Source organism: Pseudarthrobacter arbutini, assembly GCF_054510915.1.
Map to the genome: position 1 here is coordinate 1 of NZ_JBTNDQ010000021.1, position 82,353 is coordinate 82,353.

Below are 82,353 nucleotides of genomic sequence, written 5' to 3' on the forward strand. Positions count from 1 at the left end.
CTGCCGCCTGACTCCCAATTCCAAAGACAAACCGGTGGTTCCCGCTCGCCACACGGGCACCCCCACGCGCGCCGACCGAACGGACGTCACCTCATTTTCGGACTAGCGCCCACGCGCCGATCCAGGCCCTTTCCGCCGGCCCCTCTACGGGACCAGCTCCCCCCTACGGGACCAGTTCCCGCTACGGGGCCAGTTCCCGCGACAGGATCAGTTCCGGCTGACGGGTTAACCCCGCTCAGCGTGCCACCGGTTCCGTGGCGTCCAGCATTGCCAGCTCGTGCCGGCGCGGCATGCCTTCCCAGTCGCCGGGCACCAGGCAGGCAAAGGCTCCCGTGCGGACCGCGGTCAGCAGCCTCTCCTGCACCGAGGCCCCGGCCAAGAGGTCCGAGATGTAGCCGGCCACAAAGGCGTCGCCGGCCCCCACGGTGTCGATGGCGTTGACGCGGACAGCGTCCTGCACGTATTCCACCCCGTCGATCACGGCGGCACAGCCCGCGGCTCCCCGCTTGATGACAGCCTGGCCCGGCCCGAGGGCGGCGACCCAGCGGGCAAGCTCCAGGGAGTCGTCGGACTTTCCTACCGCGATGGCGGCTTCGTCGTCCCCGGCGAACACGATGTCCGCCTGGGCAATGATGTTCCGGAAAACGTCACGGGCGTCGTCGGCGGACCATAGCGCGGCGCGGTAGTTGAGGTCGAACGAGACATGGACGCCTGCTTCACGGGCAACGTCCAGGGCATATTGCGCCGCCCGGGCTGCCTCCGGCGAAAGTGCCGGCGTGATGCCCGTGAGGTGCAGCAGCCGGGCGTTGGAAATCCGCTCGGCCGGGATGTCCTCCCGGGACAGCCGGGAGCCCGCGCTGCCGGCCCGGTAGTACCAGACCTTGAGCTGGTCCATGGTGCGCCGCTCTTTGATCATGAGGCCTGTGGGTGCCGACTCGTCGCGCAGGGGGTCAACGACGATGCCCTCGGCGGCGAGCTCCCGCAGGACGAGTTCGCCGAGGCTGTCGTTGCCGACGCGTCCCACCCAGGTCACCGAGGTGCCCAGGCGCCGCAGCGCGATGGCAAAGTTGCTCTCGGAGCCGCCCATTCCCAGGCTGAGCGAGGACACCTGGGCCAGCGGGCCGGGCGTCTCGGCCTTCATCAGGCCCATCGTTTCGCCGAGGGTCACGACGTCGGTGAAGGTCACCGGGCACCCCTCGCCTGGACGGCGTCCGCCACCACGGAGCTGAGCTGCCGGGCGCGGGCGGTGAGGGCGGCGAGGTCGCCGCCGGAGAACGCATCACGGAGCAGCGGTCCGCCCAGACTGACGGCAAGCGCCCCTGCGGCGATCCAGTCCGCGGAGCCATCGATGCCGATGCCGCCGGACGGAATGACCCGCATGTCCGGAAAGGGCCCGCGCAGCTGCCCGATGTAGCCCGGGCCCACGGTGGAGGCGGGAAACAGCTTCACGGCCGTTGCCCCCGCCTGCATGCCGGTCAGCAGTTCGGTGGGCGTCAGCCCGCCGGGGAACACCGGAACGCCGGCCGCAACCGCAGCGCGGATCACGTCCGTCACCATGGCGGGCGTCACCAGGTAGTCCGCCCCGCCGTCGAGCGCCTGCGCGGCCTGGTCACCCGAGGTGACGGTGCCGACGCCGATTTCCGCGTCGGCGCCGAACCGCCGTTTGATGTCCGGCAGGAAGTCGAAGACACCATCGGTGCTGAGGGTCAGTTCGATGGACCGGACGCCGCCCCTGACCAGGGCGTCGATGACCGGCGCGTATTCCCGGGCATGCCGGGCGCGGAGGACGGCCACCACAGGGTTGGCCTGCAGGATGGCGGAAACGGGAGGGCTCTGCAGATCGCTCATCGGGCCAGCCACCCGCCGTCGACCGGAAGTACTACGCCGTGGATGTAGTCCGCAGCCGCGGAGGCCAGGAACACCACCGCGCCGGCGAGATCGCCGCCGGTGCCCCAGCGTGCGGCCGGGATCCGCACCGAGATCTGTTCATGGCGCTGGGCGTCTGCCAGCAGCGCCTCGTTCATGTCCGTGGCGATGTAGCCCGGCGCAACCGCATTGACATTCACGCCGCGGGGCGCCCATTCGTTGCACAGCGCCTTGGTCAGCTGCGCCACAGCGCCCTTCGACGCGGCGTAGGCCGGAACCCGCAGGCCGCCCTGGAACGTAAGGAGGGAAGCCATGTTGATGATCTTCCCGCCACCGCGTTCCACCATCGGGGTGCCGAAGCCCTGGCACAGCTGGAAGACGGCGCGGGTGTTGATGGCCATCACACGGTCGAAGTCGGACAGCGGGAACTCGGTCGCGTCGTGCCGGATCTGGGTTCCTGCGTTGTTGACCAGGATGTCGATCTGGCGTCCCGCGAGGGTTTCCGCTGTGGCGGCGGCCACGGACTCTTCGCTGGCCAGGTCCACGTGGACTGCAGCGGCGCTGACGCCTGCCTTTTCCGCAGCGACTGCCAGTTCCGGGGCCAAGGGGCCGCGCTGGAGTGCCACAACGCTGGCGCCGGCGTTGACCAGCCCGAGGGCAATGCCCAGGCCGATCCCGCGGGAAGCGCCGGTCACGGCTGCGGTTTTGCCACTAAGGTCAAACGGCGATTTCTCTGCTGTGGGGTTCATGAACTTTCCTGGGTTTTCGCGGCGGGCGCCGCGGCTGGACTGACAAAGACTTTGAGGACTCGTCCGGACGCCATCGCTTGGTCAAAGGCCTGGCGCGTGTCCTCGAGGGCGAACACCTGGGTGGGAATGCGGTCCAGGCCCAGTTCACGGCTTTCGATGAGTTCCACCGCGCGTTCCACGGCGGCCCTGGTGTAGACCCGGACGCCCACCACGGTGTTCTCGGCGAACGTCAGGGCCTGGAGGTCGACTTCGACGGGCTTTTTGTAGACGCCGACCAGCACGATGGTGCCACGGACACGGACGGCCCGGGGCAGCATCGCGGCGACCGCGGGGTGGGCGGCGGAGTCGAAGACGATGTCCGCGCCGTCCCCGCCGGTGGTGGCAAGGATGGCCTGGATGGGGTCGTCCCCGGGTGCCACCGTGGCGAAACCCAGTTCCTCGGCCACCTGGCGGCGGGCCTCGGAGGGCTCCGAAATGAGGACGCTGCCGGCTCCCTGGTGACGTGCCACCAGGGCCGTCAGGATGCCGATGGGCCCGGCGCCAAAGATCACCACCCGCTCGCCGCCGGTCAGGCCGGCCCGGGAAACCGCGTGGACGGCCACAGCCAGGGGTTCGGCGAAGGCGGCCTCCTGGAGGGGCACGGCGTTGCTGACCGGGACGAGCGCGGAGGCAGGCAGGGCCACGTATTCGGCGAGGGAGCCGGCGACGTCGATCCCGTACAGTTTCAGGGCCCGGCAGACGTGGGTGTCGCCGCCGCTGCACGGGTGGCATTCACCGCAGTGGATGAGGGGCTCCACGGTGACCCGGGTGCCCGCTGCCGGACCGGTCTCCGCCGCGACCTCCACGATGCCGGTGATCTCATGGCCCATGACCAGGGGAGCTTCGGCGCGGGGGTGCGTTCCGTGCAGGATGGAAAAATCGGAGCCGCACAGTCCGGTCATTTCCGTCCGGACCAGGGCCCAGCCGGCGGGGATTTCCGGCACGGGCAGCTGCCGCGGTTCGACCGTGTCCGGCGCCGTCCACACGGCGGCGCGCATGGTGCTGTTCAGGAGTTCTACGCTCACACCAACACCCCTGCGTTCATCACGTTGCGCGGCATACGTCCGGCGCAGACCTCGAGGACGTTTTCGATGGTGCGGCGCTTCAGTTCCGCATAAGATTCCTCGCTGTACCAGGCGGCGTGCGGTGTGAGCACGGCGTTTTCGCAGCCGATCAGCGGGCTGGTCAGGGCCAGCGGTTCCTCTTCGAAGACGTCCAGCCCGGCGCCGTAGAGCTGGCCGCTGGCCAGGGCGTCGGCAACCGCAGCGGTGTCCACCACTCCCCCGCGGCAAGTGTTGACCAGCACAGCGCCGCGTTTCATCTGCGCGAGCACGCCGGAGTTGATCAGGTGATGCGTATGGGAGTTGAGCGGAACGTGGAGGGACACCACATCAGCGCGGGAAATCACTTCCTCAAACCCGACGACGGCGACTCCATCCGCCGTCGTCGTACCGATTTCAGCGAGCGGGTCAGACCCGATCACCGTGTAGCCCAGGCCCTTGGCCTTGCGCGCGGTGGCCGCGCCGATCAGTCCCAGGCCCACCACGCCGAACACCCTGGTGGACATCCGGTGCAGGGGCTGAACGGGGAGCAGCGAGTGTTCCCCGCGCCGCATGCCGCGGTCCAGCCGGGTGATTCCGCGGGCCAGGCTGACGGCCAGGGCAATGGCGTGGTCGCTGACATCCTCGGTGCCGTAGTCCGGCACATTGCAGACGGCGACGCCGCGGGCGGTGGCCGCCTCGACGTCGAGGGTGTCCACGCCCACGCCGTACCGGCCGATCGCCTTCAGCTGCGGCAGGGCCGCGAGGACGCGGTCCGTGACGGGGGCGTACTGGACCACGATGGCGTCGGCGCCGGCAGCGGCGGCAATAACGTCCTCCTCGGTCCGGCACTGGGCAAGGACCAGTTCCACACCGGCGGCATCGGCAACGGCCTGCTCGATGGCGATGGAGTCGTGGTCGCAGTCGGTGATGACAATGCGGGTGGGCGTGGCTGGCATTACTTGGCGTCCTCTTCTGTGAGCAGGTCACGATCGACGGTTTCGGGGGCTTTGATGGTGGTGACGAGGCTGATGCCCATCATGGCCATCATGTAGAGGGCGACGGGGATCCAGGAGCCGCTGAACGCGGTGACCAGCGCCGAGCAGATGAGCGGGGCGATGCCGCCGCCGAAGACGGAGGAGAACTCCCGGCCCAGGGCGACGCCGGCGTAGCGGTAGCGGGAGCCGAAGAGCTCGGGGAAGTACGCTGCCTGGACGCCCACGGAGCCCTGCGCGGCGAAGATGAAGCCGAGCACGATCACCAGCGAGATCAGGAACAGGTTTCCGGTGTTCAGCAGCAGGAAGGCCGGGACGGGGAAGACAAACAGGAATGCCGTGATGATGAGGTACATCCGGCGGCGGCCGAAGCGGTCGGACAGTGTGCCGAAGGCGTAGGCCGAGACGCAGGCGAAGAGCGCGCCCACCAGCAGGACCTTGGGAATGAACGTCGCGTCAATCTTGAGCTGCGTGATCAGGTAGGAGCCCAGGAAGACCTGGAAGATGTACGAGTGCGCGTTGGCGCCCACGTTCATAAAGAAGACCCGGAACAGGCCCGCACGGCCGTTCTTGACGACGTCGGCCACGGGGGTGGCGCGGATGACGCCGGCGATTTCTTCCTTCTTTTCCTCAAAGACCGGTGATTCCTTCAGCTTGCGGCGGATCACGTAGGCGGCGATGGTGACGAAGATCGACGAGAAGAACACAAGCCGCCAGCCATAGGCTTCCAGGGCTTCGCGGGGCATCATCTGCACCAGGATCCAGACGACGGCGCCCATCGCGGTGCCGGCGGCGGCACCAACGAAGACGAGCGAGGCATAGCGTCCGCGGCTGCCCTTGGGCGCAGTTTCCGCCACCAGGACCACGCCGCCGGCCTGTTCAGCGCCGGCGCCGAATCCCTGGAGGAAGCGGCAGGCAACCAGCAGCACCGGGGCCCAGATGCCCGCCTGCTCGTAGGTGGGCAGCAGGCCGATGGCAAATGTGGCGATGCCCATCAGGAAGAGCGTGGCAACCAGCACCCACTTGCGTCCCAGCCGGTCACCGTACTTGGAGAAGAAGAGGCCGCCGAGGGGGCGTGCACCGAAGCCGACGGCGTAGGCACCGAAGGCGGCGATGATGCCGATGGCGGGGTCGATGTTCGGGAAGAAGATCTTGTTGAAGATGATCGCCGATGCGGTTCCGTAGATCACAAAGTCGTACTGTTCGAGCGCGGTGCCGATCAGGCCGGCCCATGCGGCCCTGCGGACGGGCCCCCTGTCCGCGCTTCCGTTTGCTTCCTCATTGCCTTTGGGGTCGAGGACCGCCGATTTACTGCGAACAACATCGTTCTCAGCCACAGTTCACCATTTCTCTTTGGTGCCGAAGCACATTCCGATTATCGGGACGACATCCCGAAAACTTCAAGCACGACTATATAGGTCTTATCGGCCAGATCACAAAAGGCGGGTTAAACGGCAGAGGCACCCTGCCACCAAAGGGGTGGACGGGTGCCTCTGTCTTGTTTGCAGGCCTAGGTGGCCGCGGGCTTACGGGCGGGTGAATGCCTCGTCGCGGGCTGCGGCATCACTGCCGGAAAGGCGGGCGTCCGCGCCGGACTCCGTGGCGTCCTCCGCGCTGGAATCCGTGGCATCCACGGCGGACTTGGCTTCGGCGAACTTTTCGTTCAGGCGGGAGTGACGCTGGCCGTAGGCGAAGTAGATCACGACGCCGATGACCAGCCAGCCGGCGAAGAAGATCCACGTCTCCACGGCGAGGTTCGTCATCAGGTACAGGCACAGGACGGCCGAAACCACCGGGAGGACCTTGCCGAACGGGACGCGGAAGGACGGCTTCAGGTCCGGGCGCTTCTTGCGCAGCACCAGGATGCCCAGGCTCACCACCACAAACGCCGACAGCGTGCCGATGTTGATCATTTCTTCCAGCAGGTCAACGTTGGTCAGGCCGGCCACAAGTGCTACGGCGGCACCGCAGATGATCTGGAGGCGGACCGGCGTCGAACGCTTTTCGCTGGTCTTGGACAGCGCGCGGGGCAGCAGTCCGTCGCGGCTCATGGCCAGCACCACGCGGGACAGCCCCATCAGCAGCACCATGATGACCGTGGTGAGGCCGATCAGGGAGCCGAAGGCGATGACCTTGGCAGCGGTGGTGTTGCCGACGGCCTCGAAGGCGGTGGTGAGGGTGGGGGTCTCGGCCGCCGCGAGGTCCGTGTAGGACACCATGCCGGTGAGCGCGAGGGACACGAGGATGTAGAGCAGCGTCACCACGGCCAGGCCGCCGAAGATGCCGCGGGGCAGGGTCTTCTGCGGGTTCTTGACTTCCTCCGCGGACGTGGCCACGACGTCAAAGCCGATGAAGGCGAAGAACACCAGCGCGGCGCCGGCGAAGATGCCCAGTGTGCCGTACTGGGCGGGCGCGGCACCGGTGAGGAAGCCGAAGAATGATTGCTTCAGGACATCCGCGGAGCCACCGGCGGTGGGTTCCGCGGCGGGCACGAACGGCGTGTAGTTTTCGAACTTCACGTAGGTGAAGCCCACTACGATCACAAACAGCACCACGGCGATCTTGATCAGGGTGAAGACGTTGCCCACACGGGCGGAGAGCTTGGTGCCCAGCACCAGGAGCACGGTGAAGACGGCAACGATCAGGAAGGCGCCCCAGTAGAGGTCCACGCCGCCGAGCGACAGCGCCGGCGGTACGTCGGCCCCCATCAGCGCAAACACCTTGCTGAGGTAGATGCCCCAGTACTTGGCGATCACTGCCGCGGCGGTGAACAGTTCCAGGATCAGGTTCCAGCCGATGATCCACGCCAGCAGTTCGCCCATGGTGGCGTACGTAAAGACGTAGGCCGACCCGGCGACCGGAATGGCGGTGGCGAACTCGGCGTAGCACATGATGGCCAGGGCACACGTCACGGCGGCAATGGCGAAGGACAACGTCACGGCGGGGCCGGAGAAGTTGGCCGCAGCCTTGGCTCCCACCGAGAAGATGCCGGCGCCGACAGCGACGGCGACACCCATGATCATCAGGTCCCAGCTGCTGAGCGACCGCTTGAGCTTGTGTCCGGGTTCATCGGCGTCGGCGATGGACTGCTCGATGGATTTGGTCCGGAGAAGGTTCATAAGGTTCCACAATCCTGATTTGTGTTGGAAACAGACCCATCAACGATACTCGTCCACCCACTGGACGTTCACACCTGTCCCGCATGGTGAGACTTTCCGCCCGCCCCGATTAAGCGCGAACGGACACTTGGGGCCCTCGCCGGGAGGGCCTCAAGTGTCCGTTCGCACTGGTGGTTGGTGCCGGTGCTTTGGTGCTGGCGGTTCGTGCAGGTGGTTCGGGTGCCTAGCCGGGCCAGTCCATCAGCTTTGACCGGATCAGGAACCGCTTGCCTTCCGGCGACTCAACCGAGAACCCGCTCCCCCGGCCCTGGACCACGTCCACGGTCAGATGGGTGTGGCTCCAGTAGTTGAACTGCTCCTTGGACATCCAGAACTCAAGGGGCTGCGGCTCCAGGCCGTCGGCGATGTCGAACAGCCCCAGGAGGACGTCCGCTTCCGCCGTGATGAACTCCCCGGCCGGATAACACATAGGCGAGGACCCGTCGCAGCAGCCGCCGGACTGGTGGAACATCAGGGGCCCGTGCTGCCCCCACAACTTCCTGAGCAGTCCCAGGGCCTCGGCGGTGAGAGCCACGCGGGAGATGTCCTCCCCGGGCAGCGTCACCGCCGCGTCAAGCCTCGCCTCCATCATCAGTACTTGATAACGACGCGGCCGTCGATCTTGGCGTGCTTCATCTCGTCAAGAACGTCGTTGACCTCGGAAAGCTCCCGGGTGGAGACCGTGGGGTGGATCTTGCCCTCGGCGTAGAACTCGAGGGCTTCCTCCAGGTCCTGCCGGGTCCCCACGATCGAGCCGCGGACGGTCAGGCCCTTGAGCACAATCTCGAAGATCGGTGCCGGGAAGTCGCCCGGCGGCAGGCCGTTGAACACAATCGTCCCGCCCCGGCGGGCCATGCCGATCGCCTGGCCAAAAGCAGACGGGTGTACTGCGGTGACCAGGACTCCANGAGCTCGGCGCCGTGCTTCTTGGCCAGGGCGAGTTTGTCGTCCGCGATGTCCACGGCAGCAACCCGCAGTCCCATGGCAACCGCGTACTGGACGGCAATGTGCCCCAGTCCGCCGATACCGGAGATGGTGACCCACTGTCCGGGCCTGGCTTCGGTCATCTTCAGGCCTTTGTAGACCGTGACGCCGGCGCAAAGCACCGGTGCGACTTCAACGGGGTCCGAGCCCGCCGGGATGCGTGCGGCAAAGCGCGTGTCCACGAGCATGTACTCCCCGAAGGAGCCGTCCACACTGTAGCCGGCGTTCTTCTGTACCTCGCAGAGTGTCTCCCAGCCGGTGCGGCAGTACTGGCAGTCGCCGCAGGCGGACCAGAGCCAGGCGTTGCCGACGAGGTCGCCGACGGCGAGGTCGGTGACACCTTCGCCCAGGGCAACCACTTCGCCTACGCCTTCGTGGCCGGGGATGAACGGCGGTGTCGGCTTGACCGGCCAGTCGCCCTCAGCCGCGTGGAGGTCTGTGTGGCAGACGCCGGTGGTGATGACCTTGACCAGCGCCTCACCCCGGCCCGGGGTGGGAATGGGGAGGGTCTGGATCTGAAGATCCTTCCCGAACTCAGTTACTACTGCTGCTTGCATTGTCGTCGTCATTGGCGAAATCCTTGCGTAGATAAAGCGATGGTGCGGTGGAGGTGGTGCTGCCTTCCTGAGGGGTGGCCAGGATGGTGCAGGCGGGGACGGACCAGTGCTGATCCGTCCCCGCCCGGGCTAAGGGCGGCTTAGAAGAAGCCGAGCTTGTTCTCGTTGTAGCTGACCAGGAGGTTCTTGGTTTGCTGGTAGTGGTCCAGCATCATGGAGTGGTTTTCACGTCCGATGCCGGAGGACTTGTACCCGCCGAACGCGGCGCCGGCCGGGTAGGCGTGGTAGTTGTTGACCCAGACGCGGCCGGCCTGGATCTCACGGCCGGCCCGGTAGGCGACGTTGCCGTTGCGGGACCAGACGCCGGCGCCGAGGCCGTACAGGGTGTCGTTGGCGATGCCCATGGCGTCGTTGTAGTCGCTGAAGCGGGTCACGGACACAACAGGGCCGAAGATTTCCTCCTGGAAGATCCGCATCTTGTTGTGGCCTTCGAAGATGGTCGGCTGGACGTAGTAACCGCCGGCCAGGTCTCCGGGCATTTCGGCCCGGGCGCCGCCGGTGAGCACCTTGGCGCCCTCCTGCTTGCCGATGTCGATGTAGGAGAGGATCTTTTCCAGCTGGTCATTGGAGGCCTGGGCGCCGAGCTGCGTGTCAGTGTCCAGCGGGTTGCCCTGGATGATCTTTTCCACTCGGGCCACGGCGTCGGCCATGAAGGAATCGTAGATGCCGTCCTGGACCAGGGCACGGGACGGGCAGGTGCAGACCTCGCCCGAGTTGAAGGCGAAGAGCGCGAAGCCTTCCTGGGCCTTGTCGTAGAACGCGTCGTTGGACTCGGCCACATCGTTGAAGAAGATGTTCGGGCTCTTGCCGCCGAGCTCCAGGGTGACGGGGATCAGGTTCTGGCTGGCGTACTGGCTGATCAGGCGCCCGGTGGACGTCTCACCGGTGAACGCGATCTTGCGGATCCGCGGGCTGGACGCGAGCGGCTTGCCGGCCTCGACGCCGAATCCGTTGACCACATTGAGCACACCGGCCGGCAGCAGGTCGCCGATAAGCTCCATCAACACAAGGATGGACGACGGCGTCTGCTCGGCCGGCTTGAGGACCACGGCGTTGCCGGCGGCGAGGGCCGGGGCAAGCTTCCAGACGGCCATCAGGATGGGAAAGTTCCAGGGGATGATCTGGCCGACGACGCCGAGCGGCTCGTGATAGTGGTAGGCGGTGGTGTCGTCGTCGAGCTGGGACAGCCGGCCTTCCTGGGCGCGGACGGCCGAGGCGAAGTAGCGGAAGTGGTCCGCGGCGAGCGGAATGTCCGCGTTCAGGGTTTCGCGGATGGGCTTGCCGTTGTCCCACGATTCGGCGACGGCCAGCATTTCAAGGTTTTCGTCGATGCGGTCGGCGATCTTGTTCAAGATGGCGGCGCGCTCGGCGACAGAGGTCTTGCCCCAGGACGGTGCGATCTTGTGGGCGGCGTCCAGGGCCAGCTCGATGTCTTCCGCGGTGCCGCGGGCAACTTCGCAGAAGACCTTGCCGGTGACGGGTGTGATGTTCTCGAAGTACTGGCCCTTGACGGGGGCAACCCACTCGCCGCCGATCCAGTTCTCGTAGCGGTCCTTGAACGTGACCTTCGAACCCTCGGTACCGGGCTGTGCGTAAACAGTCATTGCTAGCTCCTTTGCTGTGCATGAAAGGTGGCGCTTGATGATGGCGGCCGCCGTTGGTTTCAGCGTAGGAGGGTGAAGGTTGCAGTCAGGTTGCGCCAGTGTGAGCCAGCTCACGGCCCCGGCGGCTAGGCGCTCAGTTCCGCTTCCAGCCGCTCAAGATCGGCGACGACGGCGGCCCGCTTGGGCGAGCGCGCCGGCAGCAGCTTCAGGGCGACGGTCCGGACGTCGACGTCGTCTCTCGCCTCCGGCAGGGCCGCGTACTTGAGCAGCGTCTCGGCACTGCCATCCGTCAGGACCGCTTCGCGCATGAGCGAGGAGACCCTGTCGCGGAGGTCGATGATGCCCGGCGCTTCGGAGCGCGGCAGCACCGCGCCGCGGTAGATTTCCAGCGCAATGCGATGGGCGCCGCGCTGCAGGCAGTTCAGCACCTGCCCGCTGTCCGGGACCAGGTCCATGGTGAGTTTGTACGGCCTGGATTCGGGCACGGCGGCCGGGTTGAGCTGCTGGAGGATCTTGCGCAGCCGGACCATTTCCGCGCGGAGCGTCATGGTGGGGCCGTCGCCCGGGTAGAGCAGGACACTGAGCTCCTCGGCGCTCAGCCCGTCCGGGTGGGTGCTGAGCAGGGCGAGGATTTCACTGTGCCGGGCGGACAGCGCCACCGTTTTGCCTTCTATGCTGAGCAGCGCCTGGTCACGGCCCAGAAGCTGCAGGCTGTTGCGGTACAGGCTGCCTTCCTTCGCGCCGCCCGCTCCCCCGGCCCGCGCCGAATCCGTCCTGGCCGCCGAACTGGCGTTCCGCCGTCGGGCCGGCCGGCTGGCAAGGGTGGCCGCCAGCTGCAGCCGCTCAACACGGAGCTGTGCCTGGGCGGCAGCGACGGTCGCCTCAACGAGCGACAAAGTGTGGGGCGCCACCGCGCTGGCTTTGCCCGTGATGTCCACAACGCCCAGCAGCGCACCGGAATCCGGGTCGTGGAACGGGACGGCGGTGCAGCTCCAGGCGTGCACGGACCGCTGGTAATGCTCCGCCCCGGAAATCTGGATGCCGCGACCCAAGGCCAGGGCAGTGCCGGGAGCGCTGGTGCCCACGGTGGCCTCTGACCAGTCGGCGCCCGGCACGAACATCATGCCTTCGGCACGGCGCTGCAGGGCCGGATCGCCTTCCACCCAGAGCAGCCGGCCCACTTCATCACCCACGGCAACGAGCAGGCCGCTGTCGTGGCTCGGCTGGACCAGGAGTTTGTGGATCACGGGCATGATGCTGGCCAGGGGGTGCTGCCGCCGGTATTCCTCGAGCTCGTCGGTGTCCAGGGCAAGGGGCGCTTCGGGGTTGTCAGGGTTGGCTTTCAACCGGGCGGACCGTTGCCAGGACTCCCGGATCAGCCGCCGCAGGCCGGGGATTTCCGGTGCGTTCGGAAACGCTTGAGCGTCGAGCTGCTCATGGGCGGCCAGGGCATGACGCTGGGCAAGTGCAGTTGCTTCGCCGCCGGACGTCGGCGGCAGGATCAGGTTCCTCATCGAACTCCCATCGGTCCTGCAAGTCTACTTGCTGCCGGCGCGAACCCTCCAGCGCCAGCCCCTGTTGCGCGAACGGACACTTGAGGCCCCTCTGGCTGGGGCCTCAAGTGTCCGTTCGCGCTGTTTTGGTGGGTGACGCTGGGTCAGGCACGGGAGATGTTGATCATTTCCTCGCGCGGGACTACTTTGATCCGTTCACGCACGACGGCGGCGGTCCCGTCGGTGCCTGTCCCGCCTTCTGTCCACGCGGCGCCGAGGGCTGCTTCGTGCGCGTCCAGCTTGATCCAGCCCTCCCAGGTGGTGAACTCGATGCCGCGCTCCTGCAGGAGGTTGATGATGGCCTGCGGGTCCGGATTCTGGGCGGGTGGCAGTGTGAGCCGGTCCTCCAGGAGGAAGCCGATGGTCTCCAAGGCATCGCCCTTGGTGTGCCCGATCAGACCCACCGGCCCGCGCTTGATCCAGCCGGTGGCGTAGATTCCGGGGACGGGGTTGCCGTCGGCGTCCAGCACGCGGCCGCCCTCGTTGGGGATCACTCCGCGTTTGGCGTTGTACTCCAGCTCGTCCAGGGGCGAACCGTGGTAGCCGATGGCGCGGTACACGGCCTGGACGGGGTAGTCCACAAACTCGCCCGTGCCTTTGACGTTGCCGGTGCCGTCCAGCTCCATCCGCTCAAACTTGATGCCGGCCACCCGGCCGGACCCGCCGTCGTCGGGGTCCTGGTAGATCTCCACCGGGCTGTGCAGGAAGTGCAGGTGCAGGCGGCGGGAGGACGGCTCTTCCGCTTCGGCGTGCTCCTCCACGAGCCAGTTGGTCAGCGTGTTCACCATGGTTTTGATCTGGTTGTTGCTGCGGATGGCGTCATCGGAGGCTTCGTCGAACTCGAAGTCCTCCGGGTAAAGGACAATGTCCACGTCCTTCATGTGGCTCAGCTCACGCAGTTCCAGCGGCGTGAACTTGACCTGTGCCGGGCCGCGGCGGCCGAAGACGTGGACGTCCGTGACCGGCGAGTTCTTCAGGCCCTGGTAGACATTGTCCGGGATTTCGGTGGTGAGGAGTTCATCGGGGTGCTTGACCAGCATCCGGGCCACGTCCAGCGCTACGTTGCCGTTGCCGATCACGGCGATTTCCTTGGCATCCAGCGGCCAGTCGCGGGGCACGTCCGGGTGGCCGTCGTACCAGGACACAAAGTCGGCGCCGCCGAACGAACCGCCGAGATCAATGCCAGGGATGGCCAGGTCCGCGTCCTTGATGGCGCCTGTGGAGAAGATCACGGCGTCGTAGAAGGCGCGGAAGTCATGGAGGGTGAGATCGCGGCCGTACGTGACGTTGCCCAGGAAGCGGATGTCGCCGCGGTCCAGGACCTTGTGCAGCGCGTTCACGATCCCCTTGATGCGCGGGTGGTCAGGTGCCACGCCGTAGCGGATCAGGCCGTACGGGGCGGGGTAGGCCTCAAAAAGGTCGATACTGACCTCAAAATCGCCGTCCTTGACGCCGGTGGACTTGGTCAGGATATCCGCCGCGTAAACACCTGCCGGTCCCGCACCCACAATGGCAACGCGGAGTGGACGTTTGGAGGTGGTTTCGGCTGGGTTGGACACCGGGAGCCCTTCTGGAACGAGGAGATTGCGACGGAGGCGCACAGCGCAGTTGCGCACAATGTCCCATTCTAAATGTGCCCACCGCGGGACGCGGCATCGTGTGATGCCAGACGTTCAGCTGCCTGTCACTCTTCCTTTACCCGCGCCACCCCGGCTGGCAACCATCCGGCTTGAGCCTTATCACGACCGCATGGGCGGCGTCCAGTCACAGGATCCCTGGGGAGCCATCATTTCCAATGAACGCATTTCCTTCACCTCTCTTGTTAGTCAGGCCCTTCCTGCGGCGACCCGCTGGAAGGAGCGCGAACTCGCCGTCTTCAGCGCTGGCGTTCAGCACGGCCATGTTTCCGCGCTGCCATCCCTTAACGTGCGGCAACGGTTGACCAATCCCGTTGAACAGCCAACCGAAGTCCTGGCACAGGCAGTCCGCCTGCCGGCCATCCACCAACTGGTGCGCCGGATGGATCACTTCAACCAGCCACTGGTCGTCTGGCGCCTGATCTCGGGCAACCACAGGGAACTCGGCCGGGGGGTTGGCCTCTTCCCGAGCTATGCGGTGGCGGCCGCGAATGCGACGGCCGCTCAGAAGGCCGCCCAGGACCTAACCATTACGTTCGTCCAGAACCAGCAGGCCCGGGACTACGGGTGGTACGTCAGCCTGCGCGGACGCCCCGTGTTGATGGCCAGCGCCTGGTACCCCACCATCCGGGACCGGGACCGCAGCGCCCTGGCGGCACTGGACCTGCTTGGCGGCGCACGCCTGCTGGAAACAGTGATCCGCCACGGACACCGGCATCTTCCGGTTGAGTTCCCGCCCGAGCTCCTGCGTGCAGGAGCTCCCGGCGTGGAACGGCTGCCCGAAGCCCCCTTGCCGGCGCTTTCACCAAACGTTCACCTGATCGCAGGTTCTTCTTAGCCAAGCAATTCGAAATGCCGGGCAGCGCCGCCGCAGACTCATAGCGGCCGGCACTGTCCTGACTACTCCGGCAGCCGCAGACCGCAGCGGCAGTGCCCGCACTGCGCCGTAGCCCACCTGCACCAGCTAATCCACTCGGTACCTAAGATGGGGAATCTTGACATGAAATTGAAGTCCTTCCAGGCTGTCGGCGCTATCTGCGTGACCGCCTTGGCACTCGGCCTAATCAGCTCAGCCAGCGCGTCTGCGGAGCCCACGACGCCGGACCGCCCGCTTGCGGCAGTTGGTTCCGACACCATCCAGGATGTCTGGAACGCCCTGACCAACGCGGGCCCCATCAGGACCGTGGCCTCCTACGACGCCTTTGGCCTGCCCTCGGCGATCGTGACCAAAACGGGTGTCACCGCGTTTACGCGTCCCAACGGTTCCGGTGCCGGCGTCAAGGCCCTGAGCGCCAGCCTGAACCCGCTGAACCATGTTTACAAGGACTCGGCCAACAACACCTTCACCCTGAAGCGGAACGACGTCGACATCGCCCGGTCCTCTTCCTCACCCAGCGTGGCAGGCACTGACCTGACGTTCCTGCCGTTCGCACGCGACGCGATGACCGTGGCTGTCAAGGACTCCACCAACACGCCGGTGAACCTGACCACCCAGCAGATCGCCAACATCTTCAGCTGCACCGCCGGCGACGGCGTCACCATTGACGGCACCACCGGCAAGCCCGTCATCGGAACCATGACCTTCACTCCCAAGCTGCCCCAGGCCGCTTCGGGCACCCGCGCCTTCTTCGTGAAAGCCATTGGCGTCACCCCGAACACCACCTGTATCCCCAACGTCGAGCAGAACTATCCCGAGAACAACGGTGCGGCCCTCATCAACGACGGCGATATCATCGCGTTCTCCGCCGCACAGTGGATCGCGCAGAAGAACGGCGCCATGGCCAACACCACCGCTGCCGGTCAGGTGCTGGCGAACATCGATGGACTCAAGGCCATTGACCCGGCCACCACGGCTCCGGCACTGGCCCCCGGCGACCTCTACGGTAACGCTGCCGTGGCGCCCGCCAGCGGCAAGGGCATCTTCGCACGCGACACCTACAACGTGGTGGCCAGCTCCACCCAGACCAGCAAGCTCATTTACAGCCTGGTCCTGAGCAATGCCGTGACCACCAACCTGAAGACGATTGGCAGCAAGGTCATCATCAACAAGTTTGGTTTCAAGACGCTCTCCTACGTGGGCGACTGGACGATGGGCAAAAAGTCGGGTTACACCAACTAACAATTCCTCCGGCCGGGTCCTGAATTCCGTTCATAAAGAATTTACTTTCAGTACCGGCCTGCTTTACTTTGCCACGCCCGCAGAATTCGACTGATGACCCAGACTGATCGGTAATTCTTCGCAGCGATTTTCGCTGGTTGGCCGGTGGATTTAATTTCCCGGCGCCGGGCAATACCGCAGCAGTAGACACGTTTACCTGAGAAAGAAGAAATGATTATGGCTAACGCCACGACAATGAAATCCCGCTGGGGCCTGAACGCCACGGCCGCCGTTGCCGGCACCGCCCTCCTGCTGGGCGGTGGAATCGCTGTTGCCAACGCGGCCCTCCCGGCAGGCTCGGCAGGAACCGTCACGGCCAACCCGACCAGCGGCAACTGGAGCGCCCTGAGCCTGTCCGTGCTGAAGCTGCACAGCGACATGGTCTGCCCCACCACCGGCAACATCCTCGAGGGCGCGCTGATCTTTATGTCCGAGCCCGGGCAGGAAATCCAGCCGGCGCTGAGCAGCACCGTGGAAGCGCAGACGGTCTACCCCCTGACGCAGGATCCCCAGTACGCGATGTCCCTGAATGCCAACGGCACGATTGCTGACGACAACACGCTGGAATCCGGTTTTGTGAACAGCAGCAAGGCCCCCATTGCTGACATGTCAGCCGTGGTACAGGCCAACCACACGTACAGCATTGGTTACGTCTGCACCGTCTCGAACGAGAGCGTCACCACCGCCAAGATCAACCCGGTAGCGGGCAAGTCCGTAGCCTCGTGGGCCACGCTCACCACCGACGCGTCCAAGAACTGGACCATCAGCCAGCCGGTGGTGGCCACCCCGACGGCGACCGCCACGCCGACGGCCACCGAAACGGCCACTCCGTCACCGAGCGCCACGCCCACCGAAACGGAAACGGCCACCCCGACGCCGACCGCCACGGAGACCCCGTCGGCCACACCGACCGGAACCGCGACGCCCAGCAGCACGTCAGTCCCGCTGGCCACCACGGGATCCGTCAAGGAACTGACCGCCGGCGCCGAACTGGTCAGCGGCCAGAAGTTCGTGGTCAACGCTCCCGCCAGCACCTTCGTCGCTGGCGAAACGGTCACCGGCGAGATCCACTCCGAGCCGGTTGTCCTGGCCGAAACCGCCGTGGCCAACGCTGACGGTTCGGTCAGCTACACCTTCACCGTTCCGGCCGGCCTGCCTGCCGGAACGCACACCCTGGTCCTCAAGGGTGCAGCCGGCGCAACGTTCGAGGTCACCGGCCTGACCGTGACCGCCGGATCCAACGCTCCGTTCCTCGCGGACACCAACTGGTTCGGCGCTGCCGCCGCCAACCCGGCAAGCACTGCGGGACTGGCTGCCATGGTCATTGGCGGACTGACGCTCATGGGCGTAGGCGGCGGGATCTACATTTCCCGGCGCCGTAAGGCCACCCGGGCCTGATTCACCAGGAATTGCCCGGATCCCGCTGGGGTCCGGGCAATTTCGCTTTCAACGCCAATTCCTTTTGTTCACCTCCCGGAAATCCCTCCTTAGTCAAGCCACAGCGGATCCGGGGCGATTTCGAGAAATAATAGTCCAGCAGCTTCCGCTGCCACCCGGCTGGACCTTCCACTGACAGGTCTGAACAATCGGCCCGCAGGTTTGATGACCGACCCGGAATAATGAAAAGAAAGAATTCATGCCGCTTCCATGGAATACCCGACAGGCCGGCGCTAGGCCCCGCCAGCGACACGGCGCGCGGTGGGCTTCCCCTTTGGCCGCTGCGGCCGCTGTGGGCGCCCTCCTGCTGGTCTCGCTTCCGCCCAGCTCGGCAGATCCGACCGTTCCGGGCTCCGACTGGGGGCCGCGCGGCTCCATGGTCAGCGACACCTCGGCGACCGTCACGTGGGACAACACTGACAATGCCCCCGAGAGCACGGTTCACCGCGGAAACCAGCAGCAGCTGCCGCACACTGCCGGGAAGACGTACGACGACGTCGATCAGCGGCTGCGCGATTCGGCGACCCGTGCCTTCGGCCCGGGCAACGGGCTGGGCGGCCTGTCCGTGAGCGTCTCCCAGACCAGGAACCTGCAGAACCAGTCAGTGGCCGTCAGCTTCACCGGCGCGGATCCCACCACCGGCAGCAATGGTGCCAGCACGTCCTATCTGCAGGTGTTCCAGTGCTGGGGCAAACCGGGCACGGACAACAAGCCTGACCCCGCGGCCACCGAACCGGACCCCTCCACCTGCCAGTTCGGCGCGACCGGACTTGACGGCGATATTTCCAGCACGGCCCACCAGCGTTCACTGCTGAACGATCCCCTGGTCCGCGGCGGGGACTGGGAAGCCCCGGATCCGTCATCCCCCACCATGAACCTTCCGGCCCCCTTCCTGGCTGTCACCGGTGAAGAAACGCGGATCACGGACGGGTTCAACCTCAGCGAATACCGCAACCCCTTCTTCAGCCGGACCAGCACGAACGAGTTCTCCCGCTTTATGTCCTCCGAACAGGGCGCAGGCTCGCGCACCTTCGAGGTTCAGAGCGGCGCAGAAGCCTCCGGAATGGGCTGCGGCTACCGCCCGGATGCACCCAGCGTGGCCAAATGCTGGTTGGTTGCCGTACCGCGGACAGCCGCGATGGACGCCATTCTGCCGGCCGGACCCCTCTCCCCCAGCCTGTGGGCGATGCGCCTGCAGGTCCCGCTCCACTTCCAGGACGTCGCCGCAGTTTGCCCCACCGATCAGGCGGCAACCCTCAGCGTGGGCTCCGAAGCCCTCAGTGCGGCAATGAAGTCCTGGATCCCCGCCGTGTGCGACACCAAGAAGTTCACGCTGGGCTTTTCTCCGCTGGCGGATCTGCAGGCCCGCACCCAGCTGCAGCAGCCCGACACCCTCGCTTTCATCACCCGCCCCGCCGCCGGTGACCTCAACGCCCTCTATGTGCCGACGGCGCTGGCCGGGGTGGTGGTCGCCATGACCATTGACAATGCCTGCACGGCAGCGTTCACGCAATACACGCTGGCCGACTGCGGTTACCAGGACAAGGCAGAGTGGGAGGCCGACAAGGCACGCAGCTCGGGTCTGGTGCGCGACCTGAAACTCAATGCCAGGCTGCTGGCCAAGCTGCTCACGCAGAGCTACGTGCAGCACACTGCCCCGGCTTCCGCCGTTGAGGCCCCCTTCACGAAGCCCGGCACCACGGCCTATGGCCAGCCGATGACGTATTCCATCCAGAATGATCCGGAGTTCAGGGCCCTGAATCCGAAGGGCCTGGGTTCGTCCGGCAACCTCAGCCCACCCGTGGTGGAGGGCCTGCGCTCCGATGCCGCGTCCGCTGTCTGGGACTGGCTGCTCAACGACAAGGATTCCCGGGCCTTCCTGAACGGTTGCCCAGATCCGTCCGGCATGACCATCAACCCGTTCTACTCGACGCGGACCTACAGCGAATGCCAGGAGAAGGCCACCGAACTGGACCAGCAGGCCGCCCGGAAGGTCGCCGAGACCAAAACTCCTGACGGGTTCACTTACGCCCGCCAGTCCTACCCCTCCGAAGGGGCCGCGTACCCGCAGGTCTACTGGGCACAGAAGCAGGCCGTTATGGCCGGCGATGGTTCCATCGCCGAGCCGGCCCTGACCGTAGGCGACCAGTATTCCCGCGTCCAGGACATGGCCGCGGCGGCCCAGAACACCGTGCGCGCCCAGCCGGCGTCCACCACCTCCTGGTGCGCCGACTGCAGCCCGCCCGCGTACAAATCCGTCGCGCGTCAGGGCTACGGCAGCCGCAGCGTCCTGTCCATTACGGACGCGGCCTCGGCAGCGAAGTTCCAACTGCCCACCGCGCAGCTGTGCAACGTCAGCGGTTCGCAGTGCATTGGCGCCACCACCAGCAGCCTTCAGGCAGCAGCCGGCCGGTTCGAAGCCACCGGCACCCCCGGCGCCATGCGACCGGCCAGCGTCCAGGACTACACCACCGCGTATCCGTTGACCCTGCCGATCTACGGCGTGGTGAACCTTGCCTCCGTCAGCCAGTCCCAGGCCGCAACGTTCGCCCAGCTTTTCTCGTACATCAGCACCGAAGGCCAGAAGACCGGCTTCCGGAGCGGGATGCTGCCACCTGGCTACGCGCCACTCACACCGGCGCTGCTGCAGCTGGCCGCCGCCGGCATCCAGACCCTGCAGGGAATCCAAGGGCCACAGCAAGCCGCGGCCGCCACCACCGACCTGATGCCGATGGAGTCCGTGTCAGGTGAAAACGTGGTGCCCGCAGTCCTGGCACCGGCCGCACCGGCCGCTGCCGCAGCAGAAGTCGTCCCGGCGGCAGCACCTGCGGCTGCCCCCGCGGCCGCCGCTGCGGTGCCCAGCCGGACCGCGGCCACCGGCAGCGCCTGGCCCCAGTACACGCTGGTGATCGGCCTCGTGGCGGCAGTCGCAAGCGCCGCCGCCGCGCCGCTGCTGGCACGGGGACGGCGTCGATGAGCACGGTACTGCCCCGTTCCCGCGCCGATGAAGCGCAGGATACTCCCCGCACATTGCACCAGCAGTTGGAACAACAGGACTACCTGTTCCGGACCGTCACCCGGATCGGCGGCGGAATCGTCCTGGCCATCATGGTCCTGGTGGGCCTCTTCCTGGCCGGCAACGGCGTCGGCGCCATCAGCGAGGTGGGGCTGGGAAAATTCCTGACCACCCAGAACTGGGCGCCGGAAACCAACGACTTCGGCATCGCCGCTGTTCTGTGGGGCACGGTGCAGATCGCCACGGTCGCCTTGGCCGTCGCTATGCCGCTGGCCCTGGGGACAGCGCTGTTCATCACCGAAGTCGCCACCGGCTGGATGCAGAAGGCACTCACCAGCCTGATTGACCTCCTGGCCGCCGTGCCGTCGGTGGTCTTCGGCCTATGGGGCGCCTACATGCTGCAGCCCAACGTGGTGGACTTCAGCAAGTGGCTGTCCACGTGGTTCGGCTGGATACCGTTCCTGCAGGTGGACGGCGTTGATCCAGGCAGTCCGCTGCGGGACACCGTGCCGTTCACGGCCTCCGCCTTCATCGCCGGACTCGTGGTGGCCATGATGATCGTCCCGATCCAGACCTCCATCATGACGGAGTCCTTTCGGCGCGCACCAACGGGTGAGCGTGAGGGCGCCTACGCCCTGGGCGCCACGCGGCTGGGGATGATCCGCACCGTGGTGCTGCCCTTCGGCCGCGGCGGCATCATCGGCGGCACCATGCTCGGGCTGGGACGGGCGCTCGGCGAAACCATCGCCATCTACCTGATCATCAGCCCGGTCTATGCGATCAATTTCCATGTCCTGGAAAAGGGCGCCAACTCGATCGCCGCCATGATTGCCCTGAAGTACTCCGAATCCAACGAATCTGCGATGAGCGCGCTGATGGCCGCAGGACTGACGCTGTTCGTGATCACCATGCTGGTCAACATCACGGCCTCAGCCATCATGGCGAGGTCCCGGTCCGGCGCAGAAAGCGAGGGCTGACCATGACTACCACCGACGACGGACCCGCCACCTTCGAGGTGACCGATCTGCCTGCCGATCCCGGGCCACGCCGCCCCGCCACTGAGCTGCCGCAGCTGTCCAACACTCCGGGCGCCCCGGACGAAGTCCGGGTACGGCTTGGCGTTGGGCGCAACCACGTCCTGTCTCTGGCCGGCGCGGCCGCCGGCGGGCTGGCCATGGGACTCCTGCTGACCGTGGCCCTGGGACTGATCCCCCTGGGCTGGCTGTTCATCGTTTCCTACCTCTGGTTCCTGCTGCTGTATACCGCCCTGATACACCTGCGGCAGCCGGCTCCGGCAGTCCGCAACGGACTGGTGACGGTCCTGCTCAGCTCGGCGGGCGCCGCCGTCGCCGGCACCCTTGGCCTGGTGGTCATGTTCACGTTCGCCCGCGGCCAGGAAGCGCTGTTCCACCTCAACTTCTTCACCACTGACATGACCGGCGCCGGGCCCTTGTCCGGCCTGGACCAGGGCGGCGTGCTGCATGCCCTGGTGGGAACGCTGGAACAGATCGGCATCGCCCTGGCCATCACCATTCCGCTGGGAATGACGACGGCGGTATTCCTCAACGAGGTGGGCGGGCGCCTGGCCCGCATCGTGCGCACAGTCGTGGAAGCAATGACGGCGTTGCCGTCCGTTGTGGCGGGCCTGTTCATCTACGCGGCGGTGGTTATGGCCATCACGCATCAGACCAATGGTTTTGCCGCTTCGCTGGCCATCACCGTCCTGATGCTGCCGATCATGATCCGCTCGGCCGACGTCGTCCTCCGGCTGGTGCCCGGAAACCTGCGCGAGGCAGGCCTGGCCCTGGGCGCCGGCCAATGGCGCGTGGTGTGGCACATTGTGCTGCCCACAGTCCGCTCCGGCCTGACCACCGGCGTCATCCTGGCCACCGCCCACGGCATCGGGGAGACAGCGCCGGTCCTGCTGACGTCCGGCTTTACCGGTGTGATGAATGCCAATCCGTTCTCCGGCCCACAGACACCGCTTCCCCTGGCTGCCCTGGACTACGTCCGCTCCCCGGTGCCGGAGATGGTGGCTCGCGGCTTCGCCACCGCGGCGTTCCTGCTGTTCGTGGTCCTGGTGTTGTTCATCATCGCCCGCATCATCGGCGGCCAGGACGCCGGCAAGCAGACACAGGGCCAGGCACGGCGCGCGGCCGCCAGGTCCCGGCGCGACCTGCCCCGCATTGAACGCAACCACGCCCAGATGCTGGCGAGCCTGGGCGCAGCACCTACCGACAACATGCAGGAGAAACCATGATCCGCCCCCTTTCCAAGCGACGGACCGTTCCGGCGGTCCTGGGAATCCTGCTGTCACTCGGTATGGTGCTGGCTGGCCTGGCGCCTGCCCAGGCGGCCAACTACCTGCGCATCGGCGGCTCCGGATCTTCCTGGGCGGGCAACGCGCTGCAGGACTGGATTGCACGGGTCGGCGCCCAGGGCGTGACCGTGGACTACGAGAACAAGGGTTCCTCCACTGGGCGCAAGGAATTCGCCGACCAGATGAAGCAGTTCGCCGTCTCGGAAATCCCCTACACCGGGGACACCGCCGACCCGCGCGACAACAGCATGCCCGGCTTCGCCTACGGCATGCTACCCGTGGTTGCCGGCGGTACCGCTTTTATGTACAACCTGAAGGCCGGCAGCTCACGGATGACCAGCCTCAAACTCTCGCAGCCGGCCATCGCCAAGGTCTTCACGGGCCAGGTCACCCGCTGGAACGATCCGATCATCACCGCCGACAACCCCGGCGTTGCCCTGCCTGACGCCACCATCAACGTGGTGGTCCGCTCTGACGGCTCCGGCGCCACAGCCCAGTTCACGCTCTGGCTGCTGCGCCAGTATCCTGCCGACTACGCCAAGCTGTGCGCCGTCACCGGCTGCGATCCGCAGCACGCCACGTCCTTCTACCCCACCCAGGGGCTCAAGAACTTCGTGGCACAAAACGGGTCCCAGGGCGTCACCACGTACTCGGCGAACAACCAGTTCACCATCAACTACGACGAGTACTCCTACGCCCAGGGCATCGGCTTTCCGGTGGCACAGGTCAAGAACGCTGCCGGCTTCTACACGCTGCCCACTGAGCACGCAGTGGCCGTGGCCCTGACCCAGGCGAGCATCAACCAGGACAAGGGGTCAGCGAACTACCTTTCCCAGGACCTCTCCAAGGTGTACGGCTACAAGGACCCCCGCACGTATCCCATGTCGGCGTACTCGTACATGATCGTCCCGACCCAGGCCACCAATGCCCTGAACCCGGCGCAGGGAGCCACCCTGGGCTTCTTTGCGAACTACGCCTTGTGCGAGGGCCAGCGTCCCATGGGCCAACTCGGATACTCGCCGCTGCCCATGAACCTGGTCCTGGCCGGGATGGAGCAGATCCGCAAGATTCCGGGCGTGGACCAGGACACCATCCGCAAGATGGATCAGACCCGCGACAGTGTGTCCGGCGGTTCGGCGCCCGCCTGCAACAACCCCACGTTCAAGCCGGGCGACTCACCTTCGGCCAACCAACTCGTGCGGAGTGCACCGTTCGACAAGGCCTGCGACGCTGCCTGCCAGGTGCCCTGGCGCGGTGCCGACGCGGCCGTCAACCAGGGCCCGGCAGGGGCCCCGGCCGCAGCAGGAGCCGAAGTTCCGGCCGGCACCGCCGAAGTGACGGACCTGGCCGACGCCGGAGCGGCTGCCGTCGATCCGGCCAGCGAAGCGGCAGCCTGTGACCCCGACAGCGGCACGTGTACAGCGGTAGCCGCCGGGGCCGCCAGCGGCGTCGCCGGGCAGTTGACGCCTGTCACCACCACGCTGGCCTCCAGCCGCGGCTGGGGACAACCGCAGAACCTCCTGCTGATCATCGGCGGCCTCGTGGGCCTTCTGGTCCTCGTCCCGCCACTGACGGCCGGCGCCCTGGCCAGGCGTGCGGGGAGTAAGCGCGGCACCAAAGCATGACCGCGACACTCACGGACCGGCGCCAGACCGACCCCCGTTTCCTGCACCGCGGCGCGCTCGCGTGGCTCCGCCGTACGGCACGGAACAGGCGCCGGGCCACCCCCGTCAGGCTCCCGCCGTCGCACACTAACAAGGCGATTTCGCTGGGTCTGGCGATGGTCTCGGTGATCCTCTTCGGCCAGATCATCAACATTGTGATCATCTCGCAGGTGCAGCACTCCACCACGCAGACCCGGCTGTTTGAAGAGCTCCGGACCGGCCTGGCGGAAGGCTCCGCACCGCTCGGCCAGACGGACCACACGGGCGCATTGGTGGCCCCGGGGACACCGCTGGCCCTGCTTTCGATTCCCGCACTGGACATCCAGGAAACGGTGGTGGAGGGAACCACATCCCGGGAACTGATGGACGGCGTCGGCCACCGGCGGGACACTCCCCTGCCGGGGCAGAGCGGCACAAGCGTCCTGATGGGCAGGGCCGCCGCCTACGGTGGCCCCTTGGGCCAGCTGACCCGCCTCGCACCGGGCGAGCGGTTCACCGTGACCACCGGGCTGGGAGTGGCCGAGTTCGAAGTAATGGGCCATCGCCGCGCCGGTGACCCCGGCCCGTCCATCCCCACCGGTGACGAAGGGCGCCTGACCCTGACCACCGCAGCCGGGGCCGCCTTCCTTCCCGACGGCGTCCTGCGGGTCGACGCCAAGCTGCTGTCCAAGGCTTTCCCGAAGACCGCGCCGGTCCTCTATCCTGCATCCCTGGAAGCCGCCGAGCTGCCCCTGGGATCTGACACCTCGGACCTGGTGGGACTCCTGGTATGCCTGGAACTGCTGATCCTGGCCGCCATGGCCGCCGTCTGGTCGTGGTACCGCTGGGGTCAACGGGAGACCTGGCTGGTCTTCCTGCCGATGCTCGGCGCGCTGTCAGTCCTGACCGGTACGCAGGTCAGCCTCCTGCTGCCCAACCTGCTTTAGTGAAAATCTCCACAGAAGGAACCCTGATGACCACGCAATCATCCTCCGGCCACGCACTGGCCGTGTTCGATCCGCCCGAGGGCGAGGGCTTCCCGGATCCGTTCGCCGGGAGCGAGGCGGCCGAGCTCGACGCCAAGGCGGTCAGTGCCTGGTTCGGCGAGCGCAAAGTCCTGGACCGCGTCTCGCTGACCATGGAAGCGGGACAGGTCACGGCACTGATCGGCCCTTCGGGCTGCGGCAAGTCCACGTTCCTGCGGATCCTCAACCGGATGCACGAAATGGTGCCAACCGCGTCGCTGGCGGGGCAGGTCCTGCTCGACGGGGCCGACATCTACGATCCGGGCCGGCGGGTGACCCTGGCGCGCCGCAACATCGGCATGGTCTTCCAGAAAGCCAACCCCTTCCCGGCCATGTCCATCTACGAAAATACCGTCGCAGGGCTGAAGCTCGCCGGCATCAAGGCCAGCCGGCTGGAGAAGGACTTCCTGGTGGAGGATTCACTCCGCAAGGCATCCCTGTGGGACGAGGTCAAGGACCGGCTGCACCAGCCCGGCGGCGGACTGTCAGGCGGCCAGCAGCAGCGGCTGTGCATCGCCCGTTCCCTGGCGGTTTCCCCGCGGGTGCTGCTGATGGACGAGCCATGCTCGGCGCTGGACCCCACGTCCACCCGCCGCGTCGAGGAGACCATCGCGTCGCTGCGGGGACTTGTCACGATTGTCATCGTCACCCACAACATGCAGCAGGCCGCGCGTATCTCGGACACGTGTGCCTTCTTCCTGGCGGCACACAACGCGCCCGGGGCGATCGTTGAGCACGGCCCCACTGACGCCATGTTCCAGTACCCGCAGGACCAGCGCACCAGCGACTACGTCAACGGACGCTTCGGGTAAATGCGACGGGCCCCCACATCCGCGGCCCGCAGGCGCCGCCGCTTCCGTAACCTTGCCGCCGTCGGCCTGACCGGGCTGGGCCTTTCCGTGGTGCTGGTGTACGGAATCCCGCTCCTGACGGGAGCCCAGCCGCTGCTGGCAGTCCCCGGGCAGGCCACGGAATCTGCGCCGCAGCTGCCCGACTCCGCCGCCACAACGGCAGGCGGCGGCGCCCCGCTTGTGGTGGAGACGCCGGCAGAGGCTGAGGCGCTGGCCGGCCGGGAACTGGCCCGGACACCTGCTGGGCCGGGCCAGCCAGTGCGGGTGCAACTGCCGCGGCTCGGCATGGACATTCCCGTGTTGCCGATGGCCCTCCCGGCCGACCGCCGGGTCAACCCGCCGTCCAATGGATTCGCCTACTGGATCAGCGACTACGGACCGGCCGGTTCAGCGGCCACCAACACCACTTACCTGGCCGCCCACTCCTGGAACCTCGGCTACTCGGCCTTCAACGGTCTGATGGACATCCAGGCCGGCACGGGCCGGGCACAGCCCGGGGATGCGGTGCTGGTCACCACGCCGGAGGGCGTCACGAGATACACGGTCACGGGGGCGGCCGGCTATGCGAAGACCAGTCTCGGGCAGCGGGACGACCTCTGGGCTGCCGTGCCCGGGCGGCTGGTGCTGGTGACGTGCTTCCAGCTGAACGACGCCGGCGCCACCGAGAACTACGTTGTGTACGCCGAGCAAACGGGCTGAGCAGGCGGCCACAACAACCGGCAGCAACGGCGGGCCTCAGCCGCCCTGGCGCAGCGGCACCACGTCGCCTTCCCGGTACAGCAGGGCCCGGAGCTCGGCTTCCGCGGAGTCCAGGCGTTTGGGGTCAATGGTCTCCCCCGCGGCGAAGTGGTCCAGCAGCCGGGGATCAACATAGCTTTTCCGGGCGATCGACGGTGTGTTCCCCAGCACCGCAGCAGCCTCCAGCATGGCCACGCTGATGGCGCCCTTCCGCGCGGCAACGGTCGGTTGCGGGCCGCTGCGCGCCAGGCTGACGGCGGCGGCCACCGTCCCGTGCAGCGTGCGGAAGTCTTTGGCGGTGAAGTCCAGGCCCGTCCGCTCCTTGACGTAGGCATTGATGTCCGCGCTGGTGACCGGCCGCCAGGTCCGGCCCTCCTTGAACGCCAGGAGCCTGGCATTTCCACCGCGGCGCTTAAGCGTCCGCACCAGGGCGGCCAGGTCGGCGTCGTAAATTTCCGACTCCCAGTCCTTGCCGCTCTTGGCCGGGAACTTCAGCTCCAGGCACTCCTTCCGGACGTGGACATGCGCACACAGGAGCGTGGCCAGGCCGCGGCTGCCGTTCTCGTTGGTGTAGCGCTCGGACCCCACGCGCAGGGACCCGCTGTCCAGCATCCGGAAGGCCGCCGCCAGGACGCGTTCACGGCTGGGACCGTCGCTGCGCAGGTCCAGGGTGACCAGCCGGCGGGCGGTGGGCAGCGACTCGGCCAGCTGCAGGACGCGGTCGAACTTCACGCGGTCCTTCCGTTCGCGCCAGGCGGGGTGGTAGATGTACTGCAGCCGGCCCACCGCATCGAGGCCGGTCGCCTGGATGTGCCCGTTGTCGAACGGCGCAATCCAGACGTCGGTCCAGGCCGGCGGGATTCCGATGCTTTCCAGCCGGTCCCGGACCGGCCCCGGCGGCAGCGTGGAGCCGTCCAGGTCCCGGTAGCTGAACCCCGTTCCGGCGGGCACGCGACGGTAGCCGCGGCCGTTCGCGTTGCTGCGGCGGAGCCTCACGGGACGGCAACCTGCGGGGTCTTCGGTTCCATGAAGGAAAGCGTACTGACTCTTGACTGGAATACGCGTCCAGCAACTGGTGTTAATGGTTAGGTGCCTACGCCCCCTGAAACTACTGCCTTACCCACAACCGCCGTTACCGCGCCAGCAGGCCCCAAGGCTGTGGACAAGGAGACGACGGCGGGAGTCCTGTTCGGTTTCGGCGCGTACGGGTTGTGGGGGCTGCTCCCGCTGTACTTCTTCGCGCTGATGCCCGCCGGTGCGGTGGAGATCGTGGCCAACCGCGTGGTGTGGTCCCTGATTTTCTGCGTCCTCCTGGTCACGGTCACGCGGTCCTGGCGTGCGCTGGCCGCAGCGTTCCGCGACCGTTCGGTGTTCGGCACCCTCGCCATCGCCGCGGCCCTCATTGCGGTGAACTGGCTGACCTATACCTACGGCGTCACCACCGGCCAGGCCGTCGAAGCCTCGCTGGGCTACTTCATCAACCCCTTGGTCTCGGTCCTCCTGGGTGTGTTCGTCCTCAAGGAGAAGCTGCGTCCCCTCCAGTGGGCCGCCGTCGGAATCGGGTTTGTGGCAGTAGGCGTGCTGACCGTGAGCTACGGCAAACTGCCGTGGATCGCCCTGACCCTGGCCTTCAGCTTCGGGCTGTACGGGTTCGTGAAGAAGCGCGTTGGGCCGAAGGCGGACGCGGTGACCAGCCTCAGCGTGGAGACCATCGTGCTGGCACCGATCGCGGCGGCCACCATGGTGTTCCTCGGCGTCAGCGGCTCGGCCACCCTGGCCAGCCAGGGCCCCGGACACTTCTGGCTCCTCGTGGCCTCCGGCGTGATCACCGCGGTGCCGCTGCTGTTCTTCGGTGCGTCGGCCCGCCGGCTGCCCATGACCACCATCGGGCTGCTGCAGTATGTTGCCCCGCTCCTGCAGTTCATCGTGGCGCTGGTGGTGTTCCAGGAAGCCATGACCGCCAGCCGCTGGATCGGCTTCGGTGTGGTGTGGCTGGCCCTGCTGGTGCTGACTGTCGATATGCTGCGGATGGCAGGCAAGAACTCAAGGGCCAGGAAACTCGCACGCTCCTCGTAGGACCGGCGCGAAGGGACACTTAAGCCCCACACCCCAAAGCGCGAACGAACACTTGAGGCCCTGGAAACGCGAGTTTCCAGGGCCTCAAGTGTTCGTTCGCGCCGTTGCGAGGGGACGCTAACTCTATGCGGACGGTTCTTAGGCGTTGGCCTTGATGGCCGCTGCCAGGACGTCCAGGCCGTCGTTCAGCAGGTCGTCGGTGATGACCAGCGGGGGCAGCAGGCGGATGACGTTGCCGTAGGTGCCGCAGGTGAGGATGATGACACCCTCCTTGAGGCAGGCAGCGGCCACGGCCTTGGTCAGCTCGGGGTTGGGTTCCTTGGAGCCGGCCTGGACCAGTTCGACGGCCAGCATCGCGCCGCGGCCGCGGATGTCGCCGATCACGGACTTCCCGGCGCCGGCCAGTTCGGCCTGCAGTTCCTGCAGGCGTCCCGTGGCGAGCGATTCAATGTGGCGTGCACGTCCGGCGAGGTTGTACTCCTCCATGGACCCGATCGCGGCCAATGCGGCAGCGCACGCCACCGGGTTACCGCCGTAGGTGCCGCCCAGGCCGCCCGGGTGGACGGCGTCGAGCAGGTCAGCGCGGCCGGTGATCGCGGAGAGCGGCATGCCGCCCGCGATGCCCTTGGCCATGGTGATGATGTCCGGGACAACGTCCTCGTGGTTGACCGCGAACCATTCGCCGGTGCGGCAGAAGCCGGACTGGACTTCGTCGGCGATGAACACGACGCCGTTGGCCTTGGCCCAGGCGGCCAGCGCGGGGAGGAAGCCCTCGGCGGGGACGATGAAGCCGCCCTCGCCCTGGATGGGTTCGATGATGATCGCGGCAACCTGGTCGCCGCCGATCTGCTTCTCGATCATGGTGATGGCGCGCTTGGCAGCCTCGGCACCGGTGATCGAGGGGTTCTCCTCGCGGTACGGGTAGCTCATGGGCATGCGGTAGACCTCGGGCGCGAACGGGCCGAAGTTGGTCTTGTACGGCATGGCCTTCGCGGTCAGCGCCATGGTCAGGTTGGTGCGGCCGTGGTAGGCGTGGTCAAAGGCGACGACGGCGTCACGCCCGGTGGCGAGGCGGGCCACCTTGACGGCGTTCTCCACAGCCTCGGCGCCGGAGTTGAACAGCACCGTCCGCTTCTCGTGGTCGCCCGGGGTCAGGCGGTTGAGCTGCTCCGCGAGTGCCACGTAGCTTTCGTACGGGGTGACCATAAAGCAGGTGTGCGTGAAGTGCTCCACGGCTTCCTTTACGGCACCGACGACGGCGGGATCGGACGCGCCGACGCTGGTCACCGCGATGCCCGAGCCGAGGTCGATGAAGGAGTTTCCGTCGACGTCGTGGATGATGCCGCCGTCGGCGTCCGCAACGTAGACCGGAACGGCGGAGGCGACACCCGCGGCGACCACTGCCTTGCGGCGCTCGGTCAGGGCGATGGACTTGGGGCCCGGGAAGTCGGCCTGGACACGGCGCTTCTGTTCCAGGCGGAAGGTGATTTCACTTGCTGTGGTGCTCATGGGAGTCTTCTTTCTGCGTGGCGGGGTCTCGACAAGCTCGACCACCGGAACTCTTGATGCGGGGGCGGGGTCTCGGGAAGCTTGACCACCGGGAGTGCTGCTAGGCGTCGAGTGCGCTCATGACGTGCTTGATGCGCGTGTAGTCCTCCACGCCGTACATGGAGAGGTCCTTGCCGTAGCCGGACTGCTTGAAGCCGCCGTGCGGCATTTCGGCCGTCAGGAGGATGTGCGTGTTGATCCACACCGCGCCGAAGTCCAGGTCGCGGCTCATCCGCATCGCCGTGCCGTGGTCGGACGTCCAGACGCTGGAGGCGAGGGCGTATTCGACGTCGTTCGCCAGCTCGAGTGCCTCCGCCTCGGAGGAGAACTTCTGCACCGTGATGACCGGGCCGAAGGTTTCCTGCTGGACGATGTCGTCAGTCTGCTTGGCGCCGGTGACGATGGTGGGTTCGAAGAAGAAGCCCTTATCCCCGGCGCGGTGCCCGCCCGTGACAACCTTGCAGTTTTCCGGCAGGTGCTCCACCACGGAGGTGACGGCGTTGAAGTGGTTCACGTTGTTCAGCGGCCCGAAGTAGTTGTCTTCGTCATTCTGCGAGCCGGTGTGCAGGGTCTTGGTGTGTTCCACCATGGCCGCCACGACGTCGTCGTGGACCGAGTCCTCCACCAGCACGCGGGTGATGGCGGTGCAATCCTGGCCGGCGTTGAAGAAGGCGAACTCGGCGATGGCCGCGGCGCTCTTCTTGATGTCGGCGTCCTTGAACACGATGGCCGGGGCCTTGCCGCCGAGTTCCAGGTGGGCGCGCTTGAGGCCCTTCGCGGCCCCGGAGGCCACGGCGATGCCGGCCCGGACGGAACCCGTGATGGAGACCAGGCCGGGGACCCGGTGTTCCACCATCATGGCGCCGGTTGCGCCGGTTCCCAGCACGACGTTCAGCACGCCGGCAGGCAGGATGTCGCCGGCCAGGCGGGCCAGCACCAGGGTGGATTCGGGGGTGGTGTCGGAGGGCTTGAGGACCACGGTGTTGCCGGCGGCGAGCGCGGGGCCGATCTTCCAGATGGCCATCAGGAACGGGTAGTTCCAGGGTGCAACCTGCGCCACGACACCGATGGGTTCGCGGCGCACGTAGGAGGTGTGGCCTTCGAAGTACTCGCCTGCTGACTTTCCTTCCAGGATGCGCGCGGCACCGGCGAAGAAGCGGAGCTGGTCGGCGCCGGCGGCAATTTCCTCGGAGGCAATCAGGGAGCGGACCTGCCCGGTGTTGCGGTGCTGGGCCTCGACAAGTTCGTCGCTGTTGGCTTCAACGGCGTCCGCGAGCTTGAGCAGCATCAGCTGGCGCTGCCCGGGGGTTACGTGCTTCCAGGTCTTGAAGGCGTCCTTGGCCGCGGTCATGGCGGCGTCGACGTCGGCCTGGATGGAGACGGGAGACTGCGCCACTACCTCGCCGTTGGTGGGATTAACGATGTCCAGCAGGGCGGTGCCCGCGGGCGTGACGAACTCACCATTGATGAAGTTCTGCAAGGTTTGAACCACGGTGTACAACCTCTTTCATAGGGAACATCAGCTGCGAAGCGGATGGTTGCGACTGCCTTGAGCCTATGCCAGCACCTTCCCCCCGGGGAATAGCCACCTGCACACCTTTGGCCGCAATGTTTAGTGCGGTTGACCAGCGTCCGTCTATCCTTGAGCCATGGCCATTTCCCTCGCCACCCTGCTCGGCGTGCACTCCCTCCACCTGTCCAATGCAGGCCTTGCCGAGACCACCTGGCACGAGGACATCAACTGGGTTGCCGTCACGGAACTGGAGGACCCGCAGCGTTTCCTCAGCGGCGGCGAACTGGTCCTCACCACCGGCATGCGCCTGCGGTCCGCGCCCGAGCAGCGGCGCTTCGTCCGGCAGGTCCAGCGCGCCGGAGCCGTGGGCATTGGTTTCGGGACAGGTCTGACGCACGACGCCGTCCCGCCGGCCCTGATTGCCGAGGCCAACCGCTGGGGGCTGCCGATCGTCCAGGTGCCTTACGAGACTCCGTTCATTGCCATCGGCAAGCTGGTGGCGGAAGCGCAGGCCGCTGATCATGTCGCCAAGCTGGAGCGCCTGATAGCGGGCCACCAGATCCTGGCCCGCGCCCTGCTCACCGGCGGTGGCCTCACCCAGCTCCTGAAGCATCTGGGCGGGATGCTGCGGACTGAGATTGCCCTCACCCAGTTCACCGCCCACCTGTACAACAGCGGCGCCGAACTCCCCTCCGCTGACACGTGGGCGTCCTACCCCATCCCCACCGGCCGCCGCGATGCCTGCACGCTGTGGGTCCGCCAGCCGTTCGAGGATTCGGGCATCATCGGCTACGCCCAGAACCTGATCAGCGTGGAGCTGAACAACATGGTCAAGCAGCGCCAGGCCCAGCGCGCCTTGTGCGGCCAAGTGCTGGAGGACGTCATCCACGGCGCCCTGGAGACCAGCGAGGCCCAACGCCGGCTCGCCGGTGTGGGCCTTAACAGCACACGCAAAAACGTGGTGCTGCTGGCGGTGTCCGCCGCCCATCACAAGGCCCTGGTGAGCACCTCGGTGCCGCAGCCGCTGGAGAACGCGGTGGCCGCCGTCGTCGGGAAGGACCTGGTGGTGGTAATTAACGACGACGGCGGCGCGGCACCTGCACTGGCCAGGCGCCTCAGCGACCACCTGGCTGAGGCCGGGATCCACGCCACGATCGGCATCGGCGGCGCGTACACCAAGCCGAACGGCCTGCGCTGGAGCTACTTCGAGGCCCGCGATGCGGCCAGCCACGGCCTGCCGGTGAACGAGCCGGAACGCCTGAGCCTGACCTCCCTGCTGCTGGCCAGTGAAGACGTTCCCCTGGCCGACATGGCCCACGAGTCGCTGAACCCGCTGCGCGCGTTCGACGCCGCCCACGGTGCGGAACTGGTGACCACGCTGGAAAGCTACCTGAACAACAACGGTTCCGTGGCCGCCGTCGCCGAAGCCCTGACCCTGCACCGGAACACCGTGCGGTACCGGCTGGCGCAGATCACCGAACTCACCGGCTACGATCCTTCGGTCACGGCGGACCGTGTGCAGCTGTGGCTGGCGCTCGCCGTGTCGCGGCTCGGAGCGCGGCAATCCAGGTAGGCCCGCTGCCCTAAATGACCGTCCCCCGGAGGACCTTGCGGGACTTCTTGCGTTCCTTCAGGTACTCAGCTTCGGCGTCGGCCGCGAGCTGCACCTGCCGTGTATGGAGCGTGACGTAGGCCGACGCGACGGCCTCGGGCAGGTCCGGCGCCGCCGCCAGCTTGGCCAGCAGGTCCCGGGCCACAACACTGTCGTGGAAATCGCCGAGGATCTGCTGCTGGCGGCGCGCGGCCTTGGCGATTTTCGTGGCGTGCTTGCCTTGGACCGGCTCCACGGACTCCGCCACGTGCCGCAGCCGCTTGGCGTCCTTGCGCACCTGGTGCAGCGCCGTCTCGTGCTCGGCTCCCCTACGTGTCCGCTTGGCTGTCCTGGCTGCGCGCTCCAGCCTCTTGGCTGCCTTGGCCACGAGCTTGACCGCCGCCTTGCGGGCCGGGGCTGCGGCGCCCGGGCGGACCGGCGGGTTGTCAAGGAAGGCCTCGAGGCCGTCCAGGAGTTGGAAATAGCGCGCGGAAACCATCGCCATCTGGAGTTTCCTGTGGGCTGCGTCCCGGCTGGCTCCGAGGTCATCCTCCAGCCGGTCCTTCACCGCCGAAGCCAGTACGGGGGGCAGCTCCGCCATATGCCCGCGCAGGCGGTCCAATATGACTTCAGCGTCCCGCGGCACGCCCAGCACGCGGCCAAGCCATTTGAGCTCGGTACCGAGGTGCCGCACAGCCAGGGCATTGTAGAACCGCCGGTAGGCCTGCAGCGCCGAACGGGCCCGGCGGGTGGCCGACCGCAGGTCGTGCACAGCCTCGGGTTCCTCCAGGCGGACGCCGGGATCGTGCGCCAGGATCTCGCTGATCTGCTCAGCCAGGTAAGCGGCCAGGAGGTCCGACACAGGCCCCTTTTTGCCAGGACTTTTTGGGCCGGCAGCGGCACCGGACTCCCTGCCAGGCAGTGCCAGGACTTTTGCCAGCTTGGAGCCGTGCTTGGCCGGGAGCGCCCCGGCGGCCGCCAGGATTTCCTCAGCGGCCGGGAACAGTTCAGGACTCCCGTGCACCAGCTCGAGCTCCCATTCACGCCACTGCCGCGTCCGGGCCTCCCCCTCGGGCGCTGCCGTGTCCCCCACCGCGGCGTCACCCGCGTCACCCGCGTCACCCGCGCCGCCCGCAGCGCCGAGCAGCTCTGCGCTCACGCGGTCATCCGCCAGGTCCGCCAGATGGACACCGTCCCCGCCGTATAACGCATAGGTGGTCCGCTGGGTTTTCAGCCGGACCACCGGGGCGGCGTCCTCGCCGCGGAGGTAGGCCAGCACGTGCGCCAACAGGCTGTCAGGAACGACGCCGGGCTGGCCCAGCGGGGCGTGCAGCTCGCGGCGCCGCCGGGGTTCCGAGCCGGAGCCGTCGGCTGCGTCGCCAGACTCCTCGTCGGATCCGGGGCCCTCCGCGGTCAGCTTCAGGTGCCAGCCGGCGTCGACTCCGCCGGTGCGGCGGCGAAGCGTGATGTCACGGGAGGCGAGCGTGTGGGTTTGCGTGTCGAAGTACACCGCTTCCAGGGTGTCCACGTGGGGCTCCCCCACCCGGGTGACCCCGGGGATCTCCGCGAGCGACGGCACCTCGGCGTCCTGACCGACGTCGTACTTCTTTTCGACCTCAACTGCCTGCGAAGCCATGACCGGCCGTCCTTCCACGTTGATGGGCGCCAGATCCTGCCGGGCGAGTTCCCTTGAGCCCGGGGGCTGAACTCTGGTGGCCTGAGTCTATGCCCGCAACATTAACGGCCGCGAGAGGTTCACCACAGAACCCTAGACATCAAACGTCAAACGTCTAACCTTAAGACATGACTGTTGCCCCTTCAGATGCCCCGACGCTGTCCGACGCGCCGCCCAAACCGCGCTCCGCCGTCGTCTTCGGAGTCATTGCGCTGGTGCTGATTGGGCTGAACCTGCGGGCGGGGATCGCGGGCGCGTCTGCCCTCCTCCATGATTTTCAGCAGGTCCTGGGCTACGGACCGCTGGTGGCGGCGATCATTCCGTCCATCCCGACGCTCTGTTTTGCGGTGGCGGGCGCGGCGACGTCGTGGCTGACCGGACGGCTCGGCGTCGAGAAGGCCATCCTGCTGGCACTTGGATTCCTGGCCGGCGGGCTGCTGCTCCGCGGGATCCCGGCAACGGGCATGCTGGTGGCGGGCACCGTGGTGGGGATGTCCGGCCTGGCGGTCTGCAACGTGGCCATGCCGTCATTCATCCGCGAGCATTTTGCCCACCGGACGTCGGCGATGACGGCGCTCTACACCGTCACCATGACCACCGGCGCCACCGTCACCGCCGTCGCCGTGGTCCCGCTGGCCCTGACGCTCGGCTCGCCGTCCGCCGCAGTGGGCGCGATCGGATTCCTGGCAGTGGCTGCCTTCCTGGGCTTCCTGCCCGTCGTTCTGCATGCGCACCGCAACAGCGTCCGGAGCACGGCACCCCGCATCTCCCCGTGGCCACTGCTGCGTACCCGGAAGGGCCAGCTGCTTACCGCCATTTTTGCCCTCCAGGCGCTGCTCGCCTACTCACTGATCAGCTGGTTCCCGTCCATGCTGATCAGCATGGGCCTCAGCTCAGCGGACAGCGGCCTGATGTACGGGCTGATGCAGCTGGTCTCCGTGCCTGCCGGCATGGTGCTGCTCGCCATCGGCTCGCGGCCCCGGATGCTCCGGCCGGCGCTGTATCTGGTCAGCAGCACTATGGTGGCCGGCCTGGCGTCACTGCTGGTGGTGCCGGTGGGCCTGGCCATCATTCCCACCGTCCTGCTCGGCTTCGGCCTGGGCATTTTCCCGCTGGTGATGGTGATGATCAGCCGGAGCGGGACAAGCACCGCTGAGACCACAGCCCTGTCCACCCTGGCGCAGTCCACCGGCTACCTGCTGGCCACGGCGGGCCCCTTCGGCGCCGGCCTGCTGTTCAGCGGCACCGGCGGCTGGTCGCTTCCCGTGGCACTCCTGCTGGGCCTTGCCGTGGCCCAAGTGGTGGTGGCCCACCTGATCTCACGCGCCCCCTTGTCCGGCCTGAAGAAGTAGGACGCCATGACCCTGAGCACCTCACACCGCCAGCCCCTCGCCGACGAGGTCACCGCCAAACTCCGGCAGATGATCCACTCCGGCGAGTGGCCCCTTGACCAGCGCATCCCCGCCGAGCCGGAACTGATGCAGGGCCTGGGCGTCTCGCGCGGCACGTTGCGCGAGGCCATCAGGGCCCTGGCCCACAGCGGGATGCTGGAGGTCCGCCGGGGCGACGGCACCTACGTCCGCGCCACCAGCGAGATGTCCGGCGCCGCCCGGCGCATGTACCAGGACCACTCGGACGAACACATCCTCGAGGTCCGGCTGGGCCTGGACACCCAGGCCGCGCGCCTGGCCGCCCGGAACGCAACGGCCGACGACGTCGCCGCCCTCCGTGCTGTCCTGGCCACCCGGGAAGTCGCTTGGAACGCCGCGGACTTCGAGGGGTGGGCCCGGGCCGACTGGGACTTCCACGCGCGCGTGGCCCAGGCCACCGGGAACCCGCTGCTGCACGAGCTCTACGTCAGTTTCGGCGACGTGTTCCACCAGGACCTGCTCAAGCAGCAACGCAAGGGCCGGCTGGACGGCCTCACGTACGAGGGCCACGGCGCCCTGGTGGACGCGATCGAGGCCCACGACGCCGACGCCGCGGTGGCCAGCGTCAACCAGAACCTGAACACCTGCGCGGAGTGGCTGCGGGCGTAGGTCCAGTTCCTGCCTGATGGCCCAACTAGGTAGCACTAAGTGTCGTTTTGAGGGCTCATAACGACACTTAGTGCTACCTAGTTTCGAAGGGCGCGCGAAGGTGGGGTTTCTCCGCAGGCCAGCCCCATCAGTAGGCTTACTACCTGACGCAGGTAGTTACGCCCCGGGTGCCGCCCGCATCCGGGGTGCCCGCCCATGACCAGGAGTTTCCATGTCACGAGCCACCCACCAGGCCCCGAACGAAGAGACCCCCAGCGAAGTGACCCCAACGAAGCCGCGGGACCGGAAGCCGCCCGGCGCGCTGTGGGCCGATGGGCTGGGAAGAGTGGGGATCCGTTCGGCCCAGGTCCTGCTGATCCTGGCAGTGGCCGTGGTCTCTGTGTACGCCCTGATGCAGATCAAGCTTCTGGTCATTCCGATCCTGATCGCCCTGATCCTTGCCGCGGCCATAGGCCCGTTCGTCAACTTGCTCCGCCGCCGCGGCTTGCCGGGCGCCGCGGCCACGGGACTGGCCTTTGTGGCGCTCCTGCTCCTGCTGGCAGGCGTTGGTACGGTCATCTACTTCTCCGTCCGGAGCCAGTGGGCCGAGCTGGCGCAGCAGGCCTCCTCCGGACTGGACGAGCTGGAGCAGTTCCTGCTCACCGGTCCAATTCCGATCGACCGGGAGCAGCTGAACCAGGCGCGGGAGGGGATCATCCAGTTTGCCACCAGCAGCCAGGTCCGCTCGGGTGCCATCACCGGACTGTCCGTGGTGACAGAGTTCCTGGCCGGAAGCGCACTGATGGTGGTCATCCTGTTCTTCTTCCTCAAGGACGGCGCCAAAATCTGGAACTTCTTCCTGCGACCCTTCAGCGGGCAGCGGGAAGCAAAACTCCGCCGCGTGGGCAGCCGCACCCTCGAAGTCCTGGGCGGCTACGTCCGCGGCACCGCCATCGTGGCCCTGGTGGATGCCGTGGCCATCGGCGCGGCACTCCTGATCCTGCAGGTTCCACTGGCGTTCCCGCTGGCCATCATCATCTTCATGACCGCTTTCATCCCGCTGGTGGGAGCCACTGTTGCCGGCATCCTCGCGGCCCTGGTGGCGCTGATCGTGGTGGCCGTGGTGATCGCCGTGAACCAGCTGGAGGGTGACCTGCTGCAGCCGATCGTGATGGGCAAGTCGCTCCAGCTTCACGCGCTGGTGATCCTGATGGCCCTGACTGCCGGCACCATCCTGGCGGGCATCATCGGCGCGGTCCTGTCTGTCCCCATGGCGGCCGTCATCTGGGCTGTCATTCAGGTGTGGACCGCTGAGGATCCGAACCTTGAGGACATGAATCCGGACCTCCCGCCGCCCAACAGCCAGCCCGCCTGACTCGGGCTGAGCCAATTTCGACGCGCACATCCACTGGCGCACCCGAAATATCAGGTGCGGCAGGGAATCTGCGCGTCGCGGGAAAACTTGCGCGTCGCAAGGATTAACGCTCGACGACGGTCCGGCACCTGGGTGCCGGACCGTCGTCGAGCGTTAATGCAGTTTGCCGCTGCCGGCGTTACTGCGGTCAGGAGCGGAGGCCCTGGAACACATTCTTGGGCCGCTGCATCTCGCCATGCTTGGCACCGAGGATTATCACGGCAGCGGCGAAGGCCGGGACGGCCCACTGCAGCACCTTGAGCTGCTGCTGAGCCGACTGCAGTTCCTCGGACGCACCGGGATTCGGCTCGGTGGCGCCCCGCGCTCCCTCGTCCGCGAGCTTCTCTACCTTCTTGCCAAGGATGCCGGCGTAGAGTGTCACGGCGGCACCGGCAACCGTGACCGCCGTCTTGATCGCGGTATCGCGGGCCACACCGTCCTGCTTCGCGATGCGTCCCTTGTTTTCCCACGCGATGGCGAGGTCAGCCACCAGGTGGGAGGCGAAAGCCGCCGTCTGGATCGGAGCCCACTTCATCCAGCCCGCGCTGGACAGACGAGTGCGTTCCGTCGGATCCTTGGCTTCCGCAGCCGCGCCGTTCAACCCGATAGCGCCCATCAGCGATCCGCCGAACCACGCCGCAGCCGTCAAGTCGTGAACGGACCGGGCAACAAGATTTCCTGCCATGATGTGTATTCCTCACGTTGAACTGGTTATGAATTGCCGCTGGTGCGGTCTTTACTGGCCGCGTCCCCTCAAGATCATGCTCACGCTATCGTAAGCACACTTACTAATATTACGGAACCCCGTCTTCAACAGCGGATACGCGTAATATCGTCGCCATGGAAACAGGGACTTTGTTCGGCTGGGCATTCGGAGACCTCGCCCGGGAAGATGACGACGCATACATGGCAGGCCTCGAGAAGGATGCCCTGCGGAACGCCAGGGAGACGGCCGAGGCCAAGGGCGTAACAGTGATTGCTGGCTCCGAGGTTTTCACGGCCCTGAGTGCAAATGACAGCCTGGTGGAGCTGGATCACGCTCCGGGCAAGCTGGTGGTCCGCTGCACGGTGCACGTTGAAGGCCCCGGTGCCGGGAAGCTCCACGCAGAGGGGCCCATGAACGGCTGACTCATGGCAGACGGGGAATCCAGCATCGGCGAGGCGGCAGACGCCGTCGAGGAGGCGTCCGACACCAAGGCGCTGGACGTCGTAGCGCGCTCGGGTTTTGCCGTGATGGCCCTGCTCCACATCATTGTCGGCGCCATTGCCATCGCCCTGGCCTTCGGGCAACCCGGGCAGGCGGAAGCCACGGGCGCCATCGAGCAGTTGGGCGCCAACCCGTGGGGGCCGGCCGTTCTGTGGTCGTGCGTGGTTGCGTGCACCGGCCTGGCCTTGTGGCAGCTGAGTGAAGCCACGCTCCGGTCCCGGCGTCTGCCTGGCCCAAAACGCTGGGGAAAACTGGTCTCCTCAGGCTGCCTGACCGTTACCTATGGCAGCGTGGGGCTCAGCTTTGCGGGTTTCGCCATCGGCATGCGAGGGGACTCGGGAGACACCACCCGGGACTTCAGCACCGCACTCCTGAACGCCCCGTTCGGGCTGCCTGTGCTGGTGGCCGTCGGCCTGACCACCATGGGCGTCGGCGTGTACTTCGTGGTGAAGGGCCTGCGGCGCGGGTTCAAAAAGGAGCTCTTTCGGTTTGAAGGCACCCGGCGCGGCAAGCTCATCGACTCCCTGGGCGTCACCGGTCACGTGGCCAAGGGGGTCGCGCTGAACCTGGCCGGGCTGTTGTTTGTGATCGCGGCCAGCAAACAGAGTCCCGAAGAATCCACCGGCCTGGACGGCAGCCTGAAGGCGCTCCGCGACCACCCGTTCGGCCCGTACCTGCTTGTCGCGATCGGAGCCGGCTTCATCTGCTACGGCATGTTCGCGCTCGTCCGGGCGCGGTTTGGCCGGATGTAACCACCGATGGAGGGAAAACCATGTCAACCGTGAGCCGCCTGTTCAACACCCCGGCCGACGTCGTCTGGAACGTGATTGCCGACGGGTGGCTTTACTCCGGCTGGGTGGTGGGGGCCTCCCGCATCCGTGCCGTCGACGCCCACTGGCCCGAGGCCGGTTCAAAGCTCCACCACTCGGTGGGCGCCTGGCCGCTGGTGATCAACGACAGCACGCGCGTTGCCGCCGTCGAACCCCACCGCTCCCTGGAACTGGTGGCGCGCGGCTGGCCCCTGGGCGAAGCCAAAGTGGTGATCACTCTAGAGGATATGGGCACGCAGTGCGGGGTCTCCATCGCCGAGGATGCCATCCGTGGACCGGGCAAGCTCGTGCCCAAGGTGCTGCGGGACCCGCTGATCGACGTGAGGAACCGGGAAACCCTCAGCCGACTGGAACTAATGGCGGCCGGTGGGGCGGGGAGCTAGGCCCGGACGTTAAAGCAACGCGGGGTCACTTCCTGCCCAATAAAGCGTGATTATTGGGCGGGACGTGACCCCGCGTTGGGTCCGGGTTGCCTCCTAGACGTTGGCGGCTACGCCGTCGCGGGAGATGGCGACCATGTCCTCGCGCGGCACCACTTTGATACGCTCCCGCTTGACCTCAACTCCGTGTGATCCGCCGGCCTCCGTCGCCGCCGCACCGAGCGCGAGTTCGTGCGCGTCCAAGGCAAGCCAGCCTTCCCAGCTGGTGAACTTCACGCCGCGGGCATCGAGAAGTTCGACGACGGCATCCGCCTCGGGAACAGCGGCGACCGGGAGGTTTTCGCGGTCCTCCAGCAGGTAGGTCACGGTCTCGAGGGCGTCGCCCTTGGTGTGGCCGATCAGGCCCACCGGGCCGCGCTTGATCCAGCCGGTGGCGTAGATGCCCGGCACGTGGGTGCCGGCGGCATCCAGGACGCGGCCGCCGTCGTTCGGTACCACGCCCTTCTTATGGTCGAACTCGATCTCCGGCAGCGCCGAACCGAAGTAGCCGATCGAGCGGTAGACGGCCTGGACGGGGTAGTCCACGAACTCGCCCGTGCCGCGGGCGTTGCCCGTGCCGTCCAGCTCGGTGCGCTCGAACCTCATGCCGGCAACCTTGCCCGGCGTCGCGGCGTCGTCGTAAATTTCCACCGGGCTGTGCAGGAAGTGCAGGTGCAGGCGACGGGATGCGGTGAGCTCGGAGAGGTCCTCGGGCTGCTCGGCGATCCAGTTCGTGAGGGTGCCCACCATGGTTTTGGTCTGGTTGTTGCTCTGGATCTGGCGGTCCGATTCCTCGTCGAACTCGAAGTCCTCGGCGTAGAGGATGATGTCCACGTCCTTCGAGTGGGAGAGTTCGCGCAGCTCCAAGGGCGTGAACTTGACCTGGGCCGGGCCGCGGCGGCCGAACACGTGCACGTCCGTGACGGGCGAGGACTTCAGCTCGGCGTAGACGTTGTCCGGGATTTCGGAGACCAGGAGGTCGTCGGCGTGCTTGGAGAGCATGCGGGCCACGTCCAGGGCCACGTTGCCGTTGCCGATCACGGCGATTTCCTTGGCCTCCAGCGGCCATTCGCGGGCGACGTCGGGGTGGCCGTCGTACCAGGAGACGAAGTCCGCGCCGCCGTAGGAGCCGTCCAGCTCGATGCCCGGGATGTTCAGGTCCGCGTCCTTGATGGCGCCGGTGGCGAAGATGACGGCGTCGTAGTGCGTGCGGAGGTCCTCGATGGAGATGTCGGTGCCGTAGTCCACGTTGCCGAAGAAGCGGATGTCGCCGCGGTCCAGGACCTTGTGCAGGGCGTTGACGATGCCCTTGATGCGCGGGTGGTCCGGGGCCACTCCGTAGCGGATCAGGCCGTAGGGTGCCGGGTAGCGGTCAAAGAGGTCGATGCTCACGGTGAGCTCGCCGCTCTTGACGGCTTCGCTCTTGGTGAGGATGTCCGCAGCGTAGACGCCGGCCGGGCCGGAGCCCACAACGGCAACGCGCAGCGGACGCTCGGCAGATCCTACGGAGGTGCTTGATGACACGGCTGTGTTCCTTTTGTTCGTTCCGGAAGAGGCTAGGTGGTGAGGACGCGGGTGGTGCGTTGATTCGTGCGGGGCTTATTCGGCGTGGTGGTGCTGTAGTCCGCTGTCTTGAAGTGCGACGGCGCGAACGGGCTGACGCGGACAACGTCGCCGATCACAATCACGGCAGGATTTGCGACGCCGGTGGCTTCCGCCTGGTCGGCGATGGAACCGAGCGTGCCGATCGTCACGCGCTGATTCGGCAGATAGCCGTTCTCAACGATGCCAACTGGAGTGTCTTGAGGCAAACCGGCGCCGGCCAGGGCAGCGGCCGAATCCCGAAGTGCGGCCACGCCCATCAGCAGGATGATGGTGTGATCTGCCCGGGCGGGGACCTCGGACAGCTCCTCGTGGCCGGTGACCACACTGAAGCCCTTGGCCAGGCCGCGGTGCGTCACGGGGATGCCGGCGGCGGCCGGAACGGAGATCGCGGACGTCACGCCGGAAACCACTTCCACCTCGACGCCGTGCTGCCGGCAGTATTCGGCTTCCTCGCCGCCGCGGCCCAGGACGTACGGATCGCCGCCCTTGAGCCGGACCACCCGGTGCCCCTTCAGGGCTTCGTCCACAAGGATGCGGTTGATCTCCGCCTGCGGCACGGGATGGTGCCCCGGGGTCTTGCCCACTTCGATCACGCGGACGTCGGGGGCAAGTTCGTTGAGCAGTTCGCGCGGGCCGAGGCGGTCTGCCACCACGACGTCGGCCTGGCCGAGCAGCCTGCGGCCGCGGACGGTGATGAGGCCGGTGTCGCCGGGACCGCCACCCACAAGGGCAACGGAGCCCGCAGACGCACGACGGCGGCGCAGCGGGAGGTCGCCGGTCTCCAGTGCGGTGGCGACGGCGTCACGCAGGGCCATGGCACGGCGCGGGTCTCCCCCGGCGTTCACGGCGATCTGCACGTCGTCAACCACAGCGACGGCGGGCGTCCACGCGGCGGAGGCTTCGTGGTCGGAGGCGTTGACGCACCAGATGCGCTGCGCCTCGGCGTCGGCCGACACCTGGGTGTCCACGGCGGGATCGCCGGTGGCCGTCTGGACGAACCAGACGCCGTCGACGTCGGAGGGAAGGTAAGTGCGCGGCTCCCAGGTGAGGAGGCCGGCGGCGGCCAGTTCGCGGAGCGCGGCGGAGGCAACGGGAGCCACGACGGTGACCCGTGCACCGGCGTCGAGCAGACCCTTGGCGCGGCGGGCTGCCACGGGGCCGCCGCCCACCACCAGCACGGGGCGGCCGAGCAGCCGCAGTGCTGTGGGGTAAATATCCTGAATTGCCATGAATCAACGGTAGGGCCGCGCCGTTTCACCAACAACGGCAGCGGAAACACCAGTTCACGTAAGGTAACCCTGCGTCACATTGCCGGGCGGGCTCGTGGGACGCCGTCGGGGCGCCATCGTGGGGCACATTGGCCGTCAGGAACGCCAAAGCCGGATCGATCGCCGGCGCGTCCGTGTCAAAGTGCCCCAGTTCAGCTGCTCATGCTGCTGAGGAACCGGCCGCGGTCAACGATGAGCCGCCGCAGGTAGCGGCGCAGGACCAGGTCTTCCACCAGCCGGCCCAGGATCCCGAACGGCGCCCTGAACTCCACGCGGTCCGTCATGATGCTGCCGGTGGCCGTGGATTCGAACTCGTGGACGTGGCGGAACGTTTTGAACGGGCCCCTGACCTGTTCGTCCGTGAAGCTGTTGGGGAAGTCCAGTGCGGTGATGCGGCTGGTCATCTTCAGCGGTACGCCAAAATGCCGGGCCTGCCACGTCACGTACTGGCCTTCACCGATCAGGCCCGACGTAACCCCGCCAACTGCCCGTTCGTCGGCGGCCTTCTGGGAATCCATGTGCGCCTCAATGCTGCGTGCGAGGTCGAACAGGCGCTCCGGCGGGAGTGCGGACGCGGTGCGGCACACGAAGCTGACAGTCATGGCGCCAGTCTGCCAGAGTCCGTCCAGCCCAGCCGATCGCCGTCGTGGGGCACATTGACGGGACTCGGGCCCCGAACTGGCCAAATCAGCGGCGTGTCCGTGCCGAAGTGCCCCAGTTCCGTCGCCGCCGAGGCAGCAGAAAGCCCGACGGCGGGACTCGCCGTCGGACTCTTCTGTTAAGTTTTCGCAGGGTTTGGGCCGGTGCGGCCTAGCGGGTGCTTCCCGAGAGGAGGCCTCGGCTGCGCAGGAGGCGCTTCTCGATCGGCGCGAACACCAGCAGCTCGATGAGAATGCCGACGGCCAGGATCAGCAGGATCGCGGCCATTACAACCGTCATGTCGGACAGGACCCGGCCTTGGTCAAGCAGCGAGCCGAGTCCGAAGCCGATCGTGCCGCCTACGGCGATGATTTCCGCGGCCATGAGCGACCGCCAGGAGAATGCCCAGCCCTGTTTGAGCCCGCCCAGGTATCCGGGAAGTGCGGCAGGCAGGACAATCTGCACGGCCATCTGGAAACGGTTGGCACCCAGGACCGTGCCGACGCGGCGGTACTGCGGCGGGATCTGGTCCACGCCGGAGATCAGCCCGTTGATGATGGACGGGATCGCACCCATAAAGACCACGAAGTAGACGGTGGCATCAGTGAGTCCGAACCAGATGATGGCCGCGGGCACCCAGGCTACGGATGGCAGCACCTGAAGGCCGGAAATCAGAGGCCCGAAGGCACGGCGGAGCGGCGCAACCTGGGCCAGCAGCAGCCCTACCGGCGTGGCGATGGCAACGCTGATCAGGAACCCGACCAGCCCGCGCTGCAGCGAGGTCCACACCGCTTCCTGCAGCTTGGCCTCGCCCCAAAGCACGCCGATCTGGCCCAGGACATCCAGCGGACCGGGAACCAGGTCGCGGCGCTTCAGGCCCAGGGATACGTAGAACTGCCAGATCAGGACAAGGACCACAAGGGCGGCGACCGGCAGGAGCACCCGGCTCCAGTCGATCCGGTGCTTGCGCGCGGCGTCGGACTGGAGCGAATCCAGCCCGGCCTCGAGCTCGCGCAGGTCCTCATGCCCGGTGGAAGTCCGGGTCAGGGCGGCGTGGACTTTGCGGGTTTCCGGCTTGGCCTCGACCGGTTCGGTCTCGGCGACGGGCGTGGGGTTATTTGGCATGGCGGCGAATCTCCTCCCGCAGCCGGGCGGTGATGACCCCGGTCAGCTGTCCGGCCAGGCCGGCGTCGGTTCGGTGTTCCTCGGTGACGGCCCATTCCTGGACCACGCGGCCGGGGCGGGACGACAGCAACAGCACACGCTGGCCCAGCCGCACGGCCTCGCGGACGTTGTGGGTCACAAAAACGATGGTGCGCCCGGTTTCCTTCCAGATGCGTTCCAGCTCGTCGTGCAGCAGGTCGCGGGTGATCGCGTCCAGGGCCGCAAACGGCTCATCCATCAGCAGCAGCTGCCGGTCCTGCGACAGGGCACGGGCCAGTGCCACGCGCTGGCGCATGCCGCCGGAAAGCTCGTGCGGACGCTTGTCCCCCGCCTCGCCGAGGTGCACCAGCTCGAGCAGCTCATTGGCCTTGATCCGGCGTTCAGCTTTCCCCACACCGCGCAGCTTCAGGGCCAGCTCGATGTTCTCCCGCGCCGTCAGCCAGGGGAAGAGGGCGGCGTCCTGGAACATAAAGGCTGCTCCGTCGCTGGGCACTTCGAGGGCGCCCGACGTCGGGACCTCCAGTCCCGCCATGATGTTCAGCAGGGTGGATTTGCCGCAGCCGGACGCACCGAGGAGGGCTACGAATTCGCCCGCGCCGATGGTGGCGTTGACGTCGTCCAGCACCGGGGCGCCGTCGCCGAAGCGCTTGCCCAGGTTTTCCAGTACGACTGGCATGGTCCGTCCTTAAGTAGTTGGTGCGGTAGGTGGCGGTCAGTCCTGGCCGAGGCCGGCGGCGGAGACCCGTTCGGCGGTCCCGGTGACTTCGTTCAGGGCACGGAGGTCGAACAATCCGGTGATGTCCGCCTGCTTGGTGGTGCCGGCTTTCACCCCGTCTTCGAGGAGCTTGGGGTAGGTTCCCGCGAGCGGATCCACCGTGAACACCACGTTCTGCAGGGCTCGGTCAAGGACATCGGCGGGAAGCGCCGCGCCTGCCGATTCCTGCAGGGCGGCGTTGATGACGCTCGTTTTCTCTGCGGCAGGCGTGTCGTTCAGCCAGGCCACGGACTCGGCATGGCCCTTGAGCAGGGCCTTCACGGTGTCCGGGTGCGCGGCGGCAAACTTCTTGTTCACAATCAGGATGGTGGTGGGGAACTCGCCGGCCTTGCCGGAGAGCGAGCCGTCCCAGAGGTCCTTTTCGTCCACCAGGACCTTGGCTCCGGCCTGGAGCACCAAACGGGACGCCCACGGCTCAGGCAACCACGCGCCGTCGAGCTTTCCATCCTGGAACAGTTTCAGCGTCTGGGCGTTCTCCGTGGGATTGATGGCAACATCGCCGCTGCCGTCCACATTGGTCTTGTAGCCCTGCGAGCCGAGCCACGCGCGAAGCGCCACATCCTGCGTGCCGCCCAGCTGAGGCGAGGCCAGGGTCTTGCCCTTGAGCTCGGCCGCGGAGGTGATCTCAGGACGCACAACCAACTGCGCGCCACCTGCGGCGGCGCCCGCGATGACGCTGACGGATTCCCCCTCGCTCTTGACAAACGAGTTGATGGCCGGGTTCGGGCCGATGTACGCCGCGTCGATGGCACCGGCATTCAGCGCCTCGATCGCGGCAGGTCCCGCGTTGAAAGTCTCGGTGCTGAGCTTGGTGTTGCCCAGGTTCCCGGCGAGAATCCCCTGTTTCACGCCCACCAGGGCGGGGGCATGGGTCAGGTTTCCGAAATAGCCCAGCTTCAGTTCTGCAGCCGGAGTGGGCGCGGGGATGGATGCCTCTGCCGCCGTATTACGGGAAATGGACGACGCCACAACGGCACCGGCGGCGATCAGGAACACGAGCCCGATGGCCAGGGCCGCCTCGATGGCACGCTTGCGCTTGGGTACTGCGCTTTCGCCTGCCACGATGCGGGTCATCCCGGGCTTGGAACTAGTCATTGTTTCACCATAGGGAGTGACATAAACCCATTCAATCAAGCAGAAACGGGGGGTCACGCGGGTTCATGCAACGTCACATTCCGTGCTCGGTTCAGTCGCCCTTGACGTTGATCAGCTGCCGGAGCTTGTGCCGCACCTTGACCAAGTCCGCCGCGTCCCTCATCACCACATCGATCGGCTTGTAGGCCGCCGGAATCTCGTCGATGAAGGCCTCGGTGACGCGGAACTCGATGCCCTGCATGGCCGTCTTCAGCTCGGCCAAGGAGAAGGTCTTGCGGGCAGCCGTGCGGGAGTACTCGCGGCCGGCCCCGTGCGGGGAGGAGTTCAGCGAGACGGGGTTCCCCAGCCCCTCCACCACGTACGACGCCGTCCCCATGGACCCGGGGATAAGTCCCGGATCGCCGTGCTCGGCTCTGATCGCCCCCTTCCGCGATACCCACACGGATTTGCCGTAATGGGTCTCCTGCTGCGTGAAGTTGTGGTGGCAGTTGATCCGCTCGCGCTCCTTGACATGGCCGCCCACCCAGTGCCCGAACTGCATGATCACGCGGTCCATCATTTCCTCGCGGTTCAGGAGGGCGAAGTGTTGCGCCCAGCGAAGTTCCTTGATGTAGCGGGCGAACTCGCTGGTACCCTCCTCCAGGTAGGCGAGGTCCGGGTCGGGCAGCCTGGTCCCGCGTTTGCGGGTCACCTGCTGGGCGACGCCGATGTGGTGCTGCGCGATCTTGTTGCCCACGCCCCGCGAGCCCGAGTGCAGGAACAGCCAGACGGCGTCGGTCTCGTCGGCGGAGACCTCGATGAAGTGGTTGCCCGATCCCAGCGAACCCAGCTGAAGCTCCCACTTGGCCAGATACTGGGCAGGGATGAAGCCGGCCTGCGCCGCCAGCTTCCGGAGCTCGGCCAGGCGCGGTTCGGCAGTGGACATGACCCGCCGGTTGTTGTGGCCTGCGGACAACGGAATGGCCCGTTCAATGTCCTCGCGCAGCTGTTTGCGGTCCTTGGGCAGGTCCTTGACCGAGTACTGGGTCCGCACGGCGATCATGCCGCAGCCAATATCCACGCCCACAGCGGCCGGGATGATCGCGCGCAGGGTGGGGATCACCGAGCCCACGGTGGCGCCCTTGCCCAGGTGCGCGTCCGGCATCAGGGCCAGGTGCGGGTAGATGAACGGCAGCGTGGACGTGGCCAGCGCCTGCTCGCGGGTCTTGTCGTCCAGGATCGAGGCCCAGCTGATGAGCTTGGGGTTGATGGTTTCCACGCTTCGCCTCCCACTGTTAAGGATACGAAAACGACAAAACCGCGGCTTGTTCGCAATCCGGCCCTTGAAGGCCGGGATCTGCGAACAAGCCGCGGTTACGGCAGAAACTCAGATGGAGTAGCGCTCGTCCTCGTGGTCGCCCGGGTGGTCCTTGACCAGTCCCGCGGCCAGCGTGTTGCCGTCCAGGGGGTCGATGACGAGGAACGCGCCAGTGCGGCGGTGGTGCAGGTAGTTCTCCAGCGGCAGCGGCGCGGCGAGCCGGAGTTGCGCGTGGCCGATGTCGTTCAGCTCCAGGCTGGACGCGCCTTCGAGCTTGAAGGTGGCCAGGTCCAGCTTGCCGCTGACGCTGCGGACCAGCGCCTGGACGGTGCGGGTGCCGTGCTTGACCAGCACCTTGGCACCTTCACGCAGCGGCTTCGGCGACAGCCAGCACAGCGCGGCGTAAAGGTCGGCGGTGGACTCCGGGAAGGTCCCGGCGGCGGCAATGGTGTCACCGCGGGCGACGTCGAATTCCTCCGCCAGGCGGATCGCCACGGACTGCGGGGCGAACGCTTCCTGCAGGGACTCGCCGGCGAAATCAATATCGGTCACCGTGGTGGTGCGGGCGGCCTGACCGGGGGTCAGCACTGACACGGAGTCCCCCAACTTCACCGAACCCTCGGTGATCTGGCCGGCATACGCGCGGTAGTCGCGGTAGGCCTCCACGTCCAGGCCACCGGCTACGGCGTCGGGAGCAAGCGCACCCTGCGGCCGGATGACCAGCTGCACCGGGAAGCGGAAGCTTTCCAGCTCCGTGTCGATCTCGTCGGCGGCCGGCAGGGTCTCGAGGACCTCCAGCAGTGCCGGACCGTCGTACCAGGGAGTGCGCTCGGAACGGTCCACCACGTTGTCGCCGTCGAGGGCGGACACAGGGATCACCAGCAGGTCATCGATGTGGTCCGCGCTGCCCAGCTCGGCCGAGCCGATGCCCAGTTCGCGGGCCACCTGCTGGACATCGGCCTGGATCTCACGGAACACGGACTCGCTGAAGTCCACCAGGTCGATCTTGTTCACGGCCACAATCACGTGCGCCACCCGCAGCAGCTGCAGCACGGACAGGTGCCGGCGCGTCTGCTCCAGGACACCCTTACGGGCGTCAATGAGTACGACGACGGCATCCGCCGTCGACGCGCCGGTCACCGTGTTTTTGGTGTACTGAACGTGCCCGGGGCAGTCCGCCAGGATGAAGCTGCGGCGGTCCGTGGCGAAGTAGCGGTAGGCCACGTCGATGGTGATGCCCTGCTCCCGCTCGGCGCGCAGGCCGTCGGTCAGAAGGGCCAGGTCGATCCCGCCCTTCTCGCCGCCAAAGCCGCGGTCGGAGGAGGTGCGGGCAACGGCGTCGAGCGTGTCAGCAAGAATCGCCTTGGAGTCGTGCAGGAGGCGGCCCACCAAAGTGGACTTCCCGTCGTCGACCGATCCGGCGGTGGCGAAACGGAAAAGGGTGGTGGGCAGGGCTGTCTCGAGCTCGGCGGCCAATGTGTCAGTGGTCATTTAGAAGTACCCATCCTTCTTGCGGTCTTCCATGGCTGCCTCGGAGATGCGGTCATCTGCACGGGTGGCGCCACGTTCGGTGATGGTGGAGGCGGCAACTTCGATCACAACGTCGCTCACGGTGGCTGCATCCGACTCAACGGCACCGGTGCAGGACATGTCGCCCACGGTGCGGTAGCGGACGGTTTTGACGATGACTTGCTCGTGCGGCAGCGGCTGGGAAACCTCGCCCACCGCACGCCACATGCCGTCGCGGGCAAACACTTCGCGGTCATGGGCGTAGTACAGGCCCGGCAGCTCGATGTTCTCGCGTTCGATGTAGCGCCAGATGTCCAGCTCGGTCCAGTTGCTGATGGGGAACGCGCGGACATGCTGGCCCACGGTGTGGCGGCCGTTGTAGAGGTTCCACAGTTCGGGGCGCTGGTTGCGCGGGTCCCACTGGCCGAATTCGTCACGGAGGCTCAGGATGCGCTCCTTGGCGCGGGCCTTGTCCTCGTCGCGGCGGCCGCCGCCGAAGACGGCGTCGAACTTGTTCTGCTGGATGGCGTCCAGCAGCGGGACGGTCTGCAGCGGGTTGCGGGTGCCGTCGGCACGCTCGGCGAGCTCACCGCGGTCGATGAACTCCTGCACGGAGCCGACGACGAGCTTCAGGCCAAGGCGCTCCACCGTCCGGTCGCGGAAGTCGATGACCTCGGGGAAGTTGTGGCCGGTATCCACGTGCAGGACGGGGAACGGGACCTTGCCCGGCCAGAAAGCCTTGGTGGCCAGGTGCAGCATCACCACGGAGTCCTTGCCGCCGGAGAACAGCAGCGCAGGCTTCTCGAACTCGGCCACGACTTCGCGGATGATGTGGATCGCTTCGGACTCGAGGGCGTCCAGGCTGGAGAGGCGCGTGGAAACGGCGGCTTCAGTCACCTGGGTGGTCTCCTCAGTTAGGAAAGTGCTCATACGTGTAGCCCGCATTCTGTCTTGTCGGTGCCTGCCCAGCGGCCGGCGCGGGGGTCGTCGCCGGGCGCCACCTTGCGGGTGCAGGGCTGGCAGCCAATGGAGGGGTAACCCTGGGAAAGCAGCGGGTTGACGGGCAGGAGGTTGTCATCGGAGTACTGGACCAGCTGGTCGAACGTCCACGCGGCCACCGGGTTGACCTTGACCAGGCCGTTGACTTCGTCCCAGGTCACCAGCGGGGTGTTGGTCCGAGTGGGGGCCTCGTCGCGGCGGACGCCGGTGAACCAGAGTTCGTAGCCGGCCAACGTACGGCGCAGCGGGGCCACCTTGCGGAGGGCGCAGCACTGGGCGGCGTCGCGGGCAAAGAGGTCCTTGCCCAGGAGCCGGTCCTGCTGTTCCACGGTGCTCTCGGGAAGCACGTCCACCACGTTGACGCGGAGGTTCGCGGCCACCTCGTCACGCGTGGCGTAGGTTTCCGGGAAGTGGTAGCCGGTCTCCAGGAACAGGACGTCGACGCCGGGCATCTGGTCCGCGACCAGGGCCGGCAGGACCGCGTCGGCCATGGAGCACGCGACGGCCACCGCGGACAGGTCGAAGTTGCGCTCCACCCAGGCGATCACGTCGCGGGCCGGGGCGTCCCAGCCGAGCTCGGCCGCGCCGGATTCGGCGATGACCTTGAGCTCGTCGTGGGTGCGGAGGGCAGTTGTCACTGGAGAGCCTCCTCGTCTGCTGCGTGGGCCCACTCGGCGAAGGTCTGGCCTTCGGCGCGCTGGGCCACGAAGGTGCGGACGACGCGTTCCACGTAGTCCGGCAGGTCCTCGACGTATACCTTCAGGCCGCGGACGGTGCGTCCCAAACCTGCTTCTTCGCGGCTGTTGGAAGCCAGCCCGCCGCCCAGGTGGACCTGGAAACCCGGGGAGGGGTCGCCGTCGGGCGTTGGCAGCATCATGCCCTTCAGGCCGATGTCCGCGGTCTGGATGCGGGCGCAGGAGTTGGGGCAGCCGTTGATGTGCAGGGACAGCGCGTGCGGCAGTTCGCCGGACTCCGCGAGGTCCGCCAGGCGGCGTTCCAGGTCAGCGACGGCGGTGGCGGCCGTGACCTTGGTTTCCACGATGGCCAGCTTGCAGTATTCAATGCCGGTGCACGCGATGGTTCCGCGGCGGAACACGGACGGGCGCGCGGAGAGGCCCAGGGCGTCCAGCTCGGCAACCAGCGGTTCCACGTGATCCTTGGCAACGTCCAGGACTACGAGTTTCTGGTGCGGCGTGGTGCGCAGGCGGTAGGAGCCGCGGGCCTCGAGGGTGTCCGCGAGCTTGATCAACTGAGCGCCGGACAGGCGGCCGGCCAGCGGGGTGGCGCCGATGAAGAACTTGCCGTCCTTCTGCTCGTGCACACCGATGTGGTCGCCCGGAGTGGTGGGCTTGGGCGCGGCGGGACCGTCGGCCAGCTTGTAGCCCAAGTATTCATCCTCGAGGATCTGGCGGAACTTCGCCGGTCCCCAATCAGCCATCAGGAACTTCAGGCGGGCCTTGGTGCGCATGCGGCGGTAGCCGTAGTCGCGGAAGATGCTGGTGACGCCGAGCCAGACTTCGGCGGCTTCCTCGGGCTTCACGAAGGCGCCGAGCCGCTTGCCGAGCATCGGGTTGGTGGACAGCGCGCCCCCGGCCCAGAGGTCGTAGCCCACACCGAGTTCGGGGTGGCGGACGCCTACCAGGGCGAAATCGTTGATCTCGTGCACCACGTCCTGGCTGGGGTGGCCGGTGATGGCGGTCTTGTACTTGCGCGGCAGGTTGGACAGCAGCGGGTTGCCGATGAAACGCTCGCCCAGCTCCGCGATGAGCGGCGTGGGGTCGATGATCTCATCCTTGGCGATGCCGGCCACGGGCGAGCCCAGGATGACACGGGGCACGTCGCCGCAGGCCTCCGTAGTGGACAGGCCAACACCCTCAAGCCGGTTCCAGATCTCGGGGATGTCCTCCACCCGGATCCAGTGCAGCTGGATGTTCTGGCGGTCCGTGAGGTCGGCGGAATCCCGGCCGAAATCAACGGAAATCTGGCCGATGACGCGCAGCTGCTCGGTGGTCAGCGCACCGCCGTCGATCCTGACCCGGAGCATGAAGTACTTGTCTTCGAGCTCGTGCGGCTCGAGCGTGGCGGTCTTGCCGCCGTCGATCCCGGGCTTGCGCTGGGTGTACAGGCCCCACCAGCGGAAGCGGCCGTGGAGGTCCTGGCTGGGGATGGCGTCGAAGCCGTCCTTGGAGTAGATGGTCTCGATACGCTCGCGCACGTTGAGGCCGTCGTCTTCCTGTTTCCAGGTTTCGTTGGCGTTCAGCGGGGTTTTGCCGTCCACTTTCCACTGCCCGTGCGGCTTTGCAGCGGGGCGGGAGGCGCGCGCGGGGCGCTTGGCGGCTGCGGGGTCCACGGACGCTCCGGCTAGAGCTGTATCAGTCATGCATCGACTGTAGGTGCCTGCCGAAGCGCGTCACAAAGGTCCGGAAACGGGAGGTCACCTAGGGAAACAATTCGTCACGAACCGCCGGAGAGCCTTGAAGATGCCCGCCCGCTGTGCTTGGTTCCGGGTTCCCGGGCGGGGCGGCTATTGACCGTGTACGACGGCGGCGTCGAACCGTTCCAGCGCGATCTCGGCGAGGACCGGCGACGGCAGCAGTGGTTCCGTCACGAGATCGGCACCGGCCTTGGCCAGCTGGTCGTGGAAGAACCCCGGCGCGAGGAGGTAGGAGGCAATCACCACGCGGCCGCCGTCGTCCACGGCCCCCGCGGACTCCCCCGCCCCGGCGCCTCCGGCCAGTTCCAGCCGAAGGATGGCGACGGCGTCGGGCACCGACGGCTTCGCAGAGGCACCGTAGGCCGGCAGTATCCGGTTGCGCCGCAGCGCCCTGAGCTGATCGGCAAGCTCTTCCACGCTGACGGCGGCGTTGGGATTGGAGGACCCAGCAGCGGCGAGGACGATCGCGTCGCGGTCCGTCACCCCGGATTCCCGGAGGCGCTGGTCCAACAGGGCAGCGAGCCGCGGGTCCGGGCCGAGCGGCGCTGCGGCGAGGCTGCCCGGCCGGCTCTTCACAGCCCGGGCGATATCCACCTTGACGTGATATCCGACGCTCAGCAGCAGAGGGACAACGACGGCCTTGTCCTCTTCGGGCAGGCCTTCCACCACGTCCACGAGGTCCGGCTGCTGGACGTCCACGTAGGCCTCGCGAACGTCAAGGCCCGGGCGCAGGGCAGCGATGGCTGCGCGCAGGGCGTTGACCTCCGCGGCGCCTTGAGTGCTGGACGTCCCGTGGGCGCAGGCGATCATGATCGGGTTGTTCATAGGGGCTAGCGTAACGTTGGAGCCGCCCTGTCCGCCCACCATGAAACCGCCGGGACGCCACATGACTTTGCCGTTCGACACTTTGCCGTTCGACATCGACCTGGTGTGGCTGGACCTGGCCGGAGTCTTCTTCTTCGCCGTCTCCGGGTCCTTGTTGGCGGCACGGAAACAGTTCGACCTGGTGGGTTCCCTGCTGCTGGCATCCCTGGTCTCCCTCGGCGGCGGCGTCATCCGCGACATCATCCTCAACACCACACCGGCTGCGTTCTCCAACCCCGCCTACTTGGTTCCCCCGGTGCTGGCCACCGTCCTGGTGTATTTCCTGTACTCCAGCGTGCAGCGGTACACCTCGCTGCTGGTGCTGTTCGACGCCGGCGGGCTGGCCCTCTTCTGCATCACCGGAACGCTGAAGGCCCTGGCCCTGGGGATGAATCCGGTGGCTGCCATGCTGCTCGGCGTGACCACGGCGGTGGGCGGCGGCCTGCTGCGGGACATCACCGCGAACGAGGTGCCCCAACTGTTCAACCCCCGGGACCTCTACGCGCTGCCGGCCTTCAGCGGGGCAGCGTTGACTGCTCTGCTGTGGGTCACCGGGGCCTTCAACGCGTTGACGGCGTGTGCGGTGGCGGCCGTGGTGTTCGCTTTCCGCGTGATTGCCTGGCGCCGGTCCTGGTATGTCCCGCTCGCCGTACATGGCTTGCACCGGCGGGGCCCTGGTGGGAGCTAAAGCGGGGGCTCCGGCCGCGGCTCCGGCGGGAGCTCCGGCGGGAGCTCCGGCGGCGGGGACGGGGCTGGGGGCTTTGGTGGCCCGCGCGGCTTTGGGTGCGGTGGGGCTGATGGGGCTGGCAGCGTCTCGGGAGCACGCCGCAGTTAGCTAGGATATGAGCATGACTGACATGTTCCTCGAGAAGTTCCGCGCGCTTGTTCCGACCTATCTCGAGGACGAATGGCAGGAAGAGGATGGCCTGCCCACCGACGAACTGGACGCAGCTCTCGCCGAACACCAGTTCCAGGTTCCCCTAGTCCTCCGCGAGTTTTACCTGGCGGTGGGCGGCTGCGAGGACATCATGGAGGCCTACCACTACTTCTGGGATCCCGAAGAGCTGGAAGTGGATGACGAAGGCTTCCTGATGTTCCTCGAGGACGAGGAAGAACAGTTCACCTGGGGCTTCCGCGTAGGCGACCTCGGCATCCCGGACCCCATCGTGTACCGCCGCAACAACGCCCGCGGTCAGTGGAAGAGCGAAGAAGGGACCTTCTCCGAGTTCGTCTTCGACATGTTCGAGTGGGCCTTCAACGACGAAGAAGAAAACTAGGGTCCTCCCTGCCGGCTTGTCTTTCCACCGCCCGCCTTCTGTGGTTTGCTCAGCAAAAACGGGGCACTTCGACACGAACACGCCGTGCACCGAGCATGTTTCGCCGGTCAGGTCCCTCAAAGTGGCCCACGACGGCGCGACTTAGCTCCCGCCGAAGGCTCCCTGTCGGCACAGCTCCATTACCGCCAACACTTGGCTCACCATCCGCTCAGGGTGATGGACAACGTCGTCATAGCCGAATCTGAGGCCAAGCCGTCCGCCGATGACTGTGGCATTGTTGCGCTTTCGGTCCTTTTTTACTTGCCGTGGTTCCAGATGCGTACTGCCGTCGGTTTCCACCACGAGCCACTCCTCAATAAGGAAGTCCACTTCTCCCACTCCCGGAAGCTCTACATGCCTTCGGACATGGAGGCCCGCTCGCCGGAAGTGGTAGTTGGCCAGCACCTCCAGGATGGAATCCGCCCTGGGGACCACGCTGTCGAGGACGGACCTGGCGCGGGCGTTCCGGTTTCCGGGGAGCTTCCGCCGCAGGAAGTCCATGCTGATGTCGCCCCGCTGTGCTGCGCACTGAAGCATGACCAGCGATTCCACGTCGGGCAGGCACCGTAACGCATGAATCAGGACGTCGGCCAAGCCTGCCACTGGCAGCCACGGATGGTGCGGGTGGGGGCATCGGCCATGGGTCAGCGTCCCCGGCGGTGTCTTCTTGTGCCCTGGACTCAGGTGCACGGGACCGGCGTCATGTATCGTCCACAGCCGGTATGTGGGGGCAGCCGACAGACACGTCAGCAGAGCGTTGTGCTGCAGCGCCAGGCCGAACACGCCTGCCTCACGCGGCATGCTGTAGATGCCTCGTCGAATCCGCACAATTCGCCCGGCCGCCAGTGCTTTGTCGAGGGAAGTTCGGGAAAATCCGGCCTCTCGGAGCGTCGAGGCCCGGGCTACGCCTGCCCGCGCGCCGAGAAAAGTCTCAATATCCATTACTCCACGGTGCACGTGGACCACAGCAAAGGGCAGACCCAAGATGCCGCATGTGGACAACCGGGCCGTCGTGGGGCACTGCGACTCGGACACGCCGTCTCTGCAGCCGGGAAAGGCCCTCGGATGCCTCAATGTGCCCCACGAAGGAGATGGAGCAGGACGGGAGGGATGTGACACGCCAGTAACAGCAGGTTTGCGTCCTGTGACAAACCTGTCATAGACTGTTCACGGATCCGCTAAACGCCTCCGGCGGGTCTGATGCGAACGGAGATATAGCCCCGGTTCGACGCAACGTGTGATTCGTTTCGTTGCTGAGAACCGGGGCTATTGCATTTAACGAGCGAGGGCCCCGGCCAGGTTCACCCCGCCGAGGCCCCGCTCCCAAAGAAGAGAATCAGCTGGCGCGGTCCACCACAGCCAGGGCGAAGTTGGACAACGAGGACTTCACAACACCCTCAGGAAGCGGTGCCAGTGCGGCAATGGCTTCGTCGGCCCAGCGGCGGGCAACCACCCAGGACTCGGCGGTGACGGGGTGCTCGCGGAGCCCGGCCACGGCGGCAGCCAAGGCAGCGTCGGAGGTCAGGTCCCCATCAATGAGCTTCAAGAGTTCGACGGCGGACTGGTCACCGGCCGCAGCATCGCGCCGCAGGAACAGAACGGGCAGCGTGGGCACACCCTCGCGGAGATCCGTGCCCGGGGACTTGCCGGACTTCACCTTGACGCCGGTGACATCAATGACGTCGTCGGCGAGCTGGAAGGCCACGCCCACCTTCTCGCCGTACTCCACCAGGAGGTCCTCGTAGGCCTCGTCGGCACCGGCGAAGATGGCACCGAGCTGGCCGGAGGCGGCCACCAGGGAACCGGTCTTGTCCGCGATGACGGACAGGTAGTGCTCCACCGGATCCTCGTCCGGACGCGGGCCTACAGTCTCGTGCAGTTGGCCCAGGCACAGCCGCTCGAACGTCCGGGCCTGGATGCCCAGCGCCCGGGAACCAAGCTCGGACACCAGGATGGACGCGCGGGCGAAGATGAGGTCGCCGGTGAGGACAGCCACGGAGTTTCCCCAGACCTCGTGGGCAGTGGGGGCGCCGCGGCGGAACGGGGCCGAGTCCATGACGTCGTCGTGGTACAGCGTTGCCAGGTGGGTCAGTTCCACGACGACGGCCGCCTGCACCACGGCGGGAAGCGAGGCGTCGCCAAGGTGGGCGCACAGCAGCGTCAGCAGCGGCCGGATGCGCTTGCCGCCGGCTTCCACGAGGTGACGCGACGTTGCGTCAGCCAGGGGGTCCGAGTTGGCAATGGCTTCGCGCAGCTTCTTTTCCACCCGCGCCAGGTTGTTGGTGATGGCGGGGCCCAGTTCGGCGTCCTCCGCGATGGCCGCAAAGCCTGCGGGCAGCTGCAGTCCCGTGGCAATGGCGGTGGTATTGAGGCTGGGTTCGGAGTCCGGCAGGCCGTGCCCGGCGTGCGTCCAGCTGTGGTCTGCGGAGTTAGTCACTGGTTAACCCTAACTTTTTGTTGCGGATACCGCTGGTTCGTTGCCGGTGGGGTGTTGGAGGTGGCCGGAACCAGCGATTCCAGGACGCGGATAACCCGGTCCTCGAAGCCTTTCGCGGCGGGGTCGGTCAGGTTTGCGAGCAGCCGCACCACAAAGCGCATCAGCACGGGAATGGGCATCCCGGTCCGCAGCGCGAGCTTCATGACGGCGGGTTTTCCGATCAGCGCGGCAAATGCCCGGCCCAGCGTGAAGTGCGATCCCCACTGGCCGCGGACATAGTCCGCGTACCCCGCGAGGTGCGCGTCGGCGTCGTGCGTTGCCCCCGCAGCAGAGGAACGGGCGGACGCGTCGATGATGAACTCCGCCGCGAACCGGGCCGATTCCATCGCGTAGGAGATGCCCTCGCCGTTGAACGGGGAGACCATGCCGCCAGCGTCGCCCAGGAGCAGGAGGCCGGGCGAGTAGTGCGGGGTGCGGTTGAAGCCCATGGGCAGCGCGGCGCCGCGGATTTCGCCCACCTGGTTGTCCGGGGTGAAGCCCCATTCGGCGGGCATGGCGGCGGTCCATTCGCGCAGGACCTGCTTGTAGTCGAGCTTGCCGAATTCCTTGGACGAGTTCAGGATGCCAAGGCCCACGTTGGACGTGCCGTCGCCGACGCCGAACACCCAGCCGTAGCCGGGGAGCAGTTTTCCGTCGCGGCCGGGGAGCTCCAGCCAGCCTTCCATCCAGTCGTCATCGTGCCGGGGGGACGTGAAGTAGGTGCGGACGGCGACGCCGAGGGGGCGGTCGTCCCGCTTGTGAATGCCTAGCGACACGGCGGTTCGGGTGGAGTTGCCGTCTGCGGCGAGTACGACGTCGGCGCTGAAGTCGCGTGACTCCCCCGTCTTGCGTCCGGACTCGTCCAGGAGCGCTGCGCGGACACCGGTCACGCGGCCGTCTTCAGACCGGAGAGCTTCGGTGACGCTGTGCCGCTCGAGGATTTCGGCTCCGGCGGCCTGGGCGTGGCGGGCCAGTTCCTCGTCGAAGCCCAGGCGGGTGCGGATCAGGCCGTACTGCGGGAAGTCGGAGACCTCGGGCCAAGGCAGTTCGATGGTGCGGCCGCCGGCAATGAGGCGGAGGCCCTTGTTCCGGCGCCAGCCGTCGGCTTCAGGGTGCGGCAGGCCGAGCTTCTGGATTTCGCGGACTGCCCGCGGGGTGAGGCCGTCGCCGCAGACCTTCTCGCGCGGGAAGCTGGTTTTCTCCAGGACGGTCACGCTGATGCCGGCCTTGGCAAGGTAATACGCGGCGGTGGAGCCGGCTGGCCCCGCGCCGACAATCAGGACATTCACTGGTCAGCGCTGGATGTTCCGGCGGAGCTTGGCCACGGGGCCCTTGTGCGCGGCGATGGCCTCCGCTGCGCCCTCCGGCGTGTGTTCCAGCGGCTTGGTGGCACGGTGCACGGCCACGATCCCGCCGGTCAGGTTGCGGTACGTGACCTTTTCCCAGCCGGATTCCTGTAGCCAGGCGGCCAGGTGGTCCTGGTCCGGCCAGGCGCGGATGGACTCGGCGAGGTAGACGTAGGCGTCCGGGTTGGAGGCCACCTTGACAGCGATGGCCGGCAAGGCCCGCATGAGGTATTCCGTATACATGGTGCGCCACAGCGGCACCACGGGCTGGGAAAACTCGGCGATGACCAGCTTGCCGCCGGGCTTGGTGACGCGGAGCATCTCGGCCAGCGCCTTCTTGGGCTCGTTGACATTGCGCAGCCCGAACGAAATGGTGCTGGCGTCAAAGCTGTTGTCCGCGAAAGGCAGGTTGGTGGCGTCGCCGGCAACGAAGTTGATGTCCGGGCGGCGGCGTTTGCCCACCTTGAGCATGCCAAGGGAGAAATCGCAGGCGATGACATCTATGCCTGCATCGGCATATGGCTCGCTGGAGGTGCCGGTTCCCGCGGCCAGGTCCAGCACCCGCTGGCCCCGTTTCATGTCCATGGCGTCCACCACGATCCTGCGCCAACGGCGGGTTTGCCCCATGGAGAGGACATCGTTGACGACGTCGTACTTAGGTGCGACGTCGTCAAACATCGTGGCTACTTCGTCCGGACGCTTTTCCAAGGATGCTCGGTTCACCATGCAATTGTCTCAGACAAACTTGAGAAGGACTTTCGACGAGCCCGTCCGGCGGTCCGAAGCCACGGCAAACGCCTCGGCCACGTCACCGGCGTCGAACGTGTGCGTCAGCAGCGGCTCAACGTCCAGCCCGTCCGCCAGGTACGCGAGGGCGTCATCCAGCTCGTCCGCGAAACGGAAGGTCCCGCGGTAATCAATCTCCCGGAAAACGAGTGAGGCGAGCTCGGCCGTCACGGGCCCGGCCGGCAGGTTGCCCACCTGGACCACGACGCCGCCGCGGCGCACGGCCGCGAGGACACCGCCCAGGGCGCGGGCAGCGCCGGAGGCCTCGAAGGCAACATCCACGTCGGGAAGCTGCGCGCCGGAACCCACCAGCACAACGCCGTCGGCTCCCATCCGCTGGGCGATCGCCAGCGAAGTCTCCGAGAGGTCACTGGCGACGACGCTGGCCGCGCCGGCGCGCCGGGCGGCGGCCACCAGCAGCGCGCCGATGGGCCCGGCGCCGTTGACCAGGACGTCCTTGCCGGCGAGGCTGCCAGCCCGGCGGACGGCGTGGATCGCCACGGCGAGCGGCTCGGCGACGGCGGCCTGGCGGGTGGTGACGCCGTCGGGCAGGCGCCGGAGCTGGCCCGCCGGGACGGCCTTGCGGGAGGCGAAGGCGCCGTCCGTGTGCGGCCGGTGCGCGGCACTGCCGTAGTACGTAACCTGCGGGCAGAGGTTGGTGCGTCCGGCGAGACAGTCGGTGCAGTCGCCGCAGTACACGGCCGGGTGGACGGTCACGGCGTCGCCCACCGCGAAGCCAATGACGCCGTCACCCAGAAGGGAAATCCGGCCGGCCACCTCATGGCCCAGCACCATGGGGTCGGCCAGGAGGCTCAGCCCGGAGGCGCCGTGGGCGACGTAGTGCAGGTCCGAGCCGCAGATCCCGCCGTATTCGACGTCGACGATCACCGAGCCGGCCGGGCAGTCCGGGTCCGGACGGTCCTCGAGGCGTAGGTCTCCGGCGGAATGGACAACGACGGCTTTCAAACTGCATCCTCCACGAGGGTCAGGTCGCGTCCCTTGGTTTCAGGGGCGAAGAACGTGGCCACAAAAGCGATGGCGGAGTAAAGGACCATCATTCCGGCCACCGGCCACCAGGAATTGGTGAACAGGGCCAGCAGGCCGGCGGCGATGATAGGAGCCAGGCCGCCGGAGAGCACACCGCCGATTTCCTTGGCCATAGCAAGCTGGGTGTAGCGGTTGCGGGAGCCGAAGAGTTCGTTCACGTAGGCGGACTGGACCGAGAACATGCCCAGCACGGAGACGGACAGGCCGATGATCAGGGCCAGCGAGACGAGGAACGGGTCGCGGGACTGCATCATCAGCAGGGCCGGGATGGCGAAGCACATCTGGAAGCCGGACAGGGCGCGGTACATGCTGCGGCGACCGAACTTGTCGGAGAGCCAGCCGGCCAGCGGAACCGTGGCAAAGCCGAGGAACGAGCCGATCAGCAGCGCGAAGGTGCCCACGCTCTTGTCCATGCTCAGGCCGGTGACGATGTAGCCGATGAGGAAGGTCTGGATCATGGCCGAGTTGCCGGATTCGCCGATCCGCAGGGCCATCGCCAGGAAGAAAGCCTTGCCCTTGCGCTTGGTTTTGGCGGCCGGGGCGGACTGCCCGACGGCGGTGCCGGACTCAGCGGCGAAGGCGGCGGCAGCAGCGGCGTCGGCGATTTCCTGCGCACGGGCGGCCTCGAAAACGGGGCTTTCCTTCAGGTTGCGGCGCATCCAGAGGGCGTAAAGCGTGATGCCGATGCTGGCGATGAACGGCAGGCGCCAGCCCCAGCTCATGAGTGCTTCTTCGGGCAGGAGCGTCAGCAGGACCCACAGGCCGGAGGCCAGAAGGGTGCCGGAGTTGGTGCCGAGGCAGACGAAGGAGGCGATCAGGCCGCGTTTCTTCGGCGGCGCATATTCGGCCAGCATGACCGATGCGCCGGAGAGTTCGGCGCCGGCGCCGAAGCCCTGTGCGAGGCGGAGGAACACCAGGATGATCGGCGCGGCGAGGCCGATCTGGGCGTAGCCGGGCAGGAACCCGATGAGCATCGTGGACACGCCCATCATCATGATGGTGATGACCAGGACCTTCTTGCGGCCCACGCGGTCACCCATACGGCCGAAGAACCAGGCGCCCACGGGACGGGCCAGGAAGCCAACGCCGTAGGTCATGAAGGCGATCAGCAGGCCCACTACGGGGTCGAAGTTGGGGAAGAAGATTTTGGGGAAGATGATGGCGGCGGCCAGCGAATAGAGCTGGAAGTCCATGTATTCCATGGCAGTTCCGAGCCAGCCGGATACTGCAGTCCTGATCAGGTCCTTGGATGAGCGCTGGGTGGCGCCTACCTGGATTGTTGCCGTCATGAACCCCTCTGTTCTACGGGTCTGGCCGGATGCACAGCTTCAATGATGCGGCATGGCCAGACGTCTTTTTTCTTGTCCCTTCATCGGGACAACGACTGCCATTCAAGCACTGCCATACCAGCGTGTCAATAGATGACGCGGCTCCGTCCGTGCTCCCTGGCGGTGCCCCGTCAAGGCGGCACAGCTACTGTGGAGGCATGGCCCCCGACACCACCCCGCGCATCTCCGCCCGGATGATGGCGTATGCGCAGATCCGCGAGCGCATCATCTCCGGCGAGGACGCGCCCGGGACCCTCCTCTCCGAGAACGAACTGGCGCACCACCTGGGCACCAGCCGCCAGCCCATCCGCGAGGCACTGATGCTCATCGCGCAGGAAGGGCTCGTGGAGATCCGCCCGCAGAGCGGCACCTACGTGACCTACCTCGACCCGGATATCGTGGCGCAGGCACAGTTCATCCGCGAGGCCATCGAGGTCGCGTCGCTGGCTGACTGCGCCCGCAACATCACCCCTGAAAACGCAGCCGCGCTCTACGAACTCCTGGACCGGCAGGACGCCTGCACCACCCGCGAGGAGTTCTACCCGCTGGACGAGGACTTCCACCGGACCCTACTGGCCATCGCCGGCCACGAAACAGCCTGGGCCACAGTTTCCAACGCCAAAGGCCACCTGGACCGCGCCCGTTATCTGGGGCTCAGCGGCTACCGCGGCATCACGGAGTACGCCGCCGACCACCGCCACGTGCTGGACGCGATCCTCGCCGGTGACCTGTCGGCTGCGGAAGACGGGCTGCGCAGCCACCTGCGCTTCATCCTGGACGACGTCGCGAGCATGCGCGCCGCCCGGCCGGACCTGTTCTCCGCCCCTGCCGGGCCGGAGCGACGCACGGGGCGGCCGGCCCGGGTCTGACACGCGCGGGAGTAGTGTTGTCTCATCATGACGAGCACGTTCCGCACCCTCACAGTCCCCCTGGATGGCAACGCATCTGCCGGCGGACTGCCGCAGTTCCTGGTCCGGGACGACGTCCTCTGCTGGACCCGCCGCGAAGCCGGCCTGGTGGGGTTCGGCGAGATCGCCCGCTTCACGGCCACCGGCCCCGAGCGCTTCCTCGAAGCGGACATCTGGTGGCGCCACCTGGTACTCGAAGCGGACATCACCGACTCCGTGGAGCTGCCCGGCACCGGCCCGGTGGCTTTCGGCTCCTTCGCGTTTTCCAAGAAGTCCGCCCACGTATCGCGGCTGATCGTGCCGGAGATCGTGGTGGGTGTCCGCGACGGCCGGTACTGGCTCACCCAGTTGACGGTCGACGACGGCGAACTCACCGAAGCGGGCGCCCTCGCCGCCCTGGCCGGCTGGCTGAGCGGTGGCAGCACCTCCGGTGACGTCCCCGCCGAACCGGCCGGCGCCGTCGTGCGTCCTTTGCCTTCCGCCGACGGGGCCACCCTGCACACCGGTTCGCTCAGCGAGGAGGACTGGATGGCCGCCGTCGCCGCCGGCGTGGCGGAGATCCGGACCGGTGCGCTGGAGAAACTGGTGCTGGCGCGGGACATTGTGGCCACGGTGCCGTCGGGCGTGAACGCTGCGCAGGTGTTGCGCGAGCTCGCCGTGCGGTACCGCGAATGCTGGACGTATGGCGTGGACGGGCTCGTGGGCGCCACCCCGGAGATGCTGATCCAGGTGGAAGGCCGCACCGCCCAGGCGCGCGTGCTGGCCGGGACGCTGGACCGCCGCGATGCGCACGGCGAGTCCGGGATTCCCATGGATTACGCCGAGCGGGTGCTGGCCGGATCCGAGAAGCAGCGGCACGAGCACGAGATCGCGATCCAGTCACTCACGTCGCAGCTGGCACCGTTTTCCGAGGCCATGAACGCGCACGACGAGCCGTTCATCCTGGAGCTGCCGAACGTGTGGCACCTGGCGTCGGACGTCAAGGCGGAGCTCGCCGAGGTGGAGGGCCATGTGCCCACGTGCCTCGCGCTGATCAACGCACTGCATCCCACGGCCGCGGTCTGCGGTACGCCCACGCTGGTGGCCGGCGCCCTGATCCGCGAGCTTGAACACCTGGACCGCGGCCCGTACGCGGGGCCGGTGGGCTGGCTCGACGCTGCCGGAAATGGCGAATGGGGCATCGCCCTGCGTGGCGCAGTGATCGAGGATCCGCATACCGTGCGGTTATATGCCGGTTGCGGCATAGTGGATGGCTCCCAACCGGAGGCCGAGCTGGCGGAGACGTGGGCGAAGTTCCGGCCGATGCTGGAATCGCTGGGAATTTCCAACTAGGGTCACCATCCCCACCCACCTGACTGGCACTTAAACGTCATGAAACCGTGTCGTGAAACCGCGTTTTCACGACGCTGTCTGCGAGCTAGATTGGTAGTGTGTCCGGAATTCCAGACACAGGCCGCCTCCCGGGTCTTGATTTAGCCTGTGATTTAGTTATCCAATAGTGAAACTAAGTTTCATGTGATGCAAATCTCTCGTTCGGCGATACACTATGAACCGATTTAGTACCGCACACCCCTGCAACAAAAGGTAATCAACATGCAGCTCAAGTCCCTGGCCCAGGCCAAGATCGCCGCCAAGGCAGCCGCAATCCTGGCCGCCGGCGCGCTCACCCTTACCGCCTGCGGCGGCAGCACCACCCCGGCTGCGACCGAGGGCGGCATCCAGCTCATCAACGCCGGCAAGCTCACTGTCTGCTCCGATGTCCCCTACGAGCCCTTCGAATTCCAGAAGGACGGCCAGATCGTTGGCTTCGATATCGACATCGCCAATGAAGTAGCCAAGGACCTCGGCGCCGAACTGAGCATCGTGGACAGCTCCTTCGAGGCCATCGAGACCGGAACCGCCCTCACCGGCTGCGACGTCTCCATCTCCTCGATTTCCATCACGGATGTCCGCAAGTCCGTTATGGACTTCTCCAACCCGTACATGGACGATGACCTCACCCTCGTGGCCACCACGGCGTCCGGGATCACGGACATCAACAGCGCCAAGGGCAAGAAGGTGGGTGTCCAGCAGGCCACCACCGGCGCAAAGTACGCGGCGGAGAACGGCATCGACGCCCAGCAGTTCGAGGACAGCGGCCTCCTGGTCCAGGCTCTCCAGGCCGGCACCATCGAGGCTGCCCTGGGCAACCAGTCGATCCTGGCCTACGCCATCAAGGATGACGCCAAGTTCGAGCGTGTGGATGACTACGCCACGGGCGAGAAGCTGGGCATCTCCATCAAGAAGGGCAACACCGCCATGGCCGAGAAGGTCAACGGAACCCTGAAGCGCCTGACCGACGACGGCAGCCTGAAGAAGTTCGAAACCACCTGGTTCGGCGAGACCGCCAAGTAGCCGGCACCCCGGACTGACCTTCACAGCCCTGAGAACCACGCCGCTGGGGCCCCGCACGGACTGCGCTGCAGCCCGTCCGGGGCCTCAGCCACGCAAATGAATGTGAGCACCCCATGGCAATGACCGCACGTCAACGGGCCAAAGTGAGCCTGTATGTCCAGATCGGCATCTTCGTCGTGGCAGTGGCCGCGCTGGTCCTGGCCACCGACTGGAAGACAATCGGCAACAGCGTCTTCAACTTCGCCAAGATCGGCCCGATGTTCCCGGACATCTTCCTTGTTGGCCTCAAAAACACCCTGGTTTATACGTTCCTCGGCTTCGTGGTGGGCCTTTCCGGCGGCCTCCTGCTGGCCCTGATGAAGCTCTCCACATTCCCGCTTTACCGCTGGATCGCCACCGGCTACATCGAATTCTTCCGCGGAGTTCCGGCGCTGCTGGTGTTCATCGCGTTCGGCTACGGTGTCCCGCTCGCGTTTGGAGTCCAGTGGAACGTTACCCTTATCGTCATGATTTCGCTGGGTATGGTGGCCTCGGCATATATCGCCGAAACCCTCCGCGCCGGACTGCAGGCTGTGCCCAAGGGACAGCTCGAAGCCGCACGTTCGCTGGGCATGCCGCAGTGGCGGGCCATGGTGTCCATCGTCATTCCGCAGGCGTTCAAGATTGTGCTCCCGCCGCTGACCAACGAGGTCATTCTGCTGACCAAGGACTCCTCGCTGATCTACGTCCTGGGCCTCACGGCGTCGCAGTACGAGCTCACCAAGTTCGGCCGCGACGGCATCTCCAGCCTGGGCGCAGGCCTGACGCCGCTCCTCGTAGCCGGTGCCTTCTACCTGGTCATCACCATCCCGCTGAGCCTCCTGGCCCGGAAGTTCGAAAGCCGCTCCGCGCGGACCAAGCGATAGGCAGGGAAGCCATGAACGACGTCGTAAATTCCTCCGCCGGCAACACCGGCACCATCAACGCGGCCGGAGTGTCCATCAAGGATCTCCGCAAGTCCTACGGCAGCAACGAGGTCCTCAAGGGCATCAGCCTGGACGTTGCCCCCGGCGAAGTGGTGTGCCTGATCGGCCCGTCCGGCTCCGGCAAATCCACCCTCCTGCGCTGCGTCAACCTCCTCGAGCAGCCCAACAAGGGCGCCATCCACGTGGGCGGCTTCGAAGCTACAGACCCCGACGTGGACATCGACAAAATGCGCCGCAAGGTGGGCATGGTGTTCCAGCAGTTCAACCTGTTCCCGCACCTGGACGCCAAGCGGAACTGCACCATCGCGCAGACGAAGGTCCTGAAGCGGTCCCAGGAAGAGGCCGACAAGGTGGCCCAGCACAACCTGGACCGCGTGGGCCTGGGGCACCTCTCCGACCGTTTCCCGGACCAGCTTTCCGGCGGCCAGCAGCAGCGCGTTGCGATTGCCCGGGCGCTGAGCATGAACCCCGAACTGATGCTCTTTGACGAGCCCACCTCCGCGCTGGACCCCGAGACCGTGGGCGATGTCCTCTCGGTCATGCGGAACCTGGCCAAGGAGGGCATGACCATGCTGGTGGTGACTCACGAGATGGGCTTCGCCCGCGAAGTAGCCGACCGCGTGGTGTTCATGGACGGCGGCGTGGTGGTGGAGGAAGGCGTGGCCGAGCAGGTCATTTCCGCACCCACCCAAGCCCGCACCAAGGAGTTCCTGCGCCGGGTCCTGGACCCGACGCACATCGAGATCGAGGAGTAGCCGCTTTCGACGCGGCTGTTGCCTGGCGACTCGCATATGCCCTGTCGCTATCGGAAATTCCGGTAGCGACAGGGCATATGCGCGTAGGGTCTTTCGCGCGTCAGGCAGCCGCGAGCGCGATCCTACGCTCCGACGGCGGACACGGCGGCGGCGACGGCGGCCTTGATGCGCGTGTGGAGGGCGCGGAGGCCAACACGGTCCGTGCGGACTTCGATGATGCTGCGGCCCGCGAGCGGTGCGGCGAGCGCCTCGGCGAGTCCCGCCGTCGTACTTACCGAGCAATGCCCGACGCCGTACGCTGCGGCGAGTGCCGCGATGTCCACGCTGTGGGGGGTGCCGAAGAGCCGCTCGACGGCGTCCGTGTAGCGTCCGGATTCACGCACAGCCCCGTGCTCCAGCAGATCAAAGATGGCCCCGCCGGCGTCGTTCAGCACAACGATCCGCAGGTCCGGCGAAGGTTCGCCGGACCCCAGGAGCAGGCCGCCGGCGTCATGCAGGAAGGTGACATCGCCCAGCAGCAGCGTGGTGTACTGGCGGCCGCCGATGGCAATCCCGGTGGCAGTGGAGATGGTGCCGTCGATCCCGGCGAGGCCGCGGTTGGCGTAGACAGTGGCGGCTGGCTCGGCGGCGGGCAGGCCAGCCAGGTCAACATCGCGGATGCCGTTGGAGGATCCCAGCATCAACTGGCCTCGGGCGTGCTGCCAGACCTGGGCGCCCACGGAGGGTCCGGAAGCGGCGGGCTCGGCGGCCAGGACGCCGTCGAGGGCGTGCTGTGCGGCGGCCCCGGCCAGCAGCCAGGTATCCAGCCAGTCGGACGGGCCACGGCCGGCGAAATCGGCGAGATCGGCCAGGTTCTCCAGCGGAAGTTCCGTGCGCCGGCCCGGCTGGTACCAGGCCACGGGAACCGGCTGGTACAGCGCGGACGGCACGTCGGCACGCTCCAAAAGTGCGGCAACCGGGCGGGACAATGTGGGCCGGCCAAACATCACCACCCGTTCGATAGGCAGCGCGGAGGACGCTCCGAAGTGTTCCAGCAGAAGCCGGTACGGACCCACGGCGTTGGGGCCGAAGCGGGCGTTTGAGGATGGTTCCGCGAGCAGCGGCAGGCCGTGTGCGCGGGCGAACGCTTCGGCGACCGGCCCGGCGTCGTGCCCTGCCAGCACCACGGTGCGCCTTTCCTCCAGCGAGGCAGGGGCGGGCGGCAGGTTCATGGTGAGCGGGTCGGTGCCGATCCGGAACCTGGGATGCCCGGCCGCCGTCGGAAGCCCCTCCCCCGGCGCGGGAACCAGCGGGTCGCGGAACGCCAGGTTCAGCTGGACGGGCCCGGGTGCGAGGTCGGAAAACGCGCCGGTGGCCGCGGCCAGCGCCGTTTCCACCGCGCGCAGCGGGTTGCTGCCGGCCGGGACGTCGGCGGCGAAGCGCACGTGCTCGCCGAACAGGTCCAGCTGGATGGTGGTCTGGTTGGCGCCGGTCCCTTGCAGCTCTTCGGGCCGGTCAGCTGACACCACCACCAGCGGAACGGCGGCGTGGTTGGCCTCCATCACGGCTGGCATAAGATTCCCGACGGCGGTGCCTGACGTGGTGAGGACGGCCGCCGGGGAGCCGGTGGACAGGGCCAGGCCAAGGGCGGTGAAGCCGGCGGAGCGTTCGTCGATGCGGACCAGCAGGTCCACGCGGCCGGCCGCTTCGGCCTCGGCCAGGGCGTAGGCCATGGGGGCGGAACGCGATCCGGGCGAGACCACCACGTACTGGACGCCACCGTCGATCAGGGCATCGACGGTGATCCGCGCGGCGGCGAGGGAGTTCAGGGAAGTCACCGAACCAGTTTGCCATCCTGAGGACGCCTGCCTGTCCCGGGACTCCCGCGCGCAGGTACTAAGCGCATAGACTCGGACCAGAAGGAGAATCACATGGCAAAGGGCCCCACTGTTTACCACGTCGCCGAACGCGCGGGCGTCTCCATCGCAACCGTCTCGTTTACCTTCCGGCAGCCGGAGAAGGTCAAGGCGTCTACCCGCGAACTGGTGCTCGCGGCCGCAGACGAACTGGGCTACGTGCCCAGTGCCAGCGCCCGCGGACTCGCGCGCGGCAGGACCGGCGCCCTGGGCCTTTTCGCCTACGACTACCTGTTGGATCCGTCGGGAGGCCCCGGCGTGCAGGGCGGACCCGGCATGCAGGGTGGGCTGCCGGGCGGGCCGGGCGGACTGGCCGGCGCGCAGGGTGGGCTGTCAGGCAGCATCCCGCAGGAGCCGGCCGCGGGCGCGGACCCTGAGGGCGGCGACCCTTTGGACGGCGACCCTTTGGGCGGCGACCGCGAGGAAGGGAACCTCCGCCTGTTTCCCCTGTACGTGGACGAGGTCCAGCGCGGTGTCGAGCTGGAGTGCTGGCGGCGGGGGCAGGCGCTGCTGGTTGGCGGCGGCAACCCTGCGAACAACGAAGCAGTGCTGTCGGACATTGCGGGGAGGGTTGACGGACTGGCCGTGTTCCCGCGCTCGGTGCCCGTAGAAGCCTTGGCCCGCATAGCCCGCCGCATCCCCGTGGTGGAGGTCTCGGAGAGCGTGCGCAACCGGAATATGGACCATGTGACCGTGGACAACGCTTCCGGAGCGCGTGCAATCACCGAGCACCTGATCAGTGTGCATGGACTGACCGAGCTGATGTTCATCGGCGCCATGCCGTCCTCCGACAACGACGAACGGCTCGAGGCATTCCGGGGCGCCCTTGCCGCTGCGGGCGTGAAGATGCGGCACGAGCCCCGGTATCCCGCGGGCGGCGAGCTCTCCGTCGCGGAAACTGTCCGGACCATCTGCCAGCAGGGCTCCCTGCCGCAGGCCTTTGTCTGCGCCACCGACCAGGATGCTCTGGTTGTTATGGATGTGCTGGCTGCGTGCGGCGTTAATGTGCCGAAACACGTGGCCGTGACCGGCTTCGACGGCATCGCGGCAGGACGGGTCATCCGGCCCTCCCTGACCACTGTGCGCCAGCCCATGGAACGGATGGGCCGCACCATGGTGGAACTGCTCCTGAACAGGCTCGACCACCCGGACAAGCCTCCGGTGGACCTGAAACTTCCCGTGCGCGTGGTGCTGCGCGAAAGCTGCGGGTGCCGGCCGGTCTAGACACACGGGTCAGGCTTACGGCCACCGCACGACGGCGGGGCCTCAAGTGTCCGCTCGGGCGAGGGGCCCCAAGTGTCCGCTCGGGCGAGGGCCTCAAGTGTCCGTTCGCGCCCAACAGTTCAAGAAACTTCGCCCCAGCTGTTGCCAACATCACATTCAATGCGCTTAGATTGACCTTACGAACCGAATCAAAGCGCTTAGATAGTTTCTGGCGGGATGGCTCCACCTCTCCCGCTCCCTCCGCGCCGTGCCGCCTGCCGGCCCGTGGAACCACGAAAGGAACAATGATGATCCATCCGAATGCTAAGAAGGCCGCAGCCGTAGGCATCGCCGCCGCACTGCTCCTGACCGCCTGCGGCAGGGACTCCGCCGGCCCCGCCGCATCGTCTCCGGCCGAAGCCATTGCCTCCGGGCCGGCGTCGGGCACCATCACCCTGTGGGCGCAGGGCAGCGAAGGCGAGGCACTGCCCGCCCTGCTGAAGGAATTCGAATTAGAAAACCCCGGCGTCAAGGTGAACGTCACGGCCATCCCCTGGGACGCCGCCCTCAGCAAGTACCAGACCGCCATCGCAGGCGGCACCACCCCGGACGTGGCCCAGATGGGCACCACCTGGATGGGCGACTTCGCCGACTCCTTCGACGCCACACCCAAGGAGATCGATTCCAGCGACTTCTTCCCGGGCTCCGTAAAGTCCACCGAGGTTGAGGGAACTACCTACGGCGTGCCCTGGTACGTGGACACCCGCGTGGTCTACTACCGCAGCGACCTCGCGGAGAAGGCCGGCATCACCAAGGCCCCCGAAACCTGGGACGACTTCAAGACGCTCGCCACGGCACTCAAGGAGAAGTCCGGGGCAAAATACGGAGTCCAGCTGCCCGCCGGCGTCGCAGGCTCCTACCTGGACACCCTCCCCTTCCAGTGGTCCAACGGCGCGAAGCTGATGAACGACGACGGCACCAAGTGGACCCTCGACACCCCGGAAGCCGCAGAGGCGCTGAAGTACTACGCCAGCTTCTTCGCTGACGGCCTCGCATCCAAGGCCGTGTCCACCGGAACCACCGCCGAAGCATCCTTCGTGGACGGTTCCGCCCCCATGATGATGAGCGGCCCGTGGCACGTCGGCCTGCTCAACAAGGCCGGCGGCCCAGGCTTTGAGGACAAGTACAAGGTCGCCCTGATGCCGAAGGAAAAGACCTCCACGTCCTTCGTGGGCGGCTCCAACCTGGTGGTCTTCAAGAAGTCCGAGAACCGCGATTCGTCGTGGAAGCTCCTCCAGTGGCTGTCCAAGCCCGAGGTTCAGCTCAAGTGGTACAAGGCCACCGGTGACCTTCCCTCGCAGCAGAGCGCCTGGAAGGATCCGTCCCTGGCCGACGACAACAAGCTCTCCGTCTTCGGCGAGCAGCTGAAGACCACCAACAACCCGCCGGCCGTCCAGACCTGGACCCAGGTTGCGGCAGCCGCGGACAGCGAAATCGAACAGATCGTCAAGGCCGGCAAGGACCCCGCCGAAGCCCTGAAGTCGCTGCAGCAGGCCGCAGATTCGATCGGCACCGGGAAGTAACAGTGGCTGCCACCACCAACACGATGCCTGCCGGCACCTCAAGGGGTGCCGGCAGGCCTCCGGCCAGCGCAAAGGTCAGGCCAGGCGGCTCGCGCCGGCGCCGCAACGCCGTAACCGCGTGGCTGTTCGCCGCGCCGTTCGTCCTCATCTTCGGCGTGTTTATGCTGGGCCCGCTGGTGTCGTCCTTCCTGATGTCCTTCACGGATTTCACCAGCCGCGACATCGACAACCCCTTCGCGGTTGGATTCGTAGGACTTGACCAGTACGCTGCCCTCTTCAAGAATCCGCAGTTCCTGCACTCTGTCCTGAACACGGCCTACTTCGTGCTGGCCGGCATCCCCCTCACCACCGTCCTGGCCCTGGCCCTGGCGGTCGCCCTGAACAACGGGATCACCCGCTTCCGCACGGCCTTCCGCGTGGGCTTCTACACTCCCGTGGTCACCAGCATCGTGGCCGTGGCCGTGGTGTGGCGCTTCATCCTCCAGCCGGACGGCTTGCTGAACCTCATGCTCAGCTGGGTGGGCATCGCGGGCCCGGACTGGCTCAACAGCACCACCTGGTCCATGCCGGCCCTGATCCTGCTGGCCGTGTGGCGGAACCTGGGCACACTGATGATCATCTTCCTGGCCGGGCTCCAGACGGTCCCCGCGGACATCCTGGAGGCCGCCGAAGTGGACGGCGCCAGCCCCTGGCAGCGGTTCATGAAGATCACGCTGCCCATGCTCCGCCCCACACTGCTCCTCGGCACGGTCCTGCTCTCGGTGGGCTTCCTCCAGTTCTTCGAGGAGCCGTTCGTGATGACCAAGGGCGGCCCGCTGGACTCCACCCTGTCGGTCAGCTACTTCACGTTCAACCAGTTCGGGTTCGGCAAATACGGGCTCGCCTCGGCCGCCAGCTATGTGCTCTTCGTGGCCATCGCGCTGTTGAGCCTGATCCAATTCCGCGCCCTGCGATCCAAGGACTGAGGCCATGACCACCCCGGAAACCGCACCCACCATCCCCCGCACCCAAGCGGAACGGACGACGGCGGGAGGCACCCAGGTGCCGGCGTCGCCGCCCGTCCCGGCCCGCCGCCGTCGTACTGGCCGCCGGCTGTCCACGCGCCGGGCGCTGATCTACGCGGCCCTCCTGGTGGCCGTGACCGCCACGCTGCTGCCGTTTGCCTGGATGCTGCTCGGCGCGTTCAAGACCCAGGGCGAGCTGCTCCGCCGGCCCATCACCTGGTGGCCGGAGCAGCCCACGCTGGAGAACTTCGTGGTCTGGTTCACCGAGCTGCAGATCGGCACGTTTTTCCTCAACAGCGTTGTGGTGGCCGTGTTCACGGTGCTCGGCAACCTGCTGTTCTGCTCGATGGTGGGCTACGCGCTGGCGAAAATGGACTTCCCCGGCAAGCGTTTCCTGTTCCTGCTGGTGATGGTCATGCTGATGGTTCCGGGCGTGGTGACGTTTGTGCCGCTGTTTGTCCTGGTCAGCAAACTGGGAATGGTCAGCACGTACCCGGCCCTGATTCTGCCGTTCCTCGCCGCGCCGATGGGTGTGTTCCTGATGCGGCAGTTCATCGCGGGGATCCCGGATTCTCTCATCGAGGCCGCCCGGATCGACGGCGCCGGCGAGCTGCGCACGTTCCTGCGGATTGTGATGCCCCTGTGCGGACCACCGCTGGCAACGCTCGGCATCCTGACCTTCCTCGGTTCCTGGAACAACTTCCTGTGGCCGCTGGTGGTGGCGCAGAGCGAGGAAATGTACACCCTGCCGGTGGCCCTTTCCCTCTACTCCACGGGCCAGAACGCCACGGACTACGGCCTGCTTCTGGCCGGCTCGGTGCTGGTGATTACGCCCATCATCCTGCTGTTCGTTGCCCTCCAGAAGTACTTCATCCAGGGCGTCGCGGCCACCGGCATCAAGTAGCCGATCCCCCTGCCCAACCTCTCCGAGAGAGCCCCATGACTGCACAAGCCCAGAATCAAGCACGCCCCGGGACGTCCGTCGCCGACGGAAAAGCGTTCCGGGACCTCAACGGCAACGGGATCATGGATCCCTTCGAAAACCCCGGACTCAGCCCGCATGAACGCGCCGCCGACCTGGTGGTCCGCCTCAGCCTGGAGGAAAAGGCCGGGCTGATGTTCCACACGGTGATTGAAACCGGCCCGGACGGCACCCTCCTTGAGACCCCGGGCAACATCAGCAAGTCGCCCACCAGCACGGTGATCCGCGCCAAGTTCATGAACCACTTCAACGTCCATGCACTCGGCACCGCCCGCGAAGCCGCCCGCTGGAGCAACGCCCTGCAGGCCCTTGCCGCGCAGACCCCGCACGGGATTCCCGTGACCATCTCCACGGACCCGCGGCATGCGTTCATCGAAAACTCCGGCGTGTCCTTCACCGCCGCCCACTTTTCGCAGTGGCCCGAGCCGATCGGCCTGGCCGCGGTGGGCAGCGCCGAACTGGTCCGCCGCTTCGCCGGGATCGCACGGCAGGAATACACCGCCGTCGGGATCCGCGCGGCCCTGCACCCCACCGTTGACCTGGCCACCGAACCGCGGTGGTGCCGGCAGGCGGGAACCTTCGGGCAGGACTCGGAGCTCAGCTCGAAATACGTGGTGGAGTATCTCCAGGGGTTCCAGGGCGCGGAGCTGGGGCCGGACAGCGTTGCCTGCACCACCAAGCACTTCCCCGGCGGCGGTCCGCAGCGCGACGGCGAGGATGCGCACTTCCCCTACGGCCGAGAGCAGGTCTACCCCGGCGGCCGCTTCGACGAACACCTGGCCCCGTTCCGGGCCGCAATCGCCGAAAAGACCAGCGCCATCATGCCCTATTACGGCATGCCGGTGGGCGTCGAGCTCGACGGCGAACCCGTGGAGGAAGTCGGCTTCGGCTACAACCGGCAGATCATCACCAACCTGCTCCGGGACAGGCTCGGCTACGACGGCGTGGTCCTCAGCGACTGGGAACTGGTCAACGACAACATCGTGGGCGACCAGATCCTGCCGGCCCGGGCCTGGGGCGTTGAACAGCTCACCGCGCCCGAACGAATGCTCAAGATCCTCAACGCCGGCGTGGACCAGTTCGGCGGCGAGGAGTGCACCGAGCTGCTCATCGGCCTGGTCCGGGACGGGCTGGTCAGCGAGTCGCGTTTGGATGAGTCCGCGCGCCGGCTGCTGCTGGTGAAGTTCCAGCTGGGCCTGTTCGACAACCCGTTCGTGGATGAGGATGCCGCGGCCAGCATCGTGGGGAACGATGAATTCCGGCGCGAAGGACACCACGCCCAGTCCCGGTCCGTCACGGTCCTCACCAACGGAACGTCCGACGTCGGGACCTCCCTTCCGCTTTCCGGCTCACCGGCCGTCTACGTTGAGGGCCTGGACCCGCAGAGTCTCGAGGGTTTCGGGACTGTGGTGCAGGACCCGGAGCAGGCGGATGTCGCGGTGATCCGGCTGCATTCGCCGTGGGACCACCGGGACGATCTGTTCCTGGAACAGCACTTCCATGCGGGGAGCCTGGATTTCCCGCCCGGGCTGGTCTCCCGGCTCCGGACCCTGGCCGAAAAGGTACCGCTGGTCATTGACGTTCGGCTGGACCGCCCGGCAATCCTCACACCCCTGACCGGCTTCGCGTCCGCCGTGGTGGGCACGTTCGGCGTTTCGGACGCGGCACTCCTGGACGCTGTGTTCGGACGCATCGCTCCCGAAGGACGCCTTCCCTTCGAAATCCCGCGTTCGATGGATGCCGTGCGGGCATCCCGGCCCGATGTCCCCGGCGATACCGCCGATCCCCTTTTCCCGTTCGGGCACGGCCTGAGCCTGCCAGAGCCGGCGTTGGCCACCTCGGCGTTGGCCACCTCTACAACGGACACGTTAGGACAGACCCCATGAACCAGCACGTTGAGCCGAATCCCAGAATCTCCAGCGCCACCCGCCGTCAGCTTCTGGCCGGTGCGGCAGCGTTCGCCGTCACCGGCCTCGCCGCGGCCAGCGCGACACCGGGCTACGCCGCCCAACTGGCGGCGTCCGCGGCATCCGGCGCGGTATCGCCGCTGTCGCGTCCCCGGAACAAGGAGGGCATCGACCGGAAGATCATCAACCGCTGGGCGCACGACACCTGGCAGTCCCTGGTTGCGATGACCGATCCCGCAACAGGCCTGCCGGCGGACTACATCGGCGAGTCCATCACCGCACCCAAGCGCAGCGGTTTTACGTCGCCCACCAACATCGGCGGCTACATGTGGAGCACCGTGGTGGCGCGGGAACTGAACATCATCAGTGCCCACGAGTGCCGGGGGCGGCTGACCCACACGCTCACCACCTTGGTCGGTCTGAAGCACCACGAACCCAGCGGCATGCTCTACAACTGGTACGACGAAGCCACCGGTGAGGTCATCACCATCTGGCCCGAGAACGGGAATCCCGTGGCGCCGTTTATGTCCAGCGTGGACAACGGCTGGTTCGCCGCGGCCCTCATGGTTGTCCGCAACGCCGAACCCAAGGTCGCGGGGCTGGCCAACACGATCCTCGGCAGGATGGACTTCGGCATCTTCTACAACAAGGACGCCCGGCCTGGTGTGGCCGCCGGCCTGCTGCGCGGCGGGTTCTACGACGTCAAACCACCGGTGGAAACGGTCCAGGGCAACTACCTCGGCAAGGGCCCCGACGTTTTCTACACGATGAACCACTACGACGTCACCAACTCCGAGCCGCGCATCGCCACCTACATCGGCATCGCCCTGGGCCAGCTTCCGCCCGCGCACTACTTCGCCACCATGCGGGTCTTCCCGGACACCTGCGACTGGTCCTGGCAGGAGCAGAAGCCGGTGGGCGAGCACCGGACGTACCAGGGCATCGACGTCTTCGAAGGCGCCTACACCTACCGCGGCATGCGGATCGTGCCGAGCTGGGGCGGGGACATGTTTGAGTCGCTGATGCCGGACCTGTTCGTCCCGGAATCCACCTGGGCGCCGAAGGCCTGGGGCATCAACCACCCCCTGACCGTCCGGGCGCAACGCGAGTTCGGCCTGGACGACGCCCAGTACGGCTACTGGGGTTTCTCCCCCGCCAGCCACCCGAACGGCGGGTACTCAGAGTGGGGCATGGACATCCTGGGCATGAGCAGCGACGGCTACCCATCCGACGTCGAACGCACCAGCGTTGACGTCGGCTTTGAGGGCTGCCGTCCCGCCACCAACCCGACGCCGGCCTGGGGCGACGGCGTGGTGACTCCGCACGCGGCGTTCCTCGCCATGGAATACGAACCCCGTGAGGCCTACGACAACCTGGTGAAGATCGAGAACAACCTCGGCGCCTACGGCCGAGGCGGATTCTTCGATGCCGTGGCCGTGAAGTCCGGCACCATCGCCCGGCGGTACCTCTCGCTGGACCAGGCCATGGTGCTGGGCGCCATCGGCAACGTGTTCGGCAACAACGTGATCCGCCGCAACTTCGTCCAAGGCGAAGTGGAAGCGGTCATCAGGCCGCTCATCGCCGAAGAGGAGTTCGGCGCCGGCCTGATCGGCTAGGACGCTCTCTCCCCCCTGCGTTGCTCTATCACTTACAGTCCCTTCCGAAGCCGGATAGGGACTGCAAGTGATAGAGCAACGTGGTGGGAGGGGTGTTAGGCGTCGGTGCGGAACACCTGGATCACGGACGGACGGGGTGCGCGCGCCTCGCCGCGGGCCGGCGTCGCGCCTTCCTTAACGTAGTCCGGGAAGAACGAGCTCTGCTTCTCGAACGAGCCATCCTCACCCGGGTGCTGCACGGCCACGAACACGGTGCGCTCGTCGTCGTGGATGATCGGTCCGCAGGTCTCGCCTTCCTTCGGCACGGCCAGGAACTGCTCCACCTTGCCACGTTCGGCGCCTTCGAGGGTGACCTTGAAGAGGCCGTCGGCCTTGCCGATTCCGGCGGGGGCGCCGTCGGTGGAGATCCACAGGTTTCCGACGGAGTCGAACGCGAGGTTGTCCGGGCAGGAGATGGGCGAGACCTTGTCCACCGGGAAGCCGGAGAAGTAGGTGAACTTGTCGGTGGCGGGATCGCCGCAGACCATGAGCAGGTTCCAGGTGAACGTGGTTGAGGTCTGGTCGCCGGTTTCGGTGATTTCCACGATGTGGCCGTCGCGGTTGGCGTTGCGGGGGTTGACCTCGGTGGCACCTTCCTTGCCAACCTTGCCGCGGTCCGAGTTGTTGGTGCAGGCCACGTAGACCTTGCCGGTGTGTAGGCTGGGCTCAACGTCCTCGGCACGGTCCATCTTGGTGGGGCCAACCTTGTCGGCGGCAACGCGCGTGTAGACCAGAACTTCTTCAACAGTCATTTCCGGTACTGCAGAGACTCCGTTCTCCACCAGCGCGAGCCACTCGCCCGTGCCGTCGAACGCACCGTCTGCCGGCACTTCGCTGGCCTTGAAATCGGCTGAGTTTCCGGTGAACCGAGCCACGTAGAGGTTGCCGGCGGAGAGGAGCGTCATGTTGTGCTGGCGGTTGCCCTCGATGTACTTGTCCTTGGACACGAACTTGTAGAGGTAGTCGAAGCGCTCGTCGTCGCCGGAGTAAGCCACAACGTGCCCGGATTCGGCGATGATGACGTTGGCGCCCTCGTGCTTGAAGCGGCCCAACGAGGAGTGCTTCTTGGGGGTGGACGTCGGATCGAACGGGTCAACCTCAACAATGTAGCCGAAGCGGTTGGCCTCGTTCTCGTAGCCGGGTTTGCGGGTGTCGAAGCGCTCGTCATCAATTTCCCACTGGCGGGCGGTGGCCTTGTCGGTGAGGCCGTAACGCTTGTCATACGCGGAGGTACCCGGGGAGCGGAAGTAACCGTTAAAGTTTTCCTCGCCGGAGAGGATGGTGCCCCACGGGGTGGTGCCGCCGGCGCAGTTACCCAGCGTGCCCTTGATGAAGCGGCCGTCGCGGTCCTTCACCGTCTTGACCAGCTCCGAGCCGGCGGCGGGGCCGGTCAGTTCGTAGACTGTGTTGTTCAGGAGGCGGCGGTTCAGCGGCGCGCCCTTGACGTAGGTCCACGGCTTGTTCTTGTTCTTGCGCTCGAGCTCGACGACGGACAGGCCGTGTGCCGCGGCGCCCACAGCGCGCACCTGGTCTGCCGGCATAGTGGCCGGGAACATGATGCCGTCGTTGGTGTATTCGTGGTTCGCGAACAGTACGGCGCGGCGGCCCTTGGTGTTCGGGATCTCCAGGATGTCCGCGTAGTCGTTGTTATAGCCGAACTGCTTTTCCTGCGCGGCGGCTGTCTGGTTGTTCAGGTCGAAGTCCGGGGTGCCGTTGAAGATCGGGTCACCCCAGCGGATCACGGGCTGCCAGGTGAAGCCTTCCGGAACGGTGACGGCGTCGACGGCGGCATCCACCGGAGCGATCGGAGTGAACTTCAGCTTCGCCTTGGCGAAGCCTTCCTTAGCTGCCGGCGCCAGGCCGGGGCCGCCGGCAACTGCCGGTTCCGCTGAGGTAATGGCGCTGCCGAGTACGACGGCGAGCGCACCGGCGGCGCCGAAGCCCAGGGCGGCGCGGCGGGACATGGTGGCGGACGCGATGTCCCGGAAGTAGCTGTTGGAGCTCGTGTTGCAGACATCGCCGGAGCAGGCGTTGTCGCACTTCAAAGCGCAGGTGACGGCGCTTCGCTTGCCCTTGGTGTGGCCAAGCATGGGCAGCAGGGTGAACTTGCGGGCTGTCGTTTCAGACAAGGGGTGCCTCCAAATTTACGATCGGGTCCCGGCCACCCTTTCAGCCGCTTCCGACGCCCAGCCGTCAGCCGGGTGAAGTTCCGGTTAACCGGCGGTGACCTGCAGGGATGTGAGAGAGCGTTGCCCAAAAAACCGCGTTAAGTGAGAGAGCGTCCGTAAGAAACCTGCAGGAAGTGAGAGAGGGTCAGGGGGCGAGGAGGGCGTGGACCCTGGCGAGGCGGGCCAGCCACCAGTTGCGGCGTTCCGCGGAAGCCGCAAACTGCTCCAGCAGCCCGGCGTCGGCGGCGACCTCGCGGAGGCGGATGGCGCCGTCGTCGGCCACCAACGGATCCAGCGTGATATCCGAGGTGAACAGCGACACCGTCCCCAGCCCGCACGCATACGGCAGTTCGGGCAGGGCAGCGGCCAGAGCCAGCCCGGCGCGGATGCCCACGGAGGTGTCCAGTGCGGAGCTGACGACGGCGGGGAGCCCGGCCTGCGCCACGATGTCCAGCGCGCGCCGCACTCCCCCGAGCGGCGCGACCTTGACAACCAGCAGGTCCGCCGCGCCGGCCCGCGCCACCTTAAGCGGGTCGGATTCCTTCCGCACGCTTTCGTCGGCGGCGATCAGGACCGGCGTCCCGGCGGCGCGCAGCTGCCGCCGCACCTCGGCGAGTCCCTCAATTGTGGGCACCGGCTGCTCGGCATATTCAAGTCCGACGGCGGCGAGCCGGGTGAGTGCCGCCACCGCGCTGGGCACGTCCCAGCCGCCGTTGGCGTCGACGCGGATGGCGGCGTCCGGCAGGGCGGCGCGGACGGCGGCGACCCGGGCGGCGTCGTCGTCGAGCGTCTGGCCGTGCTCGGCCACCTTGACCTTGACGGCGTCCACCCGGCCGAACCGGGCCAGGACCTCCGGCACCCGGTCCGCGGAAACGGCGGGAACGGTGGCGTTGACGGGGATCACCGAACGGACGGGCGAAGGGAAACCGTGCCAGCCGGCTTCGATGGTGGCGGCGAGCCAGCGGGAAGCTTCGGCGTCGGTGTATTCGGGGAACGGGCAGAACTCGCCCCAGCCGTGCGGCCCGCGCAGCAGCAGTGTTTCGCGTTCCATGATGCCGCGGAACTTCACCCGCATGGGCAGGCTGACCACGTGGGCAGTGGCGAGCAGTTCGTCCAGGGAAGGGAAGGCGGCGGGCATGGATTCACTGTACAAGCAGCGCTAGTCCGAAAATGAGGTGACGTCCGTTCGGTCGGCGCGCGTGGGGGTGCCCGTGTGGCGAGCGGGAACCACCGGTTTGTCTTTGGAATTGGGAGTCAGGCGGCAG

Annotated in this window: 68 protein-coding genes and 1 pseudogene; 31 read left to right on the forward strand and 38 right to left on the reverse strand. The window is 66.8% G+C overall.

Going from position 1 to position 82,353, the window contains the following annotated elements:
* Positions 1–235: 235 nt before the first annotated feature.
* The 12 genes and pseudogenes from ACX80V_RS19780 to ACX80V_RS19835 all read right to left on the reverse strand — a co-directional run bounded on the left by ACX80V_RS19780 (position 236) and on the right by ACX80V_RS19835 (position 14,164).
* Positions 236–1,186: a sugar kinase gene (locus ACX80V_RS19780; RefSeq protein ID WP_485844577.1), complete on the reverse strand. Its 951-nt coding sequence runs from the start codon at positions 1,184–1,186 to the stop codon at positions 236–238.
* A complete protein-coding gene (locus tag ACX80V_RS19785) occupies positions 1,183–1,848 on the reverse strand; it encodes a bifunctional 4-hydroxy-2-oxoglutarate aldolase/2-dehydro-3-deoxy-phosphogluconate aldolase (RefSeq protein ID WP_485844578.1) in 666 nt (221 codons plus the stop codon). Before ACX80V_RS19785 ends, ACX80V_RS19780 begins: the two co-directional genes overlap by 4 nt.
* Complete coding sequence (locus ACX80V_RS19790) at positions 1,845–2,615, reverse strand: SDR family oxidoreductase (RefSeq protein ID WP_485844579.1); 771 nt, start codon at positions 2,613–2,615, stop codon at positions 1,845–1,847. The genes ACX80V_RS19785 and ACX80V_RS19790 overlap by 4 nt, the downstream gene beginning before the upstream one ends.
* Entirely contained in the window at positions 2,612–3,679 is a 1,068-nt protein-coding gene (locus tag ACX80V_RS19795; protein ID WP_485844580.1) for a zinc-dependent alcohol dehydrogenase, read from the reverse strand. Before ACX80V_RS19795 ends, ACX80V_RS19790 begins: the two co-directional genes overlap by 4 nt.
* Positions 3,676–4,653, reverse strand: a complete 978-nt coding sequence (locus tag ACX80V_RS19800) for a C-terminal binding protein (RefSeq protein WP_485844581.1) — start codon at positions 4,651–4,653, stop codon at positions 3,676–3,678. Before ACX80V_RS19800 ends, ACX80V_RS19795 begins: the two co-directional genes overlap by 4 nt.
* A complete protein-coding gene (locus tag ACX80V_RS19805; RefSeq protein WP_485844582.1) occupies positions 4,653–6,026 on the reverse strand; it encodes an MFS transporter in 1,374 nt (457 codons plus the stop codon). The genes ACX80V_RS19800 and ACX80V_RS19805 overlap by 1 nt, the downstream gene beginning before the upstream one ends.
* Before the next feature lie 189 nt (positions 6,027–6,215).
* Complete coding sequence (locus ACX80V_RS19810) at positions 6,216–7,808, reverse strand: APC family permease (protein ID WP_485844583.1); 1,593 nt, start codon at positions 7,806–7,808, stop codon at positions 6,216–6,218.
* A gap of 223 nt (positions 7,809–8,031) precedes the next feature.
* A complete protein-coding gene (locus tag ACX80V_RS19815) occupies positions 8,032–8,439 on the reverse strand; it encodes a DUF779 domain-containing protein (protein ID WP_485844584.1) in 408 nt (135 codons plus the stop codon).
* A pseudogene (locus ACX80V_RS19820) lies at positions 8,439–9,400 on the reverse strand (zinc-dependent alcohol dehydrogenase). Before ACX80V_RS19820 ends, ACX80V_RS19815 begins: the two are co-directional and overlap by 1 nt.
* Before the next feature lie 128 nt (positions 9,401–9,528).
* Positions 9,529–11,052, reverse strand: a complete 1,524-nt coding sequence (gene exaC, locus ACX80V_RS19825; RefSeq protein ID WP_485844585.1) for an acetaldehyde dehydrogenase ExaC — start codon at positions 11,050–11,052, stop codon at positions 9,529–9,531.
* Positions 11,053–11,177: 125 nt separating this feature from the next.
* Positions 11,178–12,566 carry a helix-turn-helix domain-containing protein gene (locus ACX80V_RS19830; protein WP_485844586.1) on the reverse strand — a complete coding sequence of 463 codons (1,389 nt, stop codon included), beginning with the start codon at positions 12,564–12,566 and terminating at the stop codon, positions 11,178–11,180.
* Between the two features lie 143 nt (positions 12,567–12,709).
* Positions 12,710–14,164 (reverse strand): FAD-dependent oxidoreductase, encoded by a 1,455-nt coding sequence (locus ACX80V_RS19835; RefSeq protein ID WP_485844587.1) that lies wholly within the window; start codon positions 14,162–14,164, stop codon positions 12,710–12,712.
* Between the two features lie 190 nt (positions 14,165–14,354).
* On the opposite strand from ACX80V_RS19835, the gene ACX80V_RS19840 reads away from it, so the two are divergent.
* The 10 genes from ACX80V_RS19840 (at position 14,355) to ACX80V_RS19885 (ending at position 27,391) form a co-directional block, all read left to right on the forward strand.
* Complete coding sequence (locus tag ACX80V_RS19840; protein WP_485844588.1) at positions 14,355–15,080, forward strand: hypothetical protein; 726 nt, start codon at positions 14,355–14,357, stop codon at positions 15,078–15,080.
* Positions 15,081–15,242: 162 nt separating this feature from the next.
* Positions 15,243–16,361, forward strand: a complete 1,119-nt coding sequence (locus tag ACX80V_RS19845; RefSeq protein ID WP_485844589.1) for a hypothetical protein — start codon at positions 15,243–15,245, stop codon at positions 16,359–16,361.
* A 216-nt stretch (positions 16,362–16,577) separates the two neighbouring features.
* Positions 16,578–17,798 (forward strand): hypothetical protein, encoded by a 1,221-nt coding sequence (locus ACX80V_RS19850; protein ID WP_485844590.1) that lies wholly within the window; start codon positions 16,578–16,580, stop codon positions 17,796–17,798.
* A gap of 313 nt (positions 17,799–18,111) precedes the next feature.
* Positions 18,112–20,814 carry a hypothetical protein gene (locus ACX80V_RS19855; protein WP_485844591.1) on the forward strand — a complete coding sequence of 901 codons (2,703 nt, stop codon included), beginning with the start codon at positions 18,112–18,114 and terminating at the stop codon, positions 20,812–20,814.
* A complete protein-coding gene (gene pstC / locus ACX80V_RS19860) occupies positions 20,811–21,830 on the forward strand; it encodes a phosphate ABC transporter permease subunit PstC (RefSeq protein ID WP_083510447.1) in 1,020 nt (339 codons plus the stop codon). The genes ACX80V_RS19855 and pstC overlap by 4 nt, the downstream gene beginning before the upstream one ends.
* 2 nt (positions 21,831–21,832) lie before the next feature.
* Positions 21,833–23,113, forward strand: coding sequence for a PstA family ABC transporter permease (locus ACX80V_RS19865; protein ID WP_485844592.1), 1,281 nt, complete (start codon positions 21,833–21,835; stop codon positions 23,111–23,113).
* Complete coding sequence (locus ACX80V_RS19870) at positions 23,110–24,798, forward strand: substrate-binding domain-containing protein (RefSeq protein WP_485844593.1); 1,689 nt, start codon at positions 23,110–23,112, stop codon at positions 24,796–24,798. Before ACX80V_RS19865 ends, ACX80V_RS19870 begins: the two co-directional genes overlap by 4 nt.
* Entirely contained in the window at positions 24,795–25,763 is a 969-nt protein-coding gene (locus tag ACX80V_RS19875) for a sortase (RefSeq protein WP_485844594.1), read from the forward strand. The genes ACX80V_RS19870 and ACX80V_RS19875 overlap by 4 nt, the downstream gene beginning before the upstream one ends.
* Before the next feature lie 26 nt (positions 25,764–25,789).
* On the forward strand, positions 25,790–26,653 hold the full coding sequence (locus ACX80V_RS19880; RefSeq protein ID WP_083510445.1) for a phosphate ABC transporter ATP-binding protein: 864 nt from the start codon (positions 25,790–25,792) through the stop codon (positions 26,651–26,653).
* Positions 26,654–27,391, forward strand: a complete 738-nt coding sequence (locus ACX80V_RS19885; protein WP_485844595.1) for a class F sortase — start codon at positions 26,654–26,656, stop codon at positions 27,389–27,391. It abuts the gene before it with no gap.
* Between the two features lie 36 nt (positions 27,392–27,427).
* Here ACX80V_RS19885 and ACX80V_RS19890 read toward each other — a convergent pair whose 3' ends face one another.
* Positions 27,428–28,426 carry a DNA topoisomerase IB gene (locus ACX80V_RS19890; RefSeq protein WP_485844596.1) on the reverse strand — a complete coding sequence of 333 codons (999 nt, stop codon included), beginning with the start codon at positions 28,424–28,426 and terminating at the stop codon, positions 27,428–27,430.
* A 162-nt stretch (positions 28,427–28,588) separates the two neighbouring features.
* On the opposite strand from ACX80V_RS19890, the gene rarD reads away from it, so the two are divergent.
* The gene (rarD, locus tag ACX80V_RS19895) at positions 28,589–29,506 is read left to right on the forward strand and encodes an EamA family transporter RarD (RefSeq protein WP_485844597.1); all 918 of its coding nucleotides are present in this window, start codon (positions 28,589–28,591) and stop codon (positions 29,504–29,506) included.
* Positions 29,507–29,644: 138 nt separating this feature from the next.
* Here rarD and gabT read toward each other — a convergent pair whose 3' ends face one another.
* A complete protein-coding gene (gabT, locus tag ACX80V_RS19900) occupies positions 29,645–31,015 on the reverse strand; it encodes a 4-aminobutyrate--2-oxoglutarate transaminase (protein WP_254746806.1) in 1,371 nt (456 codons plus the stop codon).
* A 100-nt stretch (positions 31,016–31,115) separates the two neighbouring features.
* Positions 31,116–32,546 (reverse strand): gamma-aminobutyraldehyde dehydrogenase, encoded by a 1,431-nt coding sequence (locus tag ACX80V_RS19905; protein ID WP_485844598.1) that lies wholly within the window; start codon positions 32,544–32,546, stop codon positions 31,116–31,118.
* A gap of 157 nt (positions 32,547–32,703) precedes the next feature.
* Here ACX80V_RS19905 and ACX80V_RS19910 point away from each other — a divergent pair, with 157 nt between their 5' ends.
* Positions 32,704–34,140 (forward strand): PucR family transcriptional regulator, encoded by a 1,437-nt coding sequence (locus ACX80V_RS19910; RefSeq protein WP_485844599.1) that lies wholly within the window; start codon positions 32,704–32,706, stop codon positions 34,138–34,140.
* A 10-nt stretch (positions 34,141–34,150) separates the two neighbouring features.
* Here the strand turns inward: ACX80V_RS19910 and ACX80V_RS19915 are convergent, their stop codons facing one another.
* Complete coding sequence (locus ACX80V_RS19915; protein ID WP_485844600.1) at positions 34,151–35,794, reverse strand: CYTH and CHAD domain-containing protein; 1,644 nt, start codon at positions 35,792–35,794, stop codon at positions 34,151–34,153.
* A gap of 167 nt (positions 35,795–35,961) precedes the next feature.
* On the opposite strand from ACX80V_RS19915, the gene ACX80V_RS19920 reads away from it, so the two are divergent.
* From ACX80V_RS19920 to ACX80V_RS19930, 3 genes are all read left to right on the forward strand, one after another.
* Positions 35,962–37,185 carry an MFS transporter gene (locus ACX80V_RS19920; protein ID WP_485844601.1) on the forward strand — a complete coding sequence of 408 codons (1,224 nt, stop codon included), beginning with the start codon at positions 35,962–35,964 and terminating at the stop codon, positions 37,183–37,185.
* 6 nt (positions 37,186–37,191) lie between these two features.
* Complete coding sequence (locus ACX80V_RS19925) at positions 37,192–37,872, forward strand: FadR/GntR family transcriptional regulator (protein ID WP_056344716.1); 681 nt, start codon at positions 37,192–37,194, stop codon at positions 37,870–37,872.
* A 211-nt stretch (positions 37,873–38,083) separates the two neighbouring features.
* Positions 38,084–39,226, forward strand: a complete 1,143-nt coding sequence (locus ACX80V_RS19930; protein ID WP_485844602.1) for an AI-2E family transporter — start codon at positions 38,084–38,086, stop codon at positions 39,224–39,226.
* 187 nt (positions 39,227–39,413) lie between these two features.
* Here the strand turns inward: ACX80V_RS19930 and ACX80V_RS19935 are convergent, their stop codons facing one another.
* A complete protein-coding gene (locus ACX80V_RS19935; protein ID WP_485844603.1) occupies positions 39,414–39,950 on the reverse strand; it encodes a hypothetical protein in 537 nt (178 codons plus the stop codon).
* Positions 39,951–40,105: 155 nt separating this feature from the next.
* Here ACX80V_RS19935 and ACX80V_RS19940 point away from each other — a divergent pair, with 155 nt between their 5' ends.
* From ACX80V_RS19940 to ACX80V_RS19950, 3 genes are read left to right on the forward strand one after another with little or no spacing between them, the layout of a single operon-like run.
* A complete protein-coding gene (locus tag ACX80V_RS19940; protein ID WP_485844604.1) occupies positions 40,106–40,393 on the forward strand; it encodes a hypothetical protein in 288 nt (95 codons plus the stop codon).
* Between the two features lie 3 nt (positions 40,394–40,396).
* Positions 40,397–41,224 (forward strand): DUF1206 domain-containing protein, encoded by an 828-nt coding sequence (locus ACX80V_RS19945; RefSeq protein ID WP_485844605.1) that lies wholly within the window; start codon positions 40,397–40,399, stop codon positions 41,222–41,224.
* A gap of 20 nt (positions 41,225–41,244) precedes the next feature.
* A complete protein-coding gene (locus tag ACX80V_RS19950; RefSeq protein ID WP_485844606.1) occupies positions 41,245–41,685 on the forward strand; it encodes an SRPBCC family protein in 441 nt (146 codons plus the stop codon).
* Positions 41,686–41,778: 93 nt separating this feature from the next.
* Here the strand turns inward: ACX80V_RS19950 and ACX80V_RS19955 are convergent, their stop codons facing one another.
* The 12 genes from ACX80V_RS19955 to ACX80V_RS20010 all read right to left on the reverse strand — a co-directional run bounded on the left by ACX80V_RS19955 (position 41,779) and on the right by ACX80V_RS20010 (position 55,331).
* On the reverse strand, positions 41,779–43,245 hold the full coding sequence (locus ACX80V_RS19955) for an FAD-dependent oxidoreductase (protein WP_485844607.1): 1,467 nt from the start codon (positions 43,243–43,245) through the stop codon (positions 41,779–41,781).
* Positions 43,246–43,277: 32 nt separating this feature from the next.
* Positions 43,278–44,555, reverse strand: a complete 1,278-nt coding sequence (gene cobA / locus ACX80V_RS19960) for a uroporphyrinogen-III C-methyltransferase (RefSeq protein ID WP_485844608.1) — start codon at positions 44,553–44,555, stop codon at positions 43,278–43,280.
* Between the two features lie 191 nt (positions 44,556–44,746).
* Positions 44,747–45,196 carry an SRPBCC family protein gene (locus tag ACX80V_RS19965; RefSeq protein WP_485844609.1) on the reverse strand — a complete coding sequence of 150 codons (450 nt, stop codon included), beginning with the start codon at positions 45,194–45,196 and terminating at the stop codon, positions 44,747–44,749.
* A gap of 208 nt (positions 45,197–45,404) precedes the next feature.
* The gene (locus ACX80V_RS19970) at positions 45,405–46,358 is read right to left on the reverse strand and encodes an ABC transporter permease (protein WP_485844610.1); all 954 of its coding nucleotides are present in this window, start codon (positions 46,356–46,358) and stop codon (positions 45,405–45,407) included.
* Entirely contained in the window at positions 46,348–47,073 is a 726-nt protein-coding gene (locus tag ACX80V_RS19975; RefSeq protein ID WP_058931590.1) for an ABC transporter ATP-binding protein, read from the reverse strand. The genes ACX80V_RS19970 and ACX80V_RS19975 overlap by 11 nt, the downstream gene beginning before the upstream one ends.
* Before the next feature lie 36 nt (positions 47,074–47,109).
* Complete coding sequence (locus tag ACX80V_RS19980; protein WP_485844631.1) at positions 47,110–48,246, reverse strand: ABC transporter substrate-binding protein; 1,137 nt, start codon at positions 48,244–48,246, stop codon at positions 47,110–47,112.
* A gap of 112 nt (positions 48,247–48,358) precedes the next feature.
* Entirely contained in the window at positions 48,359–49,525 is a 1,167-nt protein-coding gene (locus ACX80V_RS19985) for an RtcB family protein (protein WP_485844611.1), read from the reverse strand.
* A gap of 108 nt (positions 49,526–49,633) precedes the next feature.
* Complete coding sequence (locus ACX80V_RS19990) at positions 49,634–51,055, reverse strand: sulfate adenylyltransferase subunit 1 (protein ID WP_485844612.1); 1,422 nt, start codon at positions 51,053–51,055, stop codon at positions 49,634–49,636.
* Entirely contained in the window at positions 51,056–52,003 is a 948-nt protein-coding gene (cysD, locus tag ACX80V_RS19995) for a sulfate adenylyltransferase subunit CysD (protein WP_252608392.1), read from the reverse strand.
* A complete protein-coding gene (locus ACX80V_RS20000; protein WP_485844613.1) occupies positions 52,000–52,710 on the reverse strand; it encodes a phosphoadenylyl-sulfate reductase in 711 nt (236 codons plus the stop codon). Before ACX80V_RS20000 ends, cysD begins: the two co-directional genes overlap by 4 nt.
* Entirely contained in the window at positions 52,707–54,452 is a 1,746-nt protein-coding gene (locus tag ACX80V_RS20005; protein ID WP_058931585.1) for a nitrite/sulfite reductase, read from the reverse strand. The genes ACX80V_RS20000 and ACX80V_RS20005 overlap by 4 nt, the downstream gene beginning before the upstream one ends.
* A 144-nt stretch (positions 54,453–54,596) precedes the next feature.
* Entirely contained in the window at positions 54,597–55,331 is a 735-nt protein-coding gene (locus ACX80V_RS20010; protein WP_485844614.1) for a sirohydrochlorin chelatase, read from the reverse strand.
* Positions 55,332–55,392: 61 nt separating this feature from the next.
* Here ACX80V_RS20010 and ACX80V_RS20015 point away from each other — a divergent pair, with 61 nt between their 5' ends.
* Both ACX80V_RS20015 and ACX80V_RS20020 read left to right on the forward strand, forming a co-directional pair.
* A complete protein-coding gene (locus tag ACX80V_RS20015; RefSeq protein ID WP_485844615.1) occupies positions 55,393–56,058 on the forward strand; it encodes a trimeric intracellular cation channel family protein in 666 nt (221 codons plus the stop codon).
* 160 nt (positions 56,059–56,218) lie between these two features.
* Positions 56,219–56,647 carry a hypothetical protein gene (locus ACX80V_RS20020; protein WP_463939656.1) on the forward strand — a complete coding sequence of 143 codons (429 nt, stop codon included), beginning with the start codon at positions 56,219–56,221 and terminating at the stop codon, positions 56,645–56,647.
* Positions 56,648–56,788: 141 nt separating this feature from the next.
* Here the strand turns inward: ACX80V_RS20020 and ACX80V_RS20025 are convergent, their stop codons facing one another.
* The 6 genes from ACX80V_RS20025 to ACX80V_RS20050 form a co-directional block, all read right to left on the reverse strand.
* Positions 56,789–57,628: a type IV toxin-antitoxin system AbiEi family antitoxin domain-containing protein gene (locus ACX80V_RS20025; RefSeq protein WP_485844616.1), complete on the reverse strand. Its 840-nt coding sequence runs from the start codon at positions 57,626–57,628 to the stop codon at positions 56,789–56,791.
* A 394-nt stretch (positions 57,629–58,022) separates the two neighbouring features.
* Positions 58,023–59,123, reverse strand: a complete 1,101-nt coding sequence (locus ACX80V_RS20030) for a polyprenyl synthetase family protein (protein WP_058931582.1) — start codon at positions 59,121–59,123, stop codon at positions 58,023–58,025.
* Positions 59,120–60,451 (reverse strand): geranylgeranyl reductase family protein, encoded by a 1,332-nt coding sequence (locus ACX80V_RS20035; RefSeq protein WP_485844617.1) that lies wholly within the window; start codon positions 60,449–60,451, stop codon positions 59,120–59,122. Before ACX80V_RS20035 ends, ACX80V_RS20030 begins: the two co-directional genes overlap by 4 nt.
* Positions 60,452–60,454: 3 nt before the next feature.
* Positions 60,455–61,231 carry a demethylmenaquinone methyltransferase gene (locus tag ACX80V_RS20040; RefSeq protein WP_205630707.1) on the reverse strand — a complete coding sequence of 259 codons (777 nt, stop codon included), beginning with the start codon at positions 61,229–61,231 and terminating at the stop codon, positions 60,455–60,457.
* Positions 61,232–61,243: 12 nt separating this feature from the next.
* Positions 61,244–62,260 (reverse strand): L-idonate 5-dehydrogenase, encoded by a 1,017-nt coding sequence (locus tag ACX80V_RS20045; RefSeq protein ID WP_485844618.1) that lies wholly within the window; start codon positions 62,258–62,260, stop codon positions 61,244–61,246.
* Positions 62,257–63,630: an MFS transporter gene (locus ACX80V_RS20050; RefSeq protein WP_485844619.1), complete on the reverse strand. Its 1,374-nt coding sequence runs from the start codon at positions 63,628–63,630 to the stop codon at positions 62,257–62,259. The genes ACX80V_RS20045 and ACX80V_RS20050 overlap by 4 nt, the downstream gene beginning before the upstream one ends.
* Positions 63,631–63,827: 197 nt before the next feature.
* Between ACX80V_RS20050 and ACX80V_RS20055 the strand changes: the two genes are divergently transcribed.
* From ACX80V_RS20055 to ACX80V_RS20075, 5 genes are all read left to right on the forward strand, one after another.
* The gene (locus ACX80V_RS20055) at positions 63,828–64,538 is read left to right on the forward strand and encodes a GntR family transcriptional regulator (RefSeq protein ID WP_485844620.1); all 711 of its coding nucleotides are present in this window, start codon (positions 63,828–63,830) and stop codon (positions 64,536–64,538) included.
* Between the two features lie 27 nt (positions 64,539–64,565).
* The gene (locus tag ACX80V_RS20060; RefSeq protein WP_485844621.1) at positions 64,566–65,909 is read left to right on the forward strand and encodes an isochorismate synthase; all 1,344 of its coding nucleotides are present in this window, start codon (positions 64,566–64,568) and stop codon (positions 65,907–65,909) included.
* A gap of 261 nt (positions 65,910–66,170) precedes the next feature.
* Positions 66,171–66,971, forward strand: coding sequence for an ABC transporter substrate-binding protein (locus ACX80V_RS20065; RefSeq protein ID WP_485844622.1), 801 nt, complete (start codon positions 66,171–66,173; stop codon positions 66,969–66,971).
* A gap of 113 nt (positions 66,972–67,084) precedes the next feature.
* Positions 67,085–67,876: an amino acid ABC transporter permease gene (locus ACX80V_RS20070; RefSeq protein ID WP_058931575.1), complete on the forward strand. Its 792-nt coding sequence runs from the start codon at positions 67,085–67,087 to the stop codon at positions 67,874–67,876.
* An 11-nt stretch (positions 67,877–67,887) separates the two neighbouring features.
* Positions 67,888–68,691 carry an amino acid ABC transporter ATP-binding protein gene (locus ACX80V_RS20075; RefSeq protein ID WP_058931574.1) on the forward strand — a complete coding sequence of 268 codons (804 nt, stop codon included), beginning with the start codon at positions 67,888–67,890 and terminating at the stop codon, positions 68,689–68,691.
* Between the two features lie 122 nt (positions 68,692–68,813).
* Here ACX80V_RS20075 and menD read toward each other — a convergent pair whose 3' ends face one another.
* A complete protein-coding gene (gene menD / locus ACX80V_RS20080) occupies positions 68,814–70,508 on the reverse strand; it encodes a 2-succinyl-5-enolpyruvyl-6-hydroxy-3-cyclohexene-1-carboxylic-acid synthase (protein ID WP_485844623.1) in 1,695 nt (564 codons plus the stop codon).
* Between the two features lie 93 nt (positions 70,509–70,601).
* Here menD and ACX80V_RS20085 point away from each other — a divergent pair, with 93 nt between their 5' ends.
* The 6 genes from ACX80V_RS20085 (at position 70,602) to ACX80V_RS20110 (ending at position 78,881) form a co-directional block, all read left to right on the forward strand.
* Positions 70,602–71,810, forward strand: coding sequence for a LacI family DNA-binding transcriptional regulator (locus tag ACX80V_RS20085; RefSeq protein WP_485844624.1), 1,209 nt, complete (start codon positions 70,602–70,604; stop codon positions 71,808–71,810).
* A 287-nt stretch (positions 71,811–72,097) separates the two neighbouring features.
* On the forward strand, positions 72,098–73,372 hold the full coding sequence (locus ACX80V_RS20090) for a sugar ABC transporter substrate-binding protein (protein ID WP_485844625.1): 1,275 nt from the start codon (positions 72,098–72,100) through the stop codon (positions 73,370–73,372).
* A gap of 23 nt (positions 73,373–73,395) precedes the next feature.
* Positions 73,396–74,337, forward strand: a complete 942-nt coding sequence (locus ACX80V_RS20095) for a carbohydrate ABC transporter permease (RefSeq protein ID WP_485844632.1) — start codon at positions 73,396–73,398, stop codon at positions 74,335–74,337.
* A gap of 4 nt (positions 74,338–74,341) precedes the next feature.
* The gene (locus ACX80V_RS20100) at positions 74,342–75,280 is read left to right on the forward strand and encodes a carbohydrate ABC transporter permease (protein WP_485844626.1); all 939 of its coding nucleotides are present in this window, start codon (positions 74,342–74,344) and stop codon (positions 75,278–75,280) included.
* A 35-nt stretch (positions 75,281–75,315) separates the two neighbouring features.
* Entirely contained in the window at positions 75,316–77,244 is a 1,929-nt protein-coding gene (locus ACX80V_RS20105; protein ID WP_485844627.1) for a glycoside hydrolase family 3 protein, read from the forward strand.
* The gene (locus tag ACX80V_RS20110) at positions 77,241–78,881 is read left to right on the forward strand and encodes a glucoamylase family protein (RefSeq protein ID WP_485844628.1); all 1,641 of its coding nucleotides are present in this window, start codon (positions 77,241–77,243) and stop codon (positions 78,879–78,881) included. The genes ACX80V_RS20105 and ACX80V_RS20110 overlap by 4 nt, the downstream gene beginning before the upstream one ends.
* 95 nt (positions 78,882–78,976) lie before the next feature.
* Here ACX80V_RS20110 and ACX80V_RS20115 read toward each other — a convergent pair whose 3' ends face one another.
* Both ACX80V_RS20115 and ACX80V_RS20120 read right to left on the reverse strand, forming a co-directional pair.
* The gene (locus ACX80V_RS20115; protein WP_485844629.1) at positions 78,977–81,049 is read right to left on the reverse strand and encodes a PhoX family protein; all 2,073 of its coding nucleotides are present in this window, start codon (positions 81,047–81,049) and stop codon (positions 78,977–78,979) included.
* Between the two features lie 184 nt (positions 81,050–81,233).
* Positions 81,234–82,226 carry an o-succinylbenzoate synthase gene (locus tag ACX80V_RS20120; RefSeq protein ID WP_485844630.1) on the reverse strand — a complete coding sequence of 331 codons (993 nt, stop codon included), beginning with the start codon at positions 82,224–82,226 and terminating at the stop codon, positions 81,234–81,236.
* Between the last annotated feature and the right edge of the window lie 127 nt (positions 82,227–82,353).

Excerpts from the sequence above, each read along its gene's own strand:
- ACX80V_RS19980 (WP_485844631.1), bottom strand. The coding sequence starts at position 48,246 with ATGACCCGCATCGTGGCAGGCGAAAGCGCAGTACCCAAGCGCAAGCGT.
- ACX80V_RS19920 (WP_485844601.1), top strand. The coding sequence starts at position 35,962 with ATGACTGTTGCCCCTTCAGATGCCCCGACGCTGTCCGACGCGCCGCCC.
- ACX80V_RS19785 (WP_485844578.1), bottom strand. The coding sequence starts at position 1,848 with ATGAGCGATCTGCAGAGCCCTCCCGTTTCCGCCATCCTGCAGGCCAAC.
- ACX80V_RS20010 (WP_485844614.1), bottom strand. The coding sequence starts at position 55,331 with ATGAACAACCCGATCATGATCGCCTGCGCCCACGGGACGTCCAGCACT.
- ACX80V_RS19950 (WP_485844606.1), top strand. The coding sequence starts at position 41,245 with ATGTCAACCGTGAGCCGCCTGTTCAACACCCCGGCCGACGTCGTCTGG.
- ACX80V_RS20105 (WP_485844627.1), top strand. The coding sequence starts at position 75,316 with ATGACTGCACAAGCCCAGAATCAAGCACGCCCCGGGACGTCCGTCGCC.
- ACX80V_RS19870 (WP_485844593.1), top strand. The coding sequence starts at position 23,110 with ATGATCCGCCCCCTTTCCAAGCGACGGACCGTTCCGGCGGTCCTGGGA.
- ACX80V_RS19865 (WP_485844592.1), top strand. The coding sequence starts at position 21,833 with ATGACTACCACCGACGACGGACCCGCCACCTTCGAGGTGACCGATCTG.
- ACX80V_RS19850 (WP_485844590.1), top strand. The coding sequence starts at position 16,578 with ATGGCTAACGCCACGACAATGAAATCCCGCTGGGGCCTGAACGCCACG.
- ACX80V_RS20085 (WP_485844624.1), top strand. The coding sequence starts at position 70,602 with ATGGCAAAGGGCCCCACTGTTTACCACGTCGCCGAACGCGCGGGCGTC.
- ACX80V_RS20110 (WP_485844628.1), top strand. The coding sequence starts at position 77,241 with ATGAACCAGCACGTTGAGCCGAATCCCAGAATCTCCAGCGCCACCCGC.
- ACX80V_RS19880 (WP_083510445.1), top strand. The coding sequence starts at position 25,790 with ATGACCACGCAATCATCCTCCGGCCACGCACTGGCCGTGTTCGATCCG.
- ACX80V_RS19925 (WP_056344716.1), top strand. The coding sequence starts at position 37,192 with ATGACCCTGAGCACCTCACACCGCCAGCCCCTCGCCGACGAGGTCACC.
- ACX80V_RS20015 (WP_485844615.1), top strand. The coding sequence starts at position 55,393 with ATGACTTTGCCGTTCGACACTTTGCCGTTCGACATCGACCTGGTGTGG.
- ACX80V_RS20090 (WP_485844625.1), top strand. The coding sequence starts at position 72,098 with ATGATCCATCCGAATGCTAAGAAGGCCGCAGCCGTAGGCATCGCCGCC.
- ACX80V_RS20055 (WP_485844620.1), top strand. The coding sequence starts at position 63,828 with ATGGCCCCCGACACCACCCCGCGCATCTCCGCCCGGATGATGGCGTAT.
- ACX80V_RS19990 (WP_485844612.1), bottom strand. The coding sequence starts at position 51,055 with ATGACCACTGACACATTGGCCGCCGAGCTCGAGACAGCCCTGCCCACC.
- ACX80V_RS19885 (WP_485844595.1), top strand. The coding sequence starts at position 26,654 with ATGCGACGGGCCCCCACATCCGCGGCCCGCAGGCGCCGCCGCTTCCGT.
- ACX80V_RS19800 (WP_485844581.1), bottom strand. The coding sequence starts at position 4,653 with ATGCCAGCCACGCCCACCCGCATTGTCATCACCGACTGCGACCACGAC.
- ACX80V_RS20120 (WP_485844630.1), bottom strand. The coding sequence starts at position 82,226 with ATGCCCGCCGCCTTCCCTTCCCTGGACGAACTGCTCGCCACTGCCCAC.
- ACX80V_RS19830 (WP_485844586.1), bottom strand. The coding sequence starts at position 12,566 with ATGAGGAACCTGATCCTGCCGCCGACGTCCGGCGGCGAAGCAACTGCA.
- ACX80V_RS20070 (WP_058931575.1), top strand. The coding sequence starts at position 67,085 with ATGGCAATGACCGCACGTCAACGGGCCAAAGTGAGCCTGTATGTCCAG.
- cobA (WP_485844608.1), bottom strand. The coding sequence starts at position 44,555 with ATGGCAATTCAGGATATTTACCCCACAGCACTGCGGCTGCTCGGCCGC.
- ACX80V_RS19970 (WP_485844610.1), bottom strand. The coding sequence starts at position 46,358 with ATGCCAAATAACCCCACGCCCGTCGCCGAGACCGAACCGGTCGAGGCC.
- gabT (WP_254746806.1), bottom strand. The coding sequence starts at position 31,015 with ATGAGCACCACAGCAAGTGAAATCACCTTCCGCCTGGAACAGAAGCGC.
- ACX80V_RS19815 (WP_485844584.1), bottom strand. The coding sequence starts at position 8,439 with ATGATGGAGGCGAGGCTTGACGCGGCGGTGACGCTGCCCGGGGAGGAC.
- ACX80V_RS19910 (WP_485844599.1), top strand. The coding sequence starts at position 32,704 with ATGGCCATTTCCCTCGCCACCCTGCTCGGCGTGCACTCCCTCCACCTG.
- ACX80V_RS19845 (WP_485844589.1), top strand. The coding sequence starts at position 15,243 with ATGAAATTGAAGTCCTTCCAGGCTGTCGGCGCTATCTGCGTGACCGCC.
- ACX80V_RS19930 (WP_485844602.1), top strand. The coding sequence starts at position 38,084 with ATGTCACGAGCCACCCACCAGGCCCCGAACGAAGAGACCCCCAGCGAA.
- cysD (WP_252608392.1), bottom strand. The coding sequence starts at position 52,003 with ATGAGCACTTTCCTAACTGAGGAGACCACCCAGGTGACTGAAGCCGCC.
- exaC (WP_485844585.1), bottom strand. The coding sequence starts at position 11,052 with ATGACTGTTTACGCACAGCCCGGTACCGAGGGTTCGAAGGTCACGTTC.
- ACX80V_RS20020 (WP_463939656.1), top strand. The coding sequence starts at position 56,219 with ATGACTGACATGTTCCTCGAGAAGTTCCGCGCGCTTGTTCCGACCTAT.
- ACX80V_RS19945 (WP_485844605.1), top strand. The coding sequence starts at position 40,397 with ATGGCAGACGGGGAATCCAGCATCGGCGAGGCGGCAGACGCCGTCGAG.
- ACX80V_RS19840 (WP_485844588.1), top strand. The coding sequence starts at position 14,355 with ATGGGCGGCGTCCAGTCACAGGATCCCTGGGGAGCCATCATTTCCAAT.
- ACX80V_RS20050 (WP_485844619.1), bottom strand. The coding sequence starts at position 63,630 with ATGACGGCAACAATCCAGGTAGGCGCCACCCAGCGCTCATCCAAGGAC.
- ACX80V_RS20065 (WP_485844622.1), top strand. The coding sequence starts at position 66,171 with ATGCAGCTCAAGTCCCTGGCCCAGGCCAAGATCGCCGCCAAGGCAGCC.
- ACX80V_RS19875 (WP_485844594.1), top strand. The coding sequence starts at position 24,795 with ATGACCGCGACACTCACGGACCGGCGCCAGACCGACCCCCGTTTCCTG.
- ACX80V_RS19810 (WP_485844583.1), bottom strand. The coding sequence starts at position 7,808 with ATGAACCTTCTCCGGACCAAATCCATCGAGCAGTCCATCGCCGACGCC.
- ACX80V_RS19935 (WP_485844603.1), bottom strand. The coding sequence starts at position 39,950 with ATGGCAGGAAATCTTGTTGCCCGGTCCGTTCACGACTTGACGGCTGCG.
- ACX80V_RS19975 (WP_058931590.1), bottom strand. The coding sequence starts at position 47,073 with ATGCCAGTCGTACTGGAAAACCTGGGCAAGCGCTTCGGCGACGGCGCC.
- ACX80V_RS20095 (WP_485844632.1), top strand. The coding sequence starts at position 73,396 with ATGCCTGCCGGCACCTCAAGGGGTGCCGGCAGGCCTCCGGCCAGCGCA.
- pstC (WP_083510447.1), top strand. The coding sequence starts at position 20,811 with ATGAGCACGGTACTGCCCCGTTCCCGCGCCGATGAAGCGCAGGATACT.
- ACX80V_RS19940 (WP_485844604.1), top strand. The coding sequence starts at position 40,106 with ATGGAAACAGGGACTTTGTTCGGCTGGGCATTCGGAGACCTCGCCCGG.
- ACX80V_RS20075 (WP_058931574.1), top strand. The coding sequence starts at position 67,888 with ATGAACGACGTCGTAAATTCCTCCGCCGGCAACACCGGCACCATCAAC.
- ACX80V_RS20005 (WP_058931585.1), bottom strand. The coding sequence starts at position 54,452 with ATGACTGATACAGCTCTAGCCGGAGCGTCCGTGGACCCCGCAGCCGCC.
- ACX80V_RS20025 (WP_485844616.1), bottom strand. The coding sequence starts at position 57,628 with ATGGATATTGAGACTTTTCTCGGCGCGCGGGCAGGCGTAGCCCGGGCC.
- ACX80V_RS20100 (WP_485844626.1), top strand. The coding sequence starts at position 74,342 with ATGACCACCCCGGAAACCGCACCCACCATCCCCCGCACCCAAGCGGAA.
- ACX80V_RS19965 (WP_485844609.1), bottom strand. The coding sequence starts at position 45,196 with ATGACTGTCAGCTTCGTGTGCCGCACCGCGTCCGCACTCCCGCCGGAG.
- ACX80V_RS19790 (WP_485844579.1), bottom strand. The coding sequence starts at position 2,615 with ATGAACCCCACAGCAGAGAAATCGCCGTTTGACCTTAGTGGCAAAACC.
- ACX80V_RS20060 (WP_485844621.1), top strand. The coding sequence starts at position 64,566 with ATGACGAGCACGTTCCGCACCCTCACAGTCCCCCTGGATGGCAACGCA.
- ACX80V_RS19915 (WP_485844600.1), bottom strand. The coding sequence starts at position 35,794 with ATGGCTTCGCAGGCAGTTGAGGTCGAAAAGAAGTACGACGTCGGTCAG.